The 112509-nt window shown below is 60.7% G+C and carries 111 protein-coding genes (1 of these 111 only partly in view); 65 read left to right on the top strand and 46 right to left on the bottom strand.

The annotated features are described in order from the left end of the window. The 3 genes in view from KVG91_RS27395 to KVG91_RS27385 are tightly spaced (each overlapping or abutting the next) and all read left to right on the top strand, a layout consistent with a single transcriptional unit that may run on beyond the window. Positions 1-818, top strand: the 3' portion of a protein-coding gene (locus KVG91_RS27395; RefSeq protein WP_169375579.1) for an arginase family protein. The gene continues 103 nt to the left of window position 1, outside the view; the window shows 818 of its 921 coding nt (coding positions 104-921); its start codon lies beyond the left edge, outside the window; the stop codon is at positions 816-818. Beyond that, positions 815-1195 (top strand): DMT family transporter, encoded by a 381-nt coding sequence (locus tag KVG91_RS27390; protein ID WP_169375578.1) that lies wholly within the window; start codon positions 815-817, stop codon positions 1193-1195. Before KVG91_RS27395 ends, KVG91_RS27390 begins: the two co-directional genes overlap by 4 nt. After that, positions 1192-1584: a DMT family transporter gene (locus KVG91_RS27385; RefSeq protein WP_217894971.1), complete on the top strand. Its 393-nt coding sequence runs from the start codon at positions 1192-1194 to the stop codon at positions 1582-1584. Before KVG91_RS27390 ends, KVG91_RS27385 begins: the two co-directional genes overlap by 4 nt. Positions 1585-1716: 132 nt before the next feature. Here KVG91_RS27385 and KVG91_RS27380 read toward each other — a convergent pair whose 3' ends face one another. Further along, on the bottom strand, positions 1717-2472 hold the full coding sequence (locus KVG91_RS27380) for a MipA/OmpV family protein (RefSeq protein ID WP_169374644.1): 756 nt from the start codon (positions 2470-2472) through the stop codon (positions 1717-1719). 215 nt (positions 2473-2687) lie between these two features. On the opposite strand from KVG91_RS27380, the gene KVG91_RS27375 reads away from it, so the two are divergent. From KVG91_RS27375 to KVG91_RS27350, 6 genes are all read left to right on the top strand, one after another. After that, positions 2688-3383 carry an MtnX-like HAD-IB family phosphatase gene (locus KVG91_RS27375; protein WP_169374645.1) on the top strand — a complete coding sequence of 232 codons (696 nt, stop codon included), beginning with the start codon at positions 2688-2690 and terminating at the stop codon, positions 3381-3383. Next, positions 3376-4770, top strand: coding sequence for an aspartate aminotransferase family protein (locus tag KVG91_RS27370; RefSeq protein WP_169374646.1), 1395 nt, complete (start codon positions 3376-3378; stop codon positions 4768-4770). Before KVG91_RS27375 ends, KVG91_RS27370 begins: the two co-directional genes overlap by 8 nt. Then, positions 4767-5660 carry an alpha/beta hydrolase gene (locus tag KVG91_RS27365; RefSeq protein WP_169374647.1) on the top strand — a complete coding sequence of 298 codons (894 nt, stop codon included), beginning with the start codon at positions 4767-4769 and terminating at the stop codon, positions 5658-5660. The genes KVG91_RS27370 and KVG91_RS27365 overlap by 4 nt, the downstream gene beginning before the upstream one ends. 77 nt (positions 5661-5737) lie before the next feature. Then, on the top strand, positions 5738-6862 hold the full coding sequence (locus KVG91_RS27360; RefSeq protein ID WP_169374648.1) for a GNAT family N-acetyltransferase: 1125 nt from the start codon (positions 5738-5740) through the stop codon (positions 6860-6862). After that, a complete protein-coding gene (locus KVG91_RS27355) occupies positions 6862-8631 on the top strand; it encodes a sensor histidine kinase (protein ID WP_169374649.1) in 1770 nt (589 codons plus the stop codon). The genes KVG91_RS27360 and KVG91_RS27355 overlap by 1 nt, the downstream gene beginning before the upstream one ends. Further along, positions 8621-10018 carry a sigma-54-dependent transcriptional regulator gene (locus tag KVG91_RS27350; RefSeq protein ID WP_169374650.1) on the top strand — a complete coding sequence of 466 codons (1398 nt, stop codon included), beginning with the start codon at positions 8621-8623 and terminating at the stop codon, positions 10016-10018. Before KVG91_RS27355 ends, KVG91_RS27350 begins: the two co-directional genes overlap by 11 nt. A gap of 131 nt (positions 10019-10149) precedes the next feature. On the opposite strand, the gene KVG91_RS27345 is transcribed toward KVG91_RS27350, so the two are convergent. From KVG91_RS27345 to KVG91_RS27295, 11 genes are all read right to left on the bottom strand, one after another. Then, complete coding sequence (locus KVG91_RS27345) at positions 10150-10488, bottom strand: GlpM family protein (protein WP_169374651.1); 339 nt, start codon at positions 10486-10488, stop codon at positions 10150-10152. After that, positions 10488-11825 carry a two-component response regulator AauR gene (locus KVG91_RS27340; RefSeq protein WP_169374652.1) on the bottom strand — a complete coding sequence of 446 codons (1338 nt, stop codon included), beginning with the start codon at positions 11823-11825 and terminating at the stop codon, positions 10488-10490. The genes KVG91_RS27345 and KVG91_RS27340 overlap by 1 nt, the downstream gene beginning before the upstream one ends. Further along, complete coding sequence (locus KVG91_RS27335; RefSeq protein ID WP_217894970.1) at positions 11822-13723, bottom strand: two-component sensor histidine kinase AauS; 1902 nt, start codon at positions 13721-13723, stop codon at positions 11822-11824. The genes KVG91_RS27340 and KVG91_RS27335 overlap by 4 nt, the downstream gene beginning before the upstream one ends. Positions 13724-13913: 190 nt before the next feature. Next, a complete protein-coding gene (locus KVG91_RS27330; protein WP_065926530.1) occupies positions 13914-14648 on the bottom strand; it encodes an amino acid ABC transporter ATP-binding protein in 735 nt (244 codons plus the stop codon). Beyond that, entirely contained in the window at positions 14645-15316 is a 672-nt protein-coding gene (locus KVG91_RS27325; protein WP_057021812.1) for an amino acid ABC transporter permease, read from the bottom strand. Before KVG91_RS27325 ends, KVG91_RS27330 begins: the two co-directional genes overlap by 4 nt. Then, the gene (locus KVG91_RS27320; RefSeq protein ID WP_169376644.1) at positions 15316-16062 is read right to left on the bottom strand and encodes an amino acid ABC transporter permease; all 747 of its coding nucleotides are present in this window, start codon (positions 16060-16062) and stop codon (positions 15316-15318) included. Before KVG91_RS27320 ends, KVG91_RS27325 begins: the two co-directional genes overlap by 1 nt. 193 nt (positions 16063-16255) lie before the next feature. Then, positions 16256-17182: a glutamate/aspartate ABC transporter substrate-binding protein gene (locus KVG91_RS27315; protein ID WP_169376645.1), complete on the bottom strand. Its 927-nt coding sequence runs from the start codon at positions 17180-17182 to the stop codon at positions 16256-16258. A gap of 368 nt (positions 17183-17550) precedes the next feature. Then, on the bottom strand, positions 17551-19089 hold the full coding sequence (glpD, locus tag KVG91_RS27310; RefSeq protein ID WP_169376646.1) for a glycerol-3-phosphate dehydrogenase: 1539 nt from the start codon (positions 19087-19089) through the stop codon (positions 17551-17553). A gap of 285 nt (positions 19090-19374) precedes the next feature. Next, a complete protein-coding gene (locus KVG91_RS27305; RefSeq protein WP_076951400.1) occupies positions 19375-20130 on the bottom strand; it encodes a DeoR/GlpR family transcriptional regulator in 756 nt (251 codons plus the stop codon). Positions 20131-20226: 96 nt separating this feature from the next. Beyond that, on the bottom strand, positions 20227-21732 hold the full coding sequence (gene glpK, locus KVG91_RS27300; protein ID WP_169376647.1) for a glycerol kinase GlpK: 1506 nt from the start codon (positions 21730-21732) through the stop codon (positions 20227-20229). Positions 21733-21809: 77 nt separating this feature from the next. Continuing rightward, positions 21810-22667, bottom strand: a complete 858-nt coding sequence (locus KVG91_RS27295) for an MIP/aquaporin family protein (protein ID WP_169376648.1) — start codon at positions 22665-22667, stop codon at positions 21810-21812. Positions 22668-22993: 326 nt separating this feature from the next. Here KVG91_RS27295 and ybaK point away from each other — a divergent pair, with 326 nt between their 5' ends. Continuing rightward, on the top strand, positions 22994-23464 hold the full coding sequence (gene ybaK / locus KVG91_RS27290; RefSeq protein ID WP_169376649.1) for a Cys-tRNA(Pro) deacylase: 471 nt from the start codon (positions 22994-22996) through the stop codon (positions 23462-23464). A 135-nt stretch (positions 23465-23599) separates the two neighbouring features. Here the strand turns inward: ybaK and KVG91_RS27285 are convergent, their stop codons facing one another. Next, on the bottom strand, positions 23600-24709 hold the full coding sequence (locus tag KVG91_RS27285) for an ABC transporter ATP-binding protein (RefSeq protein ID WP_169376650.1): 1110 nt from the start codon (positions 24707-24709) through the stop codon (positions 23600-23602). Then, positions 24706-25626: an ornithine carbamoyltransferase gene (gene argF, locus KVG91_RS27280; protein WP_169376651.1), complete on the bottom strand. Its 921-nt coding sequence runs from the start codon at positions 25624-25626 to the stop codon at positions 24706-24708. The genes KVG91_RS27285 and argF overlap by 4 nt, the downstream gene beginning before the upstream one ends. A gap of 431 nt (positions 25627-26057) precedes the next feature. Here argF and KVG91_RS27275 point away from each other — a divergent pair, with 431 nt between their 5' ends. Both KVG91_RS27275 and grxD read left to right on the top strand, forming a co-directional pair. Then, positions 26058-28166, top strand: coding sequence for a molybdopterin oxidoreductase family protein (locus KVG91_RS27275; protein WP_169376652.1), 2109 nt, complete (start codon positions 26058-26060; stop codon positions 28164-28166). Between the two features lie 77 nt (positions 28167-28243). Beyond that, positions 28244-28582 (top strand): Grx4 family monothiol glutaredoxin, encoded by a 339-nt coding sequence (grxD, locus tag KVG91_RS27270; protein ID WP_169376653.1) that lies wholly within the window; start codon positions 28244-28246, stop codon positions 28580-28582. Between the two features lie 68 nt (positions 28583-28650). Here the strand turns inward: grxD and bfr are convergent, their stop codons facing one another. Then, positions 28651-29121: a bacterioferritin gene (gene bfr, locus KVG91_RS27265; RefSeq protein WP_169376654.1), complete on the bottom strand. Its 471-nt coding sequence runs from the start codon at positions 29119-29121 to the stop codon at positions 28651-28653. A gap of 200 nt (positions 29122-29321) precedes the next feature. After that, positions 29322-29540 (bottom strand): bacterioferritin-associated ferredoxin, encoded by a 219-nt coding sequence (locus KVG91_RS27260; RefSeq protein WP_083216687.1) that lies wholly within the window; start codon positions 29538-29540, stop codon positions 29322-29324. A gap of 242 nt (positions 29541-29782) precedes the next feature. Here KVG91_RS27260 and KVG91_RS27255 point away from each other — a divergent pair, with 242 nt between their 5' ends. After that, on the top strand, positions 29783-30385 hold the full coding sequence (locus tag KVG91_RS27255; protein ID WP_057724790.1) for a peroxiredoxin: 603 nt from the start codon (positions 29783-29785) through the stop codon (positions 30383-30385). 57 nt (positions 30386-30442) lie between these two features. On the opposite strand, the gene rnt is transcribed toward KVG91_RS27255, so the two are convergent. Together rnt and pyrC are read right to left on the bottom strand one after the other, a co-directional pair. Next, positions 30443-31114 carry a ribonuclease T gene (gene rnt / locus KVG91_RS27250; protein WP_169376655.1) on the bottom strand — a complete coding sequence of 224 codons (672 nt, stop codon included), beginning with the start codon at positions 31112-31114 and terminating at the stop codon, positions 30443-30445. Beyond that, on the bottom strand, positions 31111-32157 hold the full coding sequence (gene pyrC / locus KVG91_RS27245) for a dihydroorotase (RefSeq protein ID WP_169376656.1): 1047 nt from the start codon (positions 32155-32157) through the stop codon (positions 31111-31113). The genes rnt and pyrC overlap by 4 nt, the downstream gene beginning before the upstream one ends. A 156-nt stretch (positions 32158-32313) precedes the next feature. Here pyrC and KVG91_RS27240 point away from each other — a divergent pair, with 156 nt between their 5' ends. The 3 genes from KVG91_RS27240 to KVG91_RS27230 all read left to right on the top strand — a co-directional run bounded on the left by KVG91_RS27240 (position 32314) and on the right by KVG91_RS27230 (position 35823). Continuing rightward, on the top strand, positions 32314-33222 hold the full coding sequence (locus KVG91_RS27240; RefSeq protein ID WP_169376657.1) for a flagellar protein MotY: 909 nt from the start codon (positions 32314-32316) through the stop codon (positions 33220-33222). A 129-nt stretch (positions 33223-33351) separates the two neighbouring features. Then, positions 33352-34569 (top strand): argininosuccinate synthase, encoded by a 1218-nt coding sequence (locus KVG91_RS27235; RefSeq protein WP_012722490.1) that lies wholly within the window; start codon positions 33352-33354, stop codon positions 34567-34569. Positions 34570-35190: 621 nt separating this feature from the next. Further along, positions 35191-35823, top strand: coding sequence for a response regulator transcription factor (locus KVG91_RS27230; RefSeq protein WP_010212736.1), 633 nt, complete (start codon positions 35191-35193; stop codon positions 35821-35823). Between the two features lie 83 nt (positions 35824-35906). Here KVG91_RS27230 and KVG91_RS27225 read toward each other — a convergent pair whose 3' ends face one another. From KVG91_RS27225 to metG, 4 genes are all read right to left on the bottom strand, one after another. Then, the gene (locus tag KVG91_RS27225; RefSeq protein WP_049709748.1) at positions 35907-36089 is read right to left on the bottom strand and encodes a PA3496 family putative envelope integrity protein; all 183 of its coding nucleotides are present in this window, start codon (positions 36087-36089) and stop codon (positions 35907-35909) included. Positions 36090-36196: 107 nt separating this feature from the next. Then, complete coding sequence (gene nth / locus KVG91_RS27220) at positions 36197-36835, bottom strand: endonuclease III (protein ID WP_169376658.1); 639 nt, start codon at positions 36833-36835, stop codon at positions 36197-36199. 55 nt (positions 36836-36890) lie between these two features. Then, positions 36891-37859, bottom strand: a complete 969-nt coding sequence (gene rsxB, locus KVG91_RS27215; RefSeq protein ID WP_169376659.1) for an electron transport complex subunit RsxB — start codon at positions 37857-37859, stop codon at positions 36891-36893. Between the two features lie 274 nt (positions 37860-38133). Continuing rightward, complete coding sequence (gene metG / locus KVG91_RS27210) at positions 38134-40185, bottom strand: methionine--tRNA ligase (protein ID WP_169376660.1); 2052 nt, start codon at positions 40183-40185, stop codon at positions 38134-38136. A gap of 171 nt (positions 40186-40356) precedes the next feature. Here metG and apbC point away from each other — a divergent pair, with 171 nt between their 5' ends. Continuing rightward, the gene (gene apbC, locus KVG91_RS27205) at positions 40357-41451 is read left to right on the top strand and encodes an iron-sulfur cluster carrier protein ApbC (RefSeq protein ID WP_169376661.1); all 1095 of its coding nucleotides are present in this window, start codon (positions 40357-40359) and stop codon (positions 41449-41451) included. A 495-nt stretch (positions 41452-41946) separates the two neighbouring features. Here the strand turns inward: apbC and fdxA are convergent, their stop codons facing one another. Next, positions 41947-42270, bottom strand: a complete 324-nt coding sequence (gene fdxA, locus KVG91_RS27200) for a ferredoxin FdxA (protein ID WP_169376662.1) — start codon at positions 42268-42270, stop codon at positions 41947-41949. Between the two features lie 142 nt (positions 42271-42412). Then, complete coding sequence (gene mutS / locus KVG91_RS27195) at positions 42413-45004, bottom strand: DNA mismatch repair protein MutS (protein ID WP_169376663.1); 2592 nt, start codon at positions 45002-45004, stop codon at positions 42413-42415. A 274-nt stretch (positions 45005-45278) separates the two neighbouring features. Here mutS and KVG91_RS27190 point away from each other — a divergent pair, with 274 nt between their 5' ends. From KVG91_RS27190 to recX, 23 genes are all read left to right on the top strand, one after another. Further along, entirely contained in the window at positions 45279-46013 is a 735-nt protein-coding gene (locus KVG91_RS27190) for a LexA family transcriptional regulator (RefSeq protein ID WP_169376664.1), read from the top strand. Positions 46014-46617: 604 nt separating this feature from the next. Then, positions 46618-46953, top strand: coding sequence for a phage holin family protein (locus KVG91_RS27185; RefSeq protein WP_169376665.1), 336 nt, complete (start codon positions 46618-46620; stop codon positions 46951-46953). Between the two features lie 21 nt (positions 46954-46974). Beyond that, positions 46975-47490, top strand: a complete 516-nt coding sequence (locus KVG91_RS27180; protein WP_169376666.1) for a hypothetical protein — start codon at positions 46975-46977, stop codon at positions 47488-47490. Positions 47491-47493: 3 nt separating this feature from the next. After that, positions 47494-48105 carry a phage baseplate assembly protein V gene (locus tag KVG91_RS27175; protein ID WP_169376667.1) on the top strand — a complete coding sequence of 204 codons (612 nt, stop codon included), beginning with the start codon at positions 47494-47496 and terminating at the stop codon, positions 48103-48105. A gap of 9 nt (positions 48106-48114) precedes the next feature. Continuing rightward, positions 48115-48447 (top strand): phage baseplate protein, encoded by a 333-nt coding sequence (locus KVG91_RS27170; protein WP_169376668.1) that lies wholly within the window; start codon positions 48115-48117, stop codon positions 48445-48447. Continuing rightward, positions 48444-49439, top strand: coding sequence for a baseplate J/gp47 family protein (locus KVG91_RS27165; RefSeq protein ID WP_169376669.1), 996 nt, complete (start codon positions 48444-48446; stop codon positions 49437-49439). Before KVG91_RS27170 ends, KVG91_RS27165 begins: the two co-directional genes overlap by 4 nt. Further along, positions 49436-50074, top strand: coding sequence for a phage tail protein I (locus KVG91_RS27160; RefSeq protein WP_169376670.1), 639 nt, complete (start codon positions 49436-49438; stop codon positions 50072-50074). The genes KVG91_RS27165 and KVG91_RS27160 overlap by 4 nt, the downstream gene beginning before the upstream one ends. Continuing rightward, positions 50071-50604, top strand: coding sequence for a hypothetical protein (locus KVG91_RS27155; RefSeq protein WP_169376671.1), 534 nt, complete (start codon positions 50071-50073; stop codon positions 50602-50604). The genes KVG91_RS27160 and KVG91_RS27155 overlap by 4 nt, the downstream gene beginning before the upstream one ends. 27 nt (positions 50605-50631) lie before the next feature. Beyond that, complete coding sequence (locus tag KVG91_RS27150) at positions 50632-51252, top strand: hypothetical protein (RefSeq protein WP_169376672.1); 621 nt, start codon at positions 50632-50634, stop codon at positions 51250-51252. Between the two features lie 11 nt (positions 51253-51263). Next, positions 51264-51521: a tail fiber assembly protein gene (locus KVG91_RS27145; RefSeq protein WP_169376673.1), complete on the top strand. Its 258-nt coding sequence runs from the start codon at positions 51264-51266 to the stop codon at positions 51519-51521. An 84-nt stretch (positions 51522-51605) separates the two neighbouring features. After that, entirely contained in the window at positions 51606-51779 is a 174-nt protein-coding gene (locus tag KVG91_RS27140; RefSeq protein WP_169376674.1) for a hypothetical protein, read from the top strand. A gap of 2 nt (positions 51780-51781) precedes the next feature. Continuing rightward, positions 51782-52948, top strand: coding sequence for a phage tail sheath protein (locus tag KVG91_RS27135; protein ID WP_169376675.1), 1167 nt, complete (start codon positions 51782-51784; stop codon positions 52946-52948). Then, a complete protein-coding gene (locus tag KVG91_RS27130; RefSeq protein ID WP_169376676.1) occupies positions 52948-53454 on the top strand; it encodes a phage major tail tube protein in 507 nt (168 codons plus the stop codon). Before KVG91_RS27135 ends, KVG91_RS27130 begins: the two co-directional genes overlap by 1 nt. Positions 53455-53626: 172 nt before the next feature. After that, positions 53627-54199 carry a phage tail assembly protein gene (locus KVG91_RS27125; RefSeq protein ID WP_169376677.1) on the top strand — a complete coding sequence of 191 codons (573 nt, stop codon included), beginning with the start codon at positions 53627-53629 and terminating at the stop codon, positions 54197-54199. A gap of 127 nt (positions 54200-54326) precedes the next feature. After that, positions 54327-56066, top strand: a complete 1740-nt coding sequence (locus tag KVG91_RS27120) for a phage tail tape measure protein (RefSeq protein WP_169376678.1) — start codon at positions 54327-54329, stop codon at positions 56064-56066. After that, entirely contained in the window at positions 56066-56449 is a 384-nt protein-coding gene (locus KVG91_RS27115) for a phage tail protein (RefSeq protein ID WP_169376679.1), read from the top strand. The genes KVG91_RS27120 and KVG91_RS27115 overlap by 1 nt, the downstream gene beginning before the upstream one ends. Continuing rightward, entirely contained in the window at positions 56442-56654 is a 213-nt protein-coding gene (locus KVG91_RS27110) for a tail protein X (protein WP_169376680.1), read from the top strand. The genes KVG91_RS27115 and KVG91_RS27110 overlap by 8 nt, the downstream gene beginning before the upstream one ends. A 9-nt stretch (positions 56655-56663) precedes the next feature. After that, the gene (locus tag KVG91_RS27105) at positions 56664-57674 is read left to right on the top strand and encodes a contractile injection system protein, VgrG/Pvc8 family (RefSeq protein ID WP_169376681.1); all 1011 of its coding nucleotides are present in this window, start codon (positions 56664-56666) and stop codon (positions 57672-57674) included. Positions 57675-57696: 22 nt separating this feature from the next. Further along, positions 57697-58254: a glycoside hydrolase family 19 protein gene (locus KVG91_RS27100; RefSeq protein WP_169376682.1), complete on the top strand. Its 558-nt coding sequence runs from the start codon at positions 57697-57699 to the stop codon at positions 58252-58254. After that, positions 58242-58742, top strand: coding sequence for a lysis system i-spanin subunit Rz (locus tag KVG91_RS27095; protein WP_169376683.1), 501 nt, complete (start codon positions 58242-58244; stop codon positions 58740-58742). The genes KVG91_RS27100 and KVG91_RS27095 overlap by 13 nt, the downstream gene beginning before the upstream one ends. Before the next feature lie 80 nt (positions 58743-58822). Next, positions 58823-59323, top strand: coding sequence for a CinA family protein (locus tag KVG91_RS27090; RefSeq protein ID WP_169376684.1), 501 nt, complete (start codon positions 58823-58825; stop codon positions 59321-59323). A gap of 85 nt (positions 59324-59408) precedes the next feature. Continuing rightward, the gene (gene recA, locus KVG91_RS27085) at positions 59409-60467 is read left to right on the top strand and encodes a recombinase RecA (RefSeq protein ID WP_048720087.1); all 1059 of its coding nucleotides are present in this window, start codon (positions 59409-59411) and stop codon (positions 60465-60467) included. Between the two features lie 8 nt (positions 60468-60475). Further along, positions 60476-60943, top strand: a complete 468-nt coding sequence (gene recX / locus KVG91_RS27080) for a recombination regulator RecX (protein ID WP_169376685.1) — start codon at positions 60476-60478, stop codon at positions 60941-60943. Between the two features lie 216 nt (positions 60944-61159). Here recX and KVG91_RS27075 read toward each other — a convergent pair whose 3' ends face one another. Next, positions 61160-62272, bottom strand: coding sequence for an LOG family protein (locus KVG91_RS27075; RefSeq protein ID WP_169376686.1), 1113 nt, complete (start codon positions 62270-62272; stop codon positions 61160-61162). Positions 62273-62560: 288 nt separating this feature from the next. Beyond that, a complete protein-coding gene (locus KVG91_RS27070) occupies positions 62561-62995 on the bottom strand; it encodes a PA3611 family quorum-sensing-regulated virulence factor (RefSeq protein WP_169376687.1) in 435 nt (144 codons plus the stop codon). A 179-nt stretch (positions 62996-63174) separates the two neighbouring features. Between KVG91_RS27070 and KVG91_RS27065 the strand changes: the two genes are divergently transcribed. From KVG91_RS27065 to KVG91_RS27055, 3 genes are all read left to right on the top strand, one after another. Further along, positions 63175-63912, top strand: a complete 738-nt coding sequence (locus tag KVG91_RS27065; RefSeq protein ID WP_169376688.1) for a tRNA-uridine aminocarboxypropyltransferase — start codon at positions 63175-63177, stop codon at positions 63910-63912. Positions 63913-64031: 119 nt separating this feature from the next. Then, positions 64032-64682, top strand: a complete 651-nt coding sequence (gene erdR, locus KVG91_RS27060) for a response regulator transcription factor ErdR (RefSeq protein ID WP_169376689.1) — start codon at positions 64032-64034, stop codon at positions 64680-64682. 75 nt (positions 64683-64757) lie between these two features. Beyond that, positions 64758-65120 carry a diacylglycerol kinase gene (locus KVG91_RS27055; RefSeq protein ID WP_076951429.1) on the top strand — a complete coding sequence of 121 codons (363 nt, stop codon included), beginning with the start codon at positions 64758-64760 and terminating at the stop codon, positions 65118-65120. Positions 65121-65123: 3 nt separating this feature from the next. Here the strand turns inward: KVG91_RS27055 and KVG91_RS27050 are convergent, their stop codons facing one another. Continuing rightward, entirely contained in the window at positions 65124-66050 is a 927-nt protein-coding gene (locus KVG91_RS27050; RefSeq protein ID WP_048720074.1) for a LysR family transcriptional regulator, read from the bottom strand. Between the two features lie 123 nt (positions 66051-66173). Here KVG91_RS27050 and fpr point away from each other — a divergent pair, with 123 nt between their 5' ends. Beyond that, a complete protein-coding gene (gene fpr, locus KVG91_RS27045; protein WP_003172178.1) occupies positions 66174-66953 on the top strand; it encodes a ferredoxin-NADP reductase in 780 nt (259 codons plus the stop codon). 147 nt (positions 66954-67100) lie between these two features. Here the strand turns inward: fpr and tsaA are convergent, their stop codons facing one another. The 7 genes from tsaA to KVG91_RS27010 all read right to left on the bottom strand — a co-directional run bounded on the left by tsaA (position 67101) and on the right by KVG91_RS27010 (position 71871). After that, positions 67101-67796 carry a tRNA (N6-threonylcarbamoyladenosine(37)-N6)-methyltransferase TrmO gene (gene tsaA, locus KVG91_RS27040; protein ID WP_169376690.1) on the bottom strand — a complete coding sequence of 232 codons (696 nt, stop codon included), beginning with the start codon at positions 67794-67796 and terminating at the stop codon, positions 67101-67103. A 3-nt stretch (positions 67797-67799) separates the two neighbouring features. Beyond that, complete coding sequence (locus KVG91_RS27035) at positions 67800-68261, bottom strand: YehS family protein (protein ID WP_169376691.1); 462 nt, start codon at positions 68259-68261, stop codon at positions 67800-67802. Positions 68262-68329: 68 nt separating this feature from the next. Continuing rightward, complete coding sequence (locus KVG91_RS27030; RefSeq protein ID WP_169376692.1) at positions 68330-69040, bottom strand: rRNA pseudouridine synthase; 711 nt, start codon at positions 69038-69040, stop codon at positions 68330-68332. A gap of 185 nt (positions 69041-69225) precedes the next feature. Continuing rightward, entirely contained in the window at positions 69226-69693 is a 468-nt protein-coding gene (locus tag KVG91_RS27025) for a GNAT family N-acetyltransferase (protein WP_169376693.1), read from the bottom strand. Positions 69694-69790: 97 nt separating this feature from the next. Then, on the bottom strand, positions 69791-71131 hold the full coding sequence (gene rimO / locus KVG91_RS27020) for a 30S ribosomal protein S12 methylthiotransferase RimO (RefSeq protein WP_169376694.1): 1341 nt from the start codon (positions 71129-71131) through the stop codon (positions 69791-69793). A gap of 169 nt (positions 71132-71300) precedes the next feature. Beyond that, positions 71301-71615 carry a type II toxin-antitoxin system YafQ family toxin gene (locus tag KVG91_RS27015; protein WP_169376695.1) on the bottom strand — a complete coding sequence of 105 codons (315 nt, stop codon included), beginning with the start codon at positions 71613-71615 and terminating at the stop codon, positions 71301-71303. Next, positions 71581-71871, bottom strand: coding sequence for a type II toxin-antitoxin system RelB/DinJ family antitoxin (locus tag KVG91_RS27010; protein ID WP_169376696.1), 291 nt, complete (start codon positions 71869-71871; stop codon positions 71581-71583). Before KVG91_RS27010 ends, KVG91_RS27015 begins: the two co-directional genes overlap by 35 nt. Positions 71872-72237: 366 nt before the next feature. Between KVG91_RS27010 and KVG91_RS27005 the strand changes: the two genes are divergently transcribed. The 3 genes from KVG91_RS27005 to KVG91_RS26995 all read left to right on the top strand — a co-directional run bounded on the left by KVG91_RS27005 (position 72238) and on the right by KVG91_RS26995 (position 75921). Then, positions 72238-74139, top strand: coding sequence for a potassium transporter Kup (locus KVG91_RS27005; RefSeq protein ID WP_169376697.1), 1902 nt, complete (start codon positions 72238-72240; stop codon positions 74137-74139). Positions 74140-74352: 213 nt separating this feature from the next. Continuing rightward, positions 74353-75459, top strand: a complete 1107-nt coding sequence (locus tag KVG91_RS27000; RefSeq protein WP_169376698.1) for an NADH:flavin oxidoreductase/NADH oxidase — start codon at positions 74353-74355, stop codon at positions 75457-75459. A gap of 276 nt (positions 75460-75735) precedes the next feature. Continuing rightward, entirely contained in the window at positions 75736-75921 is a 186-nt protein-coding gene (locus tag KVG91_RS26995; protein ID WP_169376699.1) for a hypothetical protein, read from the top strand. Between the two features lie 57 nt (positions 75922-75978). On the opposite strand, the gene KVG91_RS26990 is transcribed toward KVG91_RS26995, so the two are convergent. The 9 genes from KVG91_RS26990 to KVG91_RS26950 form a co-directional block, all read right to left on the bottom strand. Further along, positions 75979-77604 (bottom strand): glucan biosynthesis protein D, encoded by a 1626-nt coding sequence (locus tag KVG91_RS26990; protein ID WP_169376700.1) that lies wholly within the window; start codon positions 77602-77604, stop codon positions 75979-75981. 356 nt (positions 77605-77960) lie between these two features. Beyond that, positions 77961-79823, bottom strand: coding sequence for an NAD(P)-binding protein (locus KVG91_RS26985; RefSeq protein WP_169376701.1), 1863 nt, complete (start codon positions 79821-79823; stop codon positions 77961-77963). A 140-nt stretch (positions 79824-79963) separates the two neighbouring features. Beyond that, positions 79964-81388 carry a gamma-aminobutyraldehyde dehydrogenase gene (locus KVG91_RS26980; protein WP_169376702.1) on the bottom strand — a complete coding sequence of 475 codons (1425 nt, stop codon included), beginning with the start codon at positions 81386-81388 and terminating at the stop codon, positions 79964-79966. 159 nt (positions 81389-81547) lie between these two features. Next, complete coding sequence (locus KVG91_RS26975; RefSeq protein ID WP_169376703.1) at positions 81548-82357, bottom strand: ABC transporter permease; 810 nt, start codon at positions 82355-82357, stop codon at positions 81548-81550. After that, positions 82347-83276, bottom strand: coding sequence for an ABC transporter permease (locus KVG91_RS26970; RefSeq protein ID WP_076951445.1), 930 nt, complete (start codon positions 83274-83276; stop codon positions 82347-82349). Before KVG91_RS26970 ends, KVG91_RS26975 begins: the two co-directional genes overlap by 11 nt. Before the next feature lies 1 nt (position 83277). Further along, the gene (locus KVG91_RS26965; protein WP_169376704.1) at positions 83278-84312 is read right to left on the bottom strand and encodes an ABC transporter ATP-binding protein; all 1035 of its coding nucleotides are present in this window, start codon (positions 84310-84312) and stop codon (positions 83278-83280) included. 218 nt (positions 84313-84530) lie between these two features. Continuing rightward, a complete protein-coding gene (ydcS, locus tag KVG91_RS26960; protein ID WP_169376705.1) occupies positions 84531-85682 on the bottom strand; it encodes a putative ABC transporter substrate-binding protein YdcS in 1152 nt (383 codons plus the stop codon). A 71-nt stretch (positions 85683-85753) separates the two neighbouring features. Then, a complete protein-coding gene (locus tag KVG91_RS26955) occupies positions 85754-87211 on the bottom strand; it encodes a gamma-aminobutyraldehyde dehydrogenase (RefSeq protein WP_178115142.1) in 1458 nt (485 codons plus the stop codon). 133 nt (positions 87212-87344) lie between these two features. After that, entirely contained in the window at positions 87345-88256 is a 912-nt protein-coding gene (locus KVG91_RS26950) for a LysR family transcriptional regulator (protein ID WP_169376707.1), read from the bottom strand. 168 nt (positions 88257-88424) lie between these two features. Between KVG91_RS26950 and KVG91_RS26945 the strand changes: the two genes are divergently transcribed. From KVG91_RS26945 to KVG91_RS26875, 15 genes are all read left to right on the top strand, one after another. Next, positions 88425-89129 (top strand): tellurite resistance TerB family protein, encoded by a 705-nt coding sequence (locus KVG91_RS26945; protein ID WP_169376708.1) that lies wholly within the window; start codon positions 88425-88427, stop codon positions 89127-89129. Between the two features lie 235 nt (positions 89130-89364). Continuing rightward, positions 89365-90987 carry a methyl-accepting chemotaxis protein gene (locus tag KVG91_RS26940; RefSeq protein ID WP_169376709.1) on the top strand — a complete coding sequence of 541 codons (1623 nt, stop codon included), beginning with the start codon at positions 89365-89367 and terminating at the stop codon, positions 90985-90987. Next, complete coding sequence (locus KVG91_RS26935; protein ID WP_169376710.1) at positions 90987-91499, top strand: chemotaxis protein CheW; 513 nt, start codon at positions 90987-90989, stop codon at positions 91497-91499. The genes KVG91_RS26940 and KVG91_RS26935 overlap by 1 nt, the downstream gene beginning before the upstream one ends. Continuing rightward, positions 91496-92773, top strand: a complete 1278-nt coding sequence (locus KVG91_RS26930) for a CheR family methyltransferase (protein ID WP_169376711.1) — start codon at positions 91496-91498, stop codon at positions 92771-92773. The genes KVG91_RS26935 and KVG91_RS26930 overlap by 4 nt, the downstream gene beginning before the upstream one ends. Further along, the gene (locus KVG91_RS26925) at positions 92770-93471 is read left to right on the top strand and encodes a chemotaxis protein CheW (protein ID WP_169376712.1); all 702 of its coding nucleotides are present in this window, start codon (positions 92770-92772) and stop codon (positions 93469-93471) included. Before KVG91_RS26930 ends, KVG91_RS26925 begins: the two co-directional genes overlap by 4 nt. Next, positions 93468-95756, top strand: a complete 2289-nt coding sequence (locus tag KVG91_RS26920) for a hybrid sensor histidine kinase/response regulator (RefSeq protein ID WP_169376713.1) — start codon at positions 93468-93470, stop codon at positions 95754-95756. The genes KVG91_RS26925 and KVG91_RS26920 overlap by 4 nt, the downstream gene beginning before the upstream one ends. After that, positions 95753-96763, top strand: a complete 1011-nt coding sequence (gene cheB, locus KVG91_RS26915; protein ID WP_169376714.1) for a chemotaxis response regulator protein-glutamate methylesterase — start codon at positions 95753-95755, stop codon at positions 96761-96763. The genes KVG91_RS26920 and cheB overlap by 4 nt, the downstream gene beginning before the upstream one ends. A gap of 51 nt (positions 96764-96814) precedes the next feature. Next, complete coding sequence (locus tag KVG91_RS26910; protein ID WP_169376715.1) at positions 96815-97816, top strand: response regulator; 1002 nt, start codon at positions 96815-96817, stop codon at positions 97814-97816. Positions 97817-98147: 331 nt separating this feature from the next. Beyond that, a protein-coding gene (prfB, locus tag KVG91_RS26905) for a peptide chain release factor 2 (RefSeq protein WP_169375567.1) occupies positions 98148-99243 on the top strand; the annotation gives its coding sequence in 2 pieces (ribosomal slippage) (positions 98148-98219 and positions 98221-99243; 1095 coding nt in all). Positions 99244-99305: 62 nt separating this feature from the next. Continuing rightward, positions 99306-100808, top strand: coding sequence for a lysine--tRNA ligase (gene lysS, locus KVG91_RS26900; RefSeq protein WP_169375568.1), 1503 nt, complete (start codon positions 99306-99308; stop codon positions 100806-100808). Positions 100809-100960: 152 nt separating this feature from the next. After that, on the top strand, positions 100961-101677 hold the full coding sequence (locus tag KVG91_RS26895; protein ID WP_169375569.1) for a TetR/AcrR family transcriptional regulator: 717 nt from the start codon (positions 100961-100963) through the stop codon (positions 101675-101677). A gap of 128 nt (positions 101678-101805) precedes the next feature. After that, complete coding sequence (locus KVG91_RS26890; protein WP_169375570.1) at positions 101806-102354, top strand: hypothetical protein; 549 nt, start codon at positions 101806-101808, stop codon at positions 102352-102354. Positions 102355-102375: 21 nt separating this feature from the next. Beyond that, a complete protein-coding gene (locus KVG91_RS26885; RefSeq protein WP_169375571.1) occupies positions 102376-103653 on the top strand; it encodes a flavohemoglobin expression-modulating QEGLA motif protein in 1278 nt (425 codons plus the stop codon). Between the two features lie 174 nt (positions 103654-103827). Further along, positions 103828-104733, top strand: a complete 906-nt coding sequence (locus KVG91_RS26880) for an alpha/beta hydrolase (protein WP_169375572.1) — start codon at positions 103828-103830, stop codon at positions 104731-104733. Then, entirely contained in the window at positions 104730-105056 is a 327-nt protein-coding gene (locus KVG91_RS26875; protein ID WP_076955097.1) for a hypothetical protein, read from the top strand. The genes KVG91_RS26880 and KVG91_RS26875 overlap by 4 nt, the downstream gene beginning before the upstream one ends. A 321-nt stretch (positions 105057-105377) precedes the next feature. Here the strand turns inward: KVG91_RS26875 and KVG91_RS26870 are convergent, their stop codons facing one another. The 3 genes from KVG91_RS26870 to KVG91_RS26860 all read right to left on the bottom strand — a co-directional run bounded on the left by KVG91_RS26870 (position 105378) and on the right by KVG91_RS26860 (position 107263). Beyond that, the gene (locus tag KVG91_RS26870) at positions 105378-106163 is read right to left on the bottom strand and encodes an OmpA family protein (protein ID WP_076955095.1); all 786 of its coding nucleotides are present in this window, start codon (positions 106161-106163) and stop codon (positions 105378-105380) included. 55 nt (positions 106164-106218) lie between these two features. Next, positions 106219-106629 (bottom strand): DUF4398 domain-containing protein, encoded by a 411-nt coding sequence (locus tag KVG91_RS26865; RefSeq protein WP_173390380.1) that lies wholly within the window; start codon positions 106627-106629, stop codon positions 106219-106221. Positions 106630-106918: 289 nt separating this feature from the next. Continuing rightward, positions 106919-107263 (bottom strand): pilin assembly protein, encoded by a 345-nt coding sequence (locus tag KVG91_RS26860; RefSeq protein WP_169375573.1) that lies wholly within the window; start codon positions 107261-107263, stop codon positions 106919-106921. A 186-nt stretch (positions 107264-107449) separates the two neighbouring features. Between KVG91_RS26860 and ppc the strand changes: the two genes are divergently transcribed. From ppc to tsaB, 3 genes are all read left to right on the top strand, one after another. Further along, positions 107450-110095, top strand: coding sequence for a phosphoenolpyruvate carboxylase (gene ppc / locus KVG91_RS26855; protein ID WP_169375574.1), 2646 nt, complete (start codon positions 107450-107452; stop codon positions 110093-110095). Positions 110096-110389: 294 nt separating this feature from the next. Continuing rightward, the gene (adk, locus tag KVG91_RS26850) at positions 110390-111037 is read left to right on the top strand and encodes an adenylate kinase (RefSeq protein ID WP_169375575.1); all 648 of its coding nucleotides are present in this window, start codon (positions 110390-110392) and stop codon (positions 111035-111037) included. Positions 111038-111125: 88 nt separating this feature from the next. Beyond that, positions 111126-111809 carry a tRNA (adenosine(37)-N6)-threonylcarbamoyltransferase complex dimerization subunit type 1 TsaB gene (gene tsaB / locus KVG91_RS26845; RefSeq protein WP_169375576.1) on the top strand — a complete coding sequence of 228 codons (684 nt, stop codon included), beginning with the start codon at positions 111126-111128 and terminating at the stop codon, positions 111807-111809. Positions 111810-112509 lie beyond the last annotated feature (700 nt).

Here is a 112509-nt window from a genome sequence, read left to right as displayed (position 1 = left end):
CGAAACTGCGCCTGTGGTCCACCGAAAAAAACTGGAAGCGCTTTACTCAGCGCCTGGCCCAGAGGCCCCGGCCCACGGACGCGCGGCCGGAAATCCTGTTTGTCGGCTCCGGGGATTATCACCACCTCACGCCAGCGTTTCTCGCCGACCTGAAAGAACCCATCAGCCTGATCCACTTCGACAACCACCCCGACTGGGTGCGCTTTGCGCCCAAGCGCCACTGTGGCTCGTGGGTCAACCGCGCGCTGAAAATGCCGGCGATCAAACGCATCGTCACCCTCGGGCCCTGCAGCGATGACCTGCATAACCCGCAACTGCGCGGCGGCAACCTCGGCGCGCTCAAGCGCGGGCAATTGCAGCTGTTTCCCTGGCAGCATCCACCGTCGAAAGTCTGGGGGCGGGTAGGGGACGGCGCTGGCCATCAACAACAGGAAAACCACCTGCACTGGCGCAACCTGGCCGAGCTCGATTGGACGGCGTTTCTTGAGCAACTGATCGACAGCCTGCCCACCGAGGCGATCTGGATCACCCTCGACAAAGACGTGCTCGCCAGCGAAGACGCGGCCACCAACTGGGACCAGGGCGGGATGCGCCTGACCCACTTGCTGCAAGCCCTGCGGGCCTTGGCTGCGCGCAAACGCATCATCGGCATCGACGTGTGCGGCGAGTTCGCCACGCCGGCGTTCAGCAATGCTTTCAAACGTTGGGAAGCCAAGTCCGACCAGCCGCCACCGCAGCGCTGGAGCGCCGAGGACCTGCAACGCAATGCGGTCACCAATGAAGCCCTGATTGATCTGTTTGAGGAGCTGTTCCCGTGACGTTGACCGTGGTGTGGCTGGTGGCGTTTTCCATCGTGCTCGATGTGCTCGGCCAGTTGTGTTTCAAGCTCGGCCTGGACCGTTTGCCCGAGTTGGAGGGCGGTTTTCGCCTGAATGCCTTCTGGAGCCAAGTGTTCCATGCGCCGCTGTTGTGGGCCGGGATCGGCGCGTATGCCATCGAGTTCTTCGTGTGGCTCGAAGCGCTGTCCCGCGCGCCGTTGAGCCTGTTGTTCCCGGCGGCCGCGCTGGCGTATTGCGGGGTGGTGCTGGCGGGCAAGGTGGTGCTGGGCGAAACCGTCAGCCGCCGCCGTTGGCTGGGCACGCTGGTGATTACCTTGGGTGTGATGCTGGTTGCGATTGCCGGGGGCCAGGCATGAATGCGCAGACGTGGCTGCAGGGGCGTGTCGGCACGCTGGTGCTGTGGGCATTGTTGATCTGTACCGAAAGCGCCGGGCAATTGTTCACCAAAGTGGCCGGGGACCAATTGGGGCAGATGGATTTCAACTGGCAGTGGCTGGCCGAGGTGGCCCGCAACCCGGGGATCCTGGCGGCGATTGCCTGCTACATCGGCGCGTTTTTCGTATGGATGCTGATCCTGCGGCGCAGCAGTTTGTCCCTGGCGTTTCCGCTGAGTTCACTGGTGTTCGTGGCGGTGTTGCTGGGTTCATGGCTGGGGCTGGGGGAACATATCAGCCCGCTGCACTGGGTGGGGGTGGGGGTGATTATCGCCGGGATCGCGCTTTTGGCTGAGGGCGAAGAACACTGAAATGTCTCTATGAAATGGGGTCCAAATGTGGGAGCGGGCTTGCTCGCGAAAGCGGTGTTTCAGTCGATACATACGTCACTGACCCACCGCATTCGCGAGCAAGCCCGCTCCCACAGTTTTAATCAGTGTGTATCAGTTGAAGGTGTAACTGATCGCCGTTTGCACCTGACCCTGGTTCACATCACCGCTCTGCCTGACGATGCTGCTGTCCGCCGCCGAACCCACCAGGTGTACCCAACTCGCGCTGGTCAACAGTGACCAATTGCGCGCCAGCGGGAACTGGAAGCTCTGGCTCAGGGTGACGTTCTGAAAGCCGCCGCTGGCGTTGTAGGCCTTGAATCCGGTGGCTGCGGCTTCGCTGTCATCCACCCCGAAATACGTCTGGGTCTGGCGCGCATCGGCAAAATGCGCCACCAGGCCGCTGCTGCCGATGATCCCGCCGCCCAGCGGGTAACCCAGCTCACCCCCGACCTTGCCAAGCGCGCCACTTTGCGAATGGCCGCCGCCCACGGCCTGGCCCAGTTGCGCGTAGACCCGCCAGAAGTCAGCCGGCGCGTATTGGACAAAGCCGCCTATCTCAGCCATGTCCGACACATTGCGCAGCCCCTGCAGCGACCCGTTGGAGGTGCGCCCCTGCAAGTAATTGATGTAAGGCCCGGCGCTGAAGCCATGGGTGTGCAAGGCGCTCCAGGTCAAACCGTCGTCGGTGCCCACGCTGACATCGCCCCAGTCCAGGTCGAGATACGGCACGGGCCGGGTTTCGTAGCGGCTGCCGGTGGGGTCGTGGGGCTGGTAGCTGACGCCTGCGCCGACGTCACCGGTGATGCCTTCGGCGTGCGCACAGAGGCTCAGCAAACCGGCGAGTGCAGCGCATGTGATCCTAAACATGGTCACGGCTCCTGAAGTGAATGCACGCGCATGAACGCGCAGACCGGCATGCCCGCGCAAGCACTCATCTTGTTTGTAGCAAGCTACAAAAATTGTAGCTTGTGCGACACATATCCCGGGGCGGGCCCAGCCCCGCTGGGCGATGGCCAATTGGCACAGTCCCTGCTCTACCCCTGATGCAAGCGCAGACAGCGCGCTCCATCAGGGTAACCACAATGATTGACTGGCATATCGTGTGCGACTTCGACGGGACCATTACCCCCACCGATGTCATCGACAACGTCCTCCAACGTTTCGCCGGCCCCGAATGGGAAACCATCGAACAGCAATGGCTGGATGGGCATATCGGTTCACGCGAATGCCTGAGCCGCCAACTGGCGCTGATCAAGGCGACTCCATCCGAACTGCTGGCGTATTTCGACAGCGTCGAGATCGACCCGGACTTCCCGGATTTCGTCGATCACGTGATGGGCCTGGGCGCGTCCATCGAAGTGGTCAGCGATGGCATCGAGCAAGGCATCGCGCGGATCCTGTCGCGCCACTACGTGACCTTGCTGCCGATCCTCGCCAACCGCCTGCGCCAGGTTGACCAGAACAGTTGGCGCATCGATTTCCCCTACGCCAGCGACGCCTGCCGCGCCGCCTCCGGCAACTGCAAGTGCAAATCCACCCCGCACAACAAACGGGTGCTGGTGATCGGCGACGGCAAGTCCGACATGTGCGTGGCGTCCACCGCCGACTTCGTGTTCGCCAAGGGCAGCCTCGCCGACTACTGCGTGGCCCACCAGATTCCCCATGCGCGCTTCGACAGCTTTGCCCAAGTACCGGCGTTGCTTGCGCAACTGCCGCAAGGCATCGCTGCCAACGCCGCCTCCTTTGTTGAAAATCAGGAACTCTTCCACCATGTCTGATATCCGAATCGCCACCGCCGAAGACCAGATACTCCTGGATAAAGAAGCCAAGTACTGCTCCTACGGCGACACCGTCCACTACATCGAACCGCCGCGCATTTTCAGCCGTTGCGAAGGCTCCTACGTGTGGGACACCGAAGACCAGGCCTACCTCGACCTGCAAATGTGGTACTCGGCGGTGAACTTCGGCTACGCCAATCCGCGCCTGAACAATGCGTTGAAACAGCAGATCGACACCCTGCCGCAGATCGCCAGCCAGTACCTGCACAAGGGCAAGATCGAGCTGTCGGAAATGATCGCGGTCGACGCCAAGAACAAGTTCGGCCTCGATGGCCGCGTGCACTTCAACGTCGGCGGTTCGCAGTCCATCGAAGACTCGCTGAAGGTGGTGCGTAACGCCACCAACGGCAAGAGCCTGATGTTCGCCTTCGAAGGTGGCTACCACGGTCGTACGCTCGGCGCCTCGTCGATCACCTCCAGCTACCGCTACCGTCGCCGCTACGGCCATTTCGGCGAGCGCGCGCAGTTCATCCCGTTCCCGTACCACTTCCGTGGCCCCAAAGGCATGACCAAGGAAGAGTACGGCAGCCATTGCGTGCAGCAATTCGCGCGCCTGTTCGAGACCGAATACAACGGTGTGTGGGACCCGAAGGTCGGCCAGAGTGAGTATGCCGCGTTCTACGTCGAGCCGATCCAGGGCACCGGCGGCTACGTGATCCCGCCGATGAACTTCTACCGCGAGCTCAAGCACGTCCTCGATCAGCACGGTATTTTGATGGTCAGTGACGAAATCCAGATGGGCTTCTACCGCACCGGCAAACTCTGGTCGATCGAGCACTTCGACGTGCAGCCCGATGTGATCGTGTTCGGCAAGGCGCTGACCAACGGCCTCAACCCACTGGGCGGTATCTGGGCCCGTGAAGAGCTGATCAACCCGAAGATCTTCCCGCCAGGTTCGACCCACTCCACCTTCGCCTCCAACCCGTTGGGCACGGCGGTGGGCCTGGAAATGTTCAAGATGACCAGTGAAGTCGACTACGGCGCGATGGTCATGGCCAAGGGCAAGTTCTTTCTCGAAGGCCTGCAAGACTTGCAGAAACGTTTCCCGATCATCGGCGACGTCGACGGCCTGGGCCTGGCCCTGCGCTGCGAAATCTGCGGCCCGGACGGCTTCACGCCGGACAAGGCGACTCTGGACTACATGGTCGAGGAAGGTATGAAGGGCGACATGCTGGTGGATGGGCGCAAACTCGGCCTGATCCTCGACGTGGGCGGTTACTACAAGAACGTGATCACCCTGGCGCCGTCCCTGGAAATCAGCTACCCGGAAATCGAGCTCGGCCTGAAGCTGCTTGAGCAATTGCTGGTACGGGCGACCCAGCGGTGAAGCCTGCGGGGATCGACCTCGGTGAAGGTGACGCCGGTTTCGTCCTCGGTGACGGTCCGGTCGGGATCCTGTTGATCCATGGCCTGACCGGCACTCCGACGGAATTGCGCCAGGTCGCCAAGGGCCTGGCCAAGGGGGGCAATTGCACGGTGTACGTGCCCACCCTGGCCGGGCACTGCGGTGACAACAGCGACCTGCAGGCCACCGGCTGGCGCGACTGGTACGAAGGCGTGCGCAAGACCTTCGTGGGCGTCAAGCAGCGTCACGCGCAGGTGTTTGTCGGCGGCTTGTCCATGGGCGCGGTGATGTCGATGTACCTGGCGTCGGAGCATGCGGGCCAGGTCACCGGCTTGCTGATGTATTCCACCACGCTCAAGTACGACGGCTGGAGCATCAGCAAAATGGCGTTCATCACGCCCCTGTTGATCCGCATTCCGTTCGGCGTGCGCCTGTTCCGCTTCACCGAAAAACCGCCCTACGGCATCAAGAACGAGCGCCTGCGCGCCATCGTTGAACGGCAGATGAAAGAAGGCGAAAGCAGCGAAGCGGGCTTGCTGACGATGGAAGGCGTGACCGTGCGGGAATTGCACTGGATGAATGCCGAGGTCAAGAAGCGCATGCCCTCGATCAACGTACCGGCGCTGGTGTTGCACTCCATCGAGGACGACATCACCAGCCGCTGGAACGCCGACTACGTGGAACGCCACCTCGGCGGGCCGGTGACCAAGATCCTGTTGGACAACTGCTATCACATGATCACGGTCGACCTGCAATACCGTCGGGTCATCGAGCTAAGCGCTGGCTTCATCGAGCAGCACAGGGTCCTCAAATCAACGCAGGCCCCTGTGGGAGCTGGCTTGCCTGCGATGGCATCACTGCGGCCTGCCTGATACACCGAGGCGCCTGCATCGCAGGCAAGCCAGCTCCCACATTGGATCGGCGTTCGCCAAAGAAATAAGGGAAATACGTGATCACCACCCAAGCCTTCTCGACCATTCGGGCCATCCAGCGCAGCGCCTGGAACGACTGTTTCCCGGGTGCCCTGGAAGACTGGGACTATTACGTCGCCGTGGAAAACGCCGCCATCGATGATTTCCAGTGGCGCTACCTGGCGGTCTACAAGGATGGAACGCTGGTGGCGGTGGCCGCCGCGTTCATCACCCATTATCGTCTCGACACCACGGTGTCGGGCGCCGGCAAGCGCCTGACCGAGCGTGTGGCGCGGCGCTGGCCGGGACTCCTGCAACTGGGGCTGTATGCCCTCGGCTCCCCGGTGGCCGAACGTTGCGACGTCGGTTTCGCCAGTGGCGTGCCACAGACACTGCGTCCGCAGTTACTCAAGCACCTGCTGGAAGCCGCTCGCCGGGACGCCGATGACTTCGGTATCGGCTTGCTGGCGGTCAAGGACGCGCCGAGCAAAGACCCGCATTGGCGCCAGAGTTGCCGGGCGGCGGGCTTGCAAAGCATGCCGAGCTTGCCCTCGGGTGTGCTGCCGCTGCCTTATGGCTCGGTGGATGCCTATCTGGGCTCGCTGGGCAAATCCACGCGCAAGGACCTGCGCCGCAAACTGCGTGCGCCGGGCCCGCGAGTGGAGTGGCGGCGCACGATCGACGATGTGCTGCCGGAGGTCATGCGCCTGTACGAGGCCACGCTGGCACGCGCCGAGTTGCAGTTCGAGCGGCTGCCTGCCGGCTACTTCACCGGGGTGCTCGAACGCCTCGATGACCGCGCGGTCTGTGTGCTCTACTGGGTGGGCGAGCACCTGGTGGCGTTCAATCTGGTCCTGGTCGACGAACACCGGCTGGTCGACAAGTTTTTCGGGCATGACGTGGCATTCAGCCGCGACTACAACCTGTATTTTCGCAGTTGGCTGACCAACGTCGACTACTGTATCCAGCACAATATTGCGCGATACGAGTGCGGCCAGGCCGGGTATGCCAGTAAGCTGCGCCTGGGATGCGAGTTCCAGGGCAACAGCGTGTTTTTTCGTCACCGCAACCGGCTGGTCAACAGCCTGCTCATGCTTGTAAAACTGTTTATTCGACCGGATCGTTCCGACCCTGCCATGGCTGCTGCGATAAGCGAAACCTGATGATCACCAAGACCCGCCAGAAAGCCCGCCCCTTTGCCATTTCGCGCTGGAGCGTGCAGCGCAAGCTGGTGCTGGCGTTCTGGCTGGTCAGCGTGATTCCCACCATGATTGCCGCGGAACTGGCCGCCACCACACTGTCGCAGATTTTCGACAGCAACGTGCGCATCTGGCTGCAGGAGTCGACCAAGATCGTCAAGGACGAGATCGGCGACATTCTTCACGACAACGCGCGCATGGCCAAACTGTTCCTGCGCTACACCAGCCCGCCGTCGAGCCGGCAGGCCGCGAGACACGACCGGCTGACCGCCGACATTGCCGATGCCACCGATATCGACGTGGTGGCGCTGATCCGCGTCAGTGACCATAAGCTGGTGTTCAGCACTGCCGCCGATGACATCGTCCAGCAGATCAGCCTGGCCAAGAACACGGTACTGCAGACGGTGCAGGTGGGCGGCGCCTCCACCGGCATTGTGGTCTCGACCTTTGAAACCAGCCAGGACGGCGTCGATTATCTGCTGCTGGTCGGGACCTACCTGGACAGCAGTTTCCTCACCAGCGTGGCCGATGTGCATTCCCTCGATCTGCGCCTGTACCTGGCCAACCCCGACGGTTTCTCCGAAATATTTTCGACCCAGCGCTTCGAGGATCACCCCTCGCGCATCCCCAAGAGCGTCGAAACCGCGATGCGCAGCACCAAGCAGCCCAGCGAGCAGTTCACCAACAACTACAGCGGTTTGTACTGGCCGATCTTCAACGATGCCGGCGACCTGCAAGGCGTGATCTTCAGTGGCCTGCTGCGCCACACCAGCCTGGTCGGGCTGGTCAACCAGAGCAATCTGTTCGTGCTGATATTCCTGCTCAGCTCGGCGCTGTCGCTGGCGGCGGGGGTATTGGTGTCGCGGCGCCTGACCAAACCGCTGCGGGACCTTTCCCAGGGCGTCAGCGCGGTGATCAGCGGCGACTACGCGCACCGCGTGGCGGTCAGCGGTGGCGACGAGCTGGCGCAATTGAGCAGCACCTTCAACCATATGACCGAGCGCCTGGGCGAGTTGCATCACCTCGAAGCCCAGTTGCGTCGGCGTGATCGCCTGCACGCCCTGGGTGAAGTCGCCATGGGCCTTGCCCACGAAATCCGCAACCCGCTGGGCATCATCAAGACGGCGACCCAACTGCTGCACCGCCGTGCCGACCTGGCGCAAACCGACAAGCGTCACCTGGAATACGTGATCAGTGAAGTCAGCCGCATCAACGACCTGATCACCGAGTTCCTTGACTTCGCCAAGCCCAACCCGCCGTTGCGGGTATTGCAGCCTGCGCGCGCCGTGGTGGAGGAAATCCTCGGCTTCTGCGGCCCTGAACTGGCCTCCCATAACATCGATGCGCACATCGATGACCAGGCGCCGGGCGCGACGATCTATGCCGATGCCAAGCAGCTCAAGCAGGCGTGCCTCAACCTGATTCTCAACGCCATCGACGCGATGCCCGAAGGCGGGCGCCTGACGCTGGGCATTCGCACGGCGGGCGAACATACGGTGATCAGCATTGCCGACACCGGCCAGGGCATACCGGCCGAAATGATCGAGCGTATCTTCACGCCCTTCGTCACCACCAAGGCTTCCGGCACCGGCCTGGGCCTGGCCAAAGTCTATTCGATCATGGAAAGTCACGACGCCAGCATTGAATGCGCCAGTGAGAAAGATGCCGGCGCCACGTTCAGCCTGTACATTCCGGCAATGGGCGAAGACGACGAGGACAGTCATGACGCATAACATTCTGGTGGTCGACGACGAACCCAAACTCTGCGACCTGCTGGCGTCGGCCCTGGGCCAGAACGACGTGCAGGTGTTTATCGCCGGCAACGGTCTGCATGCGCTCAAAGTGCTGGAAGGGGAAGACATCGACCTGGTCATCAGTGACTGGCGCATGCCCGGCATGGACGGCCCGGCGCTGTTGGCCGAGATCAAGCTGCGCTACCCCCACGTGCCGGTGATCGTGATGACGGCCTACAGCACGGTGAAAAACGCCGTGCAGTCGATGCGCAACGGTGCCTACGACTACATCGCCAAGCCGTTCGACATCGACGAACTGGACATCACCGTGGCCAAGGCCCTGCAGTTTCGCGACATCATGCGCGACAACGCACGCCTGCGTGCCGAGCTGGATGAACACGCGCAATTCGACAGCCTGGTCGGCGACAGCCCGGCGTTTCGCAAAGTGCTGCAAGCGGTGGACTCGGTGCGCGACAGCAGCGCCACCATCCTGCTGACCGGCGAAAGCGGCACCGGCAAGGAAATGGTCGCCCGCGCCATCCACAAGTACGGCAGCCGTGCCGACAAGCCGTTCGTGGCGGTCAACTGCGCGGCGATCCCGGAAGGGCTGCTGGAAAGCGAAATGTTCGGCCATCGCAAAGGCGCGTTTACCGGCGCCGTGGCCGACCGGGTCGGGCGCTTCCAGCAGGCCGACAAAGGCACGTTGTTTCTCGATGAAGTGGGCGACATGCCGCTGGCGTTACAGGCCAAGATCCTGCGCGCGTTGCAGGAGCGCGTGATCGAACCGGTGGGCGATCCGCGCGAGCGCAAGGTGGACGTGCGGGTGATCGCCGCCACCAACAAGAACCTGCTGCAGGCGGTGGCCAACAAGGAATTTCGCGAAGACCTGTATTACCGCCTCAACGTGTTCCCGATCCCGCTGCCGCCCCTGCGTGAACGCGTGGAAGACATCGCGCCCCTGGCCCGGCACTTCGCCCACAGCCTCAGCGCCACGGCCGGCAAGCGTATTACCGGGTTCAGCGCCGAAGCGTTGCAGGCCATGGCCGCGTATCACTGGCCGGGCAATATCCGGGAGCTGCAGAACTGCGTGGAGCGCGCGACCATCGTGGCGGCTTCGTCGGTTATCGAGGATATCGACTTGCCGGGCTACTTGTTTGCGTCCAAACCGAGCGAGGGCGGCGTGACCGCGATCCTCAGCGACGGGCCGGGTATTCCCCAGGATTTGGATGCGGCGTTGGCGGAGGTGGAGAAGGCTTATATTCTGGCGGCGCTGCAGGAGAGCAATGGCGTACAGGCCGCGGCGGCGCAGAAGATCGGGATTTCGGAGAGGAGCTTTTGGTATCGCTTGAAGAAGCTGGGTATCCAGGTCGACAAGATCGTCCGCTGACTTCTCTGGCACGCCTCAATTCAACTGTGGGAGCTGGCTTGCCTGCGATAGCGGTCTATCTGTGCCAAATGTTCTGGCTGATACATCGCTATCGCAGGCAAGCCAGCTCCCACAGTGTTGACCGTGTTGTGTCAGGTATGGACGCGCACCCAGACGCTGACCAAAACGGTCGCAGCCATCAGCCATGCTACCGCTGCCACCGCGAGCGACGCCTCCAGCCGCATCCGATCCACCACCACATACAACGTCGCCAAGTACACAAAATACGGAATGATCGACCACATCCCGAACAGGATCGTGGTTTTCAGATCCTCTACAGAACGGCCCTTGCCGACGATGTAATGGGCGATCAACGCAAAGGTCGGAAACAGCGGCACCAACCCCGCGATGTAATAGTTTTTGGTCTTGGCCAGCGCCGCCAGAATCAGCACCACCGCCGCGCCCAGGGCGGCTTTCAAGAAAAGATCCATCAGTGGCTCAACCCGTATTTTTTGACTTTGTCGAACAAGGTGGTCTTGGCCATCCCCAGTTCCTGGCTGGCCTGGGTCAGGTTGCCGCCGCTGCGTTGCAGGGCGTCGTTGAGCAGGTTGCGTTCGAAGGCTTCCACCGCCTCGGTGAAGGCCAGGCCGTGGTTGCCGCTGCTGGCGCCGCTTTTTTTGAAGGCCGGCAGGCCAAGGGCGAAGCGTTCGGCAACGTTGCGCAGTTCACGCACGTTGCCCGGCCAGTCGTGGCTCATCAGGCTCGACAGGGTCTGGTTGTCCAGCTCCGGCACGGCGCGGTCGAAGCGCAGGGATGACTGCTGCAGGAAGTGTTCGAACAATTGCAGGATGTCTTCGCGGCGCTCGCGCAGGGGCGGCAGTTCCAGGGTCACCACGTTGAGGCGGTAGTACAGGTCGCTGCGGAACTGGCTGGCGCGGCTCAGTTCGTCAAGGTCCGACTTGGTGGCGGCGATCACGCGGCAATCCACCGCCACGCTCTGGTTCGAGCCCAGGCGTTCCAGGGTGCGCTCCTGCAAGACGCGCAGCAATTTGATCTGCAGGTTGATCGGCATGCTTTCCACTTCGTCGAGAAACAGCGTGCCTTCGTGGGCGTGTTCGATCTTGCCGATGCGGCGCTTGCCGGCGCCGGTGAAGGCGTTGGCTTCATGGCCGAAAATCTCGCTTTCGAAGAGGTTCTCCGGCAGGCCGCCGCAGTTCAGCGCGACGAACTGGTGGGCATGGCGCCGGCTGAAATCATGCAGGCAGCGCGCAACCAGTTCCTTTCCGGTACCGGTCTCGCCTTCGATCAAGACGTTGGCCGAGGTGTCGGCGACGTTGGCGATCAACTCGCGCAGGTTCTGCATGGCCGGCGAGCGGCCGATGATGCGGCCTTCCAGGGAATCGCGCTCGGCCAGTTGGCGGCGCAGCGACCAGACTTCCCGCGCCAGCCCGCGTTGTTCCAGAGCGCGGCGCGCGACGTCCACCAGGCGCTCGGGGGAGAAGGGTTTTTCCATGAAATCGTAGGCGCCATTGCGCATCGCACCGACCGCCATGGAGATATCGCCATGCCCGGTGATCAGCACCACTGGCAGGCTTTTGTCCAGGGCCTTGAGGCGCGTGAGCAGCTCCAGGCCGCCGATGCCCGGCAGGCGGATGTCGCTGATCACAATGCCGGCGAAGTTCTCGCCGATGCGCTGCAACGCCTCTTCGGCACTGCCCACGCCGACGCTGGGAATATCTTCCAGGGCCAGGGCTTGCTGGCAACCGAGCAACACATGGGGGTCGTCTTCGACGATCAGGACGGTGAGGTCTTGGGCTTCAATATTCATGTCGACTCAGCTCGTTGAGCGCCCACCAGTGGCAGGTTCAGGACAAAGGCGGTACCACCATCGGCCGGATGTTCCACGGCAAGGCTGCCGCCAGTTGCGGCCGCGAGGCTCGCGGAAAGGGTCAGGCCCAGGCCCAGGCCTTGTTCGCCGGGCTTGGTGGTGAAAAAGGGTTCGAACAAATGCTTGCGCGTCTCGGGATCGATGCCATGGCCGTTGTCACGCACGCGCAGACGGTATTTACCGTCGGCGCTGCTGCCTTCCAGCCACAGCTGCGGAGCCGGTTGGGCTTGCATGGCATCGAGGGCGTTGCCGATCAGGTTGACCAGGATCTGCTCCAGGCGCGTCTGGTCGATTTGCAGTTGGGCGTGGGAAAAGTCGCGGTGCAGGGTCAGCGGCAGGCTGTCCAAGCGTGCGCCGAGTACCTGGAACGCGGCGTCCACGGCCTTGGCGAGGCTGGCTTCACCCTGATCATCGCCGCGCCGGGCGAAGGAACGCAGGCTGGCGGTGATGCGGCCCATGCGGTCGATCAGTTCGTTGATGGTCTTGAGGTTGGCGCTGGCGGTGTCCAGCGCGCCACGCTCAAGGAAGCGTACGGTGTTGCCCGACAGCGTGCGCAACGCCGCCAGCGGCTGGTTCAGTTCATGGGCGATGCTGGTGGACATCTGGCCAATGGCTGCGAGTTTGCCGGCCTGCACCAGTTCATCCTGGGCGCGGCGCAGGGTTTCTTCGGCCTGGCGCCGCTCGCGGATCTGGCCCTTGAGCCGTTCGTTGCTGGCACGCAGGTCGGCAGTGCGTTCAGCGATCCGCCGTTCCAGCTGGCTGTTGGCTTCCTGCAGGGCTTCCCGTGCGGCGAGGCGGGTGGCGATGACTTTGCGTCGCTCGTTCCAGGCAATCAGCAAAAACGCCACCAGGCCAAACGCGACCGCCACCAGGATGCCTTGATTGATGGCGGCGCGGCGCAGGTCGTTGAGCGGGGTGAGCAGGGTGAAATGCCACGGCGTGTCATTCAGCGGGCGGGTTTGCGCCAGGTAGCTGACGGCGTGCTCGTCATTCACCACTTCGCTATTGGCCGGGAAGGTCAGTTTTTCGGCGCGTTCGTTGAGGCGTTCGCGGGCCAGGGGCTCCAGCGCGTTCAGCGTTGCCCAGTAATATTGCAGGCTGTGGGCCAGGCGGTCCTTGGTTTCATCGCTCAGCGGGCGCACGGCCTTGAGGCGGCGGGCCGGGTCGCTGGAGAGGATGATGATGCCGTTCTCGTCGCTGACAAAAGCTTCAAGGCGCGCGCGTTGCCAGCGTTCTTCCAGGGCTTCGAGGCGCACTTTGACCACGGCGACACCGATGATCTTGCCGTGTTCTTCCAGGCCATGGGCGAGGTAGTAGCCAGGTTCGCCATTGGTGCTGCCGATGCCGTAGAAGCGTCCGGGCTGGCCACGCACGGCGTTCTGGAAATAGGCGCGAAAGGACAGGTCTTCACCCTGGTAACTGTCGGCATCGCGCCAGTTACTGGTGGCGAGCACGCGGCCGGTGGTGTCCATCACGTAGATGGCGCGGCTGCGACTGCGTCGGTTGAGGCCTTCGAGGTAGTCGTTGACGGTTTTGCGGGTTTCCTGGCTGGGGTCGGCCAGCAGTAGGGAAACGCTGGATTCCAGCTCGAGGAGGCTGGGCAGGTAGGTGTATTTGCTCAGTTCACTTTCGACGGTGCGGGCATGCAGCTCCAACTGGCGTTCACCGGTGTCGCTGAGGGTGCGAATGCCGTAGTACTCGCTGATCCAGAAGCCGATGTAGCCCAGGCCGATCATCAGGGCGATGATCAACGGTGGCAGGAACAGTTGGCGGATCAGGCGTGGTTTCACGGCAAGTGATGGCGGTGCGGCGCGAAATTGGTTGGGGTCGCATTTCATCACAGATGCCTTGGGTCAGCTACCGCTGTCAGCCGCGCAGAGATCGGGCTTGTGTGGGAGCCGGGCTTGCCCGCGATGCAGGCGCCTCGGTTTCAAAATTGCACCGAGGCGATGCTATCGCAGGCAGCCAGCTCCCACATAAGCCAGCTCTCACACAAATCGCGTTTCTGCAGGGCAAACGGTGTTGCTTTTAGTGCTGCAGGATTTTCTCAAGGAAGTGCTGCGCGCGTTCGGAGCGGGCGCTGATGTCGCCGAAGAACTCTTCTTTCGGGCAGTCTTCGATGATCTTGCCGGCGTCCATGAAGATCACCCGGTCGGCCACTTTGCGGGCAAAGCCCATTTCGTGGGTCACGCACATCATGGTCATGCCTTCCTGGGCCAGCTGCACCATCACGTCCAGTACTTCGTTGACCATTTCCGGGTCCAGCGCTGACGTCGGTTCGTCGAACAGCATGACGATCGGGTCCATGGCCAGGGCGCGGGCGATTGCCACACGCTGTTGCTGGCCGCCGGAGAGTTGGCCCGGGTGCTTGTGGGCGTGCGCCGACAGGCCCACGCGCTCGAGCAATTGCAGGCCTTTCTTGGTGGCTTCTTCCTTGCTGCGGCCAAGCACCTTGATCTGCGCGATGGTCAGGTTTTCGGTGATGGTCAGGTGTGGGAACAGTTCGAAGTGCTGGAACACCATGCCCACGCGTGAGCGTAACTTTGGCAGGTTGGTCTTCGGGTCGGCAATCGAGGTGCCGTCCACGATAACGTCGCCCTTCTGGAACGGTTCCAGCGCGTTGACGCACTTGATCAGGGTGGATTTGCCCGAACCGGACGGCCCGCACACCACGATCACTTCGCCTTTTTTAACCTCGGTGCTGCAATCGGTCAGCACCTGGAAGTCGCCATACCACTTGTTGATGTTCTTGATAGAGATCATACGGCAAACCTTTTTTGCAGACGCTTGACCAGCAGCGAGGCGGAAAAGCTGATGATGAAGTAGACGACACCGGCGAAGATCAGGAACTCGTTGGAGCGGCCGATGATGTCGCCGTTGGAGCGGGCGGAGTTGAGGAAATCCACCAGGCCCACGGTGTAGACCAGCGAGGTGTCCTGAAACAGGATGATCGACTGTTGCAGCAGCAACGGTGTCATCTTGCGGAACGCCTGGGGCAGGATGATCAGGCGCATGGTCTGGCCATAGGTCATGCCCATGGCCTGTGCCGCCGCCATCTGGCCCTTGGGAATGGACTGCACGCCGGCCCGCACGATTTCGCAGAAGTACGCGGCTTCGAACATCATGAACGCCACGACGCAGGAGGTGAACGCACCGATCGGGGTGTCTTCGCCTGTGATCCAGCGCAGCACGAACGGTACCGCCAGGTAGAACCAGGTGATCACCAGCAGCAGCGGGATCGAGCGGAAATAGTTCACATAGGCGCCGGCCACGCGTGACAGCAATTTGCTGGACGACAGGCGCATCAGGGCGAGAATCGTACCCAGGATGATGCCGCCGACCACGCCCATGACCATCAACTGCAGGGTCATGACCATGCCGTTCCACAGGCCCGGGATGGCGGGGATGATGCCGCTGAAATCGAATTCCATTATTTACCCCCCAGGGAAATCAGGCCGGGCACCGCGACTTTCTTCTCGACCATGCGCATCAGCAGCATCAGGCTCATGTTCAGGGTGAAGTAGATCAGCGTGGCCAGGGTGAAGGCCTCGAACAGGTTGGCCGAGAACTCGGCGGTCTGCTTGGTTTGCGCCAGCAGTTCCATCAGGCCGATCAAGGACGCCACGGAGGAGTTCTTGAAGACGTTGAGGAATTCCGAGGTAAGCGGCGGAATGATGATCCGGTACGCCTGGGGCAGCAGCACATTCCAGTAGATCTGCGGCAGCTTGAAGCCCATGGCGCGCGCGGCGGCTTCCTGGCCGGTTGGCAGCGCCTGGATGCCGGTGCGCACTTGCTCGCACACACGGGCGGCGGTGAAGAGGCCCAGGCACACGACCACGCTCAGGTAGGCGGACGTCGTCGGGTTCAGGTCCTGTTTATACCAGTCCTGCAGGCCTTGTGGCAGCAGGTCGGGTATCAGGAAGTACCAGATGAACAGCTGAACCAGCAGCGGCACGTTACGAAACAGTTCAACGTAGCAGGTCGCGATGCCCGCCACGAGGCGGTTCGGCACCGTGCGCATGACGCCCAGGATGGACCCCAGCAGCAAGGCGATGATCCATGCCACGACAGCGATGGCGATAGTCCAGCCCAAACCGGCGATGTACCAGTCGAGATACGTCTCGCTGCCAACGCCCGTGGACTTGAAGAATACGCCCCAGTCCCAGTTGTAATTCATTAGGGTCTCCCCCGAAATCGATCGATGTACAAGCACCCGCTTGGGGAAAATCCATTCCCGCCCAACGATGAACGCCAGGCACACGCGATCGGCTCGAAAACCGCCAGGTCGAGTGTTCCAAAGTAAAACCAGCAGGTAGTAACAGACGCCTGAGGGAAGGTGGGCTCCCTCAGGCGATAAGCTTAGTCAGGTATCAGATTTTTACGTCAGGCGCTGGTTTGTCGCTTGGGTTGGCGATCAGCTCCTTCACCTTCTCGCTCATCGGGAAGTTCAGGTTCAGGCCTTTTGGCGGGATCGGGCTTTCGAACCATTTGGCGTAGATCTTGTTGATCTCGCCGGACTTGTACAGGCCGACGATGGCGTTATCCACGGCTTTCTTGAAGTCCGGGTCGCCTTTGCGAACCATGCAGGCGTAGGCTTCGAAGGACTGTGGCGTACCGGTGATAACCCAATCGTCCGGCTTCTTGGCCTTGGCTTCTTCACCGGCGAGCAGGGCGTCGTCCATCATGAAGGCGACGGCGCGGCCGCTTTCGAGCATCTGGAAGGATTCGCCGTGGTCCTTGGCGGAGATGACGTTCATGCCCATCTGCTTGTCGGCGTTCATCGCCTTGAGGATGCGCTCGGACGTAGTGCCGGCGGTGGTCACGACGTTCTTGCCTTTCAGGTCGGCGAAGTCGGCGTATGACGGCTTGCCTTCCTTGTCTTTCTTGACCAGCAGACGGGTGCCGATTTCGAAGATATTGGTGGTGAAGTCGACTTGCTGGGCGCGTTCGGCGTTGTTGGTGGTGGAGCCGCACTCGAGGTCCGCGGTGCCGTTCTGGATCAGCGGAATACGGGTTTGCGAGGTTACCAGGTTGTACTTGGTCTTCAGGTCGGGTTTGTTCAGGTCTTTTTTCAGGGCTTCGACGACAGCCAGCTGAATGTCATGGGAGTAGCCCACGGGTTTGCCCGTACCATCCGCGATGTAGGAAAACGGAATGGAGCTGTCGCGGTGAGCGAGAGTGATGGTGCCGGAGTCGTTGATCTTCTTCAGGGTGCCGGTGAGTTCAGCGGCGAACACTGGAGTGCTGATCAGAGCGGCAGCGATAGCTGCGCCCAGAATATGGGGAACGATGCGCATCAATACTTCCTCGACATTTGTTTTTTTTATGAAGCCAGCTAAACGGCTCTCTTGTACAGCGAATGCCCGTGACGGCTCCTGAGGCGTCCCAGGCAATCGTCCCAGAGTGTAGAGCATGAGTCGTGCCATACCAGCAGTAAAAGATTAACTGCATGATTTATTTGAGGATTAAGTTTATATGACGAATTGTTTTTAAGCCTTGGGTCCGGCAAACCGAATAGGCTCTCGTGTGGCGTTCGGAAAACCGAATGGGCCTGTAGGAGCGAGCTTGCTCGCGAAAAACGCAAAAACGCCGCGTTCATGCTGAATAAACGCGGCGTTCTGAGATTTTTCGCGAGCAAGCTCGCTCCTACAGGATTACGGGTGTGTCAGGCAGCTTGGGTCTTGCTGCGGTTTTGCTCCACCTTGGACAGGTAACGTTGCACGTTTTCCTGTTCTTGCGCAGTGGTGAACAGGCCGAGCTTGGTCCGGCGCCACAGCACATCCTGAGCTTGGGTCACCCACTCTTCGGCGCACAGGTAGTCGACCTCGCGGGTGTACAGGCCGCCACCCAGGTGCTCGCCCAAGTCGGCCAGCGATTGCACGCCTTCGAGCAAGCGCCATGTGCGGCTGCCGTAGGTGGTGGACCAACGGCGGGCGATCTCACTTGGCACCCAGTCGAATTTGCTGCGAATGGCTTCGGCCAGGGCTTCTGGCGTAGTCATGTCCTCGCCGCCAGGCAGGCTGGCTTTGGCGGTCCAGCTCGGGCGCATCTGGGTGAAGTACGGCGCCAGTTGCGCCATGGCCGATTCGGCAAGCTTGCGGTACGTGGTCAACTTGCCGCCGAACACCGACAGGATCGGCGCCTCGCCCGTGCCGCCGGACAGCGCCAGGGTGTAGTCGCGGGTGATGGCCGACGGGTTGTCCGACTCGTCATTGCACAGCGGGCGCACACCGGAGTAGGTGTGGACGATGTCGTCGCGACTCACTTGCTTCTTGAAGTGCGCATTGACCACTTTGAGCATGTAGTCGGTTTCGCCCTCGGTGATCGCGACTGCAGCCGGGTCGCCGGTGTATTCCCGATCGGTGGTGCCGATGATGGTCAGGTGGTTCAGGTACGGAATGGTGAAGACGATGCGCTGGTCCTCGTTCTGCAGGATATGCGCATGCGCACCTTCGTAGAGTTTCGGCACGATGAGGTGACTGCCCTGAATCAGGCGGATGCCGTAGGGCGAGTCCAGCTTCAGGTCGTCCTTGATGAACTTGGCAACCCAAGGGCCTGCGGCGTTCACCAGCGCACGGGCGCGGATCGAAAACAGGCTGCCGTCGGCGCGTTCCATGTTCATTTCCCACAGGCCGTTGCTGCGCTGGGCACTGACGCAACGGGTCTGGGTATGGATGTGTGCGCCTTTTTCGCGGGCGGCCATCGCGTTCAACACGACGAGGCGGGCGTCATCGACCCAGCAGTCCGAGTATTCGAAGCCTTTGGTGATTTCGCTTTTGAGCGGGCTGTCCGGGCCGAACTTGAGGCTTTTCGAACCGGCCAGCTTTTCGCGCTTGCCCAGGTTGTCGTACAGAAACAGGCCGGCGCGGATCATCCAGGCTGGACGCAGGTGCGGGCGGTGCGGCAAGACGAAGCGCATCTGCTTGACGATATGCGGCGCCTTGGCCAGCAGCACTTCGCGTTCGGCCAGCGCTTCGCGCACCAGGCGGAATTCGTAATGTTCAAGGTAACGCAGGCCGCCGTGGATCAGCTTGCTGCTGGCGGAGGAGGTGTGGCTGGCCAGGTCGTCCTTTTCGCAAAGGAATACCGACAAACCGCGCCCGGCTGCGTCTGCCGCAATGCCGACGCCGTTGATCCCGCCACCAATTACGGCAACGTCATAGACTTCGGCAAGCGGTGGAGCAGGCAAGGTAGAAGGGTTCATCGGCTGGCCTCTCGATCTTTTCGTATTGGAATTCGAACATTAATGTTCATTTGCGAAAATGGTAGCTGATAAACGCGGGCACAGCCAGCCGACTTCGATTGAAAAAACTCATCGAAGGAGGGGGAAAGGAAAATTTGTGAACATGAGCCACGGTCAGGCTCGAGAAAATGGGTACCGGATAATCGCCATCGCGGGCAAGCCCGCTCCCACAGTTGGCCGCATTCCCATGCCGGAACTCGATCAAATGTGGGAGCGGGCTTGCCCGCGATGGCGGCGGTGTAGACGCTAGACGACTTCCAACCGAACCTTATGCTCACTCAACAACTGCACCAACGCCGGCACGGGCTGCTGATCGGTCACCAGGCAGTCCACCAGGCTGATCGGCCCCAGGCGAATCATGGCATTGCGCCCGAATTTGCTGGAGTCCGCCGCCAGGATCACCTTGCGCGCATTGGCGATGATCGCTTGGGAAACGCGCACTTCCTGGTAGTCAAAATCCAGCAGGCTGCCGTCTTCGTCGATGCCGCTGATACCTACCAGGGCAAAGTCGACCTTGAACTGGTTGATGAAGTCGACACTCGCCTGGCCCACCACACCGCCGTCGCGTCGCACATTACCGCCCGTGAGCAGCACGTCGAAGTCGTCCTTGGCGCTGAGCATGGTGGCCACGTTGAGGTTGTTGGTGATGATTTTCAAGTGGTTGTGGTTGAGCAACGCACGGGCGATGGATTCGGTGGTGGTGCCGATATTGATGAACAGGGAGGCGTGATCGGGGATCTGCGCGGCGATGGCTTCGCCAATGCGCTGTTTCTCATCGCGCATCTGGTCGGCACGCATGGCGTACGCGGTGTTTTCGACACTGGAGTCATAGGCTGCGCCGCCGTGGTAGCGGCGCAGCAGATTGGCGTCCGCCAGCTGGTTGATATCGCGGCGGATGGTTTGCGGGGTGACAACGAACAGCTGCGCCATTTCCTCGATACTGACATAGCCGCGTTCACGGACCAGCTCGAGGATTTGTTGTTGGCGGGGAGGCAGATTCATGGGGCGTCCTTTGGGCTGCCATACAAAAGTGGCCCATGATGACGCAGGAATCCGCTCCCTGCCAGTTACAACCCCATATGGGTTGCGACGCCTGGCTTATTCAGCGCCTTCGTGGGGCTCCCAGTCACGGGTACGGCTCACCGCTTTTTGCCAGCCGGCGTAGAGCTTCTCCTTGGCCACTTCGTCCAGCTGCGGTTCGAATTCGCGCTCGATCACCGACTTGCCGCGCAATTCGTCCAGGCTGCCCCAGAAACCGCAGGCCAGGCCCGCCAGGTACGCCGCGCCCAATGCCGTGGTTTCGCGCATTTGCGGACGCTCGACCTGGGTACCGAGAATATCGGCCTGAAATTGCATCAGGAAGTTGTTGGCCACCGCGCCGCCGTCCACACGCAGCGACTTGAGGCGTTCGCCCGAGTCCTGTTGCATGGCGTCGAGCACGTCGCGGGTCTGGTAGGCAATCGACTCCAGGGCTGCACGAATGATGTGGTCCACGCGCACGCCACGGGTCAGGCCGAACAACGCGCCACGGGCATACGGGTCCCAGTAAGGCGCGCCCAGGCCAGTGAAGGCCGGGACCAGGTAGACGCCGTTGCTGTCCTTGACCTTGCCGGCGAAGTATTCGGTGTCATGGGCGTCATTGATGATTTTCAGCTCATCACGCAACCATTGCACGGTGGAACCGCCGTTGAACACGGCGCCTTCCAGGGCGTAGGCCACTTCGCCACGCGGGCCGCAGGCGATGGTGGTGAGCATGCCGTGCTTGGATTTCACCGCCTTGTCGCCGGTGTTCATCAACAGGAAACAGCCGGTGCCGTAGGTGTTTTTTGCCTGGCCGGCTTCGACGCACATCTGGCCGAACAACGCAGCCTGTTGGTCGCCGGCGATGCCACCGATGGCGATGCCGCTCTTGGTGCGGCCGTAGATTTCCGAAGAAGACTTCACTTCGGGCAGCATTTCACGCGGCACGTCGAGGATCTCCAGCATCTTCGCATCCCACTCCAGGGTGTGGATGTTGAAGAGCATGGTGCGCGACGCGTTGGTGTAGTCGGTGACGTGGGTCTTGCCGCCGGTAAATTTCCAGATCAACCAGCTGTCGATGGTGCCGAACAGCAGCTCGCCGTTGCGCGCACGCTCGCGGCTGCCTTCGACGTGGTCGAGGATCCACTTGAGCTTGGTCCCGGAGAAGTACGGGTCGGTGACCAGGCCGGTGCTGTCGTTGATGTATTGCTCGTGGCCGTCGCGCTTGAGCTGCTGGCAGATCTCGGTGCTGCGTCGGCATTGCCAGACGATCGCGTTATAGATCGGGCGGCCGGTGACCTTGTCCCAGACCACGGTGGTTTCGCGCTGGTTGGTAATGCCGATGGCGGCAACCTGGTCATGGTGCAGTCCGGCTTGGGCCAGAGCCTCGACCATCACTGCGCTCTGGGTGGCGAAGATTTCCATCGGATCATGCTCGACCCAGCCGGCTTGCGGGTAATGCTGGGTGAATTCACGCTGGGCGGTGCAGACCACGTTGGCGTCACGGTCAAAGATGATCGCGCGGGAACTGGTGGTGCCCTGGTCAAGGGCAATAATGTAGTTCTTATTCTGAAGGTCGGTCATGTCGATTGCCTTGCATGAAAATAAGGGAGTCAGAAATCAGCCTGGGCCGGGAAGGGCAGGGGACCAGGCTGGCGTTTTCAGGAAATACGCGTCTTGCCGTTGACAGCCGTGTCAGGTGTTTCTTCAGCTATAGCAGGTGCGGCGCTCGGCAGATGGCGGGCAATCAACCCGCGATAGGCCGCAGCACCCAGGCATGCGCCGACGATCGGCGCGAAAATCGGTACTAGGAAGTAAGGAATATCGCGACCACCGGTAAAGGCCATTTCACCCCAACCCGCGAAAAAGGTCATCAGCTTGGGGCCGAAATCCCGCGCCGGGTTCATCGCAAAGCCGGTCAGCGGGCCCATGGCGCTGCCGATCACTGCGATCAGCAGACCGATCAGCAGCGGGGCCAGCGGGCCGCGTGGCAGGCCGTTGTTGTCATCGGTAAGGGCCATGATCACGCCCATCAGGATTGCGGTGATGACCATTTCCACCAGGAACGCCTGGGCAGTACTCAGCAGCGCATGGGGGTAGGTGGAGAACACCGACGCCAGCTCCAGGCTGGCCTGGGAGCCGCGCACCATATGGTGGGTTTGTTCGTAATCGAAAAAAAGATTGCTGTAGAGCGTATAGACCAGCGCGGCCGAGCAAAAAGCGCCGGCGATCTGGGCGAGGATATAGAAGGGCAGTTTTCGCTTGTCGAAGTCGGCGAAAAGACACAGGGCGATGCTGACGGCCGGGTTGAGGTGAGCCCCGGAAATGCCGGCGCTCAGGTAGATCGCCATGCTGACGCCAATGCCCCAGATGATACTGATCTCCCACAAGCCAAAGCTGGCGCCCGCGACCTTGAGCGCAGCGACGCAACCCGTGCCGAAGAAGATCAGAAGCGCAGTCCCCAGGAACTCGGCCATGCATTGGCTCGAAAGTGAAGGCTGTTGAAGAGCAGTTGTCATGGAAAACCTCAGTTGTTGTTCTTGTCTGGCGCACGGCCTCAACGGGCTGTTGCGCGATTTTCACCGTGGCAAGGATCCCCATCCCGGACACGGCTTACTGCTGGAACGCTGCAGTCTATTCCTACAGTATTCGGAAACGAAAAAATATAGACAAGAATGACGGCTGTCAAAGGTCGAAAGTGAACTGTCGGTCACTTTCCAACTATTGGTCTGGTGAATGATCACGCTTGTCATACTGCGCGGGCACCTTGAAAGTAGGCGAACTAGAGCGTTTTACGTGGGCTTGGCCTAGAATTGCCCATCTGTTTTCCACCTCCGGAGACGTCATGACCCCTGCATTGGACCTGTTGAAAAAAGTTCGCGCCGAACATCGTATCCACAGTTACGAACATGACCCGAAGGCAGCGTCGTACGGGCTGGAGGCCGCAGAAAAATTGAGCCTTGACCCGGCACAGGTGTTCAAGACCCTGCTGGCCAGCAGTGAAAAAGGCGAATTGTTGGTGGCGGTGGTGCCGGTCGTCGGAAGTCTGGACCTGAAGGCTCTGGCACAGGCCGCCGGGGTGAAAAAAGTCGAGATGGCCGACCCGGCAGCGGCGCAGCGCTCGACCGGCTACCTGCTGGGCGGCATCAGCCCGCTGGGGCAGAAGAAGCGCTTGCGCACGTTCATCGATGTGACGGCGCAGCCGTTTGCGACGATTTTTGTGAGTGCGGGGAGGAGGGGGTTGGAAGTGGAATTGCCGGCGGCGGTGCTGGCGGAGCATACCCAGGCCAAGTTCGCACCGATTGGCCGGGCGTGAACCCCACCTTCGAAGCCAAAGAAGTTCCAATGTGGGAGCTGGCTTGCCTGCGATAGCGGTGCGACAGCCGACTGATATACAGCTGACCCACCGCCATCGCAGGCAAGCCAGCTCCCACATGTTGATTGAGTTTCTTCAGTGAGCGGGACTGTAACGCCGCACGCCTGATTCGGCCTGCGGGATTTGCGCGGCAGTGCTGCCCGACGCCTGGAACAACACCAGATGTTCTGCCGCAACCCGAATCCCTACGTCCGCTCCGACCTGATGGTCTGCATGGCTGGGGAAAATCGATTCCAGCTGCGCGCCGGTCGGCAATTGCAGGCGGTACAGGGTCGACGCGCCGAGGAATGTCTTGCCGACAATTCGGGCTTTCAACGCGCTGTCCGGCGCGTAGACGATGTCGTCCGGGCGCAGCAGCACGTCCACCGCGCCACCGGTAGGCCAGGTATAGGCGCGGTTGCCGCGCAGCTCACCCAGTTCGGTGCTGACCGATTCAGGCGAACTCAATTGCCCGCGGATGAAGTAGCCCTGGCCGATAAAGCTCGCGACGTAAGGCGTCTGCGGTTCGTGATAGAGGTCGTAGGGCGTGTCCCACTGCTCAAGCCGGCCTTCCTTGAAAACACCGACCTGGTCGCTGACCGCGAAGGCTTCTTCCTGGTCATGGGTCACCAGGATCGCGCTGGTGCCGCGTGCCTTGAGGATATCGCGCACCTCATGGCTGAGCTTGCGGCGCAACTCGCCGTCCAGGTTGGAGAAAGGCTCATCGAGCAATAACAGCGCGGGCTCCGGGGCCAAGGCGCGGGCGAGGGCGACGCGTTGTTGCTGGCCGCCGGAGAGTTCATGGGGGAAGCGTTTGCCCAGGTTCTTCAGGTTCACCAGCTCGAGCAATTGCGCGACCATACGCTCTTTTTGCGGGTGCTTGCGAATGCCGAACGCGAGGTTGTCGGCCACGCTCAAGTGCGGAAACAGCGCGTAGTCCTGGAACACCATGCCGATGCGGCGTTTCTCGGGTGCCAGGGTGAACCCGGCACTGGAGATCACTTCACCGGCCAGGCTTATTTCACCTTCGTGCACCGGTTCGAACCCGGCAATCGCCCGGAGTGTGGTGGTCTTGCCGCAGCCGGAAGAGCCGAGCAGGCAACCGATGTCGCCAGCGTTTAGGTGCAGGTTGAGGTTCTGCACCACCCGTTGGTCCTGGTAGCCGCATGCCAGGTTGCGCAGGTTCAGCAATAGTGGCTGGCTCATGCGTGGTGGTACGACGGTGGGACAAGGAATTCGAGCAACGCTTTCTGCGCATGCAGGCGGTTTTCAGCCTGGTCCCACGCGACCGAGCGCGGGTCGTCCAGCAGGTCGAGGCTGATTTCTTCGCCGCGGTGCGCCGGCAGGCAATGCATGAACAGCACATCCGGAGCGGCCAGGTCGAGCAGCGCGCGGTTCACCTGGTAGGGCGCGAACCGGGCGAGGCGCGTGGCGGTCTCCTCTTCCTGACCCATGGAGGTCCAGACGTCGGTGCTCACCAGATGCGCGCCGACCACTGCATCTTTCGGATCGCGCAGCAGTTGCACGCGTCCGTCCGCCTTGGCCAGGAATTCGGGGTTGGGTTCGAAGCCTTCGGGGCAGGCGATGCGCAAATGGAAGTCGAACTGGATCGCCGCTTCTATATAGCTGTTGCACATGTTGTTGCCGTCGCCGATCCAGGCCACGGTCTTGCCCTGAATCGAACCACGGTGCTCAAGGAAGGTTTGCATATCGGCCAGTAACTGGCACGGGTGCAGGTCATCGGACAGGCCGTTGATCACCGGTACCCGGGAATTGGCGGAAAATTCGGTCACGGTGCTGTGGGCGAAGGTTCGGATCATCACCGCATCGAGCATGCTCGACATCACCTTCGCACTGTCGGCGATCGGTTCGCCACGGCCCAGTTGGGTGTCGCGCGAGGACAGGAAGATGGCTTGGCCACCCAATTGGATCATGCCGGCCTCGAAAGACACGCGGGTGCGGGTCGACGACTTCTCGAAAATCATCCCGAGTACGCGGTTTTTCAAAGGCTCGAACAGTACGCCGCGGTGACGCAGGTCTTTAAGCTCAATGCCGCGACGGATCACGCTGACCAGCTCTTCGGGCGTGCAATCCATCAGGGAGAGAAAGTGCCTTGCGCTCATCATTAACTACCTTTTGCAACAGACCGCAGATACTCAAAGCCTTGTTTATTGTGACAACGGGCGAGACCTGCGGCGAAAGCCGCACGGGGCGACGAAATAGGGGAAGGCGCGATCTTATAATTAAATGTCGCGTCTTACCAATAGGGCTACGGTTTTTAGGGTGTTCAAGCAGGGCGCCGGAGCGCGTTTGAAGACGATTTCCAGACAGCAGCGGGCCATTTGTACACTGGCGTCTCGACCTTTTGCAATGCGTCGGGGTGGCCGTAAGCCAGGCTGTGTCGGTTTTGCAGGATATAAGGCGGGTTCTGAAACATTTACTCACGCTTAGTCATGGCCGGGCCTGATGCCGGTCGATTCACGGCGCGAACGTTGGTGGCACCCTTGGCCGTCGCGGCCCATAGTCGCGCCAAAGCCCAATAAAGAGACTGGCCATGACCAAGACTCTCCACCACCGTGCCTGCCATCTGTGTGAAGCCATCTGCGGCCTCACCCTGGAAACCACCAGGGCCGAAGACGGCAGCCTGGCGATTACCTCGATCAAGGGCGACGCCCAGGACAGTTTCAGCCGAGGGCACATCTGCCCCAAGGCCGTCGCGCTGCAGGATATCCAGAACGATCCCGACCGCCTGCACCAGCCGATGTTGCGGGTCGGCAGTGAATGGCAACCCATTGCGTGGGACGAGGCCTTTGCGCTGGTAGCCGAACGGCTGGCGGGTATCCAGGCTCGCCATGGGCAGAACGCGGTGGCGGTGTACCAGGGCAACCCCAGCGTGCACAACTACGGGTTGATGACCCACAGCAATTACTTCCTGGGTTTGCTCAAGACACGCAATCGCTTTTCCGCGTCCTCGGTGGACCAATTGCCTCACCATCTCACCAGTCACCTGATGTACGGCCATGGCTTGCTGCTGCCAATCCCGGATATCGACCACACCGACTTCATGCTGATCCTGGGCGGCAACCCGCTGGCATCCAACGGCAGCATCATGACCGTGCCCGATGTGGAGAAGCGCCTCAAGGCGATCCAGGCTCGTGGCGGTAAAGTGGTGGTTGTCGACCCCCGGCGCAGCGAGACGGCGGCGATGGCCGATCAGCACCTGTTCGTGCGTCCGGGCGGCGATGCGGCGTTGCTGTTCGGGGTGCTCAACACGTTGTTCGGCGAGAACCTGACCCGCGTCAGCCACCTGCCGGTGGAAGGCCTTGATGATGTCCGCCATGCCATCACCGGATTCACCGCCGAGGCCATGAGTCGCCAATGCGCGGTGCCCGCCGAGCAGATCCGCCAGTTGGCGCGGGACTTCGCTGCCGCCGATAAAGCTGTGTGTTACGGCCGCATGGGCGTATCGACCCAGGCATTCGGCACGCTGTGTCATTGGCTGGTGCAATTGATCAACCTGGTGACCGGTAATCTGGACCGTGTTGGCGGTGCGCTGTGCACCACGCCCGCCTTGGATTTGGTGGCGTCGACTGGCGGTGGGCATTTCAATCGCTGGCAGAGCCGGGTTTCGGGGCGCCCGGAGTACGGCGGTGAATTGCCTGTGTCGGCGTTGGCTGAGGAAATGCTCACCGGGGGCGAAGGGCAAATCCGCGCGTTGGTCACGGTGGCGGGCAATCCGGTGTTGTCGACGCCTAACGGCCGGCAACTGGAGCAAGCCCTGGAGGGCCTGGAGTTCATGGTCAGCATCGACCTCTATATCAACGAGACGACGCGGTATGCCGACCTGATCCTGCCGTCCACCTCAGCGCTGGAAAACGATCACTACGACACCACCTTCAATATGTTCGCGGTGCGTAACGTCACTCGGTTCAATCGGGCGATATTGCCCAAGCCCGACGGGGCCCTGCATGACTGGGAGATCTTCGTTGGCCTGGCCACTGCGTTCGCGGTGCAGACCGGTGTTGCGCTCAAGCCGACCCTGCCGCCCGCGCAGATGATTGATTTCGGGCTGCGTGCGGGGACCTACGGTGACGCCTCCAGCCATAAACTCTCGGTGGCGAAGTTGGCGGACTACCCTCACGGCCTGGACCTGGGACCGCTCAGGCCCAACCTGGCGGCGCGTTTGAAAACCGCCGATGGCAAGGTGCAAGCGGCGCCGGCGGTGATCCTCGCCGACCTCGTGCGTTTTGCGGCGCAACCGGCGCCGGTGGCCGATGAACTGCTGATGATCGGCCGCCGGCATGTGCGCAGCAATAACTCCTGGATGCATAACTATCACCGGCTGGTGAAGGGCAAGCCACGGCATCAATTGCTGATGCATCCCGATGATCTGGCCAGCCGGCAGTTGAGTGATGGTCAGCGCGTACGTGTCAGTTCGCGCATCGGCATGATCGAAGTAGACGTCGCGGCCAGCCTGGAGATGATGCCGGGCGTTGTCAGCCTGCCCCACGGTTGGGGACATGGCCGCCCAGGCGTGCGGATGACGATCGCCAGCGAACAGCCCGGCGCCAGTGCCAATGACTTGACCGACGAGCGGCAATTGGATGAGTTGTCGGGCAACGCGGCATTGAATGGCGTTCCCGTGCAGGTAGCAGCCGCCTGAGCACCCGGCTGGAATTTTGCGTTACAATGCGCCACCGTGCCGACCTGTGAGTCGCAAAGTTCCAGCCGAGGTGTTCCATGGATATCATCGAAACGATCAAAGAGCAGATTGCCAACAACACCATTCTGCTTTACATGAAGGGCGCGCCAAACGCTCCTCAGTGCGGTTTCTCCGCGAAGGCTTCCCAGGCTGTGATGCAGTGTGGCGAGAAGTTCGCTTACGTGGATATCCTGCAAAACCCTGAAATCCGCGCCAACCTGCCGAAGTACGCCAACTGGCCAACGTTCCCACAACTGTGGGTGGCCGGTGAACTGGTCGGCGGCAGCGATATCATCACTGAGATGGCCGCTGATGGTTCGTTGCAAGCGTTGATCAAAGATGCAACGCAAAAAGCGGCAGTCAAGACTGACGCTTGATGCGGATGCAATAAAAAGCCCCGCGTCTCATGAGAGCGCGGGGCTTTTTTTTACCTGTTGCCTGAGGGTTATTCGCCCATCTGCGACTGCAGGTAGTTTTCCAGGCTGACCTTGTCGATCAGGCCCAACTGGGTTTCCAGCCAGTCGATATGTTCTTCCTGGTCTTCCAGGATATCTTCCAGCAGTTCACGGCTGCCAAAGTCCTTGGTCACTTCGCAGTGAGCAATGGCGGCCTTGAGGTCGCTGTGGCTCTTGCGCTCAAAACCCAGGTCGCTGCTGAGCATTTCCTGGGTGTGCTCGCCGATGTTCAGCTTGCCCAGGTCCTGCACGTTCGGCAGGCCTTCCAGGAACAGGATGCGCTTGATCAGCGCGTCGGCGTCCTTCATGGCCTTGATGGACTCTTTGTATTCACGCTTGCCGAGCTTTTCCAGGCCCCAATCGTCATACATGCGCGCATGCAGAAAGTACTGATTGATCGCGACCAGTTCATTGGCAAGGATTTTGTTGAGTTGCTGGATGACTGAGATGTCGCCTTTCATGACTGGGGTCCTGCCCTGTAATCGCTGTGTATAAGGCGCAGTTTGAGCGGCGAAATCCTTAGTGTCAAACCTAAGTTATTGAATAATAAATGAAAATTAATCGGAATAAGAATGTTTGTGTTCCGCGTCTTCGCGCTAACTAATTGAATTTCGGACATAAAAAAACCGGACACCAAGTCCGGTTCTTTAAAACACACGAATCAGGCGTGTGTAAATTCTGCTGAATAGGGGGCTGCGGCCTGGGCTGTCTGCAGCTGCGTCAGGGTTTCCCGTACCACTTGTTTGGCCAGGCAAGCACATTTACCGCACTGGCTGGCAACGCCGGTGGTTTCACGTACTTCCTTGTAGCTGCAGCAACCTTCATAGATTGCTTCGCGGATTTGTCCGTCGGTGACGCCGGTACACAGGCACACATACATAAGGAGAACCGTCGCGGTTTAAGGCTTGAGTGCGTTGGATCTTAATGTTAACGAGAATGATTGTCAAAGTAGATTCGCCAGGTATTCGCTGGCACAGCGCCCGCACTGACGAACGGTTTTTTCAGTGTATGATGGTCGATCTTCACGAAGCGTGACTGCGTCACAGGGCTGTCGCTTATAAACGGCAGACTCATGGCCGGTCCTTTTACTTCAATCGTCACCCCTGCATCAGGAGATACCTAATGAGCGTACTCGTCGGCAAACAAGCCCCGGATTTCGATGTCCCAGCCGTTCTTGGCAATGGCGAAATCGTTGACAGCTTCAAACTGTCCGAAGCCATCAAAGGCAAATACGGCCTGGTGTTCTTCTACCCGCTGGACTTCACCTTCGTCTGCCCTTCGGAGCTGATCGCTCTGGACCACCGCATGGACGATTTCAAGGCGCGCAACGTTGAAGTGGTGGCCGTTTCCATCGACTCCCATTTCACCCACAACGCCTGGCGCAACACCGCCATCAATGATGGCGGTATCGGCAAAGTCAAATACACCATGGCTGCCGACATGAAGCACGACATTGCCAAGGCCTACGACGTTGAGTCCGAAGGCGGCGTGGCGTTCCGTGGCGCGTTCCTGATCGACGACAAGGGCGTGGTTCGCTCCCAGATCATCAACGACCTGCCCCTGGGTCGTAACATGGAAGAGCTGATCCGTCTGGTCGACGCGCTGCAATTCCACGAAGAGCACGGCGAAGTCTGCCCTGCCAACTGGAAAAAGGGCGACAAGGGCATGACCGCTTCCACCGAAGGTGTTGCGGCTTACCTGACCGAGAACGCCGGCAAGCTGTAAGCCGGATTCGAGGCCTAAAAAACCCGGCGCTGAGCCGGGTTTTTTATGCCTGGGATTTCAGTCGTTGAAATCTTCCCAGCCGCCCATCTGCTTCCAGCGATTGACGATGCCGCAGAACAGCTCGGCGGTCTTCTCGGTGTCGTAGCGGGCCGAATGCGCCTCACGACCGTCGAAGTCGATCCCGGCCGCCTGACAGGCTTTGGCCAGTACTGTCTGGCCATACGCCAGGCCGGCGAGGGTGGCGGTGTCGAAGCTGGAGAACGGATGAAACGGGTTGCGCTTCATGTCCAGCCGCGCCACGGCGGCATTCAGGAAGCCCAGGTCGAAGCTGCTGTTGTGGCCGACCAGGATGGCGCGTTTGCAGCCATTGGCCTTCAACGCCTTGCGTACGCCACGGAAGATATCGGTCAGCGCCGCTTCTTCACTCACTGCCATGCGCAGGGGGTGATCGAGCTTGATCCCGGTGAACTCCAGGGCGGCCGCTTCGATGTTGGCGCCTTCGAACGGCTCGACGCGGAAGAAGTGGGTATGTTCCGGGAACACGAAGCCCTGTTCGTCCATGCCGATGGTGGTCGCGGCGATTTCCAGCAGCGCATCGGTGGCGCAATTGAAACCACCGGTTTCTACGTCGATGACAACCGGCAGATAACCGCGAAATCGCTCGGCCATCGGGTGACGGGAACCGCCACCGCTATGCTCTTGTTCGTCGTCGTATTGGTCTTCACTCACTTGCTTTCCTCCAGCAGGCGCCAGCGCAGTGTTTCACCGGCGCGCAGCGGGATAACGGTCAGCTCGCCAAAGGGCAGGCTGGCAGGGGCGGTCCAGTCTTCACGAACCAGGGTGATGCGGTCGGTATTCGCCGGCAGGCCATAGAAACGCGGGCCGTTGAGGCTGGCGAACGCTTCGAGCTTGTCCAGGGCGTTGCGCTGTTCGAACGCTTCGGCATACAACTCGATCGCCGCAAAGGCGGTGTAGCAACCGGCGCAGCCACACGCGGCTTCCTTGGCGTGCTGGGCGTGGGGCGCGGAGTCGGTGCCGAGGAAGAACTTCGGATTGCCGCTGGTCGCGGCATCCAGCAACGCCACCTGGTGGGTGTTGCGCTTGAGGATCGGCAGGCAATAGAAGTGCGGCCGAATCCCGCCCACCAGCATGTGGTTGCGGTTGTACAACAGGTGATGCGCGGTAATGGTCGCACCGACGTTGGCCGAGGCCTCGGTCACGAACTGCACGGCATCGGCCGTGGTGATGTGCTCGAATACCACCTTGAGGGTCGGGAACAGCTCGACCACGCGGCGCATATGTTCGTCGATGAAGAGCTTCTCGCGATCGAACACGTCCACATCGCCACGGGTGACTTCACCGTGGATCAGCAGCGGCATGCCGACCTCGGCCATGGCTTCGATGGCCGGCAGGATCTTGTCGATACTGGTCACGCCGGAGTCGGAGTTGGTGGTCGCGCCGGCCGGGTACAGCTTGGCGGCGTGCACGAAGCCGCTGGCCTTGGCCTCGCGAATCTCCGAGGGCTGGGTGCGGTCGGTGAGGTAGAGCACCATCAGCGGTTCGAAGCGGCTGCCGGCCGGTCGTGCAGCGAGGATCCGCTGGCGATAGGCATCGGCTTGCTCGGCGTTACGCACCGGAGGTACCAGGTTTGGCATGATGATGGCGCGGCCAAAGGTGCGCGCGACATCGGCCACGGTGTGGGGTAACGCAGCACCATCGCGAAGATGAATATGCCAGTCGTCGGGACGCAGCAGGGTCAGGCGGTCGGACATTGGGGATTCCAGGCGGGTCAATCTGGTGGGAATGCTACCGGAAAAGACTCTTGCAGGCACTCGCTATCAAGTTTTGCAGGATGCGACCGATAGCAGGGGGTATGCCTTATCGATGTATGACGCCTTGAAGTGTTGTAGCAACCAGTGGAGCCTCCCGTGCGCCAGCATTATCTAGCCCTGCTCAGTGTGTTCGCCAGCCTGCCTGCGATGGCCCTCACGTTCCAGACACGTCTGGAGAATATTGAGTGGAAGGTCGAAGGCGACCAGTTCGAGTGCCGCCTGACACAGCCGATCACCGACTTCGGTTCGGGTGAGTTCGTGCGCCGGGCCGGTGAGCAAGCGACGTTTCGTCTCAAAGCCTATAACGGCTCGCTGGGTACGGGCTCGGCCACCTTGCTGGCCGCCGCCGCTCCGTGGCAGCCGGGCCGTGGTGATATCAACCTTGGCGCCGTGCGCGCTGGCAGCGGCGACGTGTTGTTCAACAGCTCCCAGGCCCAGGCCGGGCGGCTGTTCATTGGGTTATTGGAGGGGCGTAGTCCGACCGTCCGACACTACGGGCGTGAAGGTGGCTACTCGGAAATCCGCCTGTTGCCGGTAAAATTCAACAAGGCCTACAACGACTACCAGCTGTGCACCACCAAGCTGTTGCCGATGAATTACGACCAGGTCAAACAGACCGAGGTCGGCTTCCCGGGGGGAGGTATCGAACTGGACGCCGCAGCCAAGAAGAAGCTGGATGTGATTGTTGCGTTCATGAAGGCCGATCCCACCGTCAACCATATCGAGCTCAATGGCCATTCAGACAATAGCGGCAACCGCCTGACCAACCGCGATGTCTCGCGTCGCCGAGCGCTGGCGGTGATGGACTACTTCAAGGCCAACGGCATCCAGGAATCCCAGGTCACCCTGCGCTTCCATGGCGAAAGTTATCCGTTGGCACCCAACACCAACGCGGCCAACCGGGCGCGCAACCGTCGCGTCAATATCCAGCTTGAACGCGTGGCAGCCCCCGAGAAACCGGCGCCCCAGGCCACGGGCCCAAGCAACCCCGCGCATACCTCGTAAGAATCGAGCACCGGTCGCTCACTCGACATAATCTGTCGCTTTATCTTCATTTGCTGTCGCGCCCCTGTAAATTCACGGTTTTGATCGGTAGAATCGACGCCTTTCCGTACAACCCCGTGGAGTGATGGCATGGCCGACGTAAACAAGGTCGTTCTCGCGTATTCCGGCGGCCTGGACACTTCGGTGATCCTCAAGTGGCTGCAGGATACTTATAACTGTGAAGTGGTGACCTTCACCGCTGACCTGGGTCAGGGCGAAGAGGTCGAACCTGCACGTGCCAAGGCGCAAGCCATGGGCGTGAAAGAGATCTACATTGACGACCTGCGCGAAGAGTTCGTCCGCGATTTCGTCTTCCCGATGTTTCGCGCCAACACCGTCTACGAAGGCGAGTACCTGCTGGGTACTTCCATCGCACGTCCGCTGATCGCCAAGCGCCTGATCGAAATCGCCAACGAAACTGGCGCCGACGCCATTTCCCATGGCGCGACCGGCAAGGGCAACGACCAGGTGCGTTTCGAACTGGGTGCCTATGCGCTCAAGCCCGGCGTGAAAGTGATCGCCCCTTGGCGTGAGTGGGACTTGTTGTCCCGTGAAAAGCTGATGGATTACGCTGAAAAGCACGCCATTCCAATCGAGCGTCACGGCAAGAAGAAGTCCCCGTACTCGATGGACGCCAACTTGCTGCACATCTCCTATGAAGGCGGCGTGCTGGAAGACACCTGGACCGAGCACGAAGAAGACATGTGGAAGTGGACCGTCTCCCCGGAGAACGCTCCCGACAAGCCGCAGTACCTGGAATTGACCTACCGCAACGGTGACATCGTCGCGCTGGACGGCGTCGAAATGACCCCGGCCACCGTACTGGCGACCCTGAACCGCATCGGTGGCGAACACGGTATCGGCCGTCTCGACATCGTCGAGAACCGCTACGTGGGCATGAAGTCCCGTGGCTGCTACGAAACCCCGGGCGGCACCATCATGCTGCGTGCCCACCGCGCGATCGAGTCCATCACCCTGGACCGCGAAGTGGCTCACCTCAAGGATGAGCTGATGCCCAAGTACGCCAGCCTGATCTACACCGGCTACTGGTGGAGCCCTGAGCGTCTGATGCTGCAGCAGATGATCGACGCCTCCCAGGCTCACGTGAACGGCGTTGTGCGGCTCAAGCTCTACAAGGGCAATGTGATCGTGACCGGTCGCAAGTCCGATGACTCACTGTTCGATGCCAACATCGCCACCTTCGAAGAAGACGGCGGCGCCTACAACCAGGCGGACGCAGCAGGCTTTATCAAATTGAACGCGTTGCGCATGCGCATTGCGGCCAACAAAGGCCGCTCGTTGTTCTAATTTTCTGCCCGCTGTAAGGAATGGCCCCTTTCCGAGGGGCCATTTTTTTTGCGCGTAATTGTGTAGATGTCGGTGATGTTTATTGCGGTTAAACATGCATGGATGTTTAACCGCGACCGTTGTCAAAATCTGGATTTGAATGAAGAGTTGATGGGTTTTTGTAGGGAGAATGAATTTTTTACATCTATGTAGGAACCGGTCTTACAGAAAATTCACTCATGTAAGTGCGGCGGATATATAAATCGCTGAATCGTCTGTAGGAATTAAGGATGTAAGTGAATATGTTTAGTGGAACTGAAAAAAATGGATTTCCGTCAGCGGTTTTCTCGGCCGGACACCAGAGGCAAGGGGCATTTCCTGAGAGTTATGTGCGGCACGTTTACCCCGCCCCCCATGTGCCGGGGATATTTCACTCAAAGTATGTAAGCCTCCGGAAAGGTCTGAAAGGATCCATAAAAGTAGATCCCTCCAGGATGGTGTTTTTTTGTAGGGCATTTCCTTTATCGCTGTGGGGTGGGTCTCTGCTTGCTGTTGCTTGGGGGGGAACGCTATGCCAACTAGGAAACGACTAGGCTATTGTGCTTGCTCTAAATAATTCGAACAGCGAAATTGGACTTTCTCATGAATAAAGTGCTGATCGTGGATGATCATCCCGTCATTCGTCTTGCTGTGCGTATGCTAATGGAGCGTCATGGTTATGAGGTCGTTGCCGAGACCGATAACGGTGTCGATGCGTTGCAACTTGCACGGGAGCATATGCCGGACATTGTCATACTGGATATTGGGATACCCAAACTTGATGGCCTGGAAGTTATTTGCCGGCTGTCTTCTACCAAACAACCGGCACCGTTCAAGGTGCTGGTGCTTACGTCCCAGGCGCCTGGCCATTTTTCCATGCGTTGCATGCAGGCGGGCGCCGCAGGCTACGTGTGCAAGCAACAGGACCTGACCGAGTTGCTGAGCGCGATCAAAGCCGTCCTGTCGGGGTACAGCTATTTCCCGAACCAGGCGCTCAACTCGGTACGCTCCACCATGGGCAATGCCAGCGAGGCCGATATGGTCGAACGTCTATCGGGGCGCGAGATGATGGTATTGCAGCAACTGGCCCGGGGCAGGACCAACAAGGAGATTGCCGACGGCATGTTCCTCAGCAACAAGACCGTCAGCACCTACAAGACGCGCTTGCTGCTCAAGCTCAACGCGCGCTCACTCGTAGACCTGATTGAACTGGCCCAGCGTAACGGCTTGGTCTAGATGAGGCATTGCCCCCCGCATTGCCTGCATAACCGGTAGAAAAAAGCCTCCGTGAGGGAGGCTTCCGGCCGTCGACCGCCCTATCAGAGATCGAAGTCGTAATCGGCCAGTTGTTTTTGCAAACGTCGTTCTTCCAGCAGATTGTCGATCGTACGGCGTTTGCTCAAATTGGTCTTGGCGACCTCTGCCACGGGGGCCTCGACCACATCATCGTCCGACTCAACGAGGTCGTCTTCCACTTCCAGTTGTTCTTTGCCAGTGCTCATAGGGTTCACTCCAGGCTAAGACTGCCGTTGGCGCCCCTTATAACGATAATCCATGGCCTGGTAAAAAAGATTTTTTCAATCGGTTGATCGAGAAAACCTATGCTTGCTCAATCGTCGGAGGTCTTGTCTTTGTATTCGCACAGGTCTTCGATGCGACAGCTGCCGCAACGAGGCTTGCGCGCCTGGCAAACGTAGCGCCCGTGAAGGATCAGCCAGTGGTGGGAGTCAAGAAGATACGGCTTGGGCACGAACTTCATCAGCTGCTTTTCCACCTCCACCACGTTCTTGCCGCGCGCAATGCCGGTGCGGTTGCTGACCCGGAAGATGTGGGTGTCCACGGCCATGGTCAGTTGCCGGAACGCGGTGTTGAGCACCACATTGGCGGTTTTACGACCAACGCCCGGCAGAGCTTCCAGGGCTTCGCGGGTTTGCGGCACCTCGCTGCCATGCAGTTCGATCAGCAGGCGGCAGGTTTCAATCACATTCTTGGCCTTGCTGTTATACAGGCCGATGGTCTTGATGTAGTGCGACAACCCTTCCACACCCAGGGCATAGATGGCCTCGGGTGTGTTGGCCACCGGGTACAACTTGGCCGTGGCCTTGTTGACGCCGACGTCCGTGGATTGGGCCGAGAGGATCACCGCAATCAGCAATTCGAACGGTGAGGAATAAGCCAGTTCGGTCTTGGGTTCAGGATTGTCTTCGTGAAACCTGCGGAAAATTTCCAGGCGTTTTGCGGCGTTCATCGGACGGTCGGTTCCTTGCACAAGCGGTCAGCTTGATTGCGAATTCAGCGGGAATTCAAATTGTGGGGTCATGGGCCTCGACCTGGCGCTGGGCTTCGTCAAGCCTGTGTTGCGCTTGCGCCAATTGCTGCGGAGCGGCCTGTTGGTCCTGGGCTTTTTTCAACTCGGCTCGGCGCATCGCCAACTGGATTTTCGCGCGTTTGAGGTCAGCGCTGGTACCGGGCGACAGCGATGCTGCCGGTGCGCTGTGCACTTCCAGCGCCGCCAGCGCCTGCTCCGCTGCCTCAAATTGCTGTTGCAACACGATCAATTGCGACTGCTGTTCAAAAGTCGGTGGATGCCCAAACGCTTTCAGAGACTTGTGCAATTGCGCACGGCTCATTGCCACATTGACCTTGGCTTTTTTGACTGCCGCATCCTGGGCCGCTTGCGCCGCATCCAGGTGCATCGGCTCCGCCGGCACCGAGCGTTTGGCCCGGGCCAGACGTTCGGCGAGTTTGTGCGCGTCTTCACGCTGCAGGCGCGCGTTGCGTTGCTCGAAACGCCGCCGTGCGCGGTCGCGCTTGACGCCTCGTTCATGACGCTGATGATCGTTGCGCGCCAGGCCGCCGACGATCGGGACAATATTGGTCAATGGGCGCATTTCTATGCAGTCCACCGGGCACGGCGCGACGCACAGGTCGCAGCCGGTGCACTCGTCGATGATCACCGTGTGCATCAACTTGGCGGCGCCGACGATAGCATCCACCGGGCACGCCTGAATGCATTTGGTGCAGCCGATGCATTCGGCTTCACGAATATAGGCAACCTGCGCGGGCGCTTCGCCACGGGACGTGTCCAACTCAAGCACCGGCAGGCGCAGCAGTTGCGCCAGGCTGGCGATGGTTTCCTGCCCACCGGGCGGGCATTTATTGATCGCCTCGCCTTGGGCGATGCCTTCGGCGTAAGGCTTGCAGCCCGGTTGCCCGCACTTGCCGCATTGGGTCTGCGGCAAGAGCGCGTCGATACGTTGAATCAGGTTCATGAAGTGATCATGGCATGCCGGTTAAATAAACAGGGCCTAATGTGGCGAGCGGGCTTCTTGTGGCAAACGGTCTTCTGTGGCAAATGGGCTTCTGTGGCGAGCGGGCTTGCCCCGCGTTGGGCTGCGAAGCAGCCCCAGTAGGCCTCCATGGTATTTGTCAGGTCAACCGCAGACTCAGGTTCCAGGGCCGCTTCGCGACCCAACGCGGGGCAAGCCCGCTCGCCACAAGAAGCCCGCTCGCCACAACCACACCCACAACGACAGAGCTTGCAGGTTACTTGATACGTTGACCCGGCTTGGCGCCGCTGTCAGGGCTCAGCAGGTAGATCTCTTCGCCGCCAGGCCCGGCCGCCATGACCATGCCCTCGGAAATACCGAATTTCATTTTCCGTGGCTTGAGGTTGGCGATCATCATGGTCAGGCGACCATCGAGCTTGGACGGGTCCGGATAAGCACTCTTGATCCCGGAGAATACGTTGCGTTGCTCGTCACCGATGTCGAGTGTCAGGCGCAGCAACTTGTCGGCGCCTTCTACGGCCTCGGCCTTGACGATCAGCGCCACGCGCAGGTCCACGGCGGCAAACGCATCAAAGTCGATCTCCGGGGAGATCGGATCCTTGCCCAGCTCACCATTGCCCGACTGTGCAGCCGTTCCGGTGTCGGTCTGGCTGGCGACCAGGTCTTCTTTCGAAGCGTCGGTCATGGCTTGGACCTTTACCGGGTCGATGCGGGTCATCAGCGGTTTGAACGCGTTTAATTGATGGTTGCTGAGCAGGGTGGCGTGATCGTCCCAGGTCAGCGGCGCGACATTGAGGAACGCCTCGGCATCGGCGGCCAGCAATGGCAGCACCGGCTTAAGGAAGATCACCAACTGGCGGAACAGGTTGACGCCAGTGGCGCAGATCGCCTGCACTTCGTCCTGCTTGCCTTCCTGCTTGTTCAGCGACCACGGGGCCTTGTCGGCGATCCAGGCGTTGGCGCGGTCGGCCAGGCCCATGATCTCGCGCATGGCGCGAGCGAAGTCGCGGGCTTCATAGGCATCGGCGATGCTTGGCGCGGCGGCCAGGAAGGCGTCGGTCAACTCCGGCGCGGCGTTCTCGGCCACCAGCAGCCCGGCGTTACCCTTGTGGATAAAACCGGCGCAACGGCTGGCAATATTCACGACTTTGCCGACCAGGTCCGAGTTGACCTTCTGTACGAAGTCTTCCAGGTTCAGGTCGAGGTCGTCGACGCCACGGCCCAGCTTGGAGGCATAGTAATAACGCAGGTATTCCGGCGACAGGTGGTCCAGGTAGGTGCGCGCCTTGATAAAGGTGCCACGGGACTTGGACATTTTCTGGCCGTTGACCGTCAGGTAGCCGTGCACGGCGATGGCGGTTGGCTTGCGGTAGCCCGAACCTTCGAGCATCGCCGGCCAGAACAGGGCGTGGAAGTTGACGATGTCCTTGCCGATGAAGTGATACAGCTCGGCGCTGGAGTCTTTGCCCCAGAACGCGTCGAAGTCCAGCTCCGGCGTGCGGTCGCACAGGTTCTTGAAGCTGGCCATGTAGCCGATGGGCGCATCCAGCCACACATAGAAATACTTGCCCGGCTCGCCCGGAATCTCGAAGCCGAAGTAGGGCGCATCACGGGAGATGTCCCACTGCTGCAGGCCACTGTCGAGCCATTCGGAGAGTTTGTTGGCCACGGCGTCCTGCAAGGTGCCGCTGCGCGTCCAGGTTTGCAGCATCTGCTGGAAGTCGGGGAGCTTGAAGAAGAAGTGCTGCGAGTCTTTCAGCACCGGCGTGGCGCCCGAGATTGCCGACTTCGGATCCTTCAGGTCCGTCGGCGCGTAGGTCGCGCCGCATTTTTCGCAGTTGTCACCGTATTGGTCTTCGGTGCCGCATTTGGGGCAGGTGCCCTTGATGAAGCGGTCGGCCAGGAACATTTTCTTTTCCGGGTCGAAATACTGGGTCACCGAACGTTGGTCGATGTGCCCGGCTTCCTTCAAGCGCAGGTAGATCTGGCTCGACAGCTCACGGTTTTCGTCGGAGTGGGTCGAGTGAAAGTTGTCGAACTCCACCAGGAACTCGGCAAAGTCGGCGCTGTGTTCAGCCTGCACGTTGGCGATCAGTTGTTCCGGGGTGATGCCTTCCTTTTCGGCGCGCAACATGATGGCCGAACCGTGGGCGTCGTCCGCGCAGACATAGATGCATTGATTGCCGCGATGCTTCTGGAAGCGCACCCACATATCGGTCTGGATGTACTCAAGCATATGGCCAAGATGGATGGAACCATTGGCATAGGGCAGGGCGCTGGTGACGAGGATCTTGCGTGGCTCGGACATGGGGCTCGGCTACTTGATGAAACGGAGGTCGGCCACTATAAAGCGCCGGCGGATATATTTCACCCCGTGGCGCTGTTTCCGAATCTTCCGAACCTGTGAAAGCATGCCTTTAGACCGCTGGAACGGTTAGGATAGCCGCCTGTTTCAGTCAGTCTTTTTCGGGAGTAGCCCATGAGCGTCGTCACTCGCGCAGCGGTGGAAGCCGTTCTTCGCCAATACACCGACCCCTATTTGAACCAGGACCCGGTCAGCGCCGGCTGTGTGCGCGCCATCGACGTCCAGGGCGACCAGGTCTCGGTCCAGCTGGAACTGGGCTACGCCGCCGGTCTGTTCAAGAGCGGCTGGGCGCAGATGCTGCAAATGGCCATCGAAGGCCTGGATGGCGTGCGCTCGGCCAAGGTCGATATCAAATGCGTGATCGCCGCGCACAAGGCCCAGGCGCAGATCCCGGGCCTGGCGAACGTCAAGAACGTCGTGGCGGTGGCCTCCGGCAAAGGCGGCGTGGGCAAGTCCACCACCGCGGCCAACCTGGCGCTGGCCCTGGCCCGCGAAGGCGCGCGGGTGGGCATTCTCGACGCGGATATCTACGGCCCGAGCCAAGGCGTGATGTTCGGTATCGCCGAAGGCACACGGCCGAAAATCAAGGACCAGAAGTGGTTCGTGCCTATCGAATCCCTGGGCGTGGAAGTGATGTCGATGGCTTTCCTCACCGATGAAAACACGCCGATGGTCTGGCGTGGGCCGATGGTGTCCGGCGCCCTGCTGCAACTGGTCACCCAGACCGCCTGGGGCGACCTGGATTACCTGGTGATCGACATGCCGCCGGGCACCGGCGATATCCAGCTGACCCTGGCGCAAAAAGTCCCGGTGGCCGGCTCGGTGATCGTGACCACCCCGCAGGACTTGGCACTGCTCGACGCCAAAAAAGGCGTGGAGATGTTCCGCAAGGTCAACATCCCGGTGCTGGGGGTGGTCGAGAACATGGCGGTACACATCTGTTCCAATTGCGGCCATGCCGAGCATCTGTTCGGTGAGGGCGGTGGCGAGAAGCTGGCGACCCAGTACGGTGTAGAGGTGTTGGCGTCGTTACCCTTGTCGATGACGATTCGTGAGCAGGCCGATAGCGGCAAGCCCACCGTGGCGGCAGAGCCCGATGGTCAGATCGCCATGGTGTACCAGGAACTGGCCCGCCACGTGGGCGCGCGGATCGTGCTTCAGGAAGCCGCCGCACCCGCAATGCCGACCATTACCGTCAGCGACGACTGAGCGCGTTGAAGGGAAAATGCCTCGACTGGGTCGGGGCTTTTTCATGCCTGCAAGACGGGCAGGGGGCAGGTGTTACGCGTTTGCGCAGTTAGTCGTGTAAGCATTCGCTTACTTTATCGTAAGCGATCGGTTTTTTTGCTCGCCAGCGACGTCCCGATTTTTGGGGGGAATTTTCTATCCATTTGAAATATAACAATTAATTAATGCGTTTTTGGCGGGAAAGCTTGTCAGTCACTAACTTGGATCCCGTTGCAGTTCCAATGGAACTCTTTAACATCAGCCCTGTGTCCACGGATTGGCACGGCCATCAAGGAATGATGGTTCAAGGAATATCGCGGGATGCGATTCATCAGGACGATGAAAAGGAACAAAGGGACTAGGGAAAAAATGTGGGCGGGTCAAACCGCCCCTTTTTTTTGCCTGTAGAAAAGTGAACGCCAGCCCCAGAAATGCAAAAAAGCCCGCAAGGGGCTTTTTTGGAGGGCTGCGGTGCTCTCAGCGCTCGAGGTGCGCGATCTTGCCTGGCTTGCCATCCCACTCTGCCGCATCCGGCAACGAGTCTTTCTTTTCCGTGATGTTCGGCCAGATCTCCGCCAGCTCGACGTTCAGCTGAATGAACTGTTCCATGCCGGCAGGCACTTCGTCCTCGGAAAAAATCGCAACGGCCGGGCATTCTGGTTCACACAGGGCGCAGTCAATGCACTCATCCGGGTGGATAACCAGGAAATTCGGGCCTTCGTAGAAGCAGTCCACCGGACACACTTCTACGCAGTCGGTGTACTTGCACTTGATGCAGTTGTCGGTGACGACGAAGGTCATTTCTAATTTTCTCCTCAGGCGGCGGCAGCGAAACCCTTTGTGGCAGGGCCCGCGAGGTTCGGGAGCGATAGTCTGCAGGCCAGGCTAAAAGCCCACAGCATCCCAAACCGCGCGAGAGTCTACCAGCTTGCAAGCGTCTGCGTTATATCCGAGTCTTCAGTGCATATAACATTTCGAGTGCTTTGCGCGGTGTCAAGTCGTCCAGGTCAAGCTTTGCCAACTCATCCAGCACCGGATGGGGCAGGCTGGCGAACATATCGCTCTGGTGCGGCGCGGCGGGTTTAGTGCTGGCTTTCTTCGGGCTGGCAACCACGGTTTCGTGGGGCAGGGCGGTGGTCTCCAGGCGGCTCAGGTGCTCGCGGGCGCGCAGGATCACGTCGTTCGGCACACCGGCCAGTTGCGCCACGGCCAGGCCGTAGCTCTGGCTGGCAGGCCCCGGTAGCACATGGTGCAGGAACACGATGCGCTCGTTGTGCTCCGTGGCGTTGAGGTGCACGTTGGCCACCAGTGGCTCGCTCTCCGGCAGTACGGTCAGCTCGAAATAGTGGGTCGCGAACAGCGTGTAGGCACGCAAATGCGCCAGACGCTCGGCGGCCGCCCAAGCCAGGGACAGGCCGTCGAAGGTGCTGGTGCCACGGCCCACTTCGTCCATCAGCACCAGGCTGCGCTCGGTGGCGTTGTGCAGGATATTGGCGGTTTCGCTCATTTCCACCATAAAGGTGGAGCGGCCACCGGCCAGGTCATCGCTGGAACCGATCCGGGTAAAGATGCGGTCCACCAGCGACAACTCGCAACTGGCCGCCGGTACAAAGCTGCCGATATGTGCCAGCAGCACAATCAATGCGGTCTGACGCATGTAAGTGGATTTACCACCCATGTTGGGACCGGTGATCACCAACATGCGGGTATCGTCGTCCAGCGACAGGTCGTTGGCGACGAACGGCGTGGTCAGCACCTGCTCCACCACAGGGTGGCGGCCTTGCACGATGCGCATGCACGGCTCGCTGACAAAGCGCGGGCAGTTCAGGTCCAGGTTCAGCGCTCGTTCGGCCAGGTTGCTCAGCACGTCCAGTTCGGCCAGGGCGGCGGCGGTGTCCTGCAACGGCGCCAGGCGGCTGATCAGGTCTTCGAGCAAGGCCTCGTAGAGCATCTTTTCCCGCGCAAGGGCGCGGCTTTTGGCCGACAGCGCTTTGTCTTCGAACGCTTTAAGTTCTGGCGTAATAAAGCGCTCGGCGCCCTTGAGGGTCTGGCGGCGCTGATAGTCGACAGGCGCCGACTCGGCCTGCTTGCTCGGCAACTCGATAAAGTAGCCATGTACGCGGTTGTAACCGACTTTCAGGTTCGCCAGGCCGGTACGCGCTTTTTCGCGGGCTTCCAGGTCAATCAGGAACTGCCCGGCGTTTTCGCTCAGCGATTGCAGTTCGTCCAGCTCGCTGTCGTAACCGGTCTTCAATACACCGCCGTCACGGATGATCGCCGGCGGGTTGTCGATAATGGCTTTTTCCAGCAGCGCCGCCAGTTCCGGGTACGTGCCGGCTGTGATCGCGAGCTGTTGCAGGTGCGGCGTGTCCAGCTCGGTCATCGCCACTTGCAGTTGCGGCAAGGCGCCAAGGGCATCGCGCAGCCGCGCCAGGTCACGCGGGCGCGCGTTACGCAAGCCGATCCGCGCCAGGATGCGTTCGATATCGCCGATTTCCTTCAGCTGTGGCTGCAGCTTTTCAAAGCGATAGCGGTCCAGCAGGCAGGTAATGGACGTCTGGCGCGCTTGCAGCACCGTCAAGTCTCGCAAAGGACGGTTCAGCCAGCGCGTCAGCAAGCGGCTGCCCATGGCGGTCTGGCAACGGTCGACCACCGACTGCAGGGTGTTGTCACGCCCGCCGGCGAGGTTGGTGTCCAACTCCAGATTGCGCCGGCTGGCCCCATCGAGCACCACCGTATCGTCCAGGCGTTCATGGCGCAGGCTGCGCAAATGCGGCAGGGCGGTGCGCTGGGTTTCTTTGGCATAGGCGAGCAGGCAACCGGCGGCGCCGATGGCCAGGGTCAGGGTTTCGCAACCGAAGCCCTTCAGGTCTTGCACCGAGAACTGCTGGCACAGACTTTTCAACGCCGAGTCACGCTCGAAATCCCACGGTGCACGACGCTTGGTCCCACGACGCTTTTCCGCCGGCAGGTCCTTCGGCCAATCATCCGGGATCAACAACTCCACCGGGTTGATGCGCTCCAGCTCCGCCAGCAAATTCTCCCAGCCCTTGATCTCCAGCACGCTGAAATTGCCACTGGTGATGTCCAGCACCGACAGCCCGAACAAACGCTCATCGCCCAACACCGCAGCGATCAGGTTATCGCGACGCTCATCCAACAGCGCCTCATCACTCACCGTTCCCGGCGTAATAATGCGCACCACCTGACGTTCCACCGGGCCCTTGCTGGTTGCCGGATCGCCGATCTGCTCACAGATCACCACCGACTCGCCCAGCTTCACCAGCTTGACCAGGTAACCTTCCAGCGAGTGGTAAGGGATCCCACACATCGGAATCGACTGCCCCGCCGACTGCCCGCGTGCGGTCAGGGTGATGTCCAGCAACTTGGCGGCCTTCTTCGCGTCTTCGTAGAAGATCTCGTAGAAGTCGCCCATGCGATAGAACATCAACTGATCAGGGTGCTGGTTCTTGAGGCGCCAGTACTGCTGCATCATTGGGGTGTGGGAGGACAGATCGGAGGCGTTTTTACTCATTGGGTAGTAGGCAGATTCGTTGAAAGTGATGGGGCAAAGGGGCGCTTGGCCCAGCATTTTTTGCGATGGCGGCAAGGTTAACACGCGAGGTCGGGGCTTCGCAGGTCGCAAATGGATAGGTAAAACTCAAGGCGGGCACGCCCTGATAGCGATCACCCAAGGAGGGCGACGTTCTATGGGTGAGAAGCTTAGTGACATGCAGAGGTGTCACTGATGCATATAGTATGCAAATATGCATTTGCCAACCTGCAAATCTCCGGTCACTATCCACATTATGCAAAAACGCAACGTTTCTATCGTCTTAAGAGAGCTGCTGGACCGCGACCGGATCTCCCCCACGGAGCTTCACCGGCGTACCGGCGTGCCTCAATCCACGCTGTCCCGGATCCTCAGCGGCAAGATCGTTGATCCGTCGGACAAGCACATCTCCCGCATCGCCGAGTACTTTCGCGTGAGCACCGACCAACTGCGCGGGCGCGTGGCGCTGGGCGCTTTGCGGGATGACGCGCGCGACCCGATGCATTCCGAACTCAAGGACATAAGCCTGTGGGACGACGATACCCCCGTGAATGAAGACGAGGTGTCGATCCCCTTTTTGCGCGAGGTTGAATTGGCTGCTGGATCAGGAAGATTCGTCATCGAGGAAAGCGAAAAGGCCAGCCTGCGCTTCGGCAAGCGCAGCCTGCGGCATAACGGCGTGCAGTTTGACCAGGCCAAGTGTGTGACCGTGCGTGGCAACAGCATGTTGCCCGTGCTGCGCGATGGCGCGACGGTTGGAGTGAATGCGGGCAAGAGTGCGATCGGCGACATCGTCGACGGCGACTTATATGCGATCAATCACAATGGCCTGTTGCGAGTGAAACAGCTCTATCGCTTACCTTCCGGGATTCGCCTGCGCAGCTTCAATCGCGATGAGCACCCGGATGAGGACTACAGCTTTCAGGATATCCAGGATGAGCAGATCAGCATCCTCGGGCACGTGTTCTGGTGGGGCATGTACGCGCGTTAACCTTTTTCTGTAAGACAAAGCCTGCTAACGAGCAGGTTTTTTTTCGTCTGTAAGAATCTCAACCTCGTGCCTGAAACGCTAAAATTGCACAGGTGCATTTATATTTTGAAAATAAATGCATTTATGCATTGACTGTATGTTCATACAGTCCTATTCTCCATCTCAAGCCAGCCAACAAGGCCTGGTGGAGGCGGCAAGGATGCTGCCAAGGAAGACAAGGAAGGCACGCAATATCGGCATGGACGCCATCGAAGCGATGGCAAGGATGCCAAGGCAACACCGGCAAGGATGCCGACGCTCTTTAGTAGTACCGAGTTAAAAACAGGCAGCGATGAACCGGCCTCAACGGTTCAGAGGGTTGGCAACTGACCCGGGTGTGCAGCGTAAAGCACCAGAAGCAGTTATCCGGCAGACAGGGATCGTGGTCGGAAAAACAGTGGAGGAAAGATCCGTACCGCGCCAGTAGCGCCGAAAGATCGAGAAAAGCATTACTGAAAAGCCTGGGAGACCGGGCTTTTTGGAATGCCTATCTATGCAGCACAGGTAATGGAAGACCTTTTCAAGCCCGGCGTTCGGCCGGTAATGCTCAGCCAGGAGGCGTGACATGACAAACGAGCAGCAAGCGTTAGCGGAAATGCCTATCTGGCTGGTGATCATACTGGCGCTGGTCGGCGGAGTGTCCGGTGAGATGTGGCGCGCCGACAAGGAAGGCGCCCGCGGTTGGTCGCTGATTCGGCGCCTGGCCCTGCGGTCCGGGGCGTGCATGGTCTGCGGGGTTTCAGCATTGATGCTGTGCTACGCCGCCGGCATGTCGATCTGGACCGCCGGGGCCATTGGTTGCCTGACTGCCATGGCCGGCGCGGATGTGGCCATCGGCCTTTATGAACGCTGGGCGGCCAAGCGAATTGGGGTCAACGACTCTCGCCCGGATCAGCAGTAACCGCTGCAAGGATGCAAGCAGATGACACTTATCGAAAAACCTTCCCAACTGCCCATGGCGATTGCGGACGCGCTGACGAGCGCTTTCCCACAACTTCGGGTAGGCAATCATCAGGACTTTTCCGGAACGGGCGATAAAGCCGGAATTTTGATCAGCATGGAGCGTAACGGCCCGGGCGTGCGCTCCCTTGCAGGGCGCAAGGCACACGCCTTGTCGGTTTCACTCAGGGCCGCGGTCGCCAGCGAGGCCGCGCCCTTTGATGCGTGTGACCTGGCCAGCCAATTGATGGACCTGGCCCTGGATAACCGCTGGGGTTTGCCATCTGACCAGTGTGACGTGCCCGCCGCGATTGTCGCGGCACCTTCTGCACTCACCAGCGCGGAAACGGACTACAACACTTGGACCGTGTCCTTCACCCAAACCCTCTACCTCGGCCCAACGCTGCTCGAAGATCCCACAGGCAAACCGCTGTTTGCCTGCACCTGGGAAGTGTCGAACATCGACGATCCGGATCAATACCGCCCGTTGCAGGAGTAGTCCATGTTCGACGCAATGCTACGCATGCAGTTGGGGCCGATTGTCGAGCGCCTGGCGGAAATGGAAGCCCAGCTCGAGGATCTTTATCGGCGCGCAGAAAGTTTCTGCCGCATTGGCGTGTGCCACGAGGTCGATGCCGTCGGCAATACCTGCAAGGTCAGCCATGGTGATTTGCTCAGCCCGGCCATCCGGTTTTTCAACCCGAGCGCGGGTGCGCAAACGGAAACCCGCATCCCATCCGTCGGCGAACAATGCCTGCTGCTCAACTACGGCAGCGGGGAAGGAGGGACACAGTCCGTAGCGTTGTTCGGCCTTAACAGTAGTCTCTTTCCGCCCGTGTCCGGGGTTGCTTCGCTGACGCGGCGTCGCCATCAGGACGGCACCCAAAGCGACTACGACGACGCCAGCCACACCTTTAACTGGGTCAACGGCCCGACCCTGTTCACCGGCTCCCGCGAGCAGGTCGACATCAAGGTTGGCGTCGCCAGCCTGGCAATGAATGCCCAGAGCATCACCCTGCAACTCGGCGCCACCCGCTTATTGCTGGATGCCGCCGGCGTGCACTTGAGCGGCCCGCTGGTGGATCACCAGGGGCGCGTGATCAGCAGCGCATAAGGATTTGCCATGATCGGAATCGATAGGAACACCGGGGCAGCCGTCGATGACTGGCTGCAATTCGTGCAGCGTGCCACCCGAGCGCTGACCACCCCCGTGGGCACTCGCCAGAAGCGCCCGTTATACGGCTCGATGATCCCGCAGTTGCTCGGTCGCAACCTCGGCGACGACGTATTGATCCTCGCCCAAAGCCACGCCGCCCAAGCCTTCTACAACACCCAGAACGGCATCGCCGACTTTGAGCCTCAGGTCATCGTCGCCACCCGCCAGGGCGCCGGCCTGTTGCTGCGCTTTGCTGGTACCTGGAAAAACCGCCAACAATCCTTCGAGGTCGTGACATGAGCATGCTGATCCCAGGCCAGAACCAACTGGCGGAACCGGCGATTATCGCGGTTGATGAATTCGAACCGTTGCTGGCCGAATTCAAGGCGTTCGTCGTCGACTACGTCGCTACCCGGGCACCGCAAAGCGCAGCCAAACTCAAGGCCAGTCTCGACAATGAAAGTGAGCTGCTGACCCTGGCCCTGGAAGCCTTTTGCGTGCGGCTGCAAACCCACGAGCGTAAATACAACGCGCGTATCAAACAGATGCTTGCGTGGTGGGCCACCGGCAGCAACCTGGACGCACGCTTGGCGGATATGGGGCTGGAACGCCAGGTGCTCGACCCCGGCGATCCGGCCGCTTTCCCGCCCGTGCCGCCGGCGCTGGAAAGCGACGATGACGCTCGCTTGCGTTACTACCTGGCACCCCACGCTCCGGCGGCGGGTTCGCGGATGCAGTATCGGCGGGAGGTGTTCACTTTGGGCGAGCGGCCTGCGGTGAAGGTGCAAAGCGCAACACCGGGTGTGGTTGACGTCACCTATACCTTCGACCCGGACGGCTATGCGGCCCAGGTCAAGGATGGTAACGGGCGACGCACCGCGCCAGGTGAAGTCATGGTTACCGTTCTTTCAAGAGAAGACGATGGCACACCCTCCGCCGATTTGCTTGACGGTGTTCGTCGCCATTTCGCGCGGCCGGATGTACGACCGGAGACTGACCTCGTCAGCGTCCAAGGTGCGCAAATTCTGCCCTACAAGATCCGCGTAGTGGCCAAGATCAACGCCGGCCCGGACTCGGGGCTGACCCAAGTCGCCGCTCAGCATCTACTGCAAACCTACGCCGACTCTTGCCATTGCCTGGAAGGGCGAGTGGACCCGAGCTGGATCGACTACGCCATTCATAGTGCGGGCGCCGCGCAGCTGCAAATCCTGGAACCGCTGGAGCCGATCGTCAGCACAGCGTTTCAGGCCCCGTATTGCACGGGTGTCGAGGTGGAGGTGCGCACGCTATGAGTGAGCCCCAAACGAGTCTGTTGCCGGCCAACAGTTCGCCGCTGGAAAAGGCCCTGGACCTTGGCTTCGGCGCTTTGCTTGAGCGGGTTACACCGCCGTTTCCGGTGTTGATGAACCCGCTGCATACGCCTAGTGGATTCCTTCCTTACCTGGCCGCCGACCGAGGCGTCAGCGAATGGGACGCCAACGCCGGCGAGACCGAGAAGCGCCTGACGGTGGCCTTGTCCTGGCAAATCCAACGCCAGGCCGGCACGCCCAAAGCGCTGAGCCATGCGGTGGAATCATTGGGTTTTACCCCCAACATCAGCGCCTGGTATCAGCAGCGGCCATTGGGTGTGCCTTACACCTTCGATGTGCAGGCGATCATCGGACGCAGTTGGTCCAGTGGCGACCACAACCGATTGATTCGCCGCGTCAATGCGGCGAAAAGCGAACGGGACTTGGCGACGATCACCATCGTCCACGAAACCGCCGCTCGCCTTGCGCTCACGCAGGTCATCCAGGGGCCTTTAACCGACGGCGAGCTGTATTTGCGCGGCGCGCTGCCGGAGCTGGCCTTGGCTGCCCGACTCAACAGCGCCGGGATTGCCCGGCACTGCACCATTAACGACTACGACTTAAGGGCGCGGCCATGACAGATGACATTACGCGCCTGGTGCGCTTCACCTCCAAAGGTTTGGATGAAGTGCTCCAGGCAAGGAACCAGGGCCTGAAAGGCGAAATCACCCATGTCGGCGCCGGTACTGGCCGCTACGACCCGGACGGCAGCGAAGTGGCCCTGCGTGACGAGCGCCAGCGGGTCGCCATTGTCGATTATGAAGACCTGGGAGACCGCCAACTCAGGATGGCGGCGCTGTTTGGCGGTGACGGTGAATATGAGATTGGCGAGTTCGGGTTCTATCTCGCTAGTGGGACTTTGCTCGCGGTGTATTCAGTGGCGGGGAAGTTGCTGACGTATAAAGCGGCGGCGGCGCGGGTGCTGCAGAAGTTTACGTTGGATGTTTCGCCGTTGCCGGCGGATAGCGTGACGATTGTCGTAGGGAGTGAAAATCTTAATATCTTGTTGGGAGAGGATATCGCCGTACTTGCCACTGCGGATATAGACAATATGACCCGTCATGCTGAGTTGTTGTTTCGTGTAATGGCGCTGGAAGCGAGTCGTTAAACTATTAATGGATGAGGAGTTATAAACGTGAGCCTAGAAACAACTATTGCAACTCTGGTGTCAGCAGCGAATAATTTGACCGCAATGGTCAATGGGAAAATCGGAAGTATCAATGCAACGATGGCAAGCGCTTTGGTACAGTTTAATGAATGGCGTGGCCTTAAGGACGTAGAAGGCGACCCGAATTACCCAGGCACAATTCGAAAAAATATCTTCCAGGGCCACGTTTATGGTACTGGAGGCGTGTTCGAGGCGCAGGCGATTGGTGATTTCAAACCTACCGATTTAGGCGCGAGTGCAGACGTATATATGCATTTTCAGATCCCGCTGAATATCAACGTTAACTCGGAAATGTTCTGGTTTAATATCAAGGGTTATAGCTACGGCGCGGCAAAAATTATTGATGAAACCCTTGTGGGTTATTGCTATCAGCCAACTCGAACGCTGCACAACGTATCAACGTTTGGCAATATGACTCCGGCTGTTTATGTAGATGTTAACGGAAATGTTGTGATGCGAATTTTGATTCCCAGCATTTACTACACCACAATCCGAATTGACACTATGCGCGTCGGTAACGGTCGTCTATTCAATCTAGGGGATCTTAAAAATAAGGTGTCGTTGGCCGATACTGTGATTTTCAGTTAAGGAGAAAATAAATGTCTGAAGCATCTAACACTGAGAGCGTAGTGTCGAAAATTGCTACGCCCACACCTGAAAGCGAATGGGCGGCCATCCGTGCACGTCGGAATCAACTGCTGCGCGCGACTGACTACACTCAGTTGCCTGACTATCCCGTATCCGATGCCCAAAAAGTGGAAGTGGTGGCATATCGTAAGGCATTACGCGCCATTCCTGAGCAAGCAACTGAACCTTCGACGCTGGTGTGGCCTGTACTGCCCATCTTCCTGAAATAGACCCCACCGCGAAAGCGGTTTTTTTTGCGCAACGAAAATCCCCGTTTGGGGATTTCGCGTTTTTGCCTCCGGAGAAATTCGCACATGACAAACCGCCAAACCTACACCGTCCTCATCCCTTTCCCCATCGGCAACGGCCATTGGTCCACTGCGGGCGAGGAGCTGGAACTGCTCGACGTCGAAGCATCAGCCCTGCGCACCGCCGGCCGTCTGGAACTCACCAGCGTCCTCAACGCCACCCCCAAGAAGGTTGACTAATCATGGCTGAGGTTTTGAACTTCGAGCACAACGGCATCACCGTGAATGCCACCGAGTCCCCCGAGGCCATGGGTGGCCTCGGCGATAACGTGATCGGCCTGGTCGGCACCGCGCCGAACGCCCACGCGTCAATCCCGAAAAACGCGCCGTTTCGTATCAACAGCTTCACCACCCAGGCGCTGCTGGACCCGACCGGTACCGAGTCGGGCACGCTGTTCCATGCGGTGTACCAGATCCTCAAAGTGGTCAAGGTGCCGGTCTATGTGGTGATCGTGGAGGAGGGCGCAACCCCGGCTGACACGCTCAACAACGTGATCGGCGGCAACGAGCCGGTCACGGGCCGCAAGCTTGGCCTGGCTGCGCTGAGCAGCGTGCCGGAAGACCTGACCATCATCGGTGCCCCAGGCTTCACCGGCACCAAGGCCGTGGCCGGCGAGTTCGCCTCCTTCGGCAAGCGCATCAAGGCCCGCGTGGTGCTGGATGGCAAGGACGCTTCGGTCGCCGACCAAGTGACCTACAGCGGCGAACTGGGCGGTGCCGACCTGGGTTTCGACCGTTGCCTGCTGGTGCACAACATGCCGTCGGTGTACTCCAAGGCCGCGAAGAAAAACGTGTTCCTGTCGCCATCGTCCCTGGCCATCGCCGCATTGGCCAAGGTCAAGCAGTGGGAAAGCCCAGGTAATCAGGTGACGTTCGCCGAGGACGTATCCCGCGTCGTCGAGTACAACATCCTCGACACCTCCACCGAAGGCGATCTGCTCAACCGCTACGGCGTGAGCTATTACGCCCGCACCGTTCTTGGCGGCTTTTCGCTGCTGGGTAACCGCTCCATCACCGGCAAGTTCATCAGCTACGTCGGCCTCGAAGACGCCATCAGCCGCAAGCTGGTCAAGGCTGGGCAGAAAGCCATGGCCAAGAATCTCACCAAGTCGTTCATGGACCAGGAGGTCAAGCGCATCAACGACTGGCTGCAGACGCTGGTCGCCGACGAAACCATTCCCGGCGGCAGCGTGTACCTGCACCCGGAACTCAACAGCGTCGAGAAGTACAAGAACGGTACCTGGTTCATCGTCATCGACTACGGCCGCTACGCGCCGAACGAACACATGATTTATCAACTCAACGCCCGCGATGAAATCATCGAGCAGTTCCTGGAGGACGTTCTCTAATGTTTACCAACCGAGTCAGACAGGCCATTGCGGCCACCCTTCAAGGCTTACCGCTGTCCGCCACCGTGGAGGAATTCACCCCGCCGACGATTGATTTCGACATGGAGCCCATGTCCGGTGGCCGCTTCATCGCCGAGGAAATGGCCAAGAGCGGCAAGGTGCTCAACGCGACCCTGATGCTGCAAGGCACCGGGCCTGAAATCATGCTGGCGCTGGGTGTGAGGCTGGGTGAGGACATCCTGCTCAACGTACGTGAAGCCGGCCAGGATCAGGACGGCAAGACCTACTTCACCTACCACACGGTCGGCGGCAAGCTGAAGACCCTGACTGAGGCCAAGTTGAAGATGGGCGACAAGGCCACGACCACCCTGGTCCTGGCCTGCCGCACCTACAACCGTCTGGAAAACGGCATTTCGGTGATCGACATCGACGTGCGTACCCAGAAGTTCGTGCTTAACGGCGTCGACATCCTCGGCGACGCCCGCCGTGCGGTGCTGATGCCTTAAGCGCGAGCGGCGTACTCGGTCAGTGTGGTAGCTGGCTTGCCTGCGATAGCATCACCTCGGTATGACAGATAGACCGAGTCGCCTGTATCGCGGGCAAGCCCGGCTCCCACAGTGATCGCGTTCGCCTGAGAGATTCGCCATTTTTCAACGATGTTTAAGCAAGGAATTGCCCATGGCCTGGATGCCACCGCTACACCGCCTGCTTTCACCGATCAGCGCCGATACCGGCGCGACGATCGAGCAGATTCAACTCAAGCCGCTGTACTACGCCGCGCAGAAAGACGCGCTGGCCCGGGCCGGTGATGACGAGGACGACCAGTTCTTCGAACTGGCGAAACTCGCCACAGGCCTGTCGGAAAAAGAGCTCGACCAGCTCAAACGCCCGGACTACGTCAGCATCGCCCAGTACGTACACGAGATGTCGACACGTCCTGCTTCGTTCTTCCTCGGCGAAAGTGAGGAACCGTCGCGCCATGAGCAGGTGCAACTGCTTCTGCCCCTGGAAGTCGCCGGCCGCACCCTGACCGCACTCCCCCTGGAAATGCCCGCCCTGCGCGCCACTAAAGCCATGAAAAAACTCGCCACCAACAAAGAGCGTGCCGAGTTTATTACCGCTCACTGCTCCGGCCTCATGATCCCCGACCTGGCCGGCCTGACCGTCCCCGACTGGACGGACCTGCAGGAGCGCATCGACGATTTTTTAAATCAACCGGCGGACTTCTTTCGGCGCGCGACATCGAAGTAATCCTCGATGTGGTGCCACTGATTTATTCAGTCAATGAGGCGGAGATCCTCGACTGGGACGCCGCAAAAGCATTGCGCCGCTACGACATCGCGATCACTCGCCTTGGCGTTAAACAGGAGTAAGCGGGATGCAAGACACGTATTCACTGGCGTATGCCATGGCCAGGGATGGCCAGGTGATGTTCGGCAGGGGCAACAGTGCCAAGGATGCCGCCATCGTCAACACCGGCGCGTTGGCCCCTGAAAGCGCCAAGGCGGTGGCGCCGATCTCCTCGAAGAGTCTGGCACCGGCCACTGCAGATCTACAGCTCAGCGGGCTGTCGCTGTCCTTGGGGTTGTTGCGCAACAGCGTGGACGCTGTGCAAACCACCTTGGCGCGGCTTGTAGCCGTCGACGTCCGCTCGTTCAAAAACAATGAACCCGCCGAGCAGAAGACCACGACTGAGTTCCAGGCCAGCCAGTCCCAAGACCTGCGCCAGAGCCGTGAGGCCATGACGGTGCGCGACGGGAGGATGCTTGACCCGATTGCAGCGCTTCGACACGCCAATGCCACCCTTTCGTTTGATACGACGACTGCCTCGCAAAAGTCGATAACGGTGTTGCGAGAGGAATCCACAGAAAGCGAAAAGCGCCTGTCCAGGACGCTCGAGCCAGCGTCAGTCCTGGGGGAGGAGACATGGCTCAAACACAAGACCAGCGTGATAGACAGTGCCAACGATTTGGCCGGTGGTTCACCGGTTGTCGCCAGCGCTATCAAAACCGCTGATGCCGTGATCTCTCCAATCGTGTCAGGCTTTGCGTCTGGGTTGGGCGAGAAGATCAAGGATCGGATTACAGGCAATGTGGTCGACCTGACGCTCGGAAAGTTGCCCGGGATTGGCAAGTTGTTCAAGGACGGTGGCTACAAAGACAAGGAAAAGGTTAAAGACTCGGATAAGCATTGTTGCTGCCCGGGAGCGGTGTCTGTCGGCACCCTCGGTACGCTTGATACAGCCGCAGCACAGTTGCCCGAAAGTGTCGGTGAGACCGCCAGGGACAAAACCGGCGCGCGTTCCAAAGGCAACCCCAGGAGCCCGCGCGGCAAGCGTTACAAGCCCCGACAGTCAAGATCGCGCGAGGTCAAAACCAGCGTTGTCAGAACGTCAACGTCGCTCAACTTGCAACGTAGCGTCCCTCCAGTCCCTGTCGCGCCTCCGCTCAAAGCCATTGACCAGCCGCCTGTTTCGCTCAACAGCAAGCTGGCGAGCCAGGCCTCGAGCAGTCTTCCCGGCAATTGGTTTGCCTCCTTTGCTGCGCCCTCGACAGCCCGCCCCGTTGCGGGCGGCGCGACTAAAGGACTGACCGCCGGGCTCTCAAGTGTATTTGCCAGGCTGGACTCATTCGGTGCCCGACGGCTTGGCCCGATGAAATATGCCGACACCGCTTTTGATGTGCTCCAAGGCGTGCGCAACGGCGATGCAAAAGCGATAGGTGCCGGCCTGAGTACGGCCGGTGGTGCTTGGGCGGGAGCCTCCGCCGGTGCAGCTATCGGCACCCTGGTTTTCCCCGGCGTCGGCACCGCAGTGGGGGGCGCCATCGGTGGCTTGCTCGGCAGCGAGGCGGGCAGTTGGCTCGGTGACAAATTGTTCGGCGCGGGTGATCGCCTGCCCGAGCCAAATGCGGTGAGCAAGGAACTCAACAACACTCGTACCGATGGCGTTCAGGTCACCATCGCCCCGAGCATCCAGATCACTGGCGTAAACCCGACCGATGCCCAGCAGGTCGTCAATCAAGTGATTCAGGCCCTGCAATTTCAATGCATGCCGATGGTCACCGACGCTCTGGGGATCCGGCGTAATGCGGCACTGGCCGATCCAAGAGGTGATTGATGCGACAACAAATGGTACTGGGCGACTTTATTTTTGGCCTGTCCCGAGGCTTTGCCTATTCCACATTGATCCGCAACAGCGATGGCGGCTGGAGCGACCTGGCGATCATCGCCAGCAAACCCCTGTCCCGGCAGATCGGGCAGAAGCTGGAAAAACTCACGTTTGGCGGCACGGCCATGTACGCGGTCGGCATGGAGCGGCTGGACGAGTTGCGTGCGTTGCAAAACGCACGAGCACCGTTGCCGTTGGCCGATGGCATTGGGCGCAACTGGGGCTTGTGGCGGATCAATTCAGTCGTGGAAAAGCAGAGCAATGTGATCGACGACGGCACCGCCATGGTCATGGCCTGGACCCTGGAACTGGAGGAGTTCGTCAATGCGTAGAGTGCGAAGTATTGCCGGTGATTCGGTCAACCTGCTGCTCTATCGCGACTTGGGCCGTTGCGATGATGCGGCCGAGGAAACCCTGTGGCGCTTAAACCCCGAGCTGGCTGAATACGGCCCGGTGCTGCCGGCCGGTGTGTGGGTGACGGTGCCGGAGATGCCCGCGCGGCCGAGTGCCGTGCGACCTGTTTTGGCATGGGATTAAGGAGGCTGCATGGCACAGGGATTTACGCCAGTGGTGGAGTTTTACGGTGCCAACGCGGCGCTGCTCAATCAACGCCTGATGCACTGGAGCCACACCGACGCGGCGGGCATTGAGACCGACCGGCTGGAACTGACCCTCAGTATCGAGGGGCTCGAGAGCCTGCCCAGCCTGAGTGGCAAGATCGGTTTGCGCGTCGGCTACCTCGAGACGGGCGTGGTGGAAAAGGGCGAGTTTTTCATCACCCAAAGAACACCCGTGCTGTTTCCCATGCGCTTGATGATTGTGGCCACGGCAGCGCCCTTCAGCGTGGCGGACGCCAGCGGTTATCGCCAGCGGCGGTCCGCCAGTTACGGGCCGACCACCCTGGGGGCGCTGTTTCGCCAATTGGTCAGCCGTCACGGTTTTTCACCGCGCGTGGCGCCTGCTCTGGAGGGCATTGCGATCCCTCATATCGACCAGTCCAACGAAAGCGACATGGCCTTTATCACGCGGCTCGCCAAGCGCTACAGCGCCGTCACCAAGCCGATCAATGAGCTGTATGTGCTGGCTGAGGCCGGTCAGGTCAAGTCGCTTTCCGGGCAACAACTGCCGGAGGTGACAGTGTCGGTGACTGCAGACAATCGCCCCGGTGAGCGTGCCTTTATCAGCGCCAAACTGGATGAAACGTCGCGGTCCAAATACCAGGGCAGCCGCGTCAGTTGGTGGGATTCGGCCGCCGGCCAGCAGCGCGTGGTCCAGGTCGGGATCGCTCCGTTCAAGACCCTGCGCCAGCGTTGCCAGAACGAAACGGAAGCGCGTGCAGTGGCCGAAGGCGAACTGCGCCGTGTGGGGCGCGAAGGCCTGAAGTTGCTGGTCGACTGTCCAGGTAACCCGTTGTTGTCCGCCGAAGGCTTGCTGCTGCTGGATGAGACTTGGCCGGCCTATATGCAGGGGCGCTGGTCGATTGCCAAGGTGACTCATGTCGGCGACGCGACGACGGGCTACCGCAGTTCGATCATCGCTGGCGGCTTGTCGGCCTAGATGTTTTTTCACGGTGAACCTGATGCTGATAACGCTAACCCAACTGCTTCAAGTGATGCCTGGGGCCCGCCTGCGTGCGGGCATTTTTTTGACCGCCCTGAATGCAGCGTTCCTTCGCTACCAGATCGACAACCCGAAACGCACCGCCGCATTTCTCGCCCAGGTCGGCCATGAATCCGGTGAGTTGCGCTACGTGCGTGAACTGGGCAGTGATGCCTATTTGAGCAAGTACGACACCGGTGCATTGGCCGCCCGCCTGGGCAACACGCCGGACGCGGATGGCGACGGTCAGCAGTACCGGGGCAGGGGGCTGATCCAGATTACCGGGCGTCATAACTACCTGGCGTGCAGCCAGGCGTTGTTCGGCGACGATCGTTTGTTGCGAGAGCCAATGTTGCTGGAGCAACCCCAATGGGCCGCCGAGTCGGCCGCCTGGTTCTGGCAGAGCAACGGCCTGAACGAACTGGCTGACCGCGACCAGTTCAACACGATTACGCGGCGTATCAATGGCGGGCTCAATGGCCTGGATGATCGTTTGCGCTTGTGGGCGCGGGCGAAGGCGGTGTTATGCACTGGCTAGGCGTATACCGCCTGATCGGCGCGTGCCTGCTGGTGGCGCTGACCTGGCAGGTGCAGGCCTGGCGCTATACCGCACAGCTTGAACGTGTGTCGGCTGCGCAGGCTCAGGCGCTCGCCCAGCAGGCCCGGGCAGCCCTGCAGCGGCAACAGGCTGAACAGGAAAAACGGCTGGCCCTGGAGCAACAGCTCAATGCCAGCGACCAACGATATGCCCGGGAGTTGAACGATGCGCAACGTAATCAGGCTGCTTTGCGCGACCGCCTGGCCACTGCTGATGTGCGGTTGTCAGTCCTTCTCGACGCCACCGATACCGCCAGCTGTGCCCCAGTGCCCGCCACCACCACCTCCGGCAGCGTGGTTCATGCAGCCCCGCGAGCCCGACTTGACCCGGCGCATGCTCAGCGAATTATCCGCATCACCGACGACGGTGACAGCGCCCTGATTGCCTTGCGCGCCTGCCAGGCTTATGTGCACGCCGTCGCCCGCTAGCTTCTTGAGACACTCCGTCACTTGCACGCGTGATTGGCTCCTGTAGGGTAGGCAAACCCCGCCCACCTCTGGAGATGACCGTGAAGGAAATCACTCAACTGGCCGCTGATCTGGGTCGCCGTCTACAGGTACTCAACGCCCATGTCACCACTGCCGAGTCCTGCACTGGCGGCGGTATCGCGGAAGCGATCACACAGATACCGGGGAGTTCGGCCTGGTTCGAAGCGGGCTATGTCACCTATTCCAACCGCCAGAAGACTCGCCAGTTGAACGTGCCGGAAACATTGTTTTCAAAAGTGGGCGCCGTCAGTCAGGAGGTGGTCGAAGCGATGGTCCGTGGCGCGCAGGAAAAAAGCCTGGCACGGTTTGCCGTGGCCGTCAGCGGTATCGCCGGGCCGGACGGCGGTTCGCCCGACAAGCCGGTGGGCACTGTCTGGCTGGCTTTCGGCGTGGGGGATGAGGTCACGGCCGAGCTTGCGCACTTTCCCGGCAACCGCGACGAGGTCCGCCGACAAACGGTAAAGGCCGCGCTGGAGGGCTTGTTGCGACGAGCTGCAGCAGAAATAGACAATCAGGGGTAGGCGATCTTCGTTCTTTGTGGAACAATACTGTCTACTTATACAGGTGTTGGCCGCCCCCGGCCTTATTGATTACGTGAGGACTTTAATGGACGACAACAAGAAGAAAGCCTTGGCTGCGGCCCTGGGTCAGATCGAACGTCAATTCGGCAAGGGTGCCGTAATGCGTATGGGCGATCACGACCGTCAGGCGATCCCGGCTATTTCCACTGGCTCTCTGGGTCTGGACATCGCGCTCGGCATTGGCGGCTTGCCAAAAGGCCGTATCGTTGAAATCTACGGTCCTGAATCTTCTGGTAAAACCACCCTGACCCTGTCGGTGATCGCCCAGGCGCAGAAAATGGGCGCCACCTGCGCGTTCGTCGACGCCGAGCACGCCCTGGACCCTGAGTACGCCGGCAAACTGGGCGTCAACGTTGACGACCTGCTGGTTTCCCAGCCGGACACCGGCGAGCAAGCCCTGGAAATCACCGACATGCTGGTGCGCTCCAATGCCATCGACGTGATCGTGGTCGACTCCGTGGCAGCCCTGGTACCCAAGGCTGAAATCGAAGGCGAAATGGGCGACATGCACGTGGGCCTGCAAGCCCGTCTGATGTCCCAGGCGCTGCGTAAAATTACCGGTAACATCAAGAACGCCAACTGCCTGGTGATCTTCATCAACCAGATCCGTATGAAGATCGGTGTGATGTTCGGCAGCCCGGAAACCACCACCGGTGGTAACGCGTTGAAGTTCTATGCTTCGGTCCGTCTGGATATCCGCCGTACCGGCGCGGTGAAGGAAGGTGACGAGGTTGTGGGTAGCGAAACCCGCGTCAAAGTCGTGAAGAACAAAGTGGCCCCGCCTTTCCGTCAGGCCGAGTTCCAGATTCTCTACGGCAAGGGTATCTACCTGAACGGCGAGATGATCGACTTGGGTGTACTGCACGGTTTTGTCGAGAAATCCGGTGCATGGTATGCCTACAACGGCAGCAAGATCGGCCAAGGCAAGGCCAACTCGGCCAAGTTCCTGGCGGACAACCCGGACATCGCTGCCACGCTTGAAAAGCAGATTCGCGACAAGCTGCTGACCCCAGCGCCAGACGTGAAAGCTGCCGCCAACCGCGAGCCGGTTGAAGAAGTGGAAGAAGCTGACACTGACATCTGAAGCAAACGATGGCAGTTGTACTCGATACACTCGTCGCCGTTCGGCGCACCGCAATGGACCTGCTCGCTCGCCGCGAGCATGGTCGAGTCGAGCTGACGCGTAAACTGCGTCAGCGCGGCGCGGAGCCCGAGATGATTGAAGCCGCCCTCGACCGTTTGACGGAAGAGGGGCTGCTCTCCGAATCCCGCTACCTTGAAAGTTTTGTCTCCTACCGAGCACGTTCCGGCTACGGCCCCGCACGCATTCGTGAAGAGCTGAGCCAGCGCGGCCTGCAGCGTGCTGACATCGACCTCGCCTTGCGCGAGTGCAGTATCAGCTGGCAAGCGCAGTTGGAAGACACCTGGCGGCGCAAGTTTTCCGGCCATCTTCCGATTGATGCCAGGGAGCGTGCAAAGCAGGGGCGTTTCCTGAGCTATCGCGGATTTTCAATGGAGATGATCAGCCGCTTGTTGAGCGGCCGAGATATGGACGACTGAACGCACTGGGCGGGTGAGCGGGCTTTTGTAGCGAGTGGGCTTGCCCCGCGCTGGGCTGCTGTAGTGAGCGGGCTTGCCCCGCGCTGGGCTTTTGTAGTGAGCGGGCTTGCCCCGCGCTGGGCTGCGCAGCAGCCCCAATTGCACCCCCATCCCCTCACTTGACCACCAAAAAGGGCCCGCTATGAAAATAGCGGGCCCTTTTTGCGTTTTCCGGTTTCACGCCGGCTCCTGCGCCACCCGCTGCTGAGCCTTCCCCTGAGCCTGCGCCCAGTTCTCCGGCAAGTTGATGTAGTCCACCAGCTCCCGCAGACGGCCCTGATCGCGCCCATTGAAATTGAACACCAACCGCGTCAAATGGCTGAACCTCGGCTCGTCATGTTCTTCGCCGGTATACGCAAGCTGCTGGAACTCGCCACTCAAGCGCAGGCTGGCAAACTCATCCTGTAAATGGGCCAGTGCTTTATCACTGAGCGGATGATTCATGCGCACCACAAACTCACGCTTCAACCAGCGTGTGGAGTGGAAGTTGGCATAAAACCGGTTGATCTCTTCCACCGCCTCTTCAGCGCTGTAGACCAGGCGTACCAACTTGAGGTCGGTGGGCAAGATGTAGCGATTGGCTTCCAACTGGCTGCGGATAAAGTCCAGCGCGCCTTGCCAGAAACCTCCGCCGGGTGCGTCCAGCAGCACCACCGGTACCAGCGGGCTCTTGCCGGTTTGGATCAGGGTCAGCACTTCCAATGCCTCATCCAGAGTGCCGAAACCGCCTGGGCACAGCACCAGCGCGTCGGCTTCCTTGACGAAGAACAGCTTGCGGGTAAAGAAGAAGTGGAAGGACAGCAGGTTCTCGGTGCCGTCGATGGTCGGGTTGGCGTGCTGTTCAAACGGCAGGGTGATGTTGAACCCCAGGCTGTGTTCCAGCCCGGCGCCTTCGTGGGCCGCGGCCATTATGCCGCCACCGCCGCCGGTAATCACCATCAGGTCCGAGCGTGCCAGCGCCGCGCCGACTTCACGGGCCAGTGAGTACAACGGGCTTTCAACCGGGGTGCGTGCCGAGCCGAACACCGTCACTTTGCGACGGTCCTTGAATTGTTCGAGTACGCGGAAGGCGTGGTCCAGTTCGCGGATGGCTTGCAGGGTGATCTTGGCGTTCCAGCGGTTGCGGTCGTCCTGCGCCATGCGCAACACGGTGAGGATCATGTCGCGATACAGGGGGATGTTCGGGCTGTTGGGTGCGATCAGTTGGAGTTGCGCTTCGACCTGCTGGGTGAGGTCGGCTCCGTTTTCTCCAAAATGTCGAAGCAGGCGGTCATTCGGTTCGTAAGGCATTCAACTTCTCCTTCTTGCAGGACCCGGGTGGCCGGCCAGAGGTTCGCCGGAGGCTACGACACTGCATGTGTCGCTGCTTGCCGCAGGGGCAACCTTCTTTTGCCCTGGAAATATTAAAAAACAGCGTGAAAAGTGCTGGGAATCGAGGGTTGGGATAACTGGATCATGGGCTGAAAAACCCTTGGCTGGCAACCGCTTATTGGTCGTTTATCAAGGAGCTTAGCTGCGGCTGAACGTTGAAGCGGGGGAATGCGCGCCACCGGACAGTAGCGCGTGAAGGTCAACCTATTACTTTTTCTTCTTTACTGGAGCCGGGCAATCCGCTTCCACGAACTTCACCGATGCCACGGGGCGGTTGGTCTTGTTCTCGGTGATTTCGTAACGCATGACCGCACCCTTGGCCATTAGCTCGCGATAGCCTGGGTTGGTGCATACGCTGCGGCCCAGTTGAAAGTAGACAGCCTTAGGATTGGCGCGCATCTGCTCGGCGCGGTCGGGCAGCACGCTCAGGTGATCGATCAGTTGCATGCCCTCGACGGTGTAGGCCACTTCCAGGGTCTTTTCATCGATTTCCCGGGGCAGGTCCTTGTTGCTCTCCGCCGCGACGCTTTGCAGTTTCCGGTTCATTTGGGCCTCCAGCAGCGAGGCCGCCTGGGCGCACACGGGCAATACCAGCGCGAGGGCGACGGATGGGGCGACAAGACGCAGCATGGAACGCAGCATGAAACTCTCCTGATTCGGTTACTGGTGCATAGACCAGCCACTGCGCTGTGCGTTCAGTGGCGCGCAATTATAGGTGAGCCCTGGCCACTACAGCCAGGCGTATCGCTGGTAAACTGCCGCCACTTCAGCCGTCCACGAGTTTTCACCGTGTCGATTTACCCGTCCCACCGGCGCATCCGATGAGCCACGCCGTTTCCCGCTTGCGCACCCAGCGTCTGGCCCGCGCCGTGCGGCCGTTCCTTAATCGTGGTTCGCGTGCCGAGCGCTGCCCCGGCTGCCGGGTGATTCCCGAGTACTGCCTGTGTGCCTGGCGGCCCCAGGTCGACGCAACATCGGCGATGTGCTTGCTGATGCATGACGTGGAGCCCATGAAGCCCAGCAACACCGGCTGGCTGATCGCCGATGTGATTGACGACACCATGGCGTTTGCCTGGTCGCGCACCGAGGTTGATCCAGAACTGCTCAACGTGTTGGCCGACCCGCAGTGGCAACCTTATATCGTGTTTCCCGGCGAATTCGTCGCGCCCGAGCGCGTTGTCAGCGACGTGAAGGTGCAAGAGGGCAAGCGCCCGTTGTTCATCCTGCTGGATGGCACCTGGAGTGAAGCGCGCAAGATGTTTCGCAAAAGCCCCTATCTGGAGCATTTGCCGGTACTCAGTCTGGCGCCGGAACAACTGTCGCGATACAAACTGCGCCGATCCAAGCGCGATGATCACTTCTGCACGGCCGAGGTCGCCGCGCTGTGCCTGGAACTGGCCGATGACTTGGTTGCCAGCGAAGTGCTGGATGCTTACCTTGATGTATTCAGCATCCATTACCTGGCCGCCAAATTCCAAATGCCTCTGGATCTGACGGACATTGTTCATACGCGTCTTGGGCCTTATATCCAGGGCTGTGACCAGCCGCCGTCTGCATGATGGCACCATGAACCCGTAACCCGCTAAAATGCCCACGGGCGTAGCGCTTGACCCTCCAGGCTACGCTGGGCATGCTGGGCGCCGCTCAGGTCCCCCTGAAAAACAGGATCATTTAATCAATGGCCACATACGAAATCCTGATAGCCGATGACCATCCGCTGTTTCGCAGTGCGCTGCACCAGGCCGTGACCCTGGGCCTCGGTCCGGACGTGCGCCTCGTCGAAGTGGCCAGCATTGCCGAGCTGGAAGCCCGCCTCACCGAAAAATCCGATTGGGACCTGGTGCTGCTCGACCTGAACATGCCCGGCGCCTACGGTTTCTCCGGGCTGGTGCTGTTGCGTGGGCAATACCCGCAGATTCCGGTGGTGATGGTCTCGGCCCAGGAAGAAGCCGACGTGGTGGTGCGCTCCAAGGAGTTCGGCGCCAGTGGTTTCATTCCAAAGTCCAGCGCCATGGAAGACATTCAGAGAGCCGTGCGCGCTGTGCTGGACGGCGATGTGTCCTGGCCACCGCAGGCCTTTGAAGAAATCAACGTGTCCGACGAAGCCAAGGCCGCCCGTGATGGCCTGGCCAGCCTGACACCGCAGCAGTTCCGGGTGCTGACCATGGTCTGCGAAGGTCTGTTGAACAAGCAGATTGCCTACGAGCTGAGCGTGTCTGAAGCGACGATCAAGGCCCACGTGACAGCGATTTTCCGCAAGTTGGGCGTGCGTACGCGTACCCAGGCGGCGCTGCTGTTGCAACAACTTGAGTCAATTTCGCAGCATTGAGCTGTCATCGATTCACGCTTTTTTGACTGTGCGTGATCTAGTTTTCCCACTCCTTTGGTTCAGTTGCCTACGTCTATGTCGCCTTTCAAGGGTCAAACCGGTATCAAACGTATCTTCAATGCGGGGGGGTATTCCCTGGACGGCCTGCGCGCGGCATTCACCGGTGAGGCGGCTTTTCGCCAGCTGGTATTGCTGAATGTGATCCTGATCCCGCTGAGCTTCTTCCTGAATGTCAGCCGGGTGGAGCGTGCGTTGCTGATCGCCGTGTGCCTGCTGGCGTTGATCGTCGAGTTGCTCAACTCAGCGGTGGAGGCGGCGATCGACCGTATCTCCCTGGATCGCCACCCGTTGTCGAAAAACGCCAAGGACATGGGCAGCGCCGCGCAGGCCGTCGCGCTGACCATGATCACCCTGGTGTGGGCCGTGATCCTGATCTAAGGCTCAGGCAATGCTCGGCAGCACGATCTCGTCGCTGCGCTGAACCCCAGCGGTGAAGGCGCGGCACAGTTCGAGAAATTCGCGCATGGCCGAAGTCTGGTACTTCTGTTTGTGCCAGATGAAGTAGAACTGCCGGGCCAGGTCCAGATCCGGCGTTTCCACCGGCACCAGGCTGCCGCGGCGGAACGCGTCGCGCAGCGCCAACCGCGAAATGCAGCCAATCCCCAGTCCCGACTCCACCGCACGCTTGATGGCCTCGGTATGTTCCAGCTCCAGGCGGATATTCAGCGCGCTACGGTGATGGCGCATGGCTTGGTCGAAGGTCAGGCGCGTGCCCGAACCTTGTTCCCGCAGGATCCATGCCTCGTGAGTCAGCTCGTCCATCGTTGCCACGCCGCGCTTGGCCAGGTGATGCTGGGGCGCACAAAACACTACCAGCTCATCCTCAACCCAGGTTTGCACTTCGATATCCGGGTGGCTGCAGTCGCCTTCGATTAGACCCAGGTCAATTTCATAGTGCGCAACCTGGTGCACGATATGGGCAGTGTTCTGCACATGCAGCTTCACCTGGCTCTCGGGGTGCTGCTGCATGAAGCTGCCGATCAGCAGGGTCGCCAGGTAATTGCCGATGGTCAGGGTCGCGCCGACCGCCAGCGAGCCAAAGCCGGACTTGCCATTGAGCAGGTCCTCGATTTCCTTGGCCTGGTCCAGCAGCGCTACCGCCTGGGGCAACAGTTGGCGGCCGAGGGCGTTAAGGCTCAGGCGTTTGCCGGCGCGGTCGAACAATTGGCAGCTGGATTGGCGCTCCAGCTCGGTAATCGAGGTGCTGGCGGCGGATTGAGATAAGGCCAGAAGGCCAGCAGCGCGGGAAACGCTTTCCTGCTGGGCGACGGCGACGAATACTTGCAGTTGACGGAGAGTAAATCGCATATCGATATAACCGATAACCCTTATCTTAATAATCCAGTTAACAGATATTGTCGCCGCGATTAGAATGCGGTGCAATTACGCGCCTGAATACAGCGCAGACCTATTTCCAGGAGTTTCCCGTACATGAGCAACATGAACCACGAGCGTGTCCTCAGTGTTCATCACTGGAACGACACCCTGTTCAGCTTCAAGTGCACCCGCGACCCAGGCCTGCGCTTCGAGAACGGTCAGTTCGTGATGATCGGCCTGCAGCAGCCCAATGGCCGCCCGCTCATGCGCGCTTACTCCATCGCCAGTCCGAACTGGGAAGAGCATCTGGAGTTCTTCAGCATCAAAGTGCCGGATGGCCCGCTGACGTCCCAGTTGCAGCACTTGAAGGAAGGCGACGAGATCATCATCAGCAAAAAACCGACAGGCACCCTGGTGCTCGACGATTTGAAGCCGGGCAAACACCTGTACCTGCTCAGCACCGGTACTGGCCTTGCGCCGTTCATGAGCGTGATCCAGGACCCGGAAACCTACGAGCGTTTCGAAAAGGTGATCCTGTGCCACGGCGTGCGTTACGTCAACGAAGTCGCTTACCGCGAATTCATCACTGAGCATCTGCCGCAGAACGAATTCTTCGGCGAGGCCCTGCGTGAAAAGCTGATTTATTACCCCACCGTGACCCGCGAGCCGTTCGAAAACGAAGGCCGCCTGACCGACCTGATGCGCAGCGGCAAGCTGTTCAGTGACATCGGCCTGCCACCGATCAACCCCGAGGACGACCGCGCCATGCTGTGCGGCAGCCCAAGCATGTTGGACGAAACCAGCGAAGTGCTGAACAGCTTCGGTCTGAAGGTTTCGCCGCGCATGCGTGAGCCGGGTGATTATTTGATCGAGCGTGCGTTCGTCGAGAAATAAGCGCCATCAAGAAAATGTGGGAGCTGGCTTGTGTGGGAGCTGGCTTGCCTGCGATAGCATCACCTCGGTTTAACCGAAAAACCGAGGCGTCCGCATCGCAGGCAAGCCAGCTCCCACATGAGCAGCTCCCACATTTGGTTTTGGCGTTTACTTGGCTGGAACTACTTCCAGCACACAAATCACCCCAGCCTCGGGATAGTGCCAACGCACATCCACATCCCAAAACTGTGCGCCATATTCGCGTTCGGACGTAGGAACCTGATACGCCGGCCGTGGATCTTGCGCCAAACACTGCTCAATCAACGCCACCAACGGTTCATCCAGCCGCTGGGCATGGCTCTGTGCCTGATGCAGGGCCGTCTTCAGCCACTGCACCGGTATCAACCGCGGCGCGCCGCTGGCCATGTCGTTGGTGGCCCCATGGACAATATCGGCATAGGGCACATACGGTTTGATATCCAGCACCGGCGTGCCATCCAGCAGATCAATCCCGGAAATCCACAAACGGCCCGGCTCGACCTTGTCCAGCTTAACCACCGACTGCCCAATGCCATTGGGCCGGTGAGTCGCACGGGTGGCAAACACGCCCATGGACGTATTGCCGCCCAGGCGTGGTGGGCGCACTTTCAGGCGCGGTTTGTCCTCCAGCGCCTGATGGAACAAAAACAGCAGCCACACATGGCTCACCTGTTCCAGGCCCTGCACCGCTTCACCGCCGTCGAACGGCGCCACCAGCTCCAGCACGCCGCGGGCGGCCGGCGCCAGCTGCGGTTGGCGTGGGATGGCGAACTTCTCCTTGAAGCAGGAGCGCACGAAGCCGACGGGCGATACGCTGTAACTCATGGCTCAGGCACGAACCCGCAGGGTCAGGCCTTTGAGGAAATTACGCAGTAGCTGGTCGCCGCACGTGCGGTAGTTGGTATGACCGAATTTGCGGAACAGCGCGCTCAGCTCTGGCTTGGACACCGGGAACTCGGCGGCCTTGAGGATCGCATGCATGTCATCTTCCTTCAGCTCGAAGGCCACGCGCAGTTTCTTGAGGATGATGTTATTGGTCACCGGGGTCTCGATCGGCTGAGCCGGGCGGCTCTCGTCCTTGCCACGCTTGAAGATCACCAAGCCATCGAGGAAGTGCGCCATGACGTCATCCGGGCAGAACACGAAGCCTTCTTCCTCGTCCTTCTTGAGGTAGGTCAGCAGGTCGTCCTTGGTCACGTCCATGCCGCCGAGCTTGATGATCTCGACCATCTTGTTGTCGCTGATGTCGAGCATGTAGCGCACGCTGCGTAGTACGTCGTTGTGAATCATGGTGGGCAATCCTGATATTCAACTGAGGACACCGCCGCAATGGGCGGTGTCGAGAAAAGGGGAGCGGCTTAGAACTTCTCTTTGCCAGACAGGTAACGCCATTGTCCAACGGGTACTTTGCCGATGGATACGCCGCCGATGCGGATACGGCGGATGGCGACGACTTTGAGGCCGACCGCTTCGCAGAACAGCGCGATTACCCCTGGTTGTGGGTTTTTCAGCGCAAAACGCAGGCGGTTTTCGTTCTGCCAACTGGCCTTGACGGCCGGCAGCTCTTTGCCTTTGTAGGTCAGGCCGTGGTTGAGGCGGTTGAGGCCGTGGGCAACCATGTCGCCTTCGACTTCCACCACGTATTCCTGCTCGATCTTGGCGGCATCGGCGGTCAACTTGCGCAGGATCTTCCAGTCCTGGGTGAACACCAGCAGGCCGCTGGCCTTGGCTTGCAGGTCGGCACTGGCGGTCAGGCGCAGGAAGTGGCCCTTGAGCGGGCGCTTGCCGAAGCGGTGTTCCGGCGACAGCGTTTCGGCGCTGATCGAGGCCATGGCCGTTTCGGCATCCACGCCGGCAGGGGCGTGCATCAGGATGGTCACCGGCTCCGGCGCGGTGGCCTTGGCCTGCGGGTCGAGTTCGACCTTTTGGGTGGTGACCTTGAACTGCGGCTCGTCGATCACTTCACCGTCCACCGAGACCCAGCCGCCTTCAATGAACAGCTCAGCCTCCCGACGGGAGCAACCGACCAGTTCGATAAGGCGTTTGGAGAGGCGTATGGGGTCAGTCATGACAAGGGCCGTAACAAAAGGGGGCGGCTATTGTACCTGCCTGGAGCCGGTTAATCCCGGCCCCATTTCAGCTCGGTGCTTTTTGTGGGAGCTGGCTTGCCTGCGATGCAGACACTGCGGTTTATCTGTAAGGCCACAGTGATGCCATCGCAGGCAAGCCAGCTCCCACCTTGTTCTGCGTTTCATCAGCCACTGCATGATTGTTGCTGGCGCAAACGCATACGCAGCAACGGATAAGGCTGGCCCAGGCCATCGTGCTCGGTGCGTCCGATCACCTCGAACCCCTGTTTGAGGTAAAAGCCCAGCGCCTGGGGATTCTGCTCGTTCACTTCCAGCTCATCGGCGTTCATATGCTCGATCGCATAGCGCAGCAATTGGCGGCCCAGGCCCTGGCCATGGTACTTGGGGTCGATAAACAGCATTTCGATCTTGCCTGCGGCCACACCGGCAAATCCGGTGATGTGCTGGTGCGCATCCTTGGTGCAGATCAGCATCACCGTGTCCAGAAAATGCGTCAGCACCAGACCCCTTAGCCGTTCGATGTAGCTGTCCGGCAAGAAATCATGGGTGGCGCGCACTGAGTCCTCCCAGATGTCTGTCAGTGTTTGATAATCGCTGGTTTTGGGTGTGTGGATGACTGAGTGTTGATGCATGCTGTCTGCCTCTGCCGAGGGTGGGTGATGGACAAACGATAGACCTAAAAAAGCCCCGCATCTTGATCAGATGCAGGGCTTTTTAAACGGCTGGTGATCAGTCGCGCTTTTGTGCCCACAGGTCGTATTCGTCGGCATCGGTCACGGTGCACCAGACCTTGTCACCCGGCTTCAAACCGCTGGCATCGTCGATGAACACGTTGCCGTCGATTTCCGGCGCATCGAAGAAGCACCGGCCGACCGCGCCTTGCTCGTCGACTTCGTCGATCAGCACTTCGATTTCCTTGCCGATGCGCAGCTGCAGGCGCGCCGAGCTGATGGCCTGCTGGTGCGCCATGAAGCGCTCCCAACGGTCCTGCTTGACGTCATCCGGCACCACGGCCAGGTCCAGCAGGTTGGCCGGGGCACCTTCAACCGGCGAATACTGGAAGCAGCCGACGCGGTCCAGTTGGGCTTCGGTCAGCCAGTCCAGCAGGTACTGGAAGTCTTCTTCGGTTTCGCCGGGGAAGCCAACGATGAAGGTCGAGCGGATGATCAGTTCCGGGCAGATCTCGCGCCAGTTCTTGATGCGCGCCAGGGTCTTGTCTTCGAACGCCGGGCGCTTCATCGCCTTGAGTACTTTCGGGCTGGCGTGCTGGAACGGGATGTCCAGGTACGGCAGGATCTTGCCGGCGGCCATCAGCGGGATCAGTTCGTCTACGTGCGGGTACGGGTAAACGTAGTGCAGGCGCACCCACACGCCCAGGCTGCTCAAGGCTTCGCAGAGTTCGGTCATGCGGGTTTTTACCGGCGCGCCGTTCCAGAAACCGGTGCGGTATTTCACGTCGACGCCATAGGCGCTGGTGTCTTGGGAGATCACCAGCAGTTCTTTCACGCCGGACTTGACCAGGCGCTGGGCCTCATCGAGGACGTCGCCGACCGGGCGGCTGACCAGCTTGCCGCGCATCGACGGGATGATGCAGAAACTGCAGCTGTGGTTGCAGCCTTCGGAAATCTTCAGGTACGCGTAATGGCGTGGGGTCAGCTTGATGCCTTGCGGCGGCACCAGGTCGATCAGCGGGTTGTGGTCCTGGCGCGGTGGCACAACGGCGTGCACGGCATTGACCACTTGTTCGTACTGCTGCGGCCCGGTCACCGCCAGCACGCTTGGGTGCACGTTGCGGATATTGCCTTCTTCCACGCCCATGCAGCCGGTCACGATGACCTTGCCGTTTTCCTTGATGGCTTCGCCGATCACTTCCAGCGACTCAGCCTTGGCCGAGTCGATGAAGCCGCAGGTGTTGACCACCACCACGTCAGCGTCCTGGTAAGTGGACACAACGTCATAGCCTTCCATGCGCAGTTGCGTGAGGATGCGCTCGGAGTCGACCAGAGCCTTCGGGCAACCCAGGGAAACAAAGCCAACCTTGGGGTTGGCTTTTGCGACGGTGGTGGACATGTCTAACCTCGGTATTGAATGACGCGGCCAGTCGGGCACGACAGGGCGGCGGATGGGCACTGGGTGTGCCTCTGATCAAAAAGTGCGCAATTCTAGCGACGGGCAACGCACTTGACCAGCTTTATGCGGCGAAAGGCGACGAGTGCTGCGCTATTCAATACCTCAGTGCTTACGCAAATAATTCAGCGTGGCTCCCCAAATCCACAAAGGTAATCAGGTCCGCCCGCGAGTGCTCATATATCAGCAGGAAATCACCGCCAATATGACACTCTCTGAAACCGTTCCAATTTCCGGTAAGCGCATGGTCCCGATACTCGGCAGGTAGTCGTTCGCCTAAAAACAGCATCACCATGACTGTCCGGACCTCATTCATGTCCCGACGCCCGGCTCGTTTGTAGCGCTCCCAGGACTTTTTAAACTCAGGCGTCTGCGCGCATTGCTTTGGTATGTCAGCGCGTTTTTGCGTCTTCTCCTGCTTCGCCATCGGCGTCCCTTAGCATGTCATCGATCGAGTCAAATTGGCGACGGATAGCATGCGCTTGCTTCATGGCGCGAGCGGTTTTCTCCGAAGGGACGCGCACCTCAAAAGGCAGCCCCTGCGTTGTCACTACCTGGCGGAGGAAAAGACGCATGGCGTCGCTGAGGCTGAGCCCACAGGCATTAAGCACAGCAGTGGCACGCTCTTTCAAATCCTCGTCGATGCGGCAACGCACGTCAGTGGTTTTCAATAATGCGGACATATCACGACTCCTTCTAAAGAATGTAGCTACATTGTGGCTACGGCACGAGTATGGATCAACCCGTCAAAGCGGATCAAACGCTTTTTGTCCCAAAGGAGGCACTCTGTGAGCCTTCCGTCAGAATCGTGGTGTCTGTAAAAAAAACGAAAACGTAGCGTCGGTGCTGAGCGGCGTCAATGCAGGCAAAAAGACGCCTGCTTTATGCAGGGAAATGCAAAGCCCGCTGCGCTATGCTTCGCGCCGTTGCACGTAGGTAAAATCCTAAGGTCAACAAAACGTCTGTTACGAGAAGTAAAACAGCGCATGCTAGGCGCCGCTTAGAGGCGTTGTTAATAAAGACCGCAGGTCAAAGGGCAGGAGTGGTTGATGGGTCACGCGAGTAATCAGGCAGCAGGTGCCGAGCATTCCAACGCCAAGCCGATTGGCATGCTGGTGGCAGCGGTCGGGGTGGTTTACGGCGATATCGGGACCAGCCCGCTCTACACCCTTAAAGAGGTGTTCAATGGCGGTTATGGGGTGCAGGTCAACCATGACGGTGTGCTGGGGATCCTGGCGCTGATCTTCTGGTCGCTGATCTGGGTCGTCTCGATCAAGTACATGCTGTTCGTGCTGCGCGCCGACAACCAGGGCGAGGGCGGCATCATGGCGCTGACCGCATTGGCACGACGGGCGGCGGGAGAGCGCAGGAAGCTGCGCAGTTTCCTGGTGGTCTGTGGCCTGTGCGGCGCTGCGCTGTTCTACGGCGACAGCATGATCACCCCGGCGATCTCCGTGCTATCCGCGGTAGAAGGCCTGGAGCTGGCATTCGACGGCCTGGAACAATGGGTCGTGCCGATCGCCCTGGTGGTGCTGGTGGCCTTGTTCCTTATCCAGAAGCACGGCACTGACCGCATCGGCAAGCTGTTCGGGCCGGTAATGGTCACCTGGTTCCTGGTGCTCGGCGGCCTCGGCGTGTATGGCATCACCTTGCACCCTGAAGTGCTGAGTGCTGTGAATCCAATGTGGGCCGTGCGTTTCTTCGAGGCGCATCCCGGCATCGGCGTGGCAATCCTCGGCGCGGTGGTACTGGCACTGACCGGTGCCGAAGCGCTGTATGCCGACATGGGCCACTTCGGCCGCAAACCCATTGCCCGCGCCTGGTTCATCCTGGTGCTGCCTGCACTGGTGCTCAATTACTTCGGCCAGGGCGCCATGCTGCTGGGCGACCCGGAAGCCGCGCGCAACCCGTTCTACCTGTTGGCCCCGAGCTGGGCGCTGATCCCGCTGGTGGTGTTGTCCACCCTGGCCACGGTGATTGCGTCCCAGGCGGTCATCTCCGGTGCCTTCTCCTTGACGCGCCAGGCGATCCAGTTGGGCTACATCCCGCGCATGCATATCCAGCACACCTCCAGTGCCGAACAGGGCCAGATCTACATCGGCGCGGTGAACTGGTCGCTGATGGTGGGTGTGATCCTGCTGGTGCTGGGCTTCGAATCGTCCAATGCACTGGCGTCCGCCTACGGCGTGGCGGTGACCGGCACCATGCTGATGACCACCATTCTGGTGTCGGCGGTGATGTTGCTGCTGTGGAAATGGCCGCCGATACTGGCGGTGCCGGTGTTGGTCTGCTGCCTGTTGGTCGACGGGCTCTACTTCGCCGCCAACGTGCCGAAAATCATCCAGGGCGGCGCCTTCCCGGTATTGGCGGGGATCGTGCTGTTCGTGCTGATGACCACCTGGAAGCGCGGCAAGCAATTGCTGGTGGAGCGCCTCGACGAAGGCGGCCTGCCGCTGCCGATCTTTATCAGCAGTATCCGCGTGCAGCCGCCCCATCGGGTGCAGGGCACCGCCGTGTTCCTCACGGCACGCCCGGACGCCGTGCCCCATGCGCTGTTGCACAACCTGCTGCATAACCAGGTGTTGCATGAGCAAGTGGTGTTGCTGACGGTGGTCTACGAAGACATCCCCCGCGTGCCGGCCGCGCGGCGCTTTGAGGTGGATGCCTACGGTGAAGGCTTCTTCCGCGTGATCCTGCACTTTGGCTTTACCGATGAGCCGGATGTGCCCGAAGCGCTGAAGCTGTGCCACCTGGAAGACCTGGATTTCAGCCCGATGCGCACCACCTACTTCCTCAGCCGTGAAACGGTGATCGCCTCGAAACTCGAAGGCATGGCGCGCTGGCGTGAAGGGTTGTTCGCCTTCATGTTGAAGAACGCCAATGGCAACCTGCGCTTCTTCAAACTCCCGGTCAACCGGGTGATCGAGCTGGGCACCCAGGTCGAAATGTAAGCGTTTGCAGCACGGGAGCCGGCAATCGGCTCCCGTGCGCCTTTCTGAACCCTGTGCAATCCACCGTTGTCGACTAGGCTCTGTAGGAGCGAGCTTGCTCGCGAAGGTCGTTAACGATCACGCGGGAAGTCTGACTCAGCGCGGCGCTCTCGGGTTCTTCGCGAGCAAGCTCGCTCCTACAGGAGTGCCCATAGAACCCAGAAGAGGTGCGCCATGAGTCAGCTGCTCGAACCCTACACCCTGCGCCAATTGACCCTGCTCAACCGCATCGCGGTCTCGCCGATGTGCCAGTACTCCAGTGAGGATGGCCTGGCCAATGACTGGCACCTGGTGCACCTCGGTAGCCGGGCCGTCGGCGGCGCCGGGCTGATTTTCACCGAAGCCACCGCCGTGACCGCGGACGGCCGCATCACCGCCCAGGACCTGGGCCTGTGGAACGACCAACAGATCGAACCGCTGCAACGGATCACGCGGTTTATTGCGGCCCAGGGCGCGGTGGCCGGCATTCAACTGGCCCACGCCGGGCGCAAGGCGAGTACCCATCGACCTTGGATCGGCAAGCACGGCAGCGTCAAGCCGGACGAAGGCGGGTGGGTGCCGGTAGGTCCGTCGCCGATTGCCTTCGACCCGCAACACACCCAGCCCAAACCGTTGGATGAAGCGCAGATCCGGCAAGTGACCGCTGACTTTGTCGCCGCCGCCAAGCGCGCATTGACGGCGGGTTTCGAGGTGGTGGAAATCCACGCCGCCCATGGTTACCTGCTGCACCAATTCCTTTCGCCCATCAGCAACCAACGTCAGGACCAGTACGGTGGCTCCTTCGAAAACCGTATCCGCCTGGTGCTTGAAGTAACCAGGGCCGTGCGCGAAGTCTGGCCCCAGGAGCTGCCGCTGTTTGTGCGGGTCTCAGCCACCGACTGGGTCGAAGACGGCTGGAACCCCGATGAAACCGTAGAACTGGCGCGTCGCCTCAAAGACCTGGGGGTCGACCTGATCGACGTATCCTCTGGTGGCACCGCCGCGAACGCCGAGATCCCCACCGGCCCGGGCTACCAGACGCGCTTTGCCGAGCGCGTGCGCAAGGAGTCCGGTATCGCCACCGGTACCGTCGGCATGATCACCGAGCCGGCCCAGGCCGAGCACATCCTGCGCACCTGCCAGGCCGATATCATCTTCCTGGCCCGGGAACTGCTGCGTGATCCCTACTGGCCGCTGCATGCCGACGACGATCTGGGCGGACGCAAGGCAACCTGGCCGGCGCAGTATCAGCGCGCCACGCACCGTGACCAGCCGATCCATGAGTCGGATCTGCGCGATTGATCAAGCGTTTATTGCTGAATGAAACCCACCCCTGACGCGGTGGGTTTTTTTTCACCAGGAAGCGTGGGATATGCCTGTAGGTATTTGTTACCTAAGCTATTTATTTAAGTGAATACTCTAAAAAAATCCCACACTAGACGAGATTGTTTCTACCCTTAGGATAAGCCTGATTTCTGGCCGAGGAAGTCAGCCAGTGTGTTCACGCAGACACTGCGCTCAGGCGAGGCAGGTGATGGGCAACAGGAGGTATTTAATGGATATCAGGAGAAACAGTCCATGGCCAAGTCCTATGGTGTAGCGGGTGTGGTGGTGTGTTTTCTGACCCGCAGGATGTCTCTACGCGGTCGGAAATTGAATTCGGATGAAGCCGAACTGCTGGCGCAGTACCGCACCTTGAACGAGAGCGATCAGGTGGCGATGCGCTATTTGATGGGGGCGATGAAGCGTGTGTCGCGGTTCTGAGCATTGCAGTTGAACACTGTGGGAGCCAGGCCGGCCCCCACAGAGACACACCCTGGATCAGGTGTACTTGCGCTGCTCCGGTGCGGGCGGGAAGTACTGATACAACCAGGTTTCGCTCAACGTGCGGTCCTGGGTACGAATAAACAGGCGCAGTTCCACCGGCTCCACGCTGTCGCTGGTCGGGTACCAATCGAACAGGATGCGGTAACCCTTGATGTTGTCCAGCACCAGCACGCTGAAGTCTTTGACTTGGCCGTGAGAGCAGGTCACTACGGGCTCGATCCCGGTACCCGGTGGCAGGCGATCCAGGCCGCCACCCTTGAAGTCCACCGCGAAACGGCGCGCCCATACCTGCGGGTAGTGCTCGCCCGGTGCCCAGCCTTCGGTAAAGCCACCCATGCCTGAGCGGGTCGCGTCGACTTGTGCCAACGGCGTGCTCACCGGTGGCAAGGCGCTCCAGTACAACTTATAGCCGTAGTTCAGCGAGTCGCCGGCCGCCACGGGTTTTTTCGGGGTCCAGAAGGCCACGATGTTGTCGAGCGTCTCGCCGGTTGTAGGAATTTCCAGCAGGTCGATGGAGCCTTCGCCCCAGGCGGTGGTGGGTTCGACCCACAGGCTCGGGCGCTTGCTGTACCAGTCCACGGTGTCCTGGTAGCTGGCGAACTCATGGTCGGTCTGCACCAGGCCAAAGCCTTTGGGGTCTTTGTCGGCAAATGCGTTGAACTGCAGCTTGGCGGGGTTGTTCAGCGGGCGGCAGATCCACTCACCGTTGCCACGCCACATGGCCAGGCGGTCCGAATCGTGGATTTGCGGGTGGATGGTGTCGCACATCCGTCGCTCATGAGTGCCGCAACTGAACATGCTGGTCATCGCCGCGATACCCAGCTGTTCAATGGCGGTACGCGCATTGATGTGCGCGTCGATGGCCATCACCACCTGATTGGCCTGGCAGTCGATATCGAAGCGGTAGGCGCCGGTGGCGCTCGGCGAGTCAAGCAGAGCATAGACCACGAAGCGGGTGGCATTCTTGTCTGGGGTTTCAAACCAGAACTGCGTGAAGTCAGGGAATTCTTCGCGCTTTTTCGCGTAGGTGTCGATGGCCAGGCCACGGGCGGAGAGGCCGTACTGGCCGGTTGCATCCACCGCGCGGAAGTAGCTGGCACCCAGAAACGACAGCACATCATGGCGGTCCAGCTCCGGGGCCTTGAACAGCTTGAAGCCGGAGAAACCCAGGTCGCCGGTCAATTGCTTGGTGTCGACCGTGGTTTTTTCGTAGTTGAACAGCGAAGGGCGGAAATGCACCTCACGCGCTTCGCGGGTCTTGGGGTCGACGCTGTGCATGCGTACCGGTGTCTTGAAGCCCATGCCGACATGGAAGAACTGCACGTCCAGTTGGCCGTTCAACTCCCTCCACAGCGAATGCTTGCCGTCGTAACCGATGGCGTTGAAATTCTGCGGTGTCATGGTCGCCAGTGTCGGCGGCAGCACCTGTTTGGTGTCTTTGTAAGCGGTCCCGGCGAGCTGTTTGGCCTGGGCCTTGAGCGATTCGAAATCGAACGCCACGGCCTTGCCGTCGGCGGCACGGTTCCCGGCCCAGGCCTGGGCGGCAAGCAGGCCGCTGGCCGACAAACCGGTGTAGGCCGCAATGGCCATGGACGCTTTGAGCAAATTCCTGCGGTGCATAGAGACAACCTGTCGTGAGCAAATCCCGCGCCGTTCCTGGCACGTAGCGGATCAGAAATTACGGTTCGGACATGCCTTCGGCCAAACACAACGGACATTAAACAGACGCCGGATAGCTTAAGCGGTTCGATGACGTAGGAAAATTGATTGATAGCGGGGTGATGGCATTGCAAATGCGACAAGACATTTCCGGCTCTACTTGCGACCACATAACCTAAGAACAATGAAATTCCAATGTGGGAGCTGGCTTGCCTGCGATGGCGGTAATTCAGTCACTACCATATTGGCTGATAGGCCGCCATCGCAGGCAAGCCAGCTCCCACACGGGTTCAGTGCTGGCCTTAAAAGCCTTATTCTCAGGCTACTTCCCCCGCCGCCCTGAACGCTTCATCAATCGCGGCATGCGCATACGCGCTCCACGCCGCATCCGAGTTGGCGATGCTCACGTGCCCCACCGGCTTTTTCGCCAGGTTCATCCACGCTTCGCTCTCCTCGGCGTCATCAAACAGACTGTTGGAAAAGCTCGCATAACCATGTGACCAGCGGTTGACAGTGATCGCCAGGATATCGGTCTCATGGTTGAATCCACCCGGGCCGAGCATGCGTTGCAATTGGTCGCGCAACTGCGCTTCCAGTTGCTCGAATGTCTGCCCATACAACTTGCCCCGCCCGGCGCGCGCCTGGTCACGGGCGTTCATGCCGCTGTTGGGGCTGGTGGGCACGTAGACCATGTGCAAGCCAATGGGTTGTGTCGGGTCGCGCGGGTGCTCGTAGCCGCCCATGCTCACTGGGTAATCCAGTTTGATCCGGCTGTAGGGCTGGGTCGCCGCGTAAATCTCATGCACCCCCAGCTTCTGGAACGACTGCCAGTTGCGGATCACCACTTTGGTGTACACCAGCGGGTATTTCACGTTCTGGCTAAGGGCATGGGCTTGAGGCGCGGGCAAATCCTTCAACAGGTACGGAATCATCATGTTGTAGCAGGCCAGGATGCAGCGCTTGCCGCGCACCTGTGCGAGCTGTCCGCCACGGCTGTAGCCGATATGCACGCTGTTGCCGACGTTACGCACGCTGACGGCGCTACTGTTGAGGCGCAACCGCACTGCAGCCTGGGGCTGATCGAGCTTGGCGTAGTCAAACGCCGCCAGCACAATATCGTCCATGGTGTGCCCCGGCGCCACGCCAGGGATCAAACTGCGCACCAGCAACCGCGCCACCGACGCATTGCCATCCGGGAAGTGGTAGATGTAGGGCTCTTCCATTTCCGCTGCGGCTTCTTCGCTGATCGGTGCCAGGTTCATTCCGGCGAAGCCGGGGAAACCTACGCTGTAGGCATCGGCCGAGGCCACCGCATCGATGCTCAGGGCCATGAAGTCGTTGGTCCGGCTTTGGAAGTACTTCACCGCGCCCTCCGATAAACCTACGTCTTTGAGCAAGAAATCGCGGTAGCTGGTGGCGGCCAGGTAGTCGGCTTTTTCCTCGGCGGTCTTGCCCGGCAGGTAGTCCCTGGGCACCGTGTGCAGTTCGATCAGGGCCTGGCGGTCTGCCTGTGGCAGCGGAAAGTCATTGATGAAATCGCCGACGGCGCGCGCATTCAACTGATCCGGCGCAATGTCGTCGGCCACCATCGGTGTGGGGTCGCCGGTGACCAGTTTGTCTTCGCCGAAGTTTTCCTTGTCGAAAAACACTCCGCGCGACAGCCCGAGGTTCGGGTAGAACTGGCGGTCGAAGGCAGTTTCGAAGCGCTTGATATTCACCCCGAGCTTGTTCAACAGCCCGTTCACTTCCTTGCTGTACAAGTGGTTGGGCGACTGGAACGCCTCGCTGCCGCCGTAGCCAATGATCATGCGGCCACCGGCCTGGAATTCATTGCGCTTGGCGTGGCCGCCGAAGTCGTCGTGGTTTTCCAGGATCAGGATCTTCGCCTTGGGGTGCTTCTCGCGGTAGAACCACGCCGCCGACAAACCACTCAAGCCGCCCCCAACCACCACCAGGTCATAGTCCTCGGTGATCGGCAATTTGTCGGTGTCGAACACTTTCTTTTCCCAGCCCATCTGGTGCGCCACTTCGAATGAACCGACATGGCTGCCGCGCAGGCCGGTGAGCGCGGGTGGGTAGTAGCGACCATCGGGGGCGGCCTGCAGCAATTGCAGCGGGGTCATGCCGGCGGCAATCGTGACAGCGACGCCGTTGAGGAAGTCGCGACGGGTGATATCCATGGGAACCTACGAATTATTTATTGTTATAAGGAGATCCCCTGTGGGAGCGGGCTTGCTCGCGAATACGGTGTGTCAGTCGACACATGTGTGCGGGATGTACCGCATTCGCGAGCAAGCCCGCTCCCACAGGGGGCACAGCATTAGTGCTTGAACATCACATGGCGAACGGTGGTGTAGTCCTCCAGTCCATACATGGACATATCCTTGCCGTAACCGGACAGTTTCTGACCGCCGTGAGGCATTTCGCTGACCAGCATGAAGTGGGTATTCACCCAGGTGCAGCCGTACTGCAGGCGGGCGGCCAGGCGATGGGCGCGTCCTACATCGGCGGTCCACACCGACGATGCCAGGCCGTAGTCCGAATCGTTAGCCCAGGCCAGCACCTGCGCTTCATCGGTAAACTTGGTCACCGACACCACCGGCCCGAACACCTCGCGGCGCACGATCTCGTCGTCCTGTTGCGCATCGGCCAGCACCGTTGGCTCAAAGAAGAAGCCGTTGCCTTCCACCGCCTTGCCACCGGTGACCAGACGGATGTGCGACTGCGCCACCGCACGCTCGACGAACCCGACCACACGGTCGCGATGTTGTGCGGTAATCAACGGGCCCAACTCGGTGGCCGGATCATCCTGCAAGCCGTATTTGATGCTGGCGACCGCCGCGCCGAGCTTTTCGACAAACGCATCGTAGATATCCGCCTGGGCATAAATGCGGCACGCCGCGGTGCAATCCTGGCCGGCGTTGTAGAAGCCGAAGGTACGAATGCCTTCCACGGCGGCGTCGATGTCCGCGTCATTGAAGATGATCACCGGCGCCTTGCCGCCCAGCTCCATGTGCATGCGCTTCACGCTGTCGGCGGTGCTTGCGATGATATTCGCGCCCGTGGCGATGGAGCCGGTCAGCGACACCATGCGCACTTTCGGGTGAGTCACCAGCGGGCTACCGACGGTTGGCCCGCGGCCGAACACGAGGTTGAGCACGCCGGCCGGGAAAATGTCAGCGGCCAGTTCGACCATGCGCAGGGCGGTCAGCGGAGTTTGTTCCGACGGCTTGAGCACCACGGTATTACCGGCGGCGAGGGCCGGGGCGATTTTCCAGGCGACCATCATCAAGGGGTAGTTCCATGGCGCGATGGAGGCAATCACGCCCACCGGGTCGCGACGGATCATCGAGGTGTGGCCGGGCAGGTATTCACCCGCCGCCGAACCGCTCATGCAACGGCTGGCGCCGGCAAAGAAGCGGAACACGTCGGCAATCGCCGGGATTTCATCGTTCAGTGCGGCGCTGTAGGGCTTGCCGCAGTTGTCCGATTCCAGCTTGGCCAGCTCTTCGCCGTGGGCTTCGATCGCGTCCGCCAGTTTCAGCAGCAACAGCGAGCGGTCCTTGGGCGCGGTTTGCGACCAGCCTTCGAAGGCCGCGTCGGCAGCGCGAACGGCAGCGTCGACCTGCGCTTCGCTGGCTTCGTTGATCTCCACCAGCACGCGGCCCAGCGACGGGTTGAATACAGCCTGGGCCGGGCCTTCGCCTTGTACCAGTTGGCCGTTGATCAAGAGTTTGGTTTGCATGGTTCAATCCTCCTCAAATGACGGTTTTCTCTCTGAAGAAACACGATTCAACTGTGGGAGCTGGCTTGCCTGCGATAGCGGTGGGTCAGTCGATACCGCAATCGCAGGCAAGCCAGCTCCCACATTGACCGTGTATCTCCCGAAGCAAGTTGTTGTAGTTTATTTACCGCCACTCCCCGCCACGCTTTCACCACCACGCGTCAGGTAATAGGCCCCGAGAATCGGGAACATCGTCACCAGCATCACCAGCATCGCCACCACGTTGGTCACCGGCACATCGCGCGGGCGGCTCAGTTGGTTGAGCAGCCACAGCGGCAAGGTGCGCTCGTGGCCGGCGGTGAAGGTGGTGACGATGATTTCGTCGAACGACAGCGCAAAGGCGAGCATGCCGCCCGCCAGCAAGGCCGAGCCCAGGTTGGGCATGATGATGTAGCGAAAGGTCTGCCAGCCGTCGGCGCCCAGGTCCATCGAAGCCTCGATCAGGCTGTGGGAGGTGCGGCGCAACCGCGCGATGACGTTGTTGTAGACGATCACCACGCAAAAGGTCGCGTGGCCGACAATGATGGTGAACATCCCCGGCTCGATGCCCAGCGTCTTGAACGTCGCCAGCAGCGCGATGCCGGTGATGATCCCCGGCAGTGCGATCGGCAGGATCAGCATCAACGACACACCCTGCTTGCCAAAAAATTCACGGCGATACAGCGCTGCCGACGCGAGGGTGCCGAGCACCATGGCGATCAGGGTGGCGATGGCCGCGATCTGCAAGGACAGCTTGATCGACTCCAACACGTCCGGCCGGGCGAAGGCCACGCCGAACCACTTCAGGGTAAAGCCCTGGGGCGGAAAGCTGAACGCGGCTTCCTCGGTGTTGAAGGCATAGAGGAAGATGATCAGGATCGGGAAGTGCAAAAACACCAGGCCGCCCCAGGCTGCAATCTTCAAGCCCAGTGATGATTTGTCAGAGTGCATCGAAGGCCCCCAGGCGTTTGACGATGGACAGGTAAACCGCGATCAGCACGATGGGCACCAGGGTAAACGCCGCGGCCATGGGCATATTGCCGATGGCGCCTTGCTGCGCGTAGACCATGCCGCCGACGAAGTAACCCGGCGGGCCCACCAGCTGCGGCACGATGAAATCGCCCAGGGTCAGCGAGAACGTGAAGATCGAACCTGCGGCAATCCCCGGCACCGACAGCGGCAGAATCACCTGCATGAAGGTCTGGCGCGGTTTGGCGCCCAGATCGGCCGACGCTTGCAGCAGCGACGGCGGCAGGCGCTCGAGCGACGCCTGGATTGGCAGGATCATGAACGGCAGCCAGATATACACAAACACCATGAACCGCCCCAGGTGCGAGGTGCTCAAGGTGCTGCCGCCCACGCCGGGAATGCCCAGCACGAACTGCAACACCGGCTCCAGCCCCAGGTGCTGCACGAACCACTGCGCCACGCCGCCCTTGGCCAGCAGCAGGGTCCAGGCATAAGCCTTGACGATGTAGCTGGCCCACATCGGCATCATCACGGCGATGTAGAAAAACGCCTTGGTCTTGCCCGTGGTATAGCGCGCCATGTAATAGGCAATCGGGAACGCGACCACCGCGCTGGCGATCGACACCACGATTGCCATGCTCAGGGTGCGCAGGATGATGTCGAAGTTCGATGGCTGGAACAGTGCGGCAAAGTTGGCCAGGGTCAGGTCCGGCGTGACCGCCATGGTGAAGTCGTCGAAGGTGTAAAAGCCTTGCCACAGCAGGGTCAGCAATGACCCCAGGTAGATCGCGCCGAACCAGATCAACGGCGGTATCAACAGCATCGCCAGGTACAGGTTGGGCTTGCGGTACAGCAGGTTGGAAAACCTGCGCATCGGTGGATGGGAAACGGCCAGGCTCATGTCACACCTCGCCCGTGCTGTCGGTCAGCGGCGTCATAGCCTCACGCGCCCAGCGGGCAGTGATGGCCTGGCCCACCTGATGGCCGCTGCTGATATCCAGCCACTGGTTGTTGGCCTGGCTGATATTCAGCGCCTGGCCGTTTTCCAGTTTCAGTTCATAGCGCGTGGCGCTGCCCTGGTACTGGATGTCATGCAGCAGGCCGCTGACTTCCACTTCGCCGGCGCCCAGCGGGCCCTCGGCAAAACGCACATGTTCGGGACGGATCGAGAACGGCTGCGGGCTGCCGCCGAGGCGCTGGGCCAGTTCGCCGCGAATCACGTTGGAGGTGCCGACGAACTCGGCGACAAAGGCGGTGGCCGGCTTCATATACAGGTTGCGCGGGGTGTCGACCTGTTCGATGCGGCCCTTGTTGAACACCGCCACGCGGTCAGACATCGACAACGCTTCGGTCTGGTCATGGGTCACGAAAATAAACGTGATGCCCAGTTGGCGTTGCAGCTTTTTCAGCTCGCTTTGCATCTGTTCGCGCAGCTTGAGGTCGAGCGCGCCCAGAGGCTCATCGAGCAGCAGTACACGCGGGCGATTGACCAGTGCGCGGGCCAGGGCGACGCGCTGGCGCTGGCCGCCGGAAAGCTGCACCGGCTTGCGCTCGCCATAACCGCCAAGCGCCACCATGGCCAGTGCCTCCTCGGCACGCGTGAGGCGCTCGGCCTTGCCCACGCCCTTGACCTTGAGGCCGTAGGCCACGTTGTCGCGCACATTCATGTGGGGGAACAGCGCGTAATCCTGGAACACGGTGTTCACATCGCGCTGATACGGCGGCAAGCCAGCAGCTTCCTGGCCATGGATACGGATCGAGCCCGCGCTCGGCTGCTCGAACCCGGCGATCAGGCGCAGGCAGGTAGTCTTGCCGGAGCCGGAAGGGCCGAGCATGGAAAAGAACTCGCCGTCCTGGATATCTATGGAAACCCGGTCGACGGCTTTCACTTCGCCGAACTGACGGGAAACGTGGGTGAACTGGACTGCAAGCGTCATGGTGCGGTGCTCCGAAAAAGCATGGGCCGTCGCAGCGGCCCGGTTTGGACTTCTGGAAAACAAAGGAGTCGGTGTGCACAGTCGTAAGGTCTGGCGCGGTCCAATGTGGGAGCTGGCTTGCCTGCGAAAGCGGTGTGTCAGTTCGCACATCTCTCACTGATACACCGCTATCGCGGGCAAGCCCGGCTCCCACAAGAGATCTCCATTAACTGGGTGCCTTACCGCCCGCCCATGATCGCAATGTAATCCTGGGTCCAGCGGCTGTACGGCACGAACTTGCCGCCTTCAGCCTGCGGGGTTTTCCAGAAAGCGATCTTCTCGAACTGGTCGAACCCGTTGGTCTTGCAGCCTTTGGCGCCGAGCAGTTCACTTTCCTTGCAGGCCGCAGGCACGGCCGGCAGCGAGCCGAACCAGGCGGCGACGTCGCCCTGGACCTTGGGTTGCAGCGACCAGTCCATCCACTTGTAGGCGCAGTTCGGGTGCTTGGCTTCGGTGTGCAACATGGTGGTGTCGGCCCAGCCGGTGGCGCCTTCTTTCGGAATGGTCGAGGCAATCGGCTGCTTCTCGTTCTGCAGGCCGTTGACCTGATATTGCCAGGCGCTGGAGGCCACTACGCCTTCGTTCTTGAAGTCACTCATTTGCACAGTGGTGTCGTGCCAGTAGCGGTGGATCAGCGGCTGCTGGGCGCGCAACAGCTCGAGCACGGCCTTGTACTGGGTTTCGGTCAGTTCGTACGGGCTCTGAATGCCCAACTCGGGTTTGCTCGACTTGAGGTACAGCGCCGCATCGGCGATGTAGATCGGGCCGTCGTAGGCCTGCACGCGGCCTTTGTTGGGCTTGCCGTCCGGCAGGTTTTGCGCGTCGAACAACACGCTCCAACTGGTCGGCGCGGTCTTGAACACGTGGGTGTTGTACATCAATACGTTCGGGCCCCATTGGTACGGGGTGCCATAGGTTTGCTGGCCGACCACGTACCAGGGCGCATCCTTGAGGCGCGGGTCGATGTGCTTCCAGTTGGGAATCAGCGCGGTATTGATCGGTTGCACGCGTTTGCCAACGATCAAGCGCAGCGACGCATCGCCCGAGGCGGTGACCAGGTCGTAGCCACCCTTGGCCATCAGGCTGACCATTTCGTCAGAGGTGGCGGCGGTTTTCACATTGACCTTGCAGCCGGTTTCCTTCTCGAAACCGCTGACCCAGTCGTAGGCCTTGTCGCTTTCGCCACGTTCGATATAGCCGGGCCAGGCGACGATATCCAGCTGGCCTTCACCGGGGCCTACCGCCTTGAGCGGTTCGGCGGCCTGGAGGCTGGCGCTGGCCAGCAGCGCGGTGGTCAAGGCGCTGAGCAGTGCGGTCTTATGCGCGGACATGGGGTTCCCTCTTCTTTAATTATGGTCGGGGCAGTGTGTGCAACCGGTGACGCATGAGCTTAGTTGTTGTTTTAAAGATGTTGGCCGTGGCGCGCCATGATATGGCGCACCACGCTGTAGTCCTGTAGCGAATCGCTGGACAGGTCTTTCCCATACCCCGAGCGCTTCAAGCCGCCATGGGGCATTTCGCTGACCAGCATGAAATGGCTGTTGATCCAGGTGCAGCCGTATTGCAGGCGCGCCGCCACCTGCATCGCCTTGTCCAGGTTCTGGGTCCACACCGAGGATGCCAGGCCGTATTCGGAGTCGTTGGCCCAGTCCACCGCCTGTTCCAGCGTGTCGAAGCGGGTCACGGTGACCACCGGGCCGAACACTTCGCGCTGCACGATTTCATCATTTTGTTTACAGCCGGCGAGCAGGGTGGGCTGGTAATAGAAGCCCGCCCCGGAATGCACGGCGGCGCCGGTGATGCGTTCGATGTGCGGTTGGCCGAGGGCGCGTTCGACAAAGCTGGCCACACGGTCGCGCTGGCGCGTGCTGATCAGCGGGCCCAGTTCGTTGTCGGCGTCGCGTTTACCGGCAAAGCGCAGGCTGCTGACCGCCGCGCCAAGTTCGGCAACCAGCTTGTCGTGGATGCCGGCCTGGGCGTAGATGCGGCATGCGGCGGTGCAGTCCTGGCCTGCGTTGTAGTAACCATAGGCGCGCACGCCCGCGACCACGGCTTCCAGGTCGGCGTCGTTGCACACGATTACGGGGGCTTTGCCGCCCAGTTCCAGGTGCGTGCGCTTGAGCGTCTTGGAGGCGGCCTGCAGGATTTTCTGCCCCGTGACGATATCGCCGGTCAGCGAAACCATGCGCACCTTGGGGTGGCTGACCAAATGGCTGCCAACGCCTTCGCCGCCACCACACACAATGTTGATCACGCCGCGTGGCAGCCACTGGTTGAGCACAGGCGCCAGGGCGAGGATCGACAGCGGCGTGTGTTCCGACGGCTTGAACACCAATGTATTGCCGGCGGCCAGGGCCGGGGCGATCTTCCAGGCGGCCATCATCAGCGGGTAATTCCACGGCGCAATCGAAGCCACGACTCCGATGGGGTCGCGGCGCACCATGCTGGTGTAGCCCGGCAGGTACTCGCCGCTCAGTTGCCCGGTCTGGCACCGCACGGCCCCGGCGAAAAAGCGGAACACATCGACGGTGGCGCTCAAGTCGTCCTGGCGCGCCAGGTGCAACGGCTTGCCGCAGTTCAGCGATTCCAGGCGGGCCAGGTAGTCGGCTTGTTTCTCGATGGCGTCGGCGATGCCCAGCAAGGTATTGGAGCGTTGCTGCGGCGTGGTGCGCGACCAACCGGCAAAAGCGCAGTGGGCGGCAAGGATCGCGGCCTCCACTTGCTCGGTGCTGGCTTCGGCGATCTGGGTGAGCACTTCGCCGGTGGCCGGGTTGACAATCGGCTCGACAAGGCCCTGGCCCTGGACCAGTTCGCCGTCGATCAGCAACGCAGTGAGCAGCGGGGTGGGCGCGCCGGACATTTTTCGCGATCTCTTTTCTTGTGTGGCCATGAGCGTTCTCTTACAAGTCGCCCGGCCTTTCTCTTATGGATGTAGAGAGACTAGAGGCCAGACGCGAGGTCAACAAATACTAAATACTGAAAGCAGCATTCGATTAAATAGATGGCTTGCGTGGATGCGGTTGCTCACGGGCGACGGTCAGGAACGGGTCCACCAGCGCCGGACGTGCCGTGCCCCGGCGCCACGCCAGGCCGACGTCGAGGGTCTGGCCGAGGTCGGCGATCGGGCGCGCTTCGATGATGTCGCCCTCCAGCGACCAGGGCCGGTAGGTCATGTCCGGCTGGATCGACACGCCCAGGCCCGCCGCCACCAGGCTGCGCACCGCTTCGGTGGAGGCGGTGCGCAGGGTCACGCGCGGTTGCAGGCCTGCGCCGGTCCACATGCGCTGGGCGTTGTGGCCCATTTCGTCGACGTTCAACTGAATCAACGGCTCGCGCGCCACATCGGCCAGGTTGATGCTGTCGTGCTCCAGCAATGGATGCTGCGCCGGTAGCCACAAGCGGTGCGGCGAATGAGTGAGGACTTCGGTCTGCAGCGCATGGCGGTCTTCCAGGTTGGAAAGGATCAGCACGCCCACGTCGATTTCGCCGCTGACCAACAGATGCTCGATGTACGGGCGCTCATCCTCCATCACGCGGATTTGTACATTGGGGTAGGCGCGCTGGAAGCGAGTCAGCAGGTCTGCGAGGTAATAACCGGCGACCAGGCTGGTTACGCCGATGATCAATTGGCCAGCGACCTGGTCGGTACTTTGCTGCAGGCTGCGCTTGGCGTTGTCGACGGTGGCGAGGATCAGGTGCGCCTGGCGCAGGAATTGATGGCCCTGGTGCGTGAGGGTCATGCCCTTGGCGTGGCGGTTGAACAGGTTGACGCCGATTTCCTGTTCCAGCTGCTGGATCGCCAGGGTCAGGGTGGATTGGGAAATGAATGCGGTTTGCGCGGCAGCGGAGATCGAACCCGTTTCGGCCACGGCAATAAAGTGCCTGATTTGACGCAAGGTCATCATGCTGGAATCACCAGTGAGGTGTTTTTATAGATTTGCCTGAGTGTATATCGATTTAAGCGAAGGGTAGCCGCGTTACATCTGGAAGCACTCTAGATAAGGCCTTTTTGGCACTTAGTTTTACGCTGGCGGCCTATTGGTCCTATGTACCCAAGTCTCTGGAGGCTGCGAATGAATACCCGTGGATTGCTTGATCAGTTGCTCAAGTCTGGCCAGGACATGTTGCAAAACAAGGCTGGCGGCCAACGTAAACAGGACGACAAAGGCGCACTGGGCGGTTTGCTCGGCGGTGCAGGCCTGGGCAGTTTGCTCGGTGGGGCGGGCGGTGGCGCCCTGGCAGCCGGCGCCATGGGCTTGCTGATGGGCAACAAAAAAGCGCGCAAGTTTGGCGGCAAGGCCCTGACCTACGGCGGCTTGGCGGCCTTGGGCGTCATCGCCTACAAAGCCTACGGCAATTGGCAGGCGCAGCAGGCCAACGCGCCCCAGGGCGAGCCGCAGACCATCGACCGCCTGCCGCCGGCCCAGGTCGAACAGCATAGCCAAGGCATCCTCAAGGCGCTGGTTGCCGCAGCCAAAGCCGACGGCCATGTGGATGAGCGCGAGCGCGCGCTGATCGAAGGCGAATTCACCAAGCTGGATAACGACCGCGAGCTGCAAACCTGGCTGCACGCCGAGCTGAACAAGCCCCTGGACCCGGCCGATGTGGCGCGCGCTGCGGGCACGCCTGAAATGGCCGCCGAGATGTACATCGCCAGCGTGATGCTGGTGGACGAGGAAAACTTCATGGAGAAGTCTTATCTCGACGAACTGGCCCGCCAACTGAAACTCGAGCCGGGGTTGAAGGCCGAATTGGAAAAACAAGTGCGGCTAAGCTAATTAAATACCGGCCCTACGCCGATAAAAATGTGGGAGCGGGCTTGTGTGGGAGCTGGCTTGCCTGCGATAGCATCACCGATGTGTGACTGGCACACCTCGGTGCCTGCATCGCGGGCAAGCCCGGCTCCCACACAAGCCCGCACATTGAGTACGTGATCACGCGAAGCCATTGAATTAATACGGCCAATGCTCGGCTATACTCCCCCGCATTTGATCGGCACTTCGAGGAAACACTGTGAAGAATTGGACCTTGCGCCAGCGGATTCTGGCGAGCTTTGCGGTCATTATCGCGATCATGCTGCTGATGGTCGTGGTGTCCTACTCACGGTTGTTGCAGATCGAAACCAGCCAGGAGTCTGTGCGCGACGACGCGGTGCCGGGGGTTTACCTCAGTTCGATGATCCGCAGCGCGTGGGTCGACAGCTACCTGGAAACCATCGATATCATTGGGCTGAGGGACGACAAAACCTTCACCAATTCCGACAGGACGGACTACAAGTCCTTCGAAGCGCGTATCGAACAGCAGATGGCTAACTACGAAAAAACCATTCATGGCCAGGCCGATCGCATGGAGTTCGATAACTTCAAGGCGGCGCACATCAATTACAACCGGGTCCTGGCCAAAGTGCTGGAGCGCGTGGAAGCCAACGATCTGGCGGGGGCGAACGTGCTGCTCGAGGAGCAATTGACGCCGATCTGGACCGAAGGGCGCATGAAGCTCAACGACATCATCACTGAAAACAAGAATGTGTCTGACCGCGCCACGGCGGCGATCGACGAGTCAGTGATGTCGGCCAAGATCAGCATGGCCGTGTCGCTGATCATCGCCATCCTTGCCGCCGGCCTGTGCGGCCTGCTGCTGATGCGCGCGATCATGGCGCCGATGCAGCGCATCGTCGATATCCTCGAAACCATGCGCGACGGCGACCTGAGCAAGCGCTTGAACCTTGCGCGCAAGGACGAATTCAACGCGGTGGAAACCGGCTTCAACGACATGATGACCGAGCTCACGGCCCTGGTGTCCCAGGCGCAGCGCTCGTCGGTGCAAGTGACGACCTCGGTGACCGAGATTGCCGCCACCTCCAAGCAGCAACAGGCGACCGCGACCGAAACGGCCGCGACCACCACTGAAATCGGCGCCACGTCCCGCGAAATCGCGGCCACGTCCAAGGACCTGGTGCGCACCATGACCGAGGTGTCCACGGCCGCCGACCAGGCGTCGGTCGCCGCCGGTTCCGGCCAGCAAGGCCTGGCGCGCATGGAAGAAACCATGCACTCGGTGATGGGCGCCGCCGACCTGGTCAACGCCAAGCTGGCGATCCTCAACGAGAAGGCCGGCAACATCAACCAGGTGGTGGTCACCATCGTCAAGGTCGCCGACCAGACCAACCTGCTGTCGCTCAATGCCGCCATCGAGGCCGAGAAGGCGGGTGAGTACGGCCGCGGTTTTGCCGTGGTCGCCACCGAAGTGCGCCGCCTCGCTGACCAGACCGCCGTGGCGACCTACGACATCGAGCAGATGGTGCGCGAGATCCAATCGGCCGTCTCCGCCGGCGTGATGGGCATGGACAAGTTTTCCGAGGAAGTGCGTCGCGGCATGTTTGAGGTGCAGCAAGTCGGCGAGCAACTGTCGCAGATCATCCATCAGGTCCAGGCCCTGGCGCCGCGGGTGTTGATGGTCAACGAAGGCATGCAGGCCCAGGCCACCGGCGCCGAGCAGATCAACCACGCGCTGGTGCAACTGGGCGATGCCAGCAGCCAGACGGTGGAGTCCCTGCGCCAGGCCAGCTTTGCCATCGATGAACTGAGCCAGGTTGCGGTCGGTCTGCGCAGCGGCGTGTCGCGTTTCAAAGTCTGATGAGCGACCTCGCGGCTAAACGCGGCGCCGTCCCGGCAGCGAAAAAAGCGTTGTTCCTGGTGTTTAACATCGGCGGCGAACGTTATGCCCTCAAGGCCACCGAAGTGGCCGAGGTGCTGCCGCGCCTGCCTTTGAAGCCCATCGCCCATGCGCCGTCGTGGGTGGCGGGCATCTTTGCCCATCGTGGCGCGTTGGTGCCGGTGATCGACCTCAGCGCCCTGACCTTCGGCAAACCGGCCCAGGCCCGCACCAGCACACGCCTGGTACTGGTCAATTACCAGCCGCAGCCGTGGGTCGAGGCACGCTGGCTGGGACTGATCCTGGAACAAGCCACCGACACCCTGCGGTGCGACCTGGGCGAGTTCAAGCCTTATGGCCTGGATAACCGCGAGGCGCCTTACCTGGGGCCGGTGCGTGAGGACGCCCTGGGCTTGATGCAGTGGATCGGCGTCAATGAATTGCTCACCGACGATGTGCGCGCCGTGCTGTTTTCTGCCGAGCTGAGCGTATGAGCGACGACCCGCGTTTTTTTGCCTTCCTCAAAGAGCGCATTGGCCTGGACGTCGCGTCGGTTGGCGAGGCCATTATCGAGCGTGCGGTGCGCCAGCGTACCCAGGCGGTCAATGCGCAGACGCCCGGCGAATATTGGCAGCACCTGCAGAGTTCGGAGAATGAACAGCAAGCGCTGATCGAAGCGGTGATCGTCCCCGAAACCTGGTTTTTCCGTTACCCCGAATCCTTCGCGACCCTAGCCCGCCTGGCTGTCGCGCGCCTGGCCGAGATCAAGCAGATGCGCGCACTGCGCATCCTCAGCTTGCCGTGCTCGACGGGTGAAGAGCCCTATTCGATTGCCATGGCGCTACTGGATGCCGGCCTGGCGCCGCACCAGTTCAAGGTGCTGGGCCTGGATGTCAGCCCGTTGTCAGTGGAGCGCGCGCGACGCGGGGTGTATGGCAGGAACTCGTTTCGCGGCGGTGATCTGGCTTTTCGCGACCGGCATTTCATCGAGCATGGCGACGGCTACCACATTGCCGACCGCGTGCGCGAACAGGTGCGCCTGCAAGTCGGCAACCTGCTCGACCCGGCGCTGCTGGCCAATGAGGCGAGCTATGACTTTGTCTTCTGCCGCAACCTGCTGATCTACTTCGACCAGGCGACCCAGCAGCAGGTGTTTGAGGTGCTCAAGGGCCTGACTCATCTGGACGGCGTGCTGTTTATCGGCCCGGCCGAGGGCGGTCTGCTGGGGCGCCATGGGATGCGTTCGATTGGTGTGCCGCAGTCCTTTGCATTCAGTCGGCATGCCGAGCCGGTCAAGCCGGAACCACGGCCGGTATTCATGTCCATGTCGGTGCCGATCCCGGCACCTATGCCTCAGCGCAGCGCGGCATCAATTCCGACCAGGCCGCGGCCGTTCAGCACGCTCAGCGCCCCAATGCTGCCGGTCAAGGCGCCGCCGTCCGACGCGGCCGAGCTGCTCAGCCGCATCGCCACCCTGGCCAACGAAGGCAAAAGTTTTGATGCCCGCGCCGCTTGCGAGCACTATCTGAAGCACCACCCGCCCGCCGCCCAGGTGTTTTACTGGCTGGGGCTGCTCAGCGACGTGGCCGGCAATGCCCTGGAAGCCCAGGGCTATTATCGAAAAGCCTTGTACCTGGAGCCTCAGCACCCGCAGGCCTTGATGCACCTGGCCGCGTTACTCGAGGCCCAGGGCGACAGTGCGGGGGCGCGCCGCTTGCAGGCGCGGGCCGCCCGTAGCGAGCGAGCTGACAGTGAGTCCAAACGATGAATAACACCGAGGCGCTCGACACCGCAGGCCTGGCCTTGACCCTGGCCGATGCCCAAGCCATCGACGACTGCTGGAACCGCATCGGTATCCATGGCGATAAGTCCTGCCCGCTGCTGGCTGACCATATCCATTGCCGTAACTGCTCGGTGTACTCGGCGGCCGCCACGCGCTTGCTCGACCGTTACGCCTTGCAGCGGGAGGCCCATCGCCCGCACGCCGCCGTCGAACGGGGCGAGGACGTGGTCACCCGTTCCCTGCTGATGTTTCGCCTCGGCGAAGAATGGCTGGGCATTGCCACCCGCTGCCTGGTGGAAGTGGCGCCGCTGCAACCGATTCATTCCCTGCCGCATCAGCGTTCCCGCGCCTTGCTCGGCGTGGCCAATGTGCGTGGCGCGCTGGTGGCGTGCCTGTCGCTGGTGGAGCTGCTCGGCCTGGATGCCACGACCCGTGGTGCCAGCGGCGGGCGCATCATGCCGCGCATGCTGATCATCGCCGCGCAGGATGGCCCGGTGGTGGTGCCGGTGGATGAAGTCGACGGTATCCATGCCATCGATGAGCGCACCTTGAAAGCGGCATCCGCCTCGGGCACCCAGGCCAGCGGGCGCTTCACCCAAGGCGTTCTGCAGTGGAAAGGCCGCAGCCTGCGGTGGCTGGACGAGGCGCAATTGCTGTCCGCCGTGACCCGGAGCCTCACATGACCCCCGACCAGATGCGCGATGCCTCGCTGCTGGAACTGTTCAGCCTGGAAGCCGATGCGCAGACCCAGGTACTGAGCGCGGGCCTGCTGGCCCTGGAACGCAACCCGACCCAGGCCGACCAGTTGGAGGCGTGCATGCGCGCGGCGCACTCGCTCAAGGGCGCCGCGCGCATTGTCGGGGTAGACGCCGGCGTCAGCGTGTCCCATGTCATGGAGGATTGCCTGGTCAGTGCCCAGGAAAGCCGCCTGTACCTGCAGCCCGAACACATCGATGCGCTGCTGCAGGGCACCGACCTGCTGATGCGCATCGCCACGCCGGGCAATGACGTCGGGCCTGCGGATATCGAAGCCTATGTGGCATTGATGGAGCGCCTGCTGGACCCGTCACAGGCACCGATCAAAGCGACACCGACACCGACACCGACACCGACTGAGCCGGCCCCGGCGCCCGTAGTTGAAGAGCCGCCACCGGAACCCGAACCCGCGCCGTCGGTTGCCGCCGAGCCGCCGCGCCAGGGCAAACGCATGACCGAGGGCGGCGAGCGCGTCCTGCGCGTGACGGCCGAGCGCTTGAACAGCCTGCTGGACCTGTCGAGCAAATCCCTGGTGGAAACCCAGCGACTCAAGCCGTATCTGGCCAGCCTGCAGCGCCTCAAGCGCATTCAAAGCCAGAGCGTACGGGCAATGGATACCCTGGATGGGCAGCTCAAGACCCAGCATCTGAGCCTTGAAGCCCAGGAGGCCCTGGCGGACACGCGCCGCCTGCTCAGCGAGGCCCAGGCCTTGCTGGCGGAAAAAACCGCCGAGCTGGACGAGTTCGGCTGGCAGGCCGGGCAGCGCGCCCAAGTGCTCTACGACACCGCGCTGGCCTGCCGCATGCGTCCGTTTGCCGATGTGCTGGCCGGCCAGGCGCGCATGGTGCGCGACCTCGGCCGTAGCCTGGGCAAGCAGGTGCGCCTGGAGATCGAAGGTGAAAAGACCCAGGTCGACCGCGACGTGCTGGAAAAACTCGAAGCGCCGCTTACCCATCTGTTGCGCAATGCCGTTGACCACGGCATCGAAATGCCTGAGCAACGCTTGTTGGCGGGCAAGCCGGCTGAGGGCCTGATCCGCCTGCGTGCGTCTCATCAGGCCGGTTTGCTGGTGCTGGAGTTGAGCGACGACGGCAATGGCGTCGACCTGGAGCGCCTGCGCGGCACCATCGTCGACCGGCATCTGTCGCCACTGGAAACGGCGCTGCGCTTGAGCGAAGAAGAGTTGCTCACGTTCCTGTTCCTGCCGGGGTTCAGCCTGCGCGACAAGGTCACCGAAGTGTCCGGGCGCGGAGTCGGCCTGGACGCGGTGCAGCATATGGTCCGCCAACTGCGCGGTGCGGTGGTGCTGGAGCAGACGGCGGGGCAGGGCAGCCGTTTCCACCTCGAAGTGCCGCTGACCCTGTCGGTGGTGCGCAGCCTGGTGGTGGAAGTCGGCGAAGAAGCCTATGCGTTCCCGCTGGCTCATATCGAGCGCATGTGCGACCTGGCGCCGGACGATATCGTGCAGTTGGAAGGCCGCCAGCATTTCTGGCATGAAGGCCGGCATGTCGGCCTGGTCGCCGCCAGCCAACTGTTGCAGCGCCCGGCGGGGCAAAGTCAGTCCGAAACGCTCAAAGTGGTGGTGATCCGCGAGCGCGATGCGGTGTACGGGATTGCCGTGGAGCGTTTTATCGGCGAGCGTACGCTGGTGGTGCTGCCGCTGGATGATCGCCTGGGCAAGGTCCAGGATATTTCCGCCGGCGCCCTGCTGGACGACGGTTCGGTGGTATTGATCGTCGACGTGGAAGACATGCTGCGCTCGGTGGATAAACTGCTCAATACCGGCCGATTGGAACGTATTGCCCGGCGCAACCAACAAACCACCGAGGCGCCGCGCAAGCGGGTGCTGGTGGTCGACGACTCGCTGACCGTGCGTGAGCTGCAGCGCAAATTATTGCTTAATCGTGGTTACGAAGTGGCCGTGGCGGTCGATGGCATGGACGGCTGGAACGCCTTGCGTTCCGAAGACTTTGACCTGTTGATCACAGATATTGATATGCCTCGTATGGACGGTATTGAATTGGTCACACTCTTGCGCCGTGACAGTCGCCTGCAATCGTTGCCGGTGATGGTGGTGTCCTACAAGGATCGCGAAGAAGACCGACGTCGTGGACTGGACGCCGGCGCCGACTATTATCTAGCCAAAGCCAGCTTTCATGACGACGCCCTGCTGGACGCCGTAATGGAGCTGATCGGAGGCGCGCGGGCATGAGGATTGCAATCGTCAATGACATGCCCCTGGCGGTGGAAGCCTTGCGCCGCGCCTTGAGCTTCGAGCCCGCGCACCAGGTTGTGTGGGTCGCCAGCAATGGCCTGGAAGCGGTGCAGCGCTGCGCCGAGCTCACCCCGGACCTGATCCTGATGGACCTGATCATGCCAGTGATGGACGGCGTTGAGGCCACCCGGCAGATCATGGCCGAGACCCCGTGCGCCATCGTCATTGTGACGGTCGACCGCCAAGCCAATGTCAGTCGCGTGTTCGAGGCCATGGGCCACGGCGCCCTGGATGTGGTGGACACGCCGCCCCTGGGCGTCGGCAACCCCAAGGACGCGGCTGCGCCGCTGCTGCGCAAGATCCTCAATATCGGCTGGTTGATCGGCCAGCGCGGCAGCCGGGTGCGGGCTGAAAGCGTGGCACCGCGTATCACCGGCAAACGCCAGAGCCTGGTGGCCATCGGCTCCTCGGCCGGCGGCCCGGCCGCCCTGGAAGTCCTGCTCAAGGGTTTGCCCCGGGACTTTGCGGCCGCCATTGTGCTGGTGCAGCATGTGGACCAAGTGTTCGCCGCCGGCATGGCCGAGTGGCTGAGCAGCGCCTCTGGCCTGCCGGTGCGCCTGGCCCGCGAAGGCGAGCCACCGCAAAGTGGCGTGGTGCTGCTGGCCGGCACCAACCACCACATTCGTTTATTGAAAAATGGCACGCTAGCCTATACCGCAGAGCCGGTGAACGAGATCTACCGGCCTTCGATCGATGTGTTTTTCGAAAGCGTGGCCCGCCACTGGAACGGCGATGCCGTCGGCGTTCTGTTGACCGGCATGGGCCGCGACGGGGCCCAGGGCCTCAAGTTGCTGCGTGAACAAGGTTATTTGACCATCGCCCAGGATCAGCAAAGCTCGGCGGTGTATGGCATGCCCAAAGCGGCGGCGGCAATTGATGCCGCTGTTGAAATTCGCCCACTGGACAGGATTGCGCCCCGATTGCTGGAGGTGTTTGCAATATGATCACTCCCCTGCGCAGTGCTGACCGGCAGGAAGCAATTCAGGTGACTGCACATGAATGATTTACAGATCGACGACATCAAGACCGACGAAAACGCCGCCATGGTGTTGCTGGTCGACGACCAGGCCATGATTGGCGAAGCCGTGCGCCGTGGCCTGGCCCATGAAGAAAACATCGACTTCCACTTCTGCGCCGACCCGCACCAGGCGATTGCCCAGGCGATCCGCATCAAACCGACCGTGATCCTGCAGGACCTGGTGATGCCCGGCCTCGATGGCCTGACCCTGGTGCGCGAATACCGCAACCACCCGGCCACCCAGAACATCCCGATCATCGTGCTTTCCACCAAGGAAGACCCGCTGATCAAAAGCGCGGCGTTCTCGGCCGGCGCCAACGACTACCTGGTCAAGCTGCCGGACAACATCGAACTGGTGGCGCGTATTCGCTATCACTCGCGCTCCTACATGACCCTGCTGCAGCGGGACGCGGCCTACCGTGCGCTGCGGGTCAGCCAGCAACAACTGCTGGACACCAACCTGGTGCTGCAGCGGCTGATGAACTCCGACGGGCTTACCGGGCTGTCGAACCGCCGGCACTTCGATGAATACCTGGAACTGGAATGGCGCCGTGCCATGCGCGACCAGACCCAGCTATCGCTGCTGATGATCGACGTGGACTTCTTCAAGACCTACAACGACAGTTTTGGCCATGTCGAGGGCGACGAAGCCTTGCGCAAAGTCGCCAACACCATCCGTGAAGCCAGCAGCCGTCCTTCCGACCTGCCGGCGCGTTATGGCGGCGAAGAGTTCGCCCTGGTGCTGCCCAGCACCTCGCCGGGCGGCGCGCGGCTGGTGGCCGAGAAACTGCGCATGGCGGTGGCGGCGCTGAAAATCCCGCACATCGCCCCAACCGAGGGCGCAAGCCTGACCATCAGCATCGGCCTGTCGACGATGACCCCGGTGCAGGGCACCGATTGCCGGCAGTTGATCATGGCGGCGGACAAGGGGTTGTATACGGCCAAGCATAATGGGCGTAATCAGGTCGGGATCGAGTAATTCAGAACAACACCGAAGCCCTGTGGGAGCTGGCTTGCCTGCGATAGCGGTGTGTAGTGAGCGGGCTTGCCCCGCGCTGGGTGGCGAAGCCGCCCCAAACCAGGCGACCTGGTTTTATCTGGAACTGCGCGGTGTCTTTCATTGGCGCTGCTTCGCAGCCCAGCGCGGGGCAAGCCCGCTCACTACACACCGCCTTCGCGAGCAAGCCCGCTCCCACATTGGATATTCATCGGTCATCAAACTCGCCTTTTCGCCAAGCGGGCTGCCGTTTGACCCCATTTGCCGTTATACTCGCCGGCTTTCAAAAGTTCGCCAACGAGTGCTGCCCGCCATGGAAATCAACCCGATCCTTAACACCATCAAGGACCTGTCCGAGCGCTCCGAAACTATTCGGGGGTATCTTTGACTACGATCAAAAGCATGAGCGTCTGACCGAAGTCAATCGTGAGCTTGAAGATCCTGCTGTCTGGAACAAACCTGAATACGCCCAGGAACTGGGCCGCGAACGCGCTGCGCTGGCGCAGATCGTCGACACCCTCGACGAACTGAACACCGGTCTGGGCGATTGCCGCGACCTGCTGGACATGGCCGTCGAAGAAAACGATGAAGGCGCAGTGGGCGATGTCGTCGCCGAGCTGGCCCGTCTCGAGGAAAACCTCGCCAAGCTCGAATTCCGCCGCATGTTCAGCCATGAAATGGACCCGAACAACGCTTACCTGGATATCCAGGCCGGTTCCGGCGGCACCGAGGCCCAGGACTGGGCCAACATCCTGCTGCGCATGTACCTGCGCTGGGCGGACAAGCGCGGTTTCGAAGCGACCATCATGGAGCTGTCCGCCGGTGAAGTCGCCGGTATCAAGGGCGCGACCGTGCATATCAAGGGCGAGTACGCCTTTGGCTGGCTGCGCACCGAGATCGGCGTGCACCGCCTGGTGCGCAAGAGCCCGTTTGACTCCGGCAACCGTCGCCATACGTCGTTCTGCGCCATTTTCGTCTCGCCAGAGATCGACGACAAAGTCGAAATCGAGATCAACCCGGCCGACTTGCGCATCGACACCTACCGTTCCTCCGGTGCCGGTGGCCAGCACGTTAACACCACCGACTCAGCCGTACGTATCACCCACGTACCGACCAACACCGTGGTCAGCTGCCAGAACGAACGTTCCCAGCACGCGAACAAAGACACCGCCATGAAAATGTTGCGGGCCAAGTTGTACGAGCAGGAGATGCAGAAGCGCAACGCCGCTTCCCAGGCGCTGGAAGACACCAAGTCGGATATCGGCTGGGGCCACCAGATCCGTTCTTATGTGCTCGATGCGTCGCGGATCAAGGATCTGCGCACCAACATCGAACGCAGTGACTGCGACAAGGTGCTCGACGGCGATATCGACGAATACCTGGAAGCCAGCCTGAAATCGGGGCTGTAAAGACTGTAGGCGATCCCCGGCCTGAGGCCTGGGACAACGAACCTGATGGAAAATCAAAAGACATGAGCGACCAACAACTCGATCCGCAAGCCCTGCAACAGGAAGAAAACTCCCTGATCGCCCTGCGCAAGGAAAAGCTTGCTGCCGAGCGCGCCAAGGGCAATGCCTTCCCCAATGACTTCCGCCGCGAAAACTACTGCGAGGCCTTGCAGAAGCAATACGCGGATAAGACCAAGGAAGAACTGGCAGAGGCTGCGATCCCGGTCAAGGTGGCAGGTCGCATCATGCTCAACCGTGGCTCGTTCATGGTGATCCAGGACATGACCGGGCGTATTCAGGTCTACGTCAATCGCAAGACCCTTTCCGAAGAAACCCTGGCCGCGGTGAAAACCTGGGACATGGGCGACATCATCGCAGCCGAAGGCACCCTGGCCCGCTCCGGCAAGGGCGACCTGTACGTTGAAATGACCCAGGTGCGCCTGCTGACCAAGTCGCTGCGCCCGCTGCCGGACAAGCACCACGGCCTGACCGACACCGAGCAACGCTATCGCCAGCGCTACGTCGACCTGATCGTCAACGAAGACGTGCGCAAGACCTTCCGCGTGCGCTCGCAAGTCATTGCGCATATCCGCAGCTTCCTGATGCAGCGTGACTTCCTGGAAGTGGAAACGCCGATGCTGCAAACCATTCCTGGTGGCGCCGCGGCCAAGCCGTTCGAAACCCACCACAATGCGCTGGACCTGCCAATGTTCCTGCGTATCGCGCCGGAGCTGTACCTCAAGCGCCTCGTGGTCGGCGGCTTCGAGAAGGTATTCGAGATCAACCGCAACTTCCGTAACGAAGGTGTCTCGACCCGCCACAACCCGGAATTCACCATGTTGGAGTTCTACCAGGCCTACGCCGACTACGAAGACAACATGGACCTGACCGAAGAACTGTTCCGCGAGCTGGCGCAGCTGGTGCTGGGCAGCACCGACGTGCCGTACGGTGACAAGGTGTTCCACTTCGGCGAGCCGTTCGTGCGCCTGTCGGTGTTTGATTCGATCCTCAAGTACAACCCCGACCTGACCGCCGAGGACCTGAACGACATCGACAAGGCCCGTGCCATCGCCAAGAAAGCCGGGGCCAAGGTGCTCGGCTTCGAAGGCCTGGGCAAACTGCAGGTGATGATTTTCGAGGAGTTGGTGGAGCATAAGCTGGAACAGCCACACTTCATCACCCAGTACCCGTTCGAAGTGTCGCCGCTGGCCCGTCGCAACGATGACAACCCGAACGTCACCGACCGTTTCGAGCTGTTCATCGGCGGCCGCGAAATCGCCAACGCCTACTCCGAGTTGAACGACGCGGAAGATCAGGCCGAGCGCTTCATGGCCCAGGTGGCCGACAAGGACGCTGGCGACGATGAGGCCATGCACTACGACGCCGACTTCGTCCGCGCCCTGGAATATGGCATGCCGCCAACGGCCGGTGAAGGCATCGGCATCGACCGCCTGGTGATGCTGCTGACCGACTCGCCGTCGATCCGCGACGTGATCCTGTTCCCGCACATGCGGCCACAAGCGTAACCGTAGTGAAATCCAGAGCCGCCTTTTATAAGGCGGCTTTTTTATGCGGCGTTTATAAGCGTCAAGCAAACAGCGCCAGGTTATCGTTCCCCCGCTCTGCGTGGGAATGCATACCGTGACGATCCGCGTCACCTTATAAAGGAAGATTTGTCGTGAACCGCGTAACCGCACAAGAAGGCGCCGCCGGCATTGCCGCTGCCGTGGCTGAAAGCGTCCAATATCAAGGCCGCAAGGCCAGCCGTCGCGGCAGCGAACAACGCAGGCAGGACATTCTCGACGCGGCCATGCGTATTGTGGTGCGCGACGGCGTGCGGGCCGTGCGCCATCGGGCGGTGGCGGCGGAGGCAGGGGTGCCGCTGTCGGCCACTACCTACTATTTCAAGGATATCGACGACTTGCTCACCGATACCTTTGCCCAATACGTCGAGCGCAGCGCCGCCTACATGGGCAAGCTATGGGTGCGTAACGAGGGCCTGCTGCGCGAAATGGTCGCCTACGGCGATGGCAGCCCGGCGTCGCGCTCGCAACTGGCCGATGACATCGCGCGGCTGACCGCCGATTATGTCTTGCGTCAACTGACCAACCGCCGTGAACACCTGATGGCCGAGCAGGCCTTTCGCCAGGAGGCGTTGCTCAACCCGCGCCTGGCGGAACTGGTGCATTCCCATCAGCAAATCCTGTTGCAAGGCACCGGGCAGTTTTTCCAGGTACTGGGCTCGCGCGAACCGCAACAGGATGCCAAAGTGTTGACGGCGATAATCAGTCGGATGGAATATCAGGGCCTGCTGGGCAGCGCAGAGCCTCTGACCGGCGAAGAGATGCTTGAGATCCTCAAGCGTTACATGCATTTGGTATTGGCCTCGGTCTAGCCAGGCCTGTGCGCGATCTGCTTTATGTGGGAGCTGGCTTGCCTGCGATAGCATCACCTCGGTGTACCTGAAGTATCGAGGTGCCTGTATCGCAGGCAAGCCAGCGCCCATATCTGACGGGGTATCACATGAAAACCTGGCGTCTTGCGGCAATCGCCTTGTCGTTCCTGCTGCTCAGCGGTTGCCTTGTCACCTTCAAGAACCCATTGCCCGCGCGCGAAGCGGCGCCGGGTGAACTGCTGGGCCAATGGGCCAGCAAGAACGCCTGGGGCGAGCCGCTCAACCTGAACATCACCCGCGCCGGTGAACACCGTTATAAGGCCGTGAGCTACCCTACAGGCAAGCCGGGCCAGCGCGACGAGTACCTGTTTACAGTTTCGCGCCATGGCAATCGCTGGTACTTGTCGGCGCCGTTGCCGGCCAAACTGGGTGGGCATTTCATCCTGGCCGGTTTTGAGATCAACGAAAAGCACGAATTGGTGGTCTACAACCTCGACCTCGACCAGATCCGCCAGGCCATCGGCCAACAGACGCTGCGCGGCAGCACCGTGGAAACCGTCGAAGGCGAGGGCGTGCTGGTGGACAGCCATATTGACCAGGTGTTTGCCTACCTGGATGACCCGGCCAACGCCGATGTATTTGTGCAAGCCGTGCGCTACCGGCGCGCGGGCCGATAACGTTCAAAGAGGAAGCACCGGGTGGACGATTACCAGCAGACGATACGCACCTTGTCTGATCGCATTGTGCTGGCGCAAACACCGATACGCGTCCTCGACGCCGTGAAGTGGGACGACAACATTCGCCAGGGATTTCTCAAGGCCAAGGGCAAGGAAATGCCGGCGGTCGACCGTGATTACTATCTGAATCGGCCACTGTCGTTCGACTCCAGCGCGGTGAAGCTGGAGTTCCAGAACATCGAGCGCGACATCACCCGTCGCCTCGGCCAGTTCAGCCCGGTGGGCCAGATCATGCGCCGCATGTGCAAGGAATACCGCATGGTGGTGCGCATGCTTGAAGCGCGCGGCACCGAGGATTTCGGCCTGATTTCCCAGGAGCTGTACGGCGCCGCCTCCGATGCCTTCCACGCCGGCGACCCGACCCTGGCCGACCTGGGCCTGATGCTTTCCGACTACCTGAACAACATCGACGGGCGTGGCGACCTCAAGGACGAAGCCAAGACCCTCACCGCCAAGGACGCCGTGGCCCTGCTGCAAACGCGCTTGAACAAGGTCTTCGGCGAGGCCGAAGAGACCATTCGCGTGTTCGAGTCCGACGGGATCGTCGCCGACGCGGCGGCGGGCGCCGACTACATCAAGATTCGCGCTGACGCGATGTTCAACGACCGCGATGTGCGCGCCCTGGAAGTGCATGAAGGCCTGGTGCATGTCGGCACCACCCTCAATGGCCAGAACCAGCCGATCTGCACCTTCCTGTCCAAGGGGCCGCCGTCGTCCACCGTGACCCAGGAAGGCCTGGCGATCCTGATGGAGATCATCACCTTCGCCTCCTACCCAAGCCGCCTGCGCAAACTGACCAACCGTACCCGCGCGATCCACATGGTGGAAGAGGGCGCCGACTTCCTCCAGGTGTTCGAGTTCTTCCGCGAGCAAGGTTTTGAAATGGCCGAAAGCTATGGCAACGCCAGCCGCGTATTCCGTGGCTCGGTGCCGAACGGTCTGCCGTTTACCAAGGACCTGTCCTACCTCAAGGGCTTCATCATGGTCTACAACTACATCCAGCTCGCCGTGCGCAAAGGCAAGCTGGAGCAAGTGCCGCTGCTGTTCTGCGGCAAGACCACCCTGGAAGACATGCGTACGCTGCGCCAGCTGGTCGACGAAGGCCTGGTGGTGCCGCCCAAATACCTGCCGGAACAGTTCCGCGACATGAACGCGCTGGCGGCCTGGATGTGTTTCTCCAACTTCCTCAACCACTTGAGTCTGGACCGGATCGAGGCGGATTACTCCAATATCCTATAGAGACTATCCCTGACGAAACCCGATCAAAACTGTGGGAGCTGGCTTGCCTGCGATAGCGGTGTATCAGTCACAGTTGTTTCACTGAAAGACCGCTATCGCAGGCAAGCCAGCTCCCACATTGGATATTTACTGGCTTGTAGATTGATTTCCAACCCATTCACGAGGTTTCAACGGATGAGAATCCTCGGCATTCTATGCCTGCTACTCACCCTGAACGGCTGCAGCTCGCTGCTGTTCTACCCCGAACCGGGTCTGCCGTTCACGCCGGAAAAAGCGCACCTGGAGTACCGCGACGTCACCCTGATCACCGCCGACGGCGTCAAGCTCCACGCCTGGTGGCTGCCGGCCAAGCCCGGCGTTGCGCTCAAGGGCACGGTGCTGCACCTGCACGGCAACGGCGGCAACCTGGCCTGGCACCTGGGCGGTAGCTGGTGGTTGCCCGAGCAGGGTTACCAAGTGCTGCTGCTCGACTATCGCGGTTACGGCTTGTCCCAAGGCAAGCCCTCGTTACCTGCGGTGTATCAGGATGTGGATGCCGCATTCAGCTGGATCGACGAGGCGCCCGAAACTCAGGGGCAGCCGCTGATCGTGCTGGGCCAGAGCCTGGGCGGCGCGCTGGCGGTGCACTACCTGGCAGCCCACCCGGAGCGGCAATCACGGCTCAAGGCCCTGGTGCTGGACGGTGTGCCTGCCAGTTATCGTGACGTAGGACAATTCGCCCTGAGCACCTCATGGTTAACATGGCCGTTCCAGGTGCCGCTGTCCTGGCTGGTACCGGACGGCGACAGTGCAATCGCCGCCATGCCACGGCTGACGGGCGTGCCGAAGCTGCTGTTTCACAGTCTGGACGACCCGATCGTGCCTGTGAACAACGGCATCCGCCTGTATCAGGCCGCGCCGCCGCCTCGGGTATTGCAATTGACCCGCGGTGGCCATGTGCAGACCTTTGCCGACAAGACCTGGCAAACCGTGATGCTGCGCTACCTGGATGACCCACAGCACTTCAACGGCCTGCGCCGGCTGGGCGAAATTCCGAACTACCCCACTCCCAAACCTGATTCCCCAGAGAGCCCGCAATGAGCGAAGAACGCAACATGATCCCGCTGATCCTCACCGGCATTGGCACCATCATCGGTACCGTCGGTTGCCTGTGGTTCTATGGTTACCTGCACTTTGCCAAACCGGAAGATGCGCTGCTGCTCAGCGATTTCACTATGCTCAAGACCGTGCCCGGCGAGGACTACAAGATCTCCGTGACGCCTGCCGCGCAAGTGGCACAGTGCGTTGATGGCGTGCTGGTGATGTTTGATACCGAGCAGAAAGGCCTCAGTGGCGTGCTGGTGAACAACAAGAAGCAGGCGGTGCGTTGCATGGGGCAGGAGACACCGCAACTTCAGCAATAGGACGCCGAGTGTCGGAAAGCTGGAACCGTTTTGTGTCAGGAGCCACAGATAGCGTTGTGATTTATACCGAGCGGGGCCGACAAAGTGGCGATAGATAATGTTGCGATACGCAATATGTTGAACATGGTCAGGACGCATGAGGCGCTGGAGCGCAGCTACGTCAAGCAGAAAAAGGATCAGCAGCAGGCGCACACGCCGTCAGAGAGTAGTTATAGTTCGAAGATAAACATGCCGGACTACCACACGGCGCGTACGATTGAGTTAGACAAGCCGTAAAAAAACCCACCGTAAGGTGGGTTTTTCCTATCCCGCTTCAATCAATCAGTTCGCCATCGACGAACGTGGCTTGACCGGCTGGTTGTCGTTGGAAATGGTCACTTCGACACGACGGTTCATGGCACGGCCCGACACGCTGGTGTTGTCGGCAACCGGGTATTCCTTGCCATAACCCTGGGTCACGATACGCGAGATGTCCACGCCTTGTTGAGCCAGTGCACGTTGTACCGAAGCGGCACGACGCTCCGACAGGCTCTGGTTGTACGAGTCGGATCCGGTGCTGTCGGTGTAGCCTTCGACGATCACCTTACGGTCAGGGTTGTCGCGCAGGAACTGGGCCAGCTTGGTGATGTTGACCAGGCCGCTGGATTTCAGATCGGACTTGTTGGTGGCGAACAGCACGTCACCGAAGGTCACCAGGGTGCCGCGATCGGTTTGCTTGGCGTTCAGGCTGTCCTGCAGTTGCTTGATTTGCGCATCGCGAGCGTCCAGCAATGCGCGGGCGCGTTCGTCGCCGGCGTTCTTCAGCTTGGCTTCGGATTCGCGCAGCACGATGGTGTCTTTGGCCACTTCAACGCGTTGGTTGGTCAGGTAGGCCAACTGGTCGACTTTCTTCTCGTCTTCTTTATCGCGGTAGGCCTTGTCAGCCTTGTCCAGCCATTCGCTGGCGTCCTTGGTTTCCAGCGCCGCCAGCTTGGTGGCCTGCGGGTTGGTCTGCAGGGCCGAGAAGTTGGTCCGTGCGTTTTCCAGGTTCGCGTTCGGCGGGGTGGAGCAAGCCGCCAGTGCAACGCTCATCGCCAGCAGGGCAGGGATCATCAATTGTTTACGCATAGTCGTGTCGTCCTTTCAATTCGATATCAGGTGCGGTTCGGTCACAGCAAGCGTCTTACTTCTGCTGGATAGCAGCCGGGCGCATGCCTTCCTTACGCAGCTCGTCAACAGCCTTCTGAGAATCCTTCACGGCCTGTTCAGCCTTGGCGGCCTGGGACTTGCGCTCTGCGACGCGAGCGTCCCACTCGGCTTGTTCAGCCAGGCGGCGGGCTTCGTCGTAGTTCTTGTCGTGCATGGCAATCTCGGCTTGCTTGAGCTTGTCCTGGGCCGACTTCATTTCAACAGCGGCGTACTCGGTGCCGCCGGCGCTGACGGCGCTGTTCACCGCAGACTGGGTAACCGCGTACTGCTCGGTCGGAGGGTTGCCGGCGCAGCCCGCCAGGACGAAGCTGGTGCCGATTGCCAGCGCGGCCAATTTAAGCCCGCGCAGGTGATTAAACGAGGATTTGGCAGTGCTGGTCTTCATCGTCTTCAACTCCATTGGATAACTCCTGAAAAACATTTAAATCCATGTCACCGGAATGCGGCTGCGGCCCTGGCAATAAAGCTACAAGTGCCTTTTAAAACGGCCGTTCCAAGTGATGGCTTACTGGCTGTGACCGGAGGCTTTTTTCAAAAGTTCAGCGGAGGTGGCGATTTGCCTGAAAAAATATTTTGACTGATTGGTCAGGGTAAGAAATTGGAACTTCTGCCTTGCGCAGCGGTACTCAGGGCCCACTGGAGGCCCGGAATACAGGGAAGGTTGCACGAGAGGATCAGTGTTTCTGCTCGTCGGAAGTAGCCGACAAGTCGTTCAGATAGCGGCCAGACAAGCTGAGGAAGCGTGGCGTAGGGCCGACGTCTTCATACAGCGGATCGCCTTCTTCATCGGTGGCAATGACTTGCTGGCCCTTGATGTAGGGAAAGCTGGCCTCGAGCTCTTCGAGGGCGGCGCCGATCAGCTCGCCGAGCAATTCTTCGGGGTGGCGCTTGGGGTACATCTCGGCGATAGCCGCCAGCCTTGCGGCGGACTCCACGTCCAGATGGATCGCGTACTCGGTTTTGGTCAGGCGACCCTTGGCGTTCTCTTCCCAATGCTGGGCCAGTTCTCGGATTTTCATGGCAACCTCAGTAAAGCCCGCGAAGGCAGGCGGTGATGAGTGACCCGTCGCTCGCATGGATGAACACGGGCGGCTTAAGTCATCAGACTCGCTGCAACCGACAAGGTTTAAAGTCTTGTCATAAATGAGCGCTGGCGGCACTCTGGCAAACCTGCGCGTCCCGGATTTCTGGCTGGAGATTGGCTGATGAGTGATATCGATGCACGCTTGCGTGAGGACGTTCACCTGCTGGGTGAGCTGTTGGGCAATACCATTCGAGAGCAGTACGGCGATGATTTCCTCGACAAGATCGAGCAAATCCGCAAAGGCGCCAAGGCGGATCGCCACGGAGCCATTTCCGAGAAAACAGCCGGCGATGAACTGAGTACCCGCCTGAACCAGTTGCAGGAACAGGAACTGCTGCCGGTCGCCCGGGCGTTCAACCAGTTCCTCAACCTGGCGAATATCGCCGAGCAGTACCAGCTGATTCACCGGCGCGACGAGTCGCAACCCGCGCCGTTCGAATCGCGGGTATTGCCGGAACTGCTGGCGCGCCTGCAAAGCGAAGGCCACAGCAACGAGTCCCTGGCCCGGCAACTGGGGCGTCTGGAGATCGAACTGGTCCTTACTGCACACCCCACCGAAGTGGCGCGCCGCACCCTGATCCAGAAGTACGATGCCATCGCCGCACAACTGGCGCTGCAGGATCATCGCGACCTCACGAGCGCCGAGCGCGAGCAGATCCGCCAGCGCCTGCAACGCTTGATCGCCGAAGCCTGGCACACCGAAGAAATTCGCCGCACCCGGCCCACCCCGGTGGACGAGGCCAAGTGGGGCTTTGCGGTGATTGAGCATTCGCTGTGGCACGCCATCCCCAATTACCTGCGCAAGGCTGACCAGGCGTTGCACGCCGCAACCGGCCTGCGCTTGCCCTTGGAAGCCGCGCCCATTCGCTTTGCGTCGTGGATGGGCGGCGACCGTGACGGCAACCCGAATGTGACCGCGCCGGTCACCCGCGAAGTATTGCTGCTGGCACGCTGGATGGCCGCCGACCTGTACCTGCGCGACGTTGACCAACTGGCCGCCGAATTGTCGATGCAGCAAGCCAGCCCGGCCTTGCAGGCCAAGGTCGGCGACAACGTCGAGCCTTATCGCGCCGTGCTCAAGCAATTGCGCGAGCGCCTGCGCGCCACGCGCCAGTGGGCCCATAGCGCGTTGAGCAGCAGCGCACCGGCGCCGGCCGAGGTGTTGCAGGACAACCGCGACCTGCTGGAGCCGCTGCAGTTGTGCTACCAGTCGCTGCATGAGTGCGGCATGGGCGTGATCGCCGATGGCCCGCTGCTTGACTGCCTGCGCCGGGCAGTGACCTTCGGATTGTTCCTGGTGCGGCTGGATGTGCGCCAGGACTCAAGTCGCCACTCGGCGGCCATGACCGAGATCACCGATTATCTCGGGCTGGGGCGCTATGAAGACTGGGACGAAGAGACGCGTATCAGCTTCCTCATGAAGGAACTGGCTAACCGTCGCCCCCTGTTGCCGGAGTATTTCAAACCGTCTGCCGACACGGCCGAGGTGCTTAACACCTGTAAGGAAATTGCCGCCGCACCCGCCGCGTCCTTGGGCTCGTATGTCATCTCCATGGCTGGCGCTGCGTCGGACGTGCTGGCGGTGCAACTGCTGCTTAAAGAGTCGGGCGTGCAGCGGCCGATGCGCGTAGTGCCGCTGTTCGAAACCCTGGCCGACTTGGATAACGCCGGCCCGGTGATCGAGCAGTTATTGCTGCTGCCGGGTTATCGCACGCGTTTGCAAGGCCCGCAGGAAGTGATGATCGGCTACTCGGACTCGGCCAAGGACGCCGGCACCACCGCTGCGGCCTGGGCGCAATACCGCGCGCAGGAACGGTTGGTGGATATCTGCCGCGAACAACAAGTGGAATTGCTGTTGTTTCACGGTCGTGGCGGCACGGTTGGGCGTGGCGGCGGTCCGGCCCACGCGGCGATTCTGTCGCAACCGCCGGGTTCGGTGGCGGGGCGTTTCCGTACCACCGAGCAGGGTGAAATGATCCGCTTCAAGTTCGGCCTGCCGGATATCGCCGAGCAGAACCTCAACCTCTATCTGGCGGCGGTACTGGAGGCGACGCTGTTGCCGCCACCCCCTCCGGAGCCGGCCTGGCGCCATTTGATGGACGAATTGGCGGCTGACGGTGTGAGCGCGTATCGCGCGGTGGTGCGGGAAAATCCGCAATTCGTCGAGTATTTCCGCCAGTCCACCCCGGAACAGGAGCTGGGCCGGTTGCCGTTGGGCAGCCGGCCGGCCAAGCGCCGTGCGGGTGGGATTGAAAGCCTGCGCGCGATCCCATGGATCTTCGGCTGGACCCAGACCCGCCTGATGCTGCCGGCCTGGCTTGGTTGGGAGGCGGCGCTGAGCAAGGCCCTGGAGCGCGGCGAAGGCGAACTGCTGGGGCAGATGCGCGAGCAGTGGCCGTTCTTCCGCACCCGCATCGATATGCTGGAAATGGTGCTGGCCAAGGCCGATGCCGATATCGCCCGCCTGTATGACGAGCGCCTGGTGCAGCCGGACCTGCTGCCTTTGGGTGCCCACTTGCGCGACCTATTGTCGCAGGCGTGCGGCGTGGTGCTTGGCCTGACGGGCCAGTCGCAACTGCTGGCGCATAGCCCGGACACCCTGGAGTTCATCCGCTTGCGCAACACCTACCTCGACCCCTTGCACTTGCTGCAGGCCGAGTTGCTGGCGCGCTCGCGCCAGCAGGAAGCGGCGCAGGACAGCCCTCTGGAACAGGCGCTGCTGGTGTCGGTGGCCGGTATTGCCGCCGGTTTGCGTAACACCGGCTGAGGTTTTTTGCGTGTTCTCAACAGCTTGCGGATAAACCGCGACGGCCGCCCTGAAATGGGCGGCCGTCGTTTGACGGGTCGGGTTGCACCCAGGCACACCCTACCTATGAGGCATGTGCGGCGCAGGTTCCTGCGACTTTTGGCGGCTTGTATGGATAGGGCCCGCTGTGTATCTTGATCAGCCTTTGGCCGTTTGGGCGGCCTGGACCCATATTTTTACACGCCATATTTTACGAGATTGGCCCCATGCGGCGAATCCGAGCGTCATCTCTATAAAAAATTGAGGAGCACATCAATGCGCGTCATTCTGCTGGGAGCTCCCGGGGCCGGTAAAGGTACTCAGGCAAAGTTCATCACTGAAAAATTCGGCATTCCACAAATCTCCACCGGCGACATGCTGCGCGCGGCCGTCAAGGCCGGCACCGAGCTGGGCCTGATCGCCAAGAGTGTGATGGACAGCGGCGGCCTGGTTTCCGATGACCTGATCATCAACCTGGTCAAGGAACGTATCAGCCAGGAAGACTGCAAGAACGGTTTCCTGTTCGACGGCTTCCCGCGCACCATTCCCCAGGCTGAAGCCCTGGTAAAGGCCGGCGTCGAGCTGGATGCCGTGGTTGAAATCGCCGTTGAAGATGAAGAGATCGTGCAGCGCATCGCCGGTCGTCGCGTTCACGAAGGTTCGGGCCGCGTGTATCACCTCGTCTACAACCCGCCAAAGGTTGAAGGCAAGGACGATGTCACCGGTGAAGACCTGGTGCAGCGTAAAGACGACACGGAAGAAACCGTGCGTCATCGCCTGTCGGTCTACCACTCCCAGACCAAGCCGTTGGTGGACTTCTACCAGAAGCTGTCCGCCGCCCAGGGCAAGCCGAAGTACAGCCATATTCCTGGCGTCGGCTCGGTTGAAGCGATCACGGCCAAAGTGCTGCAAGCACTGAGCTGACCGCACGACCGGCTTCACGGATAACGGCCCGCTTGCGGGCCGTTGTTGTTTATACTGGCGCACTTTTTTGACTTGGACACCGACACCGATGAGCACCCTGCTGGCCCTGGACACCGCGACTGAAGCTTGCTCCGTAGCCCTGCTGCACAACGGCAAGGTCACGAGCCACTACGAGGTGATCCCGCGCCTGCACGCGCAGAAGCTGTTGCCGATGATCAAGCAATTGCTTGAGGACGCAGGCATTACGCTGGCTGCGGTCGATGCCATCGCCTTCGGCCGTGGGCCGGGTGCGTTTACCGGCGTGCGCATCGCCATCGGCGTGGTGCAAGGCCTGGCGTTTGCACTGGAGCGCCCGGTATTGCCGGTGTCCAACCTGGCCGTGCTGGCCCAGCGCGCGTTGCGGGAGCACGGTGCTTCCCAGGTGGCGGCGGCGATCGATGCGCGCATGGATGAGGTTTATTGGGGCTGCTATCGCGAAACGGCCGGGGAGATGCGCCTTGTCGGCGTAGAAGCGGTGCAGCCACCGGAATCGTCCGTGTTGCCGTTGGATGTCGGCGGCGAGTGGTTTGGTGCTGGTACTGGTTGGGGTTATGGCGAGCGGATCGGTGTGCAGTTGGTTGGTAAGGATGCTGGGATGCTACCCCATGCTGAAGACCTATTGGCGTTGGCGCGGTTTGCGTTTGAGCGCGGGGAGGCGATTCCCGCGGACCAGGCAGCGCCGGTGTATCTGCGCGATAAGGTGGCGCAGACCAAGGCTGAGCGTGGGCTTTAGGCTTTAAATGTGGCGAGGGAGCTTGCTCCCGTGGCGGCCTTCGGGCCGACCCTGTAGTTGGGTTTGACCGCGTACATATCCATTCCTGCGGTCACGGCGGCTTAGGGTTCCGCCCTTACGGCGGCTCACTTTTGGAAGGACCCAAAAGTAAGCAAAAGGTCCTCGCCCCAACACTCGGTGCCTCGCCTAGGCTCGGCATGCCCTCACTCCGGCTTTGGAGCGTGGGCCGCGGCGATGGGCCATCCTTGGCCCAGCGCGGCTAACCCGGCGTCCTGCCGGGTTACCCACGCTCCAAAGCCTGCGTTCGGCCAGCGTGTTTGACGGGGCGATCCCAGATCAAAAGCCAAAGCGCGGCGGCCTTAGAGCCGACCGGTTTGGTATGTCGATCTCAGTTCAAATGTGGGAGCTGGCTTGCCTGCGATAACATCAACTCGGTGTGCCTGCTGTATCGAGGTGACTGCATCGCAGGCAAGCCAGCTCCCACAGGAAAGCAGATCGGTGGAGTGCCACTTAACCTGATCTTGATCTGCTCTTGATCTGGCTTTTGATCTTGATCTCAGGCGCCCCGTTAACCACGCTGGCCGAACGCAGGCTTGAATCCGTGGGTAACCCGGCAGGACGCCGGGTTAGCCGTCCTGGGCCAAGGATGGCCCATGACGGCGGCCCACGGATTCAAGCCGGAGTGAGGGCACACCGAGCC

The organism is Pseudomonas azadiae (genome assembly GCF_019145355.1).
Lineage (GTDB): Bacteria > Pseudomonadota > Gammaproteobacteria > Pseudomonadales > Pseudomonadaceae > Aquipseudomonas > Aquipseudomonas azadiae.
This window is presented reverse-complemented; position numbering and strand designations above follow the sequence as displayed.

Excerpts from the sequence above, each read along its gene's own strand:
- KVG91_RS26920 (WP_169376713.1), top strand. The coding sequence starts at position 93,468 with ATGACCCCCGACCAGATGCGCGATGCCTCGCTGCTGGAACTGTTCAGC.
- KVG91_RS27320 (WP_169376644.1), bottom strand. The coding sequence starts at position 16,062 with ATGAATTACAACTGGGACTGGGGCGTATTCTTCAAGTCCACGGGCGTT.
- KVG91_RS27110 (WP_169376680.1), top strand. The coding sequence starts at position 56,442 with ATGCGTAGAGTGCGAAGTATTGCCGGTGATTCGGTCAACCTGCTGCTC.
- KVG91_RS27330 (WP_065926530.1), bottom strand. The coding sequence starts at position 14,648 with ATGATCTCTATCAAGAACATCAACAAGTGGTATGGCGACTTCCAGGTG.
- KVG91_RS27185 (WP_169376665.1), top strand. The coding sequence starts at position 46,618 with ATGACAAACGAGCAGCAAGCGTTAGCGGAAATGCCTATCTGGCTGGTG.
- KVG91_RS27055 (WP_076951429.1), top strand. The coding sequence starts at position 64,758 with ATGTCGCCTTTCAAGGGTCAAACCGGTATCAAACGTATCTTCAATGCG.
- KVG91_RS27380 (WP_169374644.1), bottom strand. The coding sequence starts at position 2,472 with ATGTTTAGGATCACATGCGCTGCACTCGCCGGTTTGCTGAGCCTCTGT.
- KVG91_RS27350 (WP_169374650.1), top strand. The coding sequence starts at position 8,621 with ATGACGCATAACATTCTGGTGGTCGACGACGAACCCAAACTCTGCGAC.
- argF (WP_169376651.1), bottom strand. The coding sequence starts at position 25,626 with ATGAGCGCAAGGCACTTTCTCTCCCTGATGGATTGCACGCCCGAAGAG.
- KVG91_RS27260 (WP_083216687.1), bottom strand. The coding sequence starts at position 29,540 with ATGTATGTGTGCCTGTGTACCGGCGTCACCGACGGACAAATCCGCGAA.
- KVG91_RS26950 (WP_169376707.1), bottom strand. The coding sequence starts at position 88,256 with ATGATGACCTTGCGTCAAATCAGGCACTTTATTGCCGTGGCCGAAACG.
- KVG91_RS27140 (WP_169376674.1), top strand. The coding sequence starts at position 51,606 with ATGACAAACCGCCAAACCTACACCGTCCTCATCCCTTTCCCCATCGGC.
- ppc (WP_169375574.1), top strand. The coding sequence starts at position 107,450 with ATGAGTGATATCGATGCACGCTTGCGTGAGGACGTTCACCTGCTGGGT.
- KVG91_RS27130 (WP_169376676.1), top strand. The coding sequence starts at position 52,948 with ATGTTTACCAACCGAGTCAGACAGGCCATTGCGGCCACCCTTCAAGGC.
- KVG91_RS27050 (WP_048720074.1), bottom strand. The coding sequence starts at position 66,050 with ATGCGATTTACTCTCCGTCAACTGCAAGTATTCGTCGCCGTCGCCCAG.
- KVG91_RS27165 (WP_169376669.1), top strand. The coding sequence starts at position 48,444 with ATGAGCATGCTGATCCCAGGCCAGAACCAACTGGCGGAACCGGCGATT.
- KVG91_RS26890 (WP_169375570.1), top strand. The coding sequence starts at position 101,806 with ATGAAAACCTGGCGTCTTGCGGCAATCGCCTTGTCGTTCCTGCTGCTC.
- grxD (WP_169376653.1), top strand. The coding sequence starts at position 28,244 with ATGGATATCATCGAAACGATCAAAGAGCAGATTGCCAACAACACCATT.
- KVG91_RS26865 (WP_173390380.1), bottom strand. The coding sequence starts at position 106,629 with ATGAAGACCAGCACTGCCAAATCCTCGTTTAATCACCTGCGCGGGCTT.
- KVG91_RS27275 (WP_169376652.1), top strand. The coding sequence starts at position 26,058 with ATGACCAAGACTCTCCACCACCGTGCCTGCCATCTGTGTGAAGCCATC.
- KVG91_RS27030 (WP_169376692.1), bottom strand. The coding sequence starts at position 69,040 with ATGACTGACCCCATACGCCTCTCCAAACGCCTTATCGAACTGGTCGGT.
- KVG91_RS27145 (WP_169376673.1), top strand. The coding sequence starts at position 51,264 with ATGTCTGAAGCATCTAACACTGAGAGCGTAGTGTCGAAAATTGCTACG.
- KVG91_RS26925 (WP_169376712.1), top strand. The coding sequence starts at position 92,770 with ATGAATAACACCGAGGCGCTCGACACCGCAGGCCTGGCCTTGACCCTG.
- KVG91_RS27015 (WP_169376695.1), bottom strand. The coding sequence starts at position 71,615 with ATGGCGAAGCAGGAGAAGACGCAAAAACGCGCTGACATACCAAAGCAA.
- glpD (WP_169376646.1), bottom strand. The coding sequence starts at position 19,089 with ATGAACCCTTCTACCTTGCCTGCTCCACCGCTTGCCGAAGTCTATGAC.
- KVG91_RS27115 (WP_169376679.1), top strand. The coding sequence starts at position 56,066 with ATGCGACAACAAATGGTACTGGGCGACTTTATTTTTGGCCTGTCCCGA.
- metG (WP_169376660.1), bottom strand. The coding sequence starts at position 40,185 with ATGTCCGAGCCACGCAAGATCCTCGTCACCAGCGCCCTGCCCTATGCC.
- KVG91_RS27075 (WP_169376686.1), bottom strand. The coding sequence starts at position 62,272 with ATGCCTTACGAACCGAATGACCGCCTGCTTCGACATTTTGGAGAAAAC.
- KVG91_RS27175 (WP_169376667.1), top strand. The coding sequence starts at position 47,494 with ATGTTCGACGCAATGCTACGCATGCAGTTGGGGCCGATTGTCGAGCGC.
- tsaA (WP_169376690.1), bottom strand. The coding sequence starts at position 67,796 with ATGAGTTACAGCGTATCGCCCGTCGGCTTCGTGCGCTCCTGCTTCAAG.
- KVG91_RS26860 (WP_169375573.1), bottom strand. The coding sequence starts at position 107,263 with ATGAAAATCCGAGAACTGGCCCAGCATTGGGAAGAGAACGCCAAGGGT.
- KVG91_RS27005 (WP_169376697.1), top strand. The coding sequence starts at position 72,238 with ATGGGTCACGCGAGTAATCAGGCAGCAGGTGCCGAGCATTCCAACGCC.
- pyrC (WP_169376656.1), bottom strand. The coding sequence starts at position 32,157 with ATGTCCGACCGCCTGACCCTGCTGCGTCCCGACGACTGGCATATTCAT.
- apbC (WP_169376661.1), top strand. The coding sequence starts at position 40,357 with ATGAGCGTCGTCACTCGCGCAGCGGTGGAAGCCGTTCTTCGCCAATAC.
- lysS (WP_169375568.1), top strand. The coding sequence starts at position 99,306 with ATGAGCGACCAACAACTCGATCCGCAAGCCCTGCAACAGGAAGAAAAC.
- KVG91_RS27225 (WP_049709748.1), bottom strand. The coding sequence starts at position 36,089 with ATGAGCACTGGCAAAGAACAACTGGAAGTGGAAGACGACCTCGTTGAG.
- KVG91_RS27155 (WP_169376671.1), top strand. The coding sequence starts at position 50,071 with ATGACAGATGACATTACGCGCCTGGTGCGCTTCACCTCCAAAGGTTTG.
- fpr (WP_003172178.1), top strand. The coding sequence starts at position 66,174 with ATGAGCAACATGAACCACGAGCGTGTCCTCAGTGTTCATCACTGGAAC.
- KVG91_RS27135 (WP_169376675.1), top strand. The coding sequence starts at position 51,782 with ATGGCTGAGGTTTTGAACTTCGAGCACAACGGCATCACCGTGAATGCC.
- KVG91_RS27025 (WP_169376693.1), bottom strand. The coding sequence starts at position 69,693 with ATGCATCAACACTCAGTCATCCACACACCCAAAACCAGCGATTATCAA.
- KVG91_RS26980 (WP_169376702.1), bottom strand. The coding sequence starts at position 81,388 with ATGCAAACCAAACTCTTGATCAACGGCCAACTGGTACAAGGCGAAGGC.
- KVG91_RS27190 (WP_169376664.1), top strand. The coding sequence starts at position 45,279 with ATGCAAAAACGCAACGTTTCTATCGTCTTAAGAGAGCTGCTGGACCGC.
- KVG91_RS27180 (WP_169376666.1), top strand. The coding sequence starts at position 46,975 with ATGACACTTATCGAAAAACCTTCCCAACTGCCCATGGCGATTGCGGAC.
- erdR (WP_169376689.1), top strand. The coding sequence starts at position 64,032 with ATGGCCACATACGAAATCCTGATAGCCGATGACCATCCGCTGTTTCGC.
- KVG91_RS27170 (WP_169376668.1), top strand. The coding sequence starts at position 48,115 with ATGATCGGAATCGATAGGAACACCGGGGCAGCCGTCGATGACTGGCTG.
- bfr (WP_169376654.1), bottom strand. The coding sequence starts at position 29,121 with ATGAAAGGCGACATCTCAGTCATCCAGCAACTCAACAAAATCCTTGCC.
- KVG91_RS26870 (WP_076955095.1), bottom strand. The coding sequence starts at position 106,163 with ATGCGTAAACAATTGATGATCCCTGCCCTGCTGGCGATGAGCGTTGCA.
- KVG91_RS27355 (WP_169374649.1), top strand. The coding sequence starts at position 6,862 with ATGATCACCAAGACCCGCCAGAAAGCCCGCCCCTTTGCCATTTCGCGC.
- KVG91_RS27285 (WP_169376650.1), bottom strand. The coding sequence starts at position 24,709 with ATGAGCCAGCCACTATTGCTGAACCTGCGCAACCTGGCATGCGGCTAC.
- KVG91_RS26875 (WP_076955097.1), top strand. The coding sequence starts at position 104,730 with ATGAGCGAAGAACGCAACATGATCCCGCTGATCCTCACCGGCATTGGC.
- KVG91_RS26995 (WP_169376699.1), top strand. The coding sequence starts at position 75,736 with ATGGCCAAGTCCTATGGTGTAGCGGGTGTGGTGGTGTGTTTTCTGACC.
- KVG91_RS26910 (WP_169376715.1), top strand. The coding sequence starts at position 96,815 with ATGAATGATTTACAGATCGACGACATCAAGACCGACGAAAACGCCGCC.
- KVG91_RS27000 (WP_169376698.1), top strand. The coding sequence starts at position 74,353 with ATGAGTCAGCTGCTCGAACCCTACACCCTGCGCCAATTGACCCTGCTC.
- KVG91_RS27105 (WP_169376681.1), top strand. The coding sequence starts at position 56,664 with ATGGCACAGGGATTTACGCCAGTGGTGGAGTTTTACGGTGCCAACGCG.
- KVG91_RS27035 (WP_169376691.1), bottom strand. The coding sequence starts at position 68,261 with ATGATTCACAACGACGTACTACGCAGCGTGCGCTACATGCTCGACATC.
- glpK (WP_169376647.1), bottom strand. The coding sequence starts at position 21,732 with ATGACCGACCTTCAGAATAAGAACTACATTATTGCCCTTGACCAGGGC.
- KVG91_RS26965 (WP_169376704.1), bottom strand. The coding sequence starts at position 84,312 with ATGACGCTTGCAGTCCAGTTCACCCACGTTTCCCGTCAGTTCGGCGAA.
- KVG91_RS27315 (WP_169376645.1), bottom strand. The coding sequence starts at position 17,182 with ATGCGCATCGTTCCCCATATTCTGGGCGCAGCTATCGCTGCCGCTCTG.
- KVG91_RS27375 (WP_169374645.1), top strand. The coding sequence starts at position 2,688 with ATGATTGACTGGCATATCGTGTGCGACTTCGACGGGACCATTACCCCC.
- KVG91_RS26955 (WP_178115142.1), bottom strand. The coding sequence starts at position 87,211 with ATGTCCGGCGCGCCCACCCCGCTGCTCACTGCGTTGCTGATCGACGGC.
- KVG91_RS26935 (WP_169376710.1), top strand. The coding sequence starts at position 90,987 with ATGAGCGACCTCGCGGCTAAACGCGGCGCCGTCCCGGCAGCGAAAAAA.
- recA (WP_048720087.1), top strand. The coding sequence starts at position 59,409 with ATGGACGACAACAAGAAGAAAGCCTTGGCTGCGGCCCTGGGTCAGATC.
- KVG91_RS27255 (WP_057724790.1), top strand. The coding sequence starts at position 29,783 with ATGAGCGTACTCGTCGGCAAACAAGCCCCGGATTTCGATGTCCCAGCC.
- nth (WP_169376658.1), bottom strand. The coding sequence starts at position 36,835 with ATGAACGCCGCAAAACGCCTGGAAATTTTCCGCAGGTTTCACGAAGAC.
- KVG91_RS27120 (WP_169376678.1), top strand. The coding sequence starts at position 54,327 with ATGCAAGACACGTATTCACTGGCGTATGCCATGGCCAGGGATGGCCAG.
- rsxB (WP_169376659.1), bottom strand. The coding sequence starts at position 37,859 with ATGAACCTGATTCAACGTATCGACGCGCTCTTGCCGCAGACCCAATGC.
- tsaB (WP_169375576.1), top strand. The coding sequence starts at position 111,126 with ATGAGCACCCTGCTGGCCCTGGACACCGCGACTGAAGCTTGCTCCGTA.
- KVG91_RS27340 (WP_169374652.1), bottom strand. The coding sequence starts at position 11,825 with ATGAATATTGAAGCCCAAGACCTCACCGTCCTGATCGTCGAAGACGAC.
- KVG91_RS27345 (WP_169374651.1), bottom strand. The coding sequence starts at position 10,488 with ATGGATCTTTTCTTGAAAGCCGCCCTGGGCGCGGCGGTGGTGCTGATT.
- KVG91_RS27125 (WP_169376677.1), top strand. The coding sequence starts at position 53,627 with ATGGCCTGGATGCCACCGCTACACCGCCTGCTTTCACCGATCAGCGCC.
- KVG91_RS27065 (WP_169376688.1), top strand. The coding sequence starts at position 63,175 with ATGAGCCACGCCGTTTCCCGCTTGCGCACCCAGCGTCTGGCCCGCGCC.
- rimO (WP_169376694.1), bottom strand. The coding sequence starts at position 71,131 with ATGTCCACCACCGTCGCAAAAGCCAACCCCAAGGTTGGCTTTGTTTCC.
- KVG91_RS27295 (WP_169376648.1), bottom strand. The coding sequence starts at position 22,667 with ATGACAACTGCTCTTCAACAGCCTTCACTTTCGAGCCAATGCATGGCC.
- fdxA (WP_169376662.1), bottom strand. The coding sequence starts at position 42,270 with ATGACCTTCGTCGTCACCGACAACTGCATCAAGTGCAAGTACACCGAC.
- ybaK (WP_169376649.1), top strand. The coding sequence starts at position 22,994 with ATGACCCCTGCATTGGACCTGTTGAAAAAAGTTCGCGCCGAACATCGT.
- KVG91_RS27385 (WP_217894971.1), top strand. The coding sequence starts at position 1,192 with ATGAATGCGCAGACGTGGCTGCAGGGGCGTGTCGGCACGCTGGTGCTG.
- KVG91_RS26945 (WP_169376708.1), top strand. The coding sequence starts at position 88,425 with ATGAATACCCGTGGATTGCTTGATCAGTTGCTCAAGTCTGGCCAGGAC.
- KVG91_RS26990 (WP_169376700.1), bottom strand. The coding sequence starts at position 77,604 with ATGCACCGCAGGAATTTGCTCAAAGCGTCCATGGCCATTGCGGCCTAC.
- KVG91_RS26880 (WP_169375572.1), top strand. The coding sequence starts at position 103,828 with ATGAGAATCCTCGGCATTCTATGCCTGCTACTCACCCTGAACGGCTGC.
- KVG91_RS27070 (WP_169376687.1), bottom strand. The coding sequence starts at position 62,995 with ATGCTGCGTTCCATGCTGCGTCTTGTCGCCCCATCCGTCGCCCTCGCG.
- KVG91_RS26930 (WP_169376711.1), top strand. The coding sequence starts at position 91,496 with ATGAGCGACGACCCGCGTTTTTTTGCCTTCCTCAAAGAGCGCATTGGC.
- cheB (WP_169376714.1), top strand. The coding sequence starts at position 95,753 with ATGAGGATTGCAATCGTCAATGACATGCCCCTGGCGGTGGAAGCCTTG.
- KVG91_RS26970 (WP_076951445.1), bottom strand. The coding sequence starts at position 83,276 with ATGAGCCTGGCCGTTTCCCATCCACCGATGCGCAGGTTTTCCAACCTG.
- KVG91_RS27095 (WP_169376683.1), top strand. The coding sequence starts at position 58,242 with ATGCACTGGCTAGGCGTATACCGCCTGATCGGCGCGTGCCTGCTGGTG.
- KVG91_RS27160 (WP_169376670.1), top strand. The coding sequence starts at position 49,436 with ATGAGTGAGCCCCAAACGAGTCTGTTGCCGGCCAACAGTTCGCCGCTG.
- KVG91_RS26985 (WP_169376701.1), bottom strand. The coding sequence starts at position 79,823 with ATGGATATCACCCGTCGCGACTTCCTCAACGGCGTCGCTGTCACGATT.
- KVG91_RS26975 (WP_169376703.1), bottom strand. The coding sequence starts at position 82,357 with ATGCACTCTGACAAATCATCACTGGGCTTGAAGATTGCAGCCTGGGGC.
- ydcS (WP_169376705.1), bottom strand. The coding sequence starts at position 85,682 with ATGTCCGCGCATAAGACCGCACTGCTCAGCGCCTTGACCACCGCGCTG.
- recX (WP_169376685.1), top strand. The coding sequence starts at position 60,476 with ATGGCAGTTGTACTCGATACACTCGTCGCCGTTCGGCGCACCGCAATG.
- KVG91_RS27010 (WP_169376696.1), bottom strand. The coding sequence starts at position 71,871 with ATGTCCGCATTATTGAAAACCACTGACGTGCGTTGCCGCATCGACGAG.
- KVG91_RS27370 (WP_169374646.1), top strand. The coding sequence starts at position 3,376 with ATGTCTGATATCCGAATCGCCACCGCCGAAGACCAGATACTCCTGGAT.
- KVG91_RS27230 (WP_010212736.1), top strand. The coding sequence starts at position 35,191 with ATGAATAAAGTGCTGATCGTGGATGATCATCCCGTCATTCGTCTTGCT.
- KVG91_RS27100 (WP_169376682.1), top strand. The coding sequence starts at position 57,697 with ATGCTGATAACGCTAACCCAACTGCTTCAAGTGATGCCTGGGGCCCGC.
- adk (WP_169375575.1), top strand. The coding sequence starts at position 110,390 with ATGCGCGTCATTCTGCTGGGAGCTCCCGGGGCCGGTAAAGGTACTCAG.
- KVG91_RS27335 (WP_217894970.1), bottom strand. The coding sequence starts at position 13,723 with ATGAAATGCGACCCCAACCAATTTCGCGCCGCACCGCCATCACTTGCC.
- KVG91_RS27325 (WP_057021812.1), bottom strand. The coding sequence starts at position 15,316 with ATGGAATTCGATTTCAGCGGCATCATCCCCGCCATCCCGGGCCTGTGG.
- mutS (WP_169376663.1), bottom strand. The coding sequence starts at position 45,004 with ATGAGTAAAAACGCCTCCGATCTGTCCTCCCACACCCCAATGATGCAG.
- KVG91_RS27235 (WP_012722490.1), top strand. The coding sequence starts at position 33,352 with ATGGCCGACGTAAACAAGGTCGTTCTCGCGTATTCCGGCGGCCTGGAC.
- KVG91_RS27305 (WP_076951400.1), bottom strand. The coding sequence starts at position 20,130 with ATGAATCTGCCTCCCCGCCAACAACAAATCCTCGAGCTGGTCCGTGAA.